The sequence below is a fragment of the Ferruginibacter sp. SUN106 genome, from assembly GCF_050611765.1.
GTDB lineage: Bacteria > Bacteroidota > Bacteroidia > Chitinophagales > Chitinophagaceae > Ferruginibacter.
In genome coordinates this window covers 1-110,000 of sequence record NZ_JBODJC010000004.1, presented here as the reverse complement: position 1 = coordinate 110,000, position 110,000 = coordinate 1, and the positions used below count along the sequence as shown (strand labels likewise).

The 110,000-nt window shown below is 38.2% G+C and carries 82 protein-coding genes and 1 tRNA gene (1 of these 83 running past the window's edge); 36 read left to right on the top strand and 47 right to left on the bottom strand.

Annotation, left to right across the window (positions count from 1 at the left end):
* A protein-coding gene (locus tag ACQ334_RS16575; protein WP_430989369.1) for a DUF4476 domain-containing protein crosses the window boundary here: on the bottom strand, positions 1–866 show its 5' portion. It extends 589 nt beyond the left edge of the window; 866 of the gene's 1,455 nt are visible here — the first part of the coding sequence; its start codon is at positions 864–866; the stop codon falls past the left edge of the window.
* Positions 867–1,053: 187 nt separating this feature from the next.
* On the opposite strand from ACQ334_RS16575, the gene ACQ334_RS16570 reads away from it, so the two are divergent.
* Entirely contained in the window at positions 1,054–3,498 is a 2,445-nt protein-coding gene (locus ACQ334_RS16570) for a M1 family metallopeptidase (protein WP_430989368.1), read from the top strand.
* Positions 3,499–3,546: 48 nt separating this feature from the next.
* Here ACQ334_RS16570 and ACQ334_RS16565 read toward each other — a convergent pair whose 3' ends face one another.
* From ACQ334_RS16565 to gap, 7 genes are all read right to left on the bottom strand, one after another.
* Positions 3,547–4,131: a TPM domain-containing protein gene (locus tag ACQ334_RS16565; RefSeq protein ID WP_430989367.1), complete on the bottom strand. Its 585-nt coding sequence runs from the start codon at positions 4,129–4,131 to the stop codon at positions 3,547–3,549.
* Between the two features lie 10 nt (positions 4,132–4,141).
* Complete coding sequence (locus ACQ334_RS16560) at positions 4,142–4,936, bottom strand: TPM domain-containing protein (protein ID WP_430989366.1); 795 nt, start codon at positions 4,934–4,936, stop codon at positions 4,142–4,144.
* Positions 4,937–4,947: 11 nt separating this feature from the next.
* Positions 4,948–5,409 carry a TPM domain-containing protein gene (locus ACQ334_RS16555; RefSeq protein WP_430989365.1) on the bottom strand — a complete coding sequence of 154 codons (462 nt, stop codon included), beginning with the start codon at positions 5,407–5,409 and terminating at the stop codon, positions 4,948–4,950.
* 6 nt (positions 5,410–5,415) lie between these two features.
* Positions 5,416–6,015 carry a LemA family protein gene (locus tag ACQ334_RS16550; protein ID WP_430989364.1) on the bottom strand — a complete coding sequence of 200 codons (600 nt, stop codon included), beginning with the start codon at positions 6,013–6,015 and terminating at the stop codon, positions 5,416–5,418.
* A 5-nt stretch (positions 6,016–6,020) separates the two neighbouring features.
* Positions 6,021–6,602: a LemA family protein gene (locus tag ACQ334_RS16545; protein WP_430989363.1), complete on the bottom strand. Its 582-nt coding sequence runs from the start codon at positions 6,600–6,602 to the stop codon at positions 6,021–6,023.
* Between the two features lie 181 nt (positions 6,603–6,783).
* Positions 6,784–8,004, bottom strand: a complete 1,221-nt coding sequence (locus tag ACQ334_RS16540; RefSeq protein ID WP_430989362.1) for a phosphoglycerate kinase — start codon at positions 8,002–8,004, stop codon at positions 6,784–6,786.
* Between the two features lie 293 nt (positions 8,005–8,297).
* Positions 8,298–9,308, bottom strand: a complete 1,011-nt coding sequence (gene gap, locus ACQ334_RS16535; protein ID WP_430989361.1) for a type I glyceraldehyde-3-phosphate dehydrogenase — start codon at positions 9,306–9,308, stop codon at positions 8,298–8,300.
* Positions 9,309–9,522: 214 nt separating this feature from the next.
* On the opposite strand from gap, the gene ACQ334_RS16530 reads away from it, so the two are divergent.
* Positions 9,523–9,597: transfer RNA gene (locus tag ACQ334_RS16530), tRNA-Glu, on the top strand.
* Between the two features lie 144 nt (positions 9,598–9,741).
* Here ACQ334_RS16530 and ACQ334_RS16525 read toward each other — a convergent pair.
* Positions 9,742–9,912, bottom strand: a complete 171-nt coding sequence (locus tag ACQ334_RS16525) for a hypothetical protein (RefSeq protein ID WP_430989360.1) — start codon at positions 9,910–9,912, stop codon at positions 9,742–9,744.
* A gap of 18 nt (positions 9,913–9,930) precedes the next feature.
* Positions 9,931–10,416: a hypothetical protein gene (locus ACQ334_RS16520; protein WP_430989359.1), complete on the bottom strand. Its 486-nt coding sequence runs from the start codon at positions 10,414–10,416 to the stop codon at positions 9,931–9,933.
* 174 nt (positions 10,417–10,590) lie between these two features.
* Here ACQ334_RS16520 and ACQ334_RS16515 point away from each other — a divergent pair, with 174 nt between their 5' ends.
* The 3 genes from ACQ334_RS16515 to ACQ334_RS16505 all read left to right on the top strand — a co-directional run bounded on the left by ACQ334_RS16515 (position 10,591) and on the right by ACQ334_RS16505 (position 12,513).
* Positions 10,591–11,181: a TetR/AcrR family transcriptional regulator gene (locus tag ACQ334_RS16515; RefSeq protein WP_430989358.1), complete on the top strand. Its 591-nt coding sequence runs from the start codon at positions 10,591–10,593 to the stop codon at positions 11,179–11,181.
* A gap of 84 nt (positions 11,182–11,265) precedes the next feature.
* On the top strand, positions 11,266–12,006 hold the full coding sequence (locus tag ACQ334_RS16510) for an SDR family oxidoreductase (RefSeq protein WP_430989357.1): 741 nt from the start codon (positions 11,266–11,268) through the stop codon (positions 12,004–12,006).
* A gap of 30 nt (positions 12,007–12,036) precedes the next feature.
* A complete protein-coding gene (locus ACQ334_RS16505; protein WP_430989356.1) occupies positions 12,037–12,513 on the top strand; it encodes a DinB family protein in 477 nt (158 codons plus the stop codon).
* Positions 12,514–12,614: 101 nt separating this feature from the next.
* On the opposite strand, the gene ACQ334_RS16500 is transcribed toward ACQ334_RS16505, so the two are convergent.
* Both ACQ334_RS16500 and ACQ334_RS16495 read right to left on the bottom strand, forming a co-directional pair.
* Positions 12,615–13,373, bottom strand: a complete 759-nt coding sequence (locus tag ACQ334_RS16500; protein ID WP_430989355.1) for a LytR/AlgR family response regulator transcription factor — start codon at positions 13,371–13,373, stop codon at positions 12,615–12,617.
* 68 nt (positions 13,374–13,441) lie between these two features.
* The gene (locus tag ACQ334_RS16495; protein WP_430989354.1) at positions 13,442–14,632 is read right to left on the bottom strand and encodes a sensor histidine kinase; all 1,191 of its coding nucleotides are present in this window, start codon (positions 14,630–14,632) and stop codon (positions 13,442–13,444) included.
* 234 nt (positions 14,633–14,866) lie between these two features.
* Here ACQ334_RS16495 and ACQ334_RS16490 point away from each other — a divergent pair, with 234 nt between their 5' ends.
* The 8 genes from ACQ334_RS16490 to ACQ334_RS16455 all read left to right on the top strand — a co-directional run bounded on the left by ACQ334_RS16490 (position 14,867) and on the right by ACQ334_RS16455 (position 21,502).
* Entirely contained in the window at positions 14,867–15,895 is a 1,029-nt protein-coding gene (locus tag ACQ334_RS16490; protein ID WP_430989353.1) for a Kelch repeat-containing protein, read from the top strand.
* Positions 15,896–16,029: 134 nt separating this feature from the next.
* Positions 16,030–17,364: a DUF4270 family protein gene (locus ACQ334_RS16485; protein ID WP_430989352.1), complete on the top strand. Its 1,335-nt coding sequence runs from the start codon at positions 16,030–16,032 to the stop codon at positions 17,362–17,364.
* A gap of 9 nt (positions 17,365–17,373) precedes the next feature.
* Positions 17,374–18,627, top strand: a complete 1,254-nt coding sequence (locus ACQ334_RS16480) for a hypothetical protein (protein WP_430989351.1) — start codon at positions 17,374–17,376, stop codon at positions 18,625–18,627.
* A 10-nt stretch (positions 18,628–18,637) separates the two neighbouring features.
* Entirely contained in the window at positions 18,638–19,012 is a 375-nt protein-coding gene (locus ACQ334_RS16475) for a hypothetical protein (RefSeq protein ID WP_430989350.1), read from the top strand.
* A 255-nt stretch (positions 19,013–19,267) separates the two neighbouring features.
* Positions 19,268–19,648, top strand: coding sequence for a YciI family protein (locus tag ACQ334_RS16470; protein WP_430989349.1), 381 nt, complete (start codon positions 19,268–19,270; stop codon positions 19,646–19,648).
* Positions 19,649–19,656: 8 nt separating this feature from the next.
* Complete coding sequence (locus tag ACQ334_RS16465) at positions 19,657–20,106, top strand: DUF1905 domain-containing protein (RefSeq protein WP_430989348.1); 450 nt, start codon at positions 19,657–19,659, stop codon at positions 20,104–20,106.
* A gap of 2 nt (positions 20,107–20,108) precedes the next feature.
* Positions 20,109–20,528 (top strand): DUF3830 family protein, encoded by a 420-nt coding sequence (locus ACQ334_RS16460; RefSeq protein ID WP_430989347.1) that lies wholly within the window; start codon positions 20,109–20,111, stop codon positions 20,526–20,528.
* 23 nt (positions 20,529–20,551) lie between these two features.
* Positions 20,552–21,502 (top strand): alpha/beta hydrolase, encoded by a 951-nt coding sequence (locus ACQ334_RS16455; RefSeq protein WP_430989346.1) that lies wholly within the window; start codon positions 20,552–20,554, stop codon positions 21,500–21,502.
* A gap of 6 nt (positions 21,503–21,508) precedes the next feature.
* On the opposite strand, the gene ACQ334_RS16450 is transcribed toward ACQ334_RS16455, so the two are convergent.
* The 8 genes from ACQ334_RS16450 to ACQ334_RS16415 all read right to left on the bottom strand — a co-directional run bounded on the left by ACQ334_RS16450 (position 21,509) and on the right by ACQ334_RS16415 (position 30,512).
* Entirely contained in the window at positions 21,509–22,648 is a 1,140-nt protein-coding gene (locus tag ACQ334_RS16450; protein WP_430989345.1) for a DUF3179 domain-containing (seleno)protein, read from the bottom strand.
* Between the two features lie 288 nt (positions 22,649–22,936).
* Entirely contained in the window at positions 22,937–24,490 is a 1,554-nt protein-coding gene (locus ACQ334_RS16445; protein WP_430989344.1) for a phosphatase PAP2 family protein, read from the bottom strand.
* Between the two features lie 48 nt (positions 24,491–24,538).
* Positions 24,539–25,489 (bottom strand): hypothetical protein, encoded by a 951-nt coding sequence (locus tag ACQ334_RS16440; protein WP_430989343.1) that lies wholly within the window; start codon positions 25,487–25,489, stop codon positions 24,539–24,541.
* 82 nt (positions 25,490–25,571) lie between these two features.
* The gene (locus ACQ334_RS16435) at positions 25,572–26,639 is read right to left on the bottom strand and encodes a hypothetical protein (RefSeq protein ID WP_430989342.1); all 1,068 of its coding nucleotides are present in this window, start codon (positions 26,637–26,639) and stop codon (positions 25,572–25,574) included.
* A gap of 79 nt (positions 26,640–26,718) precedes the next feature.
* Positions 26,719–28,050: a vanadium-dependent haloperoxidase gene (locus tag ACQ334_RS16430; RefSeq protein ID WP_430989341.1), complete on the bottom strand. Its 1,332-nt coding sequence runs from the start codon at positions 28,048–28,050 to the stop codon at positions 26,719–26,721.
* Between the two features lie 73 nt (positions 28,051–28,123).
* Positions 28,124–28,693 (bottom strand): hypothetical protein, encoded by a 570-nt coding sequence (locus ACQ334_RS16425; protein ID WP_430989340.1) that lies wholly within the window; start codon positions 28,691–28,693, stop codon positions 28,124–28,126.
* Between the two features lie 160 nt (positions 28,694–28,853).
* A complete protein-coding gene (locus ACQ334_RS16420) occupies positions 28,854–29,537 on the bottom strand; it encodes a hypothetical protein (RefSeq protein WP_430989339.1) in 684 nt (227 codons plus the stop codon).
* 240 nt (positions 29,538–29,777) lie between these two features.
* Entirely contained in the window at positions 29,778–30,512 is a 735-nt protein-coding gene (locus tag ACQ334_RS16415) for a YARHG domain-containing protein (protein ID WP_430989338.1), read from the bottom strand.
* A gap of 148 nt (positions 30,513–30,660) precedes the next feature.
* Between ACQ334_RS16415 and ACQ334_RS16410 the strand changes: the two genes are divergently transcribed.
* Positions 30,661–31,242: a DUF2306 domain-containing protein gene (locus ACQ334_RS16410; RefSeq protein ID WP_430989337.1), complete on the top strand. Its 582-nt coding sequence runs from the start codon at positions 30,661–30,663 to the stop codon at positions 31,240–31,242.
* A gap of 9 nt (positions 31,243–31,251) precedes the next feature.
* Here ACQ334_RS16410 and ACQ334_RS16405 read toward each other — a convergent pair whose 3' ends face one another.
* Complete coding sequence (locus tag ACQ334_RS16405) at positions 31,252–33,279, bottom strand: glycoside hydrolase family 65 protein (protein WP_430989336.1); 2,028 nt, start codon at positions 33,277–33,279, stop codon at positions 31,252–31,254.
* Positions 33,280–33,735: 456 nt separating this feature from the next.
* Positions 33,736–35,436 (bottom strand): glycoside hydrolase family 13 protein, encoded by a 1,701-nt coding sequence (locus tag ACQ334_RS16400; RefSeq protein WP_430989335.1) that lies wholly within the window; start codon positions 35,434–35,436, stop codon positions 33,736–33,738.
* Between the two features lie 235 nt (positions 35,437–35,671).
* Here ACQ334_RS16400 and ACQ334_RS16395 point away from each other — a divergent pair, with 235 nt between their 5' ends.
* The 3 genes from ACQ334_RS16395 to ACQ334_RS16385 all read left to right on the top strand — a co-directional run bounded on the left by ACQ334_RS16395 (position 35,672) and on the right by ACQ334_RS16385 (position 39,634).
* Positions 35,672–37,021, top strand: a complete 1,350-nt coding sequence (locus ACQ334_RS16395; protein ID WP_430989334.1) for a sugar porter family MFS transporter — start codon at positions 35,672–35,674, stop codon at positions 37,019–37,021.
* Positions 37,022–37,143: 122 nt separating this feature from the next.
* A complete protein-coding gene (locus ACQ334_RS16390) occupies positions 37,144–38,637 on the top strand; it encodes a glycoside hydrolase family 32 protein (RefSeq protein ID WP_430989333.1) in 1,494 nt (497 codons plus the stop codon).
* 61 nt (positions 38,638–38,698) lie between these two features.
* Entirely contained in the window at positions 38,699–39,634 is a 936-nt protein-coding gene (locus ACQ334_RS16385; protein WP_430989332.1) for a hypothetical protein, read from the top strand.
* On the opposite strand, the gene ACQ334_RS16380 is transcribed toward ACQ334_RS16385, so the two are convergent.
* The 5 genes from ACQ334_RS16380 to ACQ334_RS16360 all read right to left on the bottom strand — a co-directional run bounded on the left by ACQ334_RS16380 (position 39,635) and on the right by ACQ334_RS16360 (position 54,494).
* Positions 39,635–42,979 carry a VCBS repeat-containing protein gene (locus ACQ334_RS16380; RefSeq protein WP_430989331.1) on the bottom strand — a complete coding sequence of 1,115 codons (3,345 nt, stop codon included), beginning with the start codon at positions 42,977–42,979 and terminating at the stop codon, positions 39,635–39,637.
* A 5-nt stretch (positions 42,980–42,984) separates the two neighbouring features.
* Positions 42,985–46,377 carry a VCBS repeat-containing protein gene (locus ACQ334_RS16375; protein ID WP_430989330.1) on the bottom strand — a complete coding sequence of 1,131 codons (3,393 nt, stop codon included), beginning with the start codon at positions 46,375–46,377 and terminating at the stop codon, positions 42,985–42,987.
* Between the two features lie 8 nt (positions 46,378–46,385).
* Positions 46,386–49,649, bottom strand: a complete 3,264-nt coding sequence (locus ACQ334_RS16370; RefSeq protein ID WP_430989329.1) for a VCBS repeat-containing protein — start codon at positions 49,647–49,649, stop codon at positions 46,386–46,388.
* 172 nt (positions 49,650–49,821) lie between these two features.
* Positions 49,822–51,495, bottom strand: a complete 1,674-nt coding sequence (locus tag ACQ334_RS16365; RefSeq protein ID WP_430989328.1) for a RagB/SusD family nutrient uptake outer membrane protein — start codon at positions 51,493–51,495, stop codon at positions 49,822–49,824.
* Between the two features lie 29 nt (positions 51,496–51,524).
* Entirely contained in the window at positions 51,525–54,494 is a 2,970-nt protein-coding gene (locus ACQ334_RS16360; protein WP_430989327.1) for a SusC/RagA family TonB-linked outer membrane protein, read from the bottom strand.
* A 280-nt stretch (positions 54,495–54,774) separates the two neighbouring features.
* On the opposite strand from ACQ334_RS16360, the gene ACQ334_RS16355 reads away from it, so the two are divergent.
* Complete coding sequence (locus ACQ334_RS16355; protein WP_430989326.1) at positions 54,775–55,746, top strand: LacI family DNA-binding transcriptional regulator; 972 nt, start codon at positions 54,775–54,777, stop codon at positions 55,744–55,746.
* An 83-nt stretch (positions 55,747–55,829) separates the two neighbouring features.
* Here the strand turns inward: ACQ334_RS16355 and ACQ334_RS16350 are convergent, their stop codons facing one another.
* Both ACQ334_RS16350 and ACQ334_RS16345 read right to left on the bottom strand, forming a co-directional pair.
* The gene (locus tag ACQ334_RS16350; protein WP_430989325.1) at positions 55,830–57,575 is read right to left on the bottom strand and encodes a glycoside hydrolase family 13 protein; all 1,746 of its coding nucleotides are present in this window, start codon (positions 57,573–57,575) and stop codon (positions 55,830–55,832) included.
* A 217-nt stretch (positions 57,576–57,792) separates the two neighbouring features.
* Positions 57,793–59,061: a sterol desaturase family protein gene (locus tag ACQ334_RS16345; protein WP_430989324.1), complete on the bottom strand. Its 1,269-nt coding sequence runs from the start codon at positions 59,059–59,061 to the stop codon at positions 57,793–57,795.
* A 311-nt stretch (positions 59,062–59,372) separates the two neighbouring features.
* On the opposite strand from ACQ334_RS16345, the gene ACQ334_RS16340 reads away from it, so the two are divergent.
* Positions 59,373–61,520 carry a glycoside hydrolase family 3 C-terminal domain-containing protein gene (locus tag ACQ334_RS16340; RefSeq protein WP_430989323.1) on the top strand — a complete coding sequence of 716 codons (2,148 nt, stop codon included), beginning with the start codon at positions 59,373–59,375 and terminating at the stop codon, positions 61,518–61,520.
* A 41-nt stretch (positions 61,521–61,561) separates the two neighbouring features.
* Here the strand turns inward: ACQ334_RS16340 and uxuA are convergent, their stop codons facing one another.
* The 4 genes from uxuA to ACQ334_RS16320 form a co-directional block, all read right to left on the bottom strand.
* Entirely contained in the window at positions 61,562–62,743 is a 1,182-nt protein-coding gene (gene uxuA / locus ACQ334_RS16335; RefSeq protein WP_430989322.1) for a mannonate dehydratase, read from the bottom strand.
* A 22-nt stretch (positions 62,744–62,765) separates the two neighbouring features.
* Positions 62,766–64,208, bottom strand: coding sequence for a glycoside hydrolase family 28 protein (locus ACQ334_RS16330; protein ID WP_430989321.1), 1,443 nt, complete (start codon positions 64,206–64,208; stop codon positions 62,766–62,768).
* A gap of 113 nt (positions 64,209–64,321) precedes the next feature.
* Positions 64,322–66,784 (bottom strand): glycoside hydrolase family 95 protein, encoded by a 2,463-nt coding sequence (locus ACQ334_RS16325; protein WP_430989320.1) that lies wholly within the window; start codon positions 66,782–66,784, stop codon positions 64,322–64,324.
* A 5-nt stretch (positions 66,785–66,789) separates the two neighbouring features.
* Entirely contained in the window at positions 66,790–69,066 is a 2,277-nt protein-coding gene (locus ACQ334_RS16320) for a GH92 family glycosyl hydrolase (protein WP_430989319.1), read from the bottom strand.
* A 119-nt stretch (positions 69,067–69,185) separates the two neighbouring features.
* On the opposite strand from ACQ334_RS16320, the gene ACQ334_RS16315 reads away from it, so the two are divergent.
* On the top strand, positions 69,186–69,500 hold the full coding sequence (locus tag ACQ334_RS16315) for a hypothetical protein (protein WP_430989318.1): 315 nt from the start codon (positions 69,186–69,188) through the stop codon (positions 69,498–69,500).
* On the opposite strand, the gene ACQ334_RS16310 is transcribed toward ACQ334_RS16315, so the two are convergent.
* The 9 genes from ACQ334_RS16310 to ACQ334_RS16270 all read right to left on the bottom strand — a co-directional run bounded on the left by ACQ334_RS16310 (position 69,479) and on the right by ACQ334_RS16270 (position 84,785).
* Positions 69,479–71,023 carry a glycoside hydrolase family 28 protein gene (locus tag ACQ334_RS16310; protein WP_430989317.1) on the bottom strand — a complete coding sequence of 515 codons (1,545 nt, stop codon included), beginning with the start codon at positions 71,021–71,023 and terminating at the stop codon, positions 69,479–69,481. The genes ACQ334_RS16315 and ACQ334_RS16310 overlap by 22 nt on opposite strands.
* A 25-nt stretch (positions 71,024–71,048) precedes the next feature.
* Positions 71,049–73,250: an alpha-N-acetylglucosaminidase gene (locus ACQ334_RS16305; protein WP_430989316.1), complete on the bottom strand. Its 2,202-nt coding sequence runs from the start codon at positions 73,248–73,250 to the stop codon at positions 71,049–71,051.
* A 70-nt stretch (positions 73,251–73,320) separates the two neighbouring features.
* Positions 73,321–74,964: a sodium/sugar symporter gene (locus ACQ334_RS16300; RefSeq protein ID WP_430989315.1), complete on the bottom strand. Its 1,644-nt coding sequence runs from the start codon at positions 74,962–74,964 to the stop codon at positions 73,321–73,323.
* 79 nt (positions 74,965–75,043) lie between these two features.
* Positions 75,044–76,267 (bottom strand): acyltransferase family protein, encoded by a 1,224-nt coding sequence (locus ACQ334_RS16295; RefSeq protein WP_430989314.1) that lies wholly within the window; start codon positions 76,265–76,267, stop codon positions 75,044–75,046.
* A gap of 6 nt (positions 76,268–76,273) precedes the next feature.
* Positions 76,274–78,037 carry a hypothetical protein gene (locus ACQ334_RS16290; protein ID WP_430989313.1) on the bottom strand — a complete coding sequence of 588 codons (1,764 nt, stop codon included), beginning with the start codon at positions 78,035–78,037 and terminating at the stop codon, positions 76,274–76,276.
* A 40-nt stretch (positions 78,038–78,077) separates the two neighbouring features.
* Complete coding sequence (locus ACQ334_RS16285; protein WP_430989312.1) at positions 78,078–79,058, bottom strand: purple acid phosphatase family protein; 981 nt, start codon at positions 79,056–79,058, stop codon at positions 78,078–78,080.
* A gap of 87 nt (positions 79,059–79,145) precedes the next feature.
* The gene (locus ACQ334_RS16280) at positions 79,146–80,795 is read right to left on the bottom strand and encodes a RagB/SusD family nutrient uptake outer membrane protein (RefSeq protein WP_430989311.1); all 1,650 of its coding nucleotides are present in this window, start codon (positions 80,793–80,795) and stop codon (positions 79,146–79,148) included.
* 24 nt (positions 80,796–80,819) lie between these two features.
* Entirely contained in the window at positions 80,820–83,840 is a 3,021-nt protein-coding gene (locus ACQ334_RS16275) for a SusC/RagA family TonB-linked outer membrane protein (protein WP_430989310.1), read from the bottom strand.
* Between the two features lie 54 nt (positions 83,841–83,894).
* On the bottom strand, positions 83,895–84,785 hold the full coding sequence (locus ACQ334_RS16270; RefSeq protein WP_430989309.1) for an inositol oxygenase family protein: 891 nt from the start codon (positions 84,783–84,785) through the stop codon (positions 83,895–83,897).
* Positions 84,786–84,954: 169 nt separating this feature from the next.
* Here ACQ334_RS16270 and ACQ334_RS16265 point away from each other — a divergent pair, with 169 nt between their 5' ends.
* The 3 genes from ACQ334_RS16265 (at position 84,955) to ACQ334_RS16255 (ending at position 90,348) form a co-directional block, all read left to right on the top strand.
* A complete protein-coding gene (locus ACQ334_RS16265) occupies positions 84,955–85,968 on the top strand; it encodes a LacI family DNA-binding transcriptional regulator (RefSeq protein ID WP_430989308.1) in 1,014 nt (337 codons plus the stop codon).
* A gap of 182 nt (positions 85,969–86,150) precedes the next feature.
* Positions 86,151–87,395 (top strand): NAD(P)/FAD-dependent oxidoreductase, encoded by a 1,245-nt coding sequence (locus tag ACQ334_RS16260; RefSeq protein ID WP_430989307.1) that lies wholly within the window; start codon positions 86,151–86,153, stop codon positions 87,393–87,395.
* A gap of 82 nt (positions 87,396–87,477) precedes the next feature.
* On the top strand, positions 87,478–90,348 hold the full coding sequence (locus tag ACQ334_RS16255) for a DEAD/DEAH box helicase (RefSeq protein ID WP_430989306.1): 2,871 nt from the start codon (positions 87,478–87,480) through the stop codon (positions 90,346–90,348).
* 478 nt (positions 90,349–90,826) lie between these two features.
* Here the strand turns inward: ACQ334_RS16255 and ACQ334_RS16250 are convergent, their stop codons facing one another.
* From ACQ334_RS16250 to deoC, 5 genes are all read right to left on the bottom strand, one after another.
* On the bottom strand, positions 90,827–92,230 hold the full coding sequence (locus ACQ334_RS16250; protein ID WP_430989305.1) for an MBL fold metallo-hydrolase RNA specificity domain-containing protein: 1,404 nt from the start codon (positions 92,228–92,230) through the stop codon (positions 90,827–90,829).
* Between the two features lie 158 nt (positions 92,231–92,388).
* The gene (locus ACQ334_RS16245) at positions 92,389–93,564 is read right to left on the bottom strand and encodes a M20 metallopeptidase family protein (RefSeq protein WP_430989304.1); all 1,176 of its coding nucleotides are present in this window, start codon (positions 93,562–93,564) and stop codon (positions 92,389–92,391) included.
* Positions 93,565–93,655: 91 nt separating this feature from the next.
* On the bottom strand, positions 93,656–94,123 hold the full coding sequence (locus ACQ334_RS16240) for a hypothetical protein (RefSeq protein ID WP_430989303.1): 468 nt from the start codon (positions 94,121–94,123) through the stop codon (positions 93,656–93,658).
* A gap of 53 nt (positions 94,124–94,176) precedes the next feature.
* Positions 94,177–95,136 carry a hypothetical protein gene (locus tag ACQ334_RS16235; protein WP_430989302.1) on the bottom strand — a complete coding sequence of 320 codons (960 nt, stop codon included), beginning with the start codon at positions 95,134–95,136 and terminating at the stop codon, positions 94,177–94,179.
* 25 nt (positions 95,137–95,161) lie between these two features.
* Entirely contained in the window at positions 95,162–95,818 is a 657-nt protein-coding gene (gene deoC / locus ACQ334_RS16230; RefSeq protein ID WP_430989301.1) for a deoxyribose-phosphate aldolase, read from the bottom strand.
* Between the two features lie 294 nt (positions 95,819–96,112).
* Here deoC and ACQ334_RS16225 point away from each other — a divergent pair, with 294 nt between their 5' ends.
* The 13 genes from ACQ334_RS16225 (at position 96,113) to ACQ334_RS16165 (ending at position 109,795) form a co-directional block, all read left to right on the top strand.
* The gene (locus ACQ334_RS16225) at positions 96,113–99,175 is read left to right on the top strand and encodes an amidohydrolase family protein (protein ID WP_430989300.1); all 3,063 of its coding nucleotides are present in this window, start codon (positions 96,113–96,115) and stop codon (positions 99,173–99,175) included.
* 50 nt (positions 99,176–99,225) lie between these two features.
* Positions 99,226–100,524, top strand: coding sequence for an amidohydrolase family protein (locus tag ACQ334_RS16220; protein WP_430989299.1), 1,299 nt, complete (start codon positions 99,226–99,228; stop codon positions 100,522–100,524).
* Between the two features lie 250 nt (positions 100,525–100,774).
* Entirely contained in the window at positions 100,775–101,107 is a 333-nt protein-coding gene (locus ACQ334_RS16215) for a hypothetical protein (protein ID WP_430989298.1), read from the top strand.
* 7 nt (positions 101,108–101,114) lie between these two features.
* Positions 101,115–102,314: a tyrosine-type recombinase/integrase gene (locus ACQ334_RS16210; protein WP_430989297.1), complete on the top strand. Its 1,200-nt coding sequence runs from the start codon at positions 101,115–101,117 to the stop codon at positions 102,312–102,314.
* Positions 102,315–102,619: 305 nt separating this feature from the next.
* Positions 102,620–103,120 (top strand): hypothetical protein, encoded by a 501-nt coding sequence (locus ACQ334_RS16205; RefSeq protein ID WP_430989296.1) that lies wholly within the window; start codon positions 102,620–102,622, stop codon positions 103,118–103,120.
* A gap of 17 nt (positions 103,121–103,137) precedes the next feature.
* The gene (locus tag ACQ334_RS16200) at positions 103,138–104,034 is read left to right on the top strand and encodes a hypothetical protein (RefSeq protein ID WP_430989295.1); all 897 of its coding nucleotides are present in this window, start codon (positions 103,138–103,140) and stop codon (positions 104,032–104,034) included.
* 2 nt (positions 104,035–104,036) lie between these two features.
* Entirely contained in the window at positions 104,037–104,813 is a 777-nt protein-coding gene (locus tag ACQ334_RS16195; RefSeq protein WP_430989294.1) for a hypothetical protein, read from the top strand.
* Between the two features lie 345 nt (positions 104,814–105,158).
* The gene (locus ACQ334_RS16190) at positions 105,159–106,175 is read left to right on the top strand and encodes a DNA cytosine methyltransferase (protein ID WP_430989293.1); all 1,017 of its coding nucleotides are present in this window, start codon (positions 105,159–105,161) and stop codon (positions 106,173–106,175) included.
* A gap of 2 nt (positions 106,176–106,177) precedes the next feature.
* Positions 106,178–107,161 carry a BsuBI/PstI family type II restriction endonuclease gene (locus ACQ334_RS16185; protein WP_430989292.1) on the top strand — a complete coding sequence of 328 codons (984 nt, stop codon included), beginning with the start codon at positions 106,178–106,180 and terminating at the stop codon, positions 107,159–107,161.
* A 358-nt stretch (positions 107,162–107,519) separates the two neighbouring features.
* Positions 107,520–107,900: a DoxX family protein gene (locus ACQ334_RS16180; protein ID WP_430989291.1), complete on the top strand. Its 381-nt coding sequence runs from the start codon at positions 107,520–107,522 to the stop codon at positions 107,898–107,900.
* Positions 107,897–108,784 (top strand): helix-turn-helix domain-containing protein, encoded by an 888-nt coding sequence (locus ACQ334_RS16175; RefSeq protein WP_430989290.1) that lies wholly within the window; start codon positions 107,897–107,899, stop codon positions 108,782–108,784. The genes ACQ334_RS16180 and ACQ334_RS16175 overlap by 4 nt, the downstream gene beginning before the upstream one ends.
* A 71-nt stretch (positions 108,785–108,855) precedes the next feature.
* The gene (locus ACQ334_RS16170) at positions 108,856–109,548 is read left to right on the top strand and encodes a hypothetical protein (protein WP_430989289.1); all 693 of its coding nucleotides are present in this window, start codon (positions 108,856–108,858) and stop codon (positions 109,546–109,548) included.
* 10 nt (positions 109,549–109,558) lie between these two features.
* Positions 109,559–109,795: a DUF2798 domain-containing protein gene (locus tag ACQ334_RS16165; protein WP_430989288.1), complete on the top strand. Its 237-nt coding sequence runs from the start codon at positions 109,559–109,561 to the stop codon at positions 109,793–109,795.
* The last annotated feature ends 205 nt before the right edge of the window (positions 109,796–110,000 follow it).

Here is a 110,000-nt window from a genome sequence, read left to right as displayed (position 1 = left end):
ACTTCCGGCTTAAGTTCTTCCTTTTTCGGAATCTCAATTACGGGTGGTTCTATCTTTTTCTCAGGTTGAGTAACTACAACAGCTTCCTTTTTTTCTTCAGGAATAAAAATCCTTATGGTGTCTGCTTGCCCATTTACAATATCTGTATACACCATATCTGTTCCTTCTGCAGTTCTGATACTGAATAACCTGGCTATTTTACCTGGTGCCTGCTGTTTTGCAATTTCTTCTTTCTTAATGGTTTCTTCTATTGGCTTTACCTCCTCTTTTGCAACTGGCTTATCTTCTGGTTTTGTAATGACCGGAATCTCTTTGACAGCAGCAACGTTTTTATTTGATTCCTCTTCTTTTTTTGTTACCACTTCAACAGGTGGTTTCACTTCTTCCTTTATAGCAGGCTTCTCTTCTGTTTTCTTAAGAATAGAAGGATCATTGACAACACTGGAAAGAGTATTAGAAAAAATATCCGTTTTAGTATCATTTGCAGCGGCCATTTTATCTTGGGGTTTAGTACCAGACATGACCACATCCATAGTTTGCAGATTAAATAAGCCCCAGCCTTTATCGCCAAAATTCTTTAGTAAATACCCTACATCTTTTTTATTTATACTACATGTAACATTCTGTTCGGGCCATTCGTTTTTTGGAAAACCGATAGTAATTGAATAATTACCATCCTGTAATTTGGGTATAATAAGATAACCTGAAGCTGAAGAGCTGAGTATTTTTTTCTCCAGCTTTATATAAAAGGGTTGCTTATTTTCGGTTTGCACGTAAATGAAATGATTTTGTTGTGCAGATAAGCTAAGCGAAAAAATGATCATAGCCGAAAGAAAAGAGAATGCTTTTTTATACACCTTATTCATCTCAATAAAAGAATTATTATTTATTAAAAGGGCTGTACAACAAGATTTAAAATCAATCTTACGAATTGAAAATTCATGTTACAAGCCTTATCAAAAATACTTATTAATACAATGCTTTTACCATTTATATAAAAATTGGCTACACTTTGTAAAAACTCCTCTTATTTTTGACTCTTAAACATAACATATGAAGAAAACGTTTTTTTTGCTTGCACTTACTGCAAGTCCCTTTTTAATGATGGCACAGGATGAAGATGCTGCTCCAGTTAAAGATACCAGCTGGAAAAAGGTCTATAGGGCTACCAGCACCAAGATCAATGACCTGGTACATACGAAACTGGATGTAAAGTTTGATTATGCCAAAGCGTGGATGTATGGTAAAGAGTGGCTGACTTTAAAACCACATTTTTATGCCACCGATTCTTTAACGCTTGATGCCAAAGGAATGGACATTAAAGAAATTGCCATGATGAAAGGTGCCGCAAAATCTCCTTTAAAATATACATATGATGGCTGGCAGTTAAGGATAAACCTGGATAAGACTTACAAGGCGGGAGAAAACTACACTATATATATTGATTATACCAGCAAGCCTAATGAAGTAAAAGTTAAAGGCAGTGCTGCTATTAACGATGCTAAAGGTTTATACTTTATTAACCCTACAGGAGAAGATAAAGACAAGCCGACACAGATATGGACACAAGGTGAAACCGAAGCCAATAGTGTATGGATGCCAACGATTGATAAACCCAATCAAAAGACTACCGATGAAATTTACATGACTGTACCAGCTAAATACGTAACACTGAGTAATGGGCTATTGATCAGCCAGAAGAAAAATGCTGATGGCACCCGTACAGATTACTGGAAAATGGACCTGCCCCACTCGCCTTATTTATTTTTTATGGGTGTAGGTGACTTTGCCATTATTAAAGACAGCTACAAAGGCAAAGAAGTAAGTTATTATGTAGAAAAAGAACAAGCGCCTTATGCAAGAGGTGTTTTTGGTTTAACGCCTGAAATGATGAAATTTTATTCTGATAAGTTAGGTGTGGAATATCCATGGCAGAAATACAACCAGATTGTAGGCAGGGATTATGTAAGTGGCGCAATGGAAAACACTACTGCTACACTTCACCAGGAAAGTGCGTACCAGAATGCAAGACAATTAACTGAAGGCAATAGTTGGGAAACTGTTATTTGTCATGAGTTGTTTCACCAATGGTTTGGCGACCTTGTAACAACAGAAAGCTGGAGCAATATTACAGTGAATGAATCGATGGCAGATTACAGCCAGACTTTATGGATGGAATACAAACATGGTAAGGATGCAGGAGATGAAGAAAATTTTCAGGGATTGGCGCAATACCTGTCAGATAGTAATTCGGCTAAAAAGAACCTGGTAAGATTTTATTACAGCGATAAAGAAGATGTATTTGATTTAGTAAGTTATCAGAAAGGTGGCCGTGTATTGCACATGCTGCGTAATTACGTAGGTGATGATGCTTTCTTTAAATCACTGAACAATTACCTGAACACTAATAAATTTAAGAATGGAGAATCGGACCAGATGCGCCTTGCATTTGAAGAAGTTACCGGGCAGGATTTAAGCTGGTACTGGAACCAATGGTATTTTGGCAACGGCCATCCTAAATTAAAAATAGATTATGTGTATAAGGATGGTAAAGCTTCTGTAATTATTGAGCAGACACAAAACACCGGCAAAATATTTAAACTGCCGATTGCCATTGATATTTATACCGGAGCTCAAAAAGTAAGACATAATGTATGGGTTGAAAACCAGATAGACACCTTTACATTCAGTTATACACAAAAACCTGATTTGATAAATGTGGATGGAGATAAGATTTTGTTGTGCGAAAAGAAGGATAATAAAACTGCAGAAAACTTCATTCATCAAATGAAATATGCTCCGTTGTTTATAGACAGAAGAGAAGCACTGCAATACTTTGCTAAAAACAACATGAAAGAACTTACTGAAGGTTTAAAAGATAAATATGCGCCATTAAGAGAATACACTATCAATAAAATTGTTGCCGGTAAACTAGCAAAAGATGCTGATGTTGTTAAAGCAGTTGAAGCATTAGCTGCCATTGAAAAAAATAAAAAAACAAAAGCTGCGGCTTTGCAATTTTTAGCGGCCACCGGTGATTCTAAATACCTGCAATTATTTAAAACTAATGTAGGTGATTCATCATACAGTGTTGCAGGTGCCGCATTGGGTGGACTTGCAGCTTTAGAACCAGCGAATGCATATGCACTGGCAAAAAAATACAGCACAGATGCTAAAGGAGACCTGAGTACTGCAGTAACTGATATTATTATGAGTAATGGTACAGAAGCTGATTTTGATCTTGTTGCAGGAAGCTATGATAAATCTCCGTTAAGCCAGGAAAAAGTTGGTGCCAGCGCCACATTTGCTGCTTATCTTGAAAAAGTGCAAAATCTTACCAATGTTAAAAAAGGCATTGACATGATAATGAAATTCAGAAATTTAGTACCAGAGCAATTCAGAGGGTTTGTTGATCCTACTATCAAAGGAGGATTAGATAAATTAGGAAAAGCTAAGGGTGCAGAAATTGCAGATTATATTAAGGGCGAGTGGAAATAAATCCATGAATTCAAATAAAAAGCGGCAATAAAATTATTGCCGCTTTTTTTATTGTTGAATAGTATTTAGTTTTTGAATCAGGTTGTTCACGCCATTCAGAGTTCCTTGAAAATAATCAGCTTTTTTAAAAGAAGGAATAAAACCAGTATCAATTATTTCTTTGGTTGCGGAGTCTGATAATATTTTTTCTATGCCCAATCCATTTTGAATACGAATCTTTCGATAACCTTTAGAAATACCAATCAATATACCGTTATTTTTATCTTTTTGCCCTACACCCCATGCTTTTGCCAGTTTTAAAGTCAGGGCTTCAAAGTTCTCCTTTGTGGTCATTGTGGTATCAATGCTTACTACTGCTATCTGATTGGAGGTTTGTTTGTCGAATGAAGCAATAATACTATTTAAACTGTCTTCCTGATTATCAGTAAACACATCTTCATAATCATTTACATAGTTTTCAGGTAAAGGAAGTGTATCATTAAAATGATGCATGAACTGAACGAGGATGGTATCTGTGCCATCCATTCTGGCAACAGTAACTTTATCAGTTGCTTTTGATTTCGCTTTGCAGGAGATAAAAACGAACTGGCAAAAAAGAATTGCTGTAAAGAAGGTATTGAGATTGCGAAACATATACCAAAGATTACCAATCTCCTCCGGCACCACCACCGCCAAAGCCGCCGCCACCGAAACCGCCAAATCCACCACCTCCACCGTCGCCGGAACTTCCACCCCCGCCCCAGCCGCTTCCACCACCACCGCCACCCCACCAAATAGTAGGACCGGTAAAGCCTCTGTAACCTCTGCGGCTCATATATGAACCTCCGCCTCCACCTCTGGAGTTAATAGCCAGGAAGATTATAATGAGAATGATAATAAAAATAGTTTTAAAAATCTTACCCCCACTGCCCTTACTATTATACCCTTTGGGTGCAGTATATTTTCCTTCGGTGGCTTTTATAATAGCTTCGGTACCGTTATTAAGTGCGCCATAATAATCCTGCCCTTTTAAATAGGGAACTACTTCGTTGTTTACAATTTCCGAACAGGTATAATCCGGCAACACATCTTCTAAGCCAGTACCTGTAGCTATAAACACTTTCCGGGTGGTATTATCTTTGCTTCTGTATACTAAAAAAACAACCCCATTATCAAAATTCGCATTACCTACACCCCATTTTTTCCCAATCTCCACAGCATAGTCACCCGCATTCATTCCTGCTATATCATCGGTAGTAACTATGGTTATTTGGGTAGAAGAACGATTATCAAAATCAATTAATTTTTTTTCCAGTTCCTGCTCCTGATCTGCTGTAAGTAAGTGCAGATTATCATTTACCAATCTTTGCGGAGAAGGACGGCCAGGTATATTTTGCCCAAAGGATTGTACCATCACAAATACCGCCAGAACTAAAAAAATATGTTTAATAAATTTCATTAAGAAGTGTATTATTTGCCGAATACAATTTCGTCGGGCAATTCGTTTTTATCGTCGTTGGGTTCGTAAGGAAATTCATTATGCAATGTCTGGCCAATCATTGCAATCGTTTCGCAAAGGCCAGCTACATGATTGTCTTTATTAAAATGCTGCAGCATTTCTTTTACCGCCTTTTGCCAATACTCTTTGCCCACTTTTGCATGTATCCCTTCATCACCATAGATCGCTAACTGACGATCTTTTAAAGCCACATAGATCAATACCCCATTGTGATCATCTGTTTGCTCCATTTTTAATCCAAAGAAAACTTCAATTGCCCTGTCTACAGGATCAACAAACCTGCAATGGCTTTCTACATACACCCTTACTTCGCCGCTGGTATATTTTTCAGCAGCCCGTATGGCATTTACCACCAGTTCTTCATCAGCAACTGATAACAATCTTTTCTTTGTAAAAAAAGGAAATAATGCCACGGTATTTTATTTAGTAAAAATTATTTCGGGAGCTTTTTCTGTTCCCATGTCTGCCTGAAAACCCTCTTTCACTTTGAACCCAAATACACTTGCTGCAATACTTGATGGAAAAGAGCGGACAGTTTTATTGTATTCCATCACTGCCTGGTTAAAATCATTCCTGGAAAATTTTATTCTCCGTTCTGTTCCTTCCAACTGATCCTGCAATCTAACAAAACTGGTAGTGGTTTTAAGATCGGGATATTTTTCAATTACTGCAATCACTTTATTTGCAGAAGCCACGAGTTCAGCATTGGCAGCTTCTGTTTTTTTATAGTTTTCGTAACTGGCGTCGCCGGTAATATTTAACTGAGCGGCTTTAGCCCGTGCTTCTACCAGTTTGAGCAAAGTTTGATTTTCGTAATCAGAAGATGCTTTTACAGTGGAGACTAAATTAGGTACCAGGTCTAAACGGCGTTGATAATCGCTCTGCACATTATTCCATGTTTTGGTTACCTGTTCCTGTTTTTTTACCATTGAATTATAACTGGTAAAAAAGAAAATGGCTAACAGCGCAATAATGATTACTGCTGTCAGCCAAAACTTTTTGCCTGGATTATTTGCCATGTTTATTAAAACTTAACTTCAGGAGCTTTTTCTGTTCCGGCATCTGCTTTAAAACCTTCTTTAGTTTTAAAGCCAAATAAGCCAGCTAATATATTTCCGGGAAAAGCACGCACTTTTACATTGTACGTTTGTACCGCATCGTTAAAATTATTCCTGTCGCTTTTTACACCATTTTCAATACCTTCCAACTGCCCCTGCAACTTGGTGAAATTTTCAGTAGCTTTTAATTGCGGATATTGCTCTGCAACAACCAATAAACGGCTTAAAGAGCCTTTCAATTGTTCCTGTGCCTGTTGAAATTTAGCCATGTTTTCCGGCGTAAGATCATCAGCTTTTAAATTGATAGAAGTTGCTTTAGAACGGGCTTCAATTACATCAGTTAAAGTTTTTTGCTCAAAATTAGCCACCCCTTTTACAGTATTAACTAATTGGCCTACAAGGTCAGATCTTTGCTGATAAGCAGATTGAACTTTATTCCATGCATTCTTTACATTTTCATCCTGTCCAACCAACCCTCTTTGCGTAGAGATACCCCATATTACTAATACAGCAACAATTGCCAGAATTATTAAACCTGAACGTTTCATGTGTTTATATTTTAAAAAGTTAAGTTGTTAAAAGTAATAATTATTTTAAACAACAAAGATTAATTCTTGATCAACGGAAAGGTAACCGTTAATAGTTGTTAATCTTTGCAATTTTGTCATTCGTTTATCAAGCAGACGAATGTGAAGCGCTAATATTTTACAACAACCTGTTATTTAGTAATTAATCTTTAATTGCAGCAATTCCCGGTAATACTTTCCCTTCAAAATATTCCAGCATGGCGCCGCCGCCGGTGCTAACATAACTTACCTTATCTGCTAAATGAAATTGATTTACCGCAGCCACGCTATCACCACCACCTACAAGGCTAAACGCACCTGCAGCTGTGGCATCTGCAACGGCAAGCGCAACAGATTTAGTGCCATTCTGAAATTTTTCCATTTCAAAAACACCCATGGGACCATTCCATAAAATGGTTTTAGAATTTCTGATCACTTCGCTGAAGATACCTACTGCTTTAGGGCCAATATCCAATCCCATCCAGCCATCAGGAATTGCATCGCTTGGACGAACATCGGTATTGGCATCCGCTGCAAACTTATCTGCAATAACAGAATCCTCAGGTAAATGAATGCTAACGTTTTTTTCTTTTGCTTTTGCCAAAATATCCAGGGCTGTTTGTAAGCGATCGTCTTCGCAAAGTGAACCGCCTATCTTGCCTCCTCTTGCCTTTAAGAAAGTATACGCCATACCTCCGCCAATGATGATATCTGTTGCTCTTTGCAATAAATTTTCTATTATCAAAATCTTGTCTGAAACCTTTGCTCCACCGATGATTGCTGTAAATGGTTTTTCTGCCTGGTGCAATACTTTTTCTGCGCTCACTACTTCGCCTTCCATTAATAAACCAAACATTTTTTTATCTGCCGGAAAGAATTTTGCAATTACCGCAGTGCTGGCATGCGCCCTGTGCGCTGTACCAAATGCGTCATTTACATATACATCACCCAGCTTGCTTAATTTTTCTGCAAAAGCTTCATCGCCTTTTTCTTCTTCCTTGTAAAAACGTAAATTCTCTAATAATAACACTTCGCCATTACGGAGCATATTTGCAGTGATGTGCGCTTGTTCGCCAATACAGTCATCTGCAAAGAAAACGTTGGTGGTTTTATCTTCCGGTGTTCCGGCAGGGTTTAATAAAGCGTATAAGTGTTTTACCAGATGCTTCAGAGAATATTTATCTTCCGGACCTCCTTTCGGACGACCAAAGTGGCTCATTAAAATTACTTTACCACCATCGGCCAGTATTTTTTTAATGGTAGGAATGGTAGCAGACATTCTTGTATCGTCTGTAATGTTGAAATTTTCGTCGAGTGGCACGTTGAAATCAACACGTACCAGGGCTTTTTGGCCGGAGAAGTTGTGGGTGGAAAATGTACTCATAATAACCTTTGTCTCTGCCGGGTGGCGGAGACCTTATTTTTTAAGATTATAAAATAAACGAGGCTTCCTAAGATTTAGAAAGCCTCGTATTTAATACGTTGAACAAAGAACTAATGTACAAGAGTGGCCCGAATGCTTTCGGGATAAACTCTGCCAATGAAGTTAAAGAAAGATAGAATATTCGTCCCAAAATTGGACCTCACCCCAACCCCTCTCCTGGAGGAGAGGGAACTCGAAGGGGCGATTTTAATATTTATGCTCTCCGAGTTAACTGTTGACTCGTCTATCATCTTTTACTTGATCAATCCTGCGAAATGATGAACAGTACGTACCAATTGTGATACATAGCTCATTTCATTATCATACCAGCTTACTGTTTTTACCAGTTGTTTGTCGCCGGTTTTAATAACACGGGTTTGTGTAGCATCAAATAAACTACCGTAAGTGATACCGATAACATCGCTGCTAACAATTTCATCTTCATTGTAACCAAAGCTTTCGTTAGCTGCGGCTTTCATCGCTGCATTTACTTCTTCGGCAGTTACATCTTTTCCTAAAACACTATATAATTCAGTTACGCTACCAGTAATAACAGGCACCCTTTGTGCGCCACCATCTAATTTACCTTTTAAGTTAGGTAAAACCAGTCCGATTGCTTTTGCAGCTCCGGTGCTGTTAGGAACAATATTCTGTGCTGCTGCTCTTGCCCTGCGCAAATCACCTTTTGGATGAGGTGCATCCAATGTATTCTGGTCATTGGTATAAGCATGAATAGTGCTCATTAAACCAGTGATGATACCATATTTTTCATCTAATACTTTTGCCATTGGCGCCAAACAGTTGGTAGTGCAGCTGGCGCAGCTGATAATAGTTTCTGTACCATCAAGGATAGCGTGGTTTACATTAAATACCACTGTTTTTAAATCGCCTGTTGCCGGTGCAGAGATCACCACACGTTTTGCACCTGCGGTTAAATGTGCTTCTGCTTTTGCCTTATCAGTAAAAAAGCCGGTACTTTCAATTACTACATCTACATTATGTGTTCCCCATGGAATCTGAGCCGGATCTTTTTGTGCGTATATTTTTACTTCGTGACCATCTACTATGATCGAATTTTCGGTATGTGTAACAGTTTGACCAAAGCGGCCCTGTGCACTATCGTACTTTAATAAATGAGCCAGTACTGCGGGACTGGTTAAATCATTGATCGCCACTACATCAATACCCTGCATGTTATAAATCTGACGGAACACCAAACGGCCGATACGTCCAAAACCATTGATTGCAACTTTAACTGTACTCATAACTGGAATTTAAGATTTTGTAATTTTTAATTTGAGACCGCAAAATTACAATATGTAGCACATATATTATCCAATTATTTTGATGTTTAGGGCTTTGTGCATAAAAGCGGTTTTACCCACCGCAAACGATTTAAAAATATTTATGCCCGTTTTTCTTAAAATATTTGGCTGAAAAACTGCCACACGTTATCTTTGCCGTCCTTTAATAAAAGATGCCGCGTTGGTCAAGGGGTTAAGACGCCTCCCTTTCACGGAGGAATCACGGGTTCGAATCCCGTACGTGGTACCAAAAAGCTACAAGCCGCAAGGAATTAGCTTCAAGGAAAAGCCTTTCAGATTTGAAAGGCTTTTTTGTTTTTGGAAAGTTGAGGTGGAGATTTTAATAAAAAACCCTGCAAGATGCAGGGTGGAAATGAAATATAATGGAACGAATTTATTTAGTTAATACCCTTTTTGGCTGCTTTGCTATTTTATCTGCTTTGTATTTTTCAATAAAAACAGCGGTTTCCTGCTCTTCCTTTTTAGTCATGAACTTACCGCTCATGCAAGCGCCGCCGATTGTAGTTTCATCATGACTTATCTCTTTTTTTGCAACTTTTTTCATAATGTAAATTTAAGAATTTCAGAAGTATAAATCAACTAATTTTTTAGCATTCTCAGTATCTATAAACATGCGTAATCCTCTTAAATGCTGAGCTCCAAAACGCCTGTAATAAGGCATGAGTTTATTCTTTGCTTCAAAACTAATAAAGCCGTCTGTACCCATATCAAAAGATATTTTACAACATAAAGCTATAATAGATTTCCCAATACCATCGTGTAAGCATACCGGGGTCTTATTTATTTTATTTGTCTCCATGTTTGCACAATCCAAAACCCCCTTACTCAGTTTTACAGCCACTAAACCAAGGATAATATCATCATCGTTTTCTTTGCAAATTTTGTAAATCACACCCTCCTTTGCTAATTTTTCAAAGTCAAACTCAAAATATTCTTTATGCTGCCTTATCTCTTTTATAGATGCTATACTGGCAATAGCATTATATTTTTTACCGGTAGGGTTAAAGCGAATGGCATTCCTGAGAGTATAGCTATGCTTCATACTCATAAGTCTGGTTTAGATAACTATGAGTTGCCAGAATACAAATAATTTTTATTGAGTTGATCAACATTTTAAATACTTACAAATAAGCTTAAAAAATACGTGCAGAAAATATTTGCAAAATAAATTTTGCAAATTAGACCAAACGGTCTAATTTTACATACTGAAAGCAAAACAGTAATGACCAAAGCAGAAAGAACCAAACAATTTATCATAGAACAGGCCGCTCCTATCTTTAATGAAAAGGGAATTGCAGGTACATCTATTGATGATGTGTTGAAAGCTACCAAGCTGGCTAAGGGTTGTTTGTACAGTCATTTTGAAAATAAAGAAGCGCTTTCGCATGCGGCAGTAGATTACCTGATGCAAACAGTATGCGGTAAAACAAGTGCGCTTGTTGCTGCGGCTGATACTGCAAAAGAGAAATTGTTTGCTGTGATAGATACATACAAAACTCCCTTAACACCAGCGGTAAGCGGTGGCTGCCCCGTACTGAACTTTGGTGTAGAGTCGGATGATGGTTGCCCGGTGATAAAAGATAAAATAAAAACAGCGGTACAAAATTCAATCCGGTTAATTACAGGCATCATTAAAAATGGCATTGCCAATAAAGAATTTTCAAAAGATTTTAATGCAGATGAATTTGCTTTAAAGATGTTCACTTTACTGGAAGGGGGTATATTGATCTGCCGTGTAACTAACAGTAATGTGCAAATGAAAACATTGATCGGCACTTTAAAAAGTGAAATTGAATCATACGCAATAAAATAAATTTTTTTTGCTTAAAAATAGACTAAATGGTCTATTTTATGAACCGGATATGTAAATTTTAAATCAAACACTAAAACAAATAAAATGAACAACAATCAAAAAAAAGTAGCCCTTATTACAGGTGCTAACCGTGGCCTTGGTTTTGAAACCGCCAAACAATTAGGGGAACAAGGTATTACAGTAGTATTAGCTGCACGCCAGTTAAGCTCTGCCAAAATTGCTGCAGAAAAATTAATTGCTACCGGCATTGATGCGTATGCCATACAATTAGATGTAACCAAAGCAGCAGATAGAACTGCAGCAGCCACTTATCTTACCGAAAAATTTGGCAAGCTTGATATCCTGATCAACAATGCAGGTGTGGCACCAAAAACTGCATTTGAACCAAGAAATTTAGATACTTCGGCTGAAGAATTTGAATATATTTTCAACACCAACCTTTTCAGTATTGTGTATTTAACCAAAGAATTAATTCCATTATTAAAGAAAAGTGATGCCGGCCGTATTGTAAATCTTTCAAGCATACTAGGCTCACTTGGTGTGCATTCGCAGGAAGACAGCCCTATTGCAGGTTTCCGTATTCTCTCCTACAATGCTTCTAAAGCTTCGTTAAACATGTTTACTGTACAATTAGCAGAAGAATTAAAAGGTACAAGTATTAAAGTAAACTCTGCACACCCGGGTTGGGTAAAAACAGATATGGGTGGTGATGAAGCACCAATGGCAATTGTTGATGGTGCTAAAACCAGTGTACAATTAGCATTGGTTGGTGAAGACGGCCCGAGTGGGAAATTCATACACCTTGGTGAAGAATTACCCTGGTAAAATTTATTTATTTCTTTAAAACAATTACTAATGACAGAGCAGATCATTCAACAAATCATCAATGCCTGGCTGGCACAAAATAAAACTGTGACCGACTTTTTTACTAAATACGGCGATGAGGCTTATTTGAAAGAAGTGGCACCAGGCCGCAACCGGCCCATTTATTTACTCGGGCATTTAATTGCCAGCAATGATGGCATGTTGCCTTTGTTTGGATTGGGAGAAAAATTATTTCCTCAGTATGAAGCAATATTTACCAAAAGCCCGGATAAAACAGTTGCTGATATTCCTTCTATTGCAACATTAAAAAATGATTGGGAAAAACTGAACAACACATTGCAAGATCATTTCAGTAAGATGACTACAGCAGACTGGTTATCGAGACATAGTGCTGTATCAGATGAAGATTTTGCTAAAGAACCACTACGTAATAAATTGAATGTATTGATTGGCAGAACGAATCACCAGAGTTATCACAGAGGACAGATCAATTTATTGAACGCATAAATTGTAATGTTGTAAATGAGAAAGCACCGGTAGTAATTGCTACCGGTGCTTTCTCATTTTAGAAATACCTTATTGTGGTTAGAATAAAAGGGTGCTATCGCTTACTCTTTCAACCAATTTAAAAAAGGAGTGATCTTTACTTTATTGATCACCACTTCTTCATGTGTTTCTACAGAAAGGTTGACAAATAATTTCCTTAGTCCATAATGCAACACTTCTTTTACACTGGCTTTATTAATTAAAAACTGGCGGTTGGCACGAAAGAAAGCGTTGCCGCAAATTTCTTCCAACTCGTCTAATGTTTGACTGATAGCAAATTGCTGATTGTGTAAAGTTACCAATGATGTAGCTTTATTTTCTATCGTAAAAAAAGCTACATCAGCAATTTTTATGGGTATTATTTTATTCTTAAAATTTACCAATAGCGTCTGCGGTTTTATGGTTTGCCCGGTAATAGCAGCTAATAAATTATCGTAGTTGACCTGTTGTTGCTGACCGAATGTTTTTTTAAGTGACTGGTATTTATCCAATGCCTGCTTAATAGTATTTTTAGAATAAGGCTTCAACACATAAGCAATACCATTATTTTCAAAAGCCTGCAAAGCATGCTGATTAAAAGCGGTACAATAAATTACCGGTGTGGTAGTTTGTAGTTCTTTAAAAATTTCAAAACTATACCCATCCCCTAATTGTATGTCGCTGAAAATTAATTGCGGCGAGTCGTGATTTTTAAAATAGCTTACCGCTTCCTTTACTGAGCTGATGGTTTGGCTGATATTGATATCGTCATCTAAAGAAAGTAAGATATCTGATAAATCTTCGGAGACTAGTTTTTCATCTTCAATTAAAACGACATTCATGGGAGTTAGTTTATTTGTTAATTAGTTAGCTGGCTTATTAGTTATCCGGGGTACCGGGGTCATTTACATTAAATGATTACTTCTGCTCCTCTTTGGTTGGGTGGTAATATTTTTATTTTTACCGAAAATTCATATCCATCATTAACAATTGTTATGCTTTCGTTACTTAATAGTCTATAGCGTTCTTCCAGGTTTTTCAATCCTACTTTTGTGGTTACTTCCATCATGCGCTTGGCCTGAATTTTATTTTTAACAATAATTACATTTGTGATAGTATTGTAATCAATAAAAATTGTAAGCGGCGATTCATTAGTAAATGAATTGTGTTTGATTGCATTTTCAGCCAGTAATTGTAAAGAGTATACTGGCAATTTGCCTTTTGCATCATGCAATTGGGGGTTAACAATAGAAAAATGCAACATCTCTCCAAAACGCACTTTCTGCATTTGCAAATAGCTCAGGCAAAGTTTTAATTCATCTTCCACATCTACCATATCATGCAAAGCAGAGGTGGTAGAAAAACGCAGCATCTCCGATAATTTCAATAAATAATCCTCAGCTTTATCAGCATCTTTTTTTAATAACAAACGTAAAGTATTTAAGGAGTTGAATAAAAAATGCGGATGTAATTGCATTTTAAGCTGGTTGTTCTTTGCTTCCAGGTTAAACTGTTTTAAACGGGCATTTTCACTTTCTATTTTTTGTTTTCTGAAATACAAAAACACCAGCTCACATAAAGTAAGAATGATGAGATTGATGGTTAATGAACGGACTATTTGCGGAAAGAAAAAAAAATGGTTTGATTGTTGCCTGAATACCGGACGTTCAATGGGAACAAAATTTGAATCGGCCAGAGAGAACTTAAATGCTTTTGCCTTATCTCCTATTCCAAAACTTATTATTTTGTCACCATCGGCATCCTTCGCTTCTATTCGGAATGGCGGAGGATTGTTGAGCCTGAAATAATGAAAAATAGTAGTTGATAGTGCTATTCCCACAACTATGCTGATTGCAGCACGCAGAAATATTTTTTTCAGAAAAGGCACTTTTTCTGCCAGTAGCAAAAGGCCAATATTAAGTATCCAGAACAATAAAGTGATAATAGCGACAAAATAAATGCCTGGCAAAAAATTGCTCAGCTCCCTGAAATTAAATGTAAGGAACGGGGTGCCACCTAATAACCCAAACAAAGGAATGGTAACCAATATCAATATAATGAGCCTGTTGAGTATTTTCTTTTCTTTTACTAATTCTATCATAGCAGTTATTAAACAAGCGGCAAATTTGTGTTAGCATTATTATTAAAAAAAATTTACAACGTTGTTTTAACGTTTTGTATTGTTAAAGTATTTTAAGTAAAAAAAGAGTATTCTTACCCTTGTAATTTCGACGGGAGATTTGTCCATTTCACCGATAGTTTTGCCATCCTTGATCCCTTTAACATTTTCTTTAACAGGTTTAGAAAAATATTTGCATTGAAAAAAAACATGTGTATGCAAAAAAACAAAACCTATTTTCAATTTAGTTTTATTTTATTAGTGCTGGTAGCTGTAATGAGCTCCTGCAGTAAATCCAGCAGCAGCGATACCACTACCATTGTGGGCAACTGGGCAAGGGGATCGGAATTTGAAGGTGTGGGCAGAACAGAAGCCGTAACTTTTACTATTGGCGACAGTGTATATATTGGCGGCGGGTATGATGGCACCAACAGGCTGAGTGATTTTTGGGTATACAATCAAACTACTGCTACCTGGTTAAGAAGAGCTGACTTTCCTGGTGTGGCACGCAACAGTGCGGTTGCGTTTGCAGCAAATAGCAAAGGTTATGTGGGCACCGGTTTTGACGGCATCAACAAACTGAATGATTTTTGGGAATTCAATCCTGCAACAAACTCCTGGAAACAAATTGCCAACTTTGGCGGTACAGCAAGATATGGCGCAGTGGCGTTTTCTATCAATAATAACGGATACGTATGTACGGGATATGACGGCAATTATCTTAAAGACCTCTGGCAATATAATCCTGCAACAAACACCTGGACACAGCTTGCCAGTTTAACCGGAGATAAAAGAATGGATGCTGTGGCATTTGTTTACAACAGCAAAGCTTATGTAGTAACAGGCATTAATAATGGCAGCTATCTCAATGATTTCTGGGTATATGATCCTTCAGCCAATTCGTGGACAGAAAAAAGAAAGATCACGAGCGTGAGTGATGACACGTATGATGACCTGTATGCTACTTACATTACAAGAAGTAATGCCACGGCTTTTATTATGGATAACAAAGCGTACCTCACCACTGGTAACAGAAGCGGTATTATTGGTACCACCTGGGAATATGATATTGCCAATGATACCTGGGCAGAAAAAACAACTTTTGAAGGCACTGCAAGAGAAGGCGCCCTTTCTTTTACCGTAAAAAACCAGGGTTATATAACAACAGGCAATAACAGCTCTACCCGTTTTGATGACCTGTGGAAGTTTTTTCCAAACGATGCCGTAAATACAAATGATAACTAATTTTTAAAGCCGTGTTTTTTTAGCATGGCAAAATCTGGGCATGAGGTTTTGTTTATGGGGTATTGATGAAATACAATTCAGGAGATACCCCATTTTTCTTTCTTCTTTTTACTAATTAACTCAAAATACTGAACATGACATTTCACAAACATCCTCTCAATTATTTTTGCTTGTTTGTGCTAACGCTTACATTGGCCTCCTGCGACAAAGTAGATATTACCTTTGGAGCAACACCTTCCACATCTGACCCTAACATTACTTATTTTGATAATTACAAAACAGATATTGCCACTTACAAACCCGATTCATTTATCACCTCTGGCCACCAGGTATTAAGTATTGGCTATCATTACGATTCTGTTTTTGGTGTAGTTAAGGCGGGTTCATATACTCAAATCAATTTACCTGCCACTAATCCATTACTGAATGTAACAGAAACAATCCTGTTTGATTCATTGCAATTATTGATAAAGCCATCCGGTGAATTTTATGGTGATAGCACCAAACCTGTAAAAATTAATGTATTCCGGTTAACACAAAATATCAGAACAGACGATAACTCTGATACGTATTACAACACTACTGCCTTTAATTATAACCCGGTAATGATCGGGCAACAAACAATAAACCTGAACAGCAAATCCGGTACTGCGGTAAGCGTAAAACTTTCTGATGCGTTAGGGCAGGAATTGCTTTCAAAATTTAAAAGCAATGATCTTGATATTACCACGCAGGAAAATTTCATCAATTATTTCAAAGGCATTTATATCACTACAGATTCTGTAGTCACCAATTCGCTGGCATATTTTACGTCTGATGCAGACTCGGTGATGCTCAGGCTGAACTATCATCAGAATGGCACATCGCCACAGGCAAAAACGCTGGACTTCAGATATGAAATTGCAAAGCAGTTCAATACTATCGGATTCAGATTTACGAATAGCAATTTCTCTTCTTTCATTAATAAAAAAACGCAGGTAATTACAAGTACAACGTCGGGTAATCAATCTTTTTTAAATAGCAACCTGGGTGCCTGTATAAAAGTTTCATTTCCCACTTTGTTAAGTTTAAAAGAATTACATCCGTATGTAAAAGTGGTGAAAGCAATATTGGTGATAAAACCTGATGCCAGGTCGTCAAGCTATCCTTATCATTTACCTCAAACATTAAACATGTATGGTACCGACCAGGGTAATGAGTTGCTATCTGCAGTATATGACGATGGCACTAACCCTGCATTGCAAACGGGCAATCTTATAGTAGATAATCTGTACAATGAAAACACTTATTACAGTTTCGATATCACCAAATTCATTGATACTAAAATCAGTGAAGGACAGTCATCCACTTCTGCATTATTTCTTTATCCATCGCTGGGTTACCAGGATGGAGGTTTACAGAGATTAATAGTAAATGATCAAAACAATAACAAGCCCATACAGTTAAAATTGTATGTGCTGGGCTTATAAATTACCGCTATGATTCAAAAATATTTTATCCTGTGTTGTTTTGTGTTACTGCTGAGTGCAAAGGCAGGTGCACAAAATGTTTCTTCTCCTTATTCTATCCTGGGTATTGGTGATATTGAAAACAATGATTACGGCAGGTACAGTGCTTCGGGCAGTGCAGCAGTTTCAAGAAGAGAAGTTGGTTTTTATAATTTTTCCAATCCTGCTTCCCTTACTGTAATGCCATACAAGGCAATCAATTTAGATTTTTCATTCAGAGGGAGAGTAAGCAAATTTAAATTACCTGGTGCCGACACTTTGACATTACCTTCAAAAGATTTTATTATCAAGAGGGCTACCATTGCTTTTAAAGTAACTCCTACTGTTGCTTTTGCATTTGGGCTAAAACCTTATAGCAGTGCCAACTACAAGTATGTTACCACCACTGCACTTAATGATGGCAATACCGATCTTATCAAATCTGCCGATGGTAGTGGCGGTATTTATCAATCTTATTTTTCAATTGCCAAAGAATATAAAAAACATTTTTCTATTGGAGCAACAGCATCGTGGTTGTTTGGTGCAATGCAAAACACAACGGAATATTACAACTCTGTAATTGGCCTTGATGTAATAAAAAATGAAAATAAATTTTATAATGCTGCCGGCTTGCAGGGAGGATTGCAATACTACACCAAAGCAGGAAAAAAATGGCAGCATACCATTGGCTTAACGGCATCTGCATTTACAAAATTAAAAGGGCAGAACACCACCGATTATACAGAAAGCAGTGCCATCATCAAAACCTCTGATCATGTAAATATTGAGTTTAAACTTCCTGTTTCCTTAGGGGTAGGATATAGTATTGCAAATAACAGTGGTTTATCATTGCATTTGCAGGGCAGTTATAACAAGTGGTCTACGCAAAAATTATATTATCAAAACAGCTATACCAAAGATGCCTACGGCCTTAGTGCAGGTATGGAATACAGCAAGAGAGTAAGTACCCCCGATTATGTAATAGAAAAGTATTACCTGGGGTGGGGTGTAAAAATGGAGCAGTCTTATTTAGTGATCAATAACCAGCACATCAATGATTATGGAGTAACATTTGGAGGTGGAAAAAATCTTTCCCGTTTGCTATCTGCAAGCGCAGGCATTGAAGTGGGCAAGAGGGGTTCCTCCTCCTTAAACCAGATAAAAGAAAATTATGTGCAGTTTCATGTTGGGCTTACTTTAAAAGATATCTGGTATGGCACCAAAAGATTTGGCAGGTACAATTAAAATTCAATCTATGAAAAAAATATTTTTTTTATTTCTCACTATCATGTGCATAAATACAATACAGGCACAAAAATTAACCGGGTTATGGTATTCTTCCGATAGTAGCCGTGTGTATGAAATAAAAGAAACCGACGATAATCAATTTGTTGCAGCTATAAAATCTTCAGAAAGAAAAACAGATAGTATTGGTTATATAATTTTAAAAAAACTTTCTTACAACTCCCGTAAAAAAAGATACGAAGGTGTTATTTATGCCGTAACTGATGGTAAGCCTGCGTTTGTAAAAATAAAATTCGATAAACACAACAGCAACAAGATCGTGTTAAAACTCAACCGTATGTTTGTGATGGATATAGCGATCAACTGGGTACGGGCTACGGCATAAAATATCCTGCTTTTAATTACTGCAATATTCTCTGTCACACTCTTTTGCATTAACTTCTTAAAGTCATTCCCGTTTATTTGCAGGAAATAAATCAAAAAATGTTACTTTGCATTTACACAGATTTGCTCCTTCATTCCGGTTTGCCTTTTACGTAATATTTTAAACGGGTGCAAAATGCTGTAACCTGTATCTGCCAGTAAAAAAATCACATTATTCTTGTATACTGGCATCTTTGTAAAGATAAAATATACAACCATGAAAGAATTCATGCTACTCATCCGCAACCAGAGTGATGCCAAAGCATCGTTAACAGCCGAAGAACACCTTGCTTTTATAAAAAAGTGTGAAGTGTATATTGGTATTTTAAAAAGCCAGGGTAAATTAATTGCAGCGCAGCCATTGATCAGAGAGGGGTTTATAGTTAGCAAGACAAGTAACGACTGGCTGGAGCAGCCCGTTAAAGTTAATGGAGAAATACAAGTTGGCTATTATCACATTGTTGCTGATGATATTGCTGAAGCAATACATATTGCCAAAGACAATCCCGAATTTGAGTATGTACCTTCGGCAACAATTGAAGTAAGGCCAATAAAAACCAAAGAAAGAGAAACCGCCTTTGTGTATCCAACAAAGTAATGAGTGCAATGAAATTTTCTTTTACTGCAACTATTTATAAAGTGGGCATCAACCAATGCGTGGAAGTTCCACTACATATTACTTCAGGTATGACAGCAAGCAAAGGCTATATTCCTGTAAAGGGTACAATAGAAGCCTATCCTTTTATTCAAACTTTAGTGCCTGTAAAAAATAAGGCTTACCGATTGTACGTAAATGGCCTGATGCTAAATGGTGCAACTGTAAAACCTGGCGATACTGTAACATTCACAATCGAACAAAATTCTGAACCTCCGGAATTCCTAATACCGCCGGCCTTAAGAAAACAATTAATAAAGAATGGCTTACTACAGGCATTTAATACACTTACTCCTTACAGGCAAAAAGAAATATTACGCTATCTTGGCTTCTTAAAAACTGATGACGCATTGAAAAGAAATATTGAAAAAGTGATTACTGCTTTAAAAGAAAAAAAATAAAGATGAAAGGCTTTATCATTACAACAAAAAACGGGAGCATCATCCGGTTTGGTTATTATACTGAAATGGCACCAGTAACAGTATTGGCATTTGACGAGCAACTCCCTTTCAGCAGAATATTTTTTCATGCCCGAGTTTCGGGGCAGGAATTCTGGATAGACAATGCACCGGTGTTAGATATCATCCAGGAGAACGCTTCTGTTTTCACCATACCAGGTGAAGTGGTGATTGGCCCCTTGCAACCAACCCGGGCAAAAACTTCAGGTTGCATGGGCATTTATTATGGAGAAGGAAAAGGATTGGATTGCTGTAATATTTTTGCAAAAGTTTTTGATGAAGACCTGTTACTCCTGCAGGCTTTAGGTGAAAGTATATGGAAGCAGGGTGAACAGGAATTGTATTTTGAAAAGATGCATCGATAAAACTCCGGTAACAAGTAGCCTTTATGAAAAATAAAAAATTAAAAAAAAGAGTACTCTGGTCAATAGTAATTGTTTTTATTCTGATGAATATTGTTGCGGCTTTACATGCCTACAAGTTTACCCATTTTACAACTACAGGTACAGCAAAAACCAAAAGCCCTGATAAACTATCTTTCTCCGACAAAGTTCAGGCTTTATTTTTTGGTGTAAATAATCCAAGGCCGGAGAATGTTGCAATACCATCACAAAAGTTTGAAACCATACAATTACAAAGCAACAAAAAGATTTCGTGCTGGAGTATAAAAACAGATAGTTCCAAAGGCACTATTATTTTATTTCATGGCTATAGTGGCGAAAAATCTTCACTGATTGATAAGTCAGATGAATTTATCAGGCAGGGCTATAGTACTTTTTTAGTCGACTTTATGGGCAGTGGCGGTTCAGAAGGTAATCAAACTACCATTGGTTTTAAAGAAGCCGCAGAGGTAAAAACAGCATTTGATTATTTAGTACAACAAGGCGAAACAAAAATTTATTTATTTGGCACTTCCCTTGGTGCAGTGGCTATAATGAAAGCCATTAATGATTATCAAATGAACCCGGCAGGTATAATGATTGAATGCCCTTTTGGTTCGATGTATAAAACCACTTGTGCAAGATTCAAGTCTATGAAAGTACCGTCATTTCCAATGGCAGCATTGCTTGTATTTTGGGGAGGCGTTGAAAATAATTTCTGGGCATTCGGTCACAACCCCATAGAATATGCCAAAACAATACACTGCCCTACCCTGTTGCTGTATGGGGAACAGGATAAAAATGTAAGCCGTGAAGAAATTGATGAAATTTATGCTAACCTGCAATGTACTAAAGCATTAAAAACTTATCCGCTTGCAGGGCATGAAAATTATTTAACCAACTATAAGGCGCAATGGATTGCAGATATCAAATTTTTTTTAACATCAACTGAGAAATAAATATATTCAATACTGCAAAGTGCCTGCATTAAAAGTTCGCCAACTATGCCAGAACTCCTGGTAGGCAGGCAATGGTTTTAAGCTTGCGTTACCACCTATAGCTTTTCCGTTAATACTGTACTGAAGATTATTGAGCAATAATGTATCATTATACAAAGTGAAATGGTTTGCTGCATCCGGGTTTTCAAAAGCAAAAAAACTTTTATCGTCATTCGCCAGTACCAGCACAATATTTTTATTGCCTACTTTATCATTGATAATTCTTGCTGTTTTTAATTTATTCCAATCGTATGCTTTTTTTACAGCTCCGGCCCTTACGCCTACCACCCATGATTTATCTTTCCAACTCAGGCTATCCGTACCTGTTAATTTGCTTTTACTTTTCCCAGATTCGTATTTTAAAGTGGTATCGTAATCCTCTATAAAAGCAGGATCCGGTTGCATGACCAGTGAATTAGGGTTCAACTGCAGCCATTGCGACAATGAAGTTTGCGTACAGAAAAATTCGGGCAACATTTGTCCTTTTAATTTACCCGTAATAGCTTCGCCGGTAACCTGCCGCCACCAGCTTTTAGTAGTGGCATCTTCAAACATCGCATTAAAATGATCCATTCCTACCAAACGAAATTGTTCAGGCTTTCCATTTACCAAAGGTTCATACACACGGCCTGTGCGGCATACGGTACAATAGGTTACGATCACCGGTTTTCCACCAATCGTATCCTGCACCTGGTGATGATAGCCTAAAAATCTTATCGGGTAGGCTTTGGCTTCACCATTATTTGCAATACCAATCACCAGGCGGTTAGTATCTACAATGTTATCTGCAGCGTTTACCATCAACACATCTTTAGGTTGGTAAAACATATGATCAGCTGCCATTACAAAATTGGCCATATAAATAGCAGCACCTGCAATCAATATTGGTATAGCCACTGTCCATTTGCGTTTCCACTGAGCTTTAAATAAACCTATAAGCAGCAGCAATACAAATGCATTTCTGAATACCCAACGCCATTTGTATAAAAAATACGCCACATCAATGCTATCCATTTTCTGACTGCCCGGCATCGGCATAATAAAATATACATTGGCTACTTCAAAAAGCAGCAGGCCAATCAAGCCGAAGTAGAATAATTTTTTCATACTTAATGTATTGAATCCTATAAACCTGCCCTGCTTTAATAAGCAGGGCTAACGTTTATACGATTCATTGTTTCCAAAATAAAAACTGATCATGTAAACTGCGCTGTTTAGAAAAACATCACTAACGATTACACGATTTTTGTTACCAAACGATTTTAATCAATATTTTAAAAAGAGCTATTCTTATTTTTAAATTTCATTTTTAAGAGTCGTAAAACCCGCCCTGCTTAGACAAGCAGGGCAAACGTTTATACGATTTTTGTTACCAAACGATTATAACAAATATTTTTATTCGGCACCATCAATATGCCCCCTGGCTATTGCATAACTGCCTACCTTATTTCCAGCTACAAGTCCCACTTCGCAATCGCTGCGGAAATGTATAGCACCATACATCCTTGACACAGATGCTTCTTTTGCCATATCAATAAATTGTTGTGCTTTTGCCGGAATGATATAACCCAGTACGGTACTTGCTGCACCACTGAACGTGCTATGCCCACTTATGTATGCAGGAAAATTCGGCAAACCAATATCTGTTTTGATACGTGTGTCTATCTGCATCGGCCGGGGGTTGAAATATACATATTTTGCATCCCAGCATACTATACCGGCATCCATTATACTCATATTGAGCAACGCCATATTACGTGCCCATCTTGCTTCGCTAAAATTTAATTGAGCAAACTCGGTAGCTGCAATATAATTCCAATGCCCTGGCGGGGTGTAGGTTCCTGCACCATCAGACCAGAATGTGGCAATACTTCTTTGTTCTCTTGTAAGATTTTTCTGTATCTGGTAAATTTCTTCTGTCTCTGCTTTAAACTGTGCCGAGGTAGTGCTTGGAGGAGCAGCGGGGCGAATAGTTGTTACCATGGTTAATGAATCAAACAACCATGTTTTCACTTTACCGAATAAAGGCAACATTGGTGGACGCTTTGGTGTTTCCTGGCTGATCCATGGTGTTTCTCCTTTTGCAATAGCATCTGTTTCAAACTGTGTCCATTGCGCCTGCGTACCAATGGCAGCGCCTGCACGGTCTCCCCTTGCCCTGGCAATAAATTTTGAAGCGACCAATCGGCCTAATGCTTCGCCGGCATCTAAATCGCTACGCACATTAGCACCTGCAATCAGTCTCGCTCTTTTATGTTCTTCAGCTTTTTGATTGATAAAATCCTGGTCGCCGGGGAATAATAATTTTAATAATTCTACTGATGCTCCCATTACCACCGCATCTTCACTTGGGTAAGATGGCAAAGTTGATTTTGGTAATAATGTTTGTAAAGTTGCATCTACAGTAAATGGTGCGGCACGGTTGTACAACGATTTGTAGTAGTAACCAGCCACACAGGCATCATATTGTGCGGCGCTTAAATATGCATACGCTCTTGCAGCATACGGTGGATTAGAAAACGGGAACAGCGGGTATGCCAATGGGTTATTTGCATTGGGGAAAGGATAACTGCCATCGGGATTCTGATACGGAGGCAGGTTATGTTTAGCAACCAGCTCTCTCATGATTTCGTTCCAGCGCAATACCGCACCGGCGCCCCAATAGTTTACCAGGTCTTTTTCTTCATTGGTAATATTATTCTGAAAACTTTTGATCTCGTTCAGTTGCAGAATATAATCCGGTGAAGTGGTTGCTATTGGTGCTGCACAGGCAAATTCACTGGCAGAAGTTAATAATATCGGCTTCCATGTTCCTGCATTGGCATCAGTTTTAGTTGGATTGATGAGCGGATAGGAAGCGTTGGCTTCGTCTATCTTTTTTGAACAGGAATTAAAAACTGTAATTGCTGTAACAGTTAATACACTGATGATTAAAAATATTTTTTTCATTGTTGTAGTATTTATCCGCTGTCGCCAATGGCAACAGCAGCATGAAATTTATTTTTTAGTTTCTTCCTTTTTCTTTTTGCTAAAATCGAGGATATAAAAAACACCTCCGCCAAAGCTGCTGCTTTGCCCTACGTTTCTTCCGGCAACAGTAGTATTGGCATCAGCAACAAATGAAAGGCCGTTCACAAAATCAGTATCATATTTTACATGCAGGCCCAGTCTTGTAGCATCCATATTATTGCTTACAAAAGGCATATTGTTTTTGGTAATATCAAAACCGCCCAATGTGCTGAATTTATCCGCAATGGCTTCAACGATCCAGGTACTGCTGCGGTAACCGATCCTGAAATTAAAATCACTGGCATCAGGCATTTTTACTTCGTTGGTATAATGCATTTCAGTTGTGTAGTAAGTATTTCTGTCTAAGGTTACATTACTACGCAACATATAAGTGCCGGATATGGTAGCAAACCAATCTCCCATCTCATAATCTGCCATTAACCTGAAGTGGCCGGTTTTGCTATGCATACCAATTGCTAATGCCATCAGGTCGATATAATAGTTAGATACCGGTGCTGAATAGCCGCCGATTAAAATAGCTTTCAGATTTCCTTTACCGATCTTTTTTTCTTTGGCCTCCCATTTAGCCCAGAGGCTGATATCCTGTAACCCTTTTTGCCCTTTTAAATTTCCTGCACTGGCTTTTGTTTTAATATAAGGCAATCCAAAAAGCAGATTCAGTTTATGAGTTACACCATAGTTGCCCATTATCATGGCATTGGTACTGCTAACAGTTCCTAAATTGGCGTTGTCTCTTTTAAAAGTGCCTTCCCAATAATTTTTCCAGCTGCTTGTTCCTGCAGTGGGGCCAACACAGAAAAAATTCTTCTGCATCATAATACCATCAATATCGGTTTGTGCAAATGTTAGTTGTTGAATAAACAAGGAGCAAATGATAATACCTGCTATTTTATATTTTTTGTAAATATTTTTCTGCATAAAAAAGATTTAAGCCCCCTGCACCTTAAAAAAGTAAAAGCAGCTGCAATTATTCTTTAAAAGCGCAAGGGGATTTAATAATTTATAATTTAAAAGTCATACCTGCACTGATCAGGTAGTCAGCAAAAGCGGCGTCACCTTGTGTATACTTGCCGGTATCAGCAGTTTGCCTTTTATCAGAATTACTTTGTGTACGGTCTCTTTTTAATGCAAAAGGAACGGCAACATTAAAGCTGATCTTTTTAGCCACATAGGTTACAGAAGGTTCTGCAGAAACAATATAACCGGGCCTTCTGAAACCACGGCTTCCACCAATGAGATCTTTTGAAGGTAAGGCTTCCACACGAACACCGCCTGCAAAATTGAATTGTTTAACCATATAGCTTATACCTGCACGTGTCATAAACAGGTCGGGTACACTCATTACATCAGTATTATATTTTTTTGCAGTTGCAGAAGCTACCCCACCTCTTGCAGTTGACGTACCGTTTACTTCTTTTGGATTAGCGAGGTAAAAGAAACTTCCATAAACTCCAAATTTGTGAGAGAAATTATAAAAGCTATTCACTTCAAAAGTGATGCCGGTGCCGCCATCGCCGGGTTGGATGGATTGATCAACCGGGCCCAGTATGAGGGAATCAGCAACTTTGGTATGAAAATAATCCTGGTAATTATAATTACCGGTAGGCAGTTTAATACCCAGCCCTAATTGTACATTTCCTTTGTGCGAAGTTTTAGGATCAAACATCCACCTGTAACCAGAAACACGGGCATCCCCAATACCAAAAGAACCTGTGCTAAACCTTCCGGCATTACCATGTTCATATAAAGAACTGCGTTTAAAATCCATAATAGGTAGGGTAAGTGCAAGAGACCATCTTAAGTTGATCGTTCTGGTAGCTGTAATATCCAACTCGTAAGAATGATTAATTACATTAGTACCCAGGTCTTCTCTTTGCTTTTGTTCTTCTGTTCCAACAAAATGTTTGTAGGATTTAAAGTAGCGGTTGTTGAGATTCAATTCCCAACCTTTAGCATCAGAAGGTTTGCTGCAGATACCAGCAGTACCTTTAATAGCCACGCAACCCTGTGCGCTTACATTATGCTGTGCAATTAAAAAGATTGCAGCGAGTGTTAATAGCTTTTTCATTGTCTGTCGTTTTTGTCTTTATCCAAAAAGAATAAAGAAGTTTAAATAATTGTTAGCAGTAGTTGTTGATTATAAAATTTTATTTTTCCAGTTTTAATTTTCCGGTAATAAAGCTGCCGATCTTTCTTCCGCAATCAGTACTTACCAGGCAGCTCGGGTGAAAATGTATACCACCATAAAATCTTGCCATATTGTTTTCTTCAGCAGCCTGCCGGAAAGAAGTAAAAGAACGGTTGGCAATACCAAATTCCAGTTCGCTGGTATCGGTATAATTAAAATTATCGCCAAACATTTTTGTCAATGCTTCTGCAGAGGCTGATGAAACTGTACTGTGGCCACAGGTATATTCAGGAAATGGTGGTGTTTGTAAATAAGGCCTCCAATCCTGGTCGATATATTTATTGATAGCCGTTTCGGGCCTGATCATATTGCTTCTGAATTTTTCATCCCAGCATTGTATAAATGCATCAAACATACATATTGAAGTAAGCGTATATGCAGCTACAGTTTTTCTGAAATTAGCTTTTGCTTTTTGTGCGGCGATGCCTACAATATTCATCCAGTGACCGGGAGGAGAAAATTTCTTGGTAACAAATTGGATATGTCCTACGACATTTAGTTTACCTCCCAGGTCATCCCAGAATTCAGCAATATGTGTTTGTTCAGGATTTAAGCTGTCCACGGCATTTTTTACTGCCATCACCTGTTTGTAATAGGGGCCGTTTTTATCGGTCATATTAAATGCGATGGGTGGTGGCGGTGCAAACTGGCTGGCGCTGTCCATAACAATAGTCCTGATCTCTCTCCAGTGTGGTTCTAATGCACTTGCATAAGCAGGTGGCGTGGGCACCCAGCGGCCGGGAGAATCCAATACTGTATAGCGTGATGCGCTACGGGTTTGGGCATAGTGGTCTTTTTTGCTCCATGCTAATATTGTTTTAGAAACGGTATCAGCAAAAGCAAGTGAATTATCAAACATAGCAGTAGGCATGCCCTGGTCTTTTGCAAATTTCTTTACACTATCAACGTATTCTTTCATGCTGCCTTCCGGAAAGGTAACGGCTTCGCCTACCTTACAAAAGGCGAGTAAAGAAGCAAATTCAAAATCAACCTGTTTTGTTGTATCCGGTTTTGGCATTGCCGTAAGGCCGTGTATTTGCCCGGCCAAAGAATTGTATTCTTTTGGATAGCCCGCCGCAATGCATTCATACGCCGCAATATTTGCATAGGCATAATTACGTGATGCAACAATAGGTGCAAAACCTACAAATTTTACTACTTCGTTTAATTCCTTTACAGTTTTACTGTAAGAGAATGCATCGGTAAAATACGTTGGTTGTGCAGATCTATTTTCAGTGCAGGAGTACCAGCACAAAACCATTGCAGCCAGAGCCGCAGCAAATCTTTTCATAAATTGTTTAATAAATAAATGGTGAACGATAAAAAATATCGTTCAATAGCAAGCTGTCGAAAAAAAATTGTGATTAGCTATTGAACGTATCGGGAGGTTGCTCGATAGTAGCTTTGTGTAAACTGCCGGAGTTGGCGTTATAGTACGATGTATTTTGTAACGAGATTGTTGTGGAGTTTGAAGACGTAACATTCCAGTCGCTGTGCTTTACGTACTCACTCAGTAATTTTACAAATGAGATGAGTTTTCCTGAGCCCGGAGCTTTTTTGTTGGTATCTTTTTGCAGATCAAAAGTGGACCGGGCAAAATTATCTTTCGATTCCAGCATTTGCTGTTTTGAAACATTGGGTATGCAAAGCATTTCCAGTGAATCGTTATAGATACGGCTCTTTACGTACTGGTATAACACACCGTTTACTTCTACTTCTCCGTAGGCACGTGAAAAATCTTTAGTATTGTTATAGTAAGGTAAATTGATAGCTTTTTTGATGGAGATGAGCTGGTCCTCGTTGTAATTATTCTTATCTATTGCGGCTTCCAGGGATTGATTAGCATTGTTTACCATGAAGGATACAAAAAGCCTGTACCCAAATAAGTTGAATATAAAGACTCCCAAAAGTAGTATAGCAGCTAGTTTCTTCATCCTGGTCCGTGCAAAATAGGAATATTTATTGATTTCTAATACACTGTAGCCTCTTTTTATTGACACGATTTTATCGCAAACGTTTGAAATTTATACATTTTCGGAATATTTATCCTCAAAGAGTGTTTTCGGGCTGTAATGCCGCTGCTACTGCATCAAATTACTCTTTTGTAAATTGAATATCTATAACGTTACTGGGTCCTCCACCAACTTCGCAATTTGTGCTTACTTTATCGGAGTTAATCTTTGCTTTTTCAACAAGATAAAATCTTATGTTTTCAACAATACGATTACAGCGTACTTGCGAACGTGCACTTGTTTCCGGATAATTCAGTACAATTATTTTTAAAGAAGAATCTAACAACAACCTATCTTTAAAACTGACAGCTATTTTCTCCAATCTGGTATCTAACATTTTTGCTGAAAAAATTCCTGACTGTAAAGCAAAAGGATTAATACCTAAAGTAAAACCAGTATAACTATCGTAATTAGTTGTTGTATAATCTTTAAGAAATATACATTTACAATGAAAATATTTTTGAGAATACGACTCATAAAAACCATCATACCCGGATGTTCCCTTTAAAGCAAGCTCCAGCGATTTCTTTCTGTTCTTTTTTACACCTTTCCCATCAAAATAAATAGCCGCTAATTTTCTGCACAGGCTGTTACGTAGCGCCAAGGCTTTAAAATATCGGGGATCATCCGGGAAGCGGCCAAAGTCAGTTACTTTTTCATAGTAAAAAATAGCAGTCTTATTGGATGGGATAATCTTTTTTGTAAAAAGGGTTTCATAATATTGGCCTAAGGCAATGCAGGAATTGAAGTATTTTAATTCTGACAAATAATTATACCTTTTATAGGGATCTTCTTCAAAATCTTTTCTGATGATTTGTTTAACAGAGTCGATCCATATTTTATCTTTTTGCAGATCATAATAAAAGTGTTGCGCATTACCGGTTACGCTAAAAATAGTACAGGCAATGTACAGAATTATTAATCGGGGTATCATTATCAGAAGAATTATTCAGGGTTCTGGTTACAATATATTTCTCTAATAAGATAAGGTAGGTATAAGTGCTGATCACCGGCCAAAATCATCGCCATAATCATCAGCATATTTTTCATATCGTTTTATCAGTTGAATATTCTTCTTCTCAATCTCCGTAAGTTTATTTTTGATATCAACTGTAGCAGGCACATACCAATCTTCATTTTCAAAATACGCTCTTGTTTCTTTTTTCTTAAAGCAGTAACCATGCCTTGCAAATATTTCATTCCGCATTGTTTCTAATTCATTCTTCATCAGGTTTTCAACATCACTTACTTTTAAAAGTTTTGTTGATGCCTGGTAAGTTCCTGCATCCGGCTTATATTCAAAAGCCTTTCTTTTAAGTACATATTCCTTTTTACTTCCGGACAGTTCATTATAAGGTGTCCACGAACCTTTTACTATATCAACTGCCGAAGAGTCGATACTGAAATTAAAAGTACCGTCATTTTTATCACTGCCCGGTTCTTTTGCCAAAATTGAATAAATACCATTTGCCAGGGCTACGGAACCAACGAAAGGCCTGTCATTTCCTCCTACAATTGACCTGCCAGAAACAGAATCCTTGTCTGCTTTTGTGATAAGTAAAGTGATCTTGTTATCACCAAACGCACCAACATAGGAACCTAGAATTTTTTCGTATAATGCTGCTGCATTATCTCCAACCGTTGCCAGGATATCTTTTGTGTCTTTATCTTTTGAAGTATTTTTATTATTGCAACTAAGACCTATTGCTGCAATAATAAAACAGGTAATAATTTTTTTCATGGTACTTTTTTTAGAAATAAATAATAAGATCTGATCTTAAAAATAATTAGTCTTTACATTTACGTAAATAAATATACAAATTCTGCACCTGGTAAAAAAATATAGCAATAGTATCCTGATTGTCTTACTGGCACTCTTCATACTCCCTATGGCTCAGATAGTGATGCAATACATCCCTTATAATACCGATGTTGGTTTTTTAAGGATAAAACAGCATTACCTTGGCGTTACTGCCTGGCGATGGGCATTCTTTATTCATGTATACAGCAGCCTGTTTGTATTATTGGCAGGCTTTTCTCAATTCAGTAAAAATTTACAAAAAAGAAATGCCTCTTTACATCGTAAATTAGGCTATGCTTATGTATTGAATATTTTATGTATTACCGGGCCTGCCAGTTTAATAATGGGATTCTATGCTAATGGGGGAATTACATCTCAACTATCTTTTGTATTGCTTTCCTTATTGTGGCTGTATTTTACCGGCAGGGCTGTACTGGAGGCGAAACAAAAGAAATTTGATGCCCACCAACGTTTTATGATCAGGAGTTATGCATTAACCTTAAGCGCCATTACATTAAGGGCATGGAAATATGGTATTACCAATACTGTATCCTTACCGCCAATGGATGTGTATCGCTTAATAGCATGGCTTGGGTGGGTGGTAAATTTAATTATTGCTGAAATTTATATCAGAAAAATTAATAACCGTGGTGCTGCTGTTAAATTATAATCTTTAGATTTATTTTACTGTAAATGTTTTTTTAAGCGGCCCCACTCCGGTAATGGTCACACTCTTCCATTGCTTTGGCAAAGTAGATTTTATCTGCGTAATTCCTGCCGGGGTGATTTCCAGCCCGCCAAAACCATTTAATACCGCTTGTAAAATTCCACCTGCCCCCGTGGCAAAATAAGGGTTGGTACCACCTTTGGTTTCGGCAATTACATTAAAAGGTGCATTTAAATTAGGCACATAAGCATCTTTAAAAAAATGAAAGGCTTTATCGGCATCGCCAATACGGGAATACAATAATGCAAAGATGCCCTGCGTCATTGCAGGCGTGCCTTCGTTAGGCACACGTACGGAATAATAATCCAGGTCTTTTTTAATCTGTTTAGGATCGGTGATCTCTTTTAAAGGATAGGCTAATAAATTTACATCCGCCTGTTTAATACCTTCGCCATTATAGGCTGCATGTTCGCTGGTGGTGCCATCGGCTAATTTTAAAATGGGGATATTATTGGCCACTTCCATCCAATCTGCATCAGGTGCAATGCCCAGAATTTTTGCCGCTTCTGTAGCCGCTTTTAAATTCGCTTTTGCGGCAGCGTTAGTAAAGGCATTATTGTCTACATTTTCGGCCCATTCATCAGCTGCTACTACATTTTTAATATCGTAATGATTGGGGCCGTTCCTTTCCACACGGCTTGCCCAGAAATCTGCGGTGTTTTTTAATACCGGCCAGCCTTTTTCTTTCAGCCAGTTTTTATCTTGCGTAACGCAATAATAATTCCAGGCGGCCATGCCCACATCAGCAGTAATATGGTGTTCAAAGGGGCCGCTCAATGCCCATACCGGCGTTTCCTCTACGCCTGTTTCTGCACTCTCCCATGGATACATAGCGCCTTTGTATCCTTTGCCAAAGGCATTTCTTTTGGCGGCTTCCAATCTTTCAAAACGGTATTCCACCATGCTCTTTGCCATTTCGGGATGCAATTGTAAAATGGCAGGAAACATCCATAACTCTGTATCCCAAAACACATGGCCGTTATAACCCAATCCGCTTAAACCCATCGGGCTTGGACTGTTAGATGAACCTTCTCTTACAAAAGAATATAAATGATACAACATGCTGTGTATATCCTGCTGGCTTTGTGCATCACCTTCTATAATGATATCACTCTTCCATAAATCATTCCATGCTTTGTTGTGCATTTCAATCAAACGATCTCTGCCTTGTAATTTTGCAAAGATGGTTAAGCGCTCGGCCTCATTCAACGGGTCGTTGTGATGGGCAGATGTGATAGAAGAACCAACAATGGAATAGCGGTAAGTCTCCCCTCCTTTCATCTTTTTTGCAAACTTCATCAGGTGCATATTGTTATCCCACATTTCATGTATCACTCTTGGTTCGCTGCCATGTGTTTCTGTAAAAATAAAAGCATTGCTGGCGCACATCAATAATTTACCCGTAGGGCTTTTTGCTGTTGAGGTTAATAAGCTGATAGTGGTATGCGGCCTGTCGATTTCGTTATAATAATTCTGCACATCTTTTAGTGCATCGGGTGCTTCCATCTGAGAGGCGCTCCCTAAATTAAAATCTTTCTTTGCAGTTACTGTAATATCCATCAAAACAGAATAAGGCAACTGGCGCAAAGCATAATAGGTATAACTAATGGTGGCCACATCTTTATAATTAAATGAAGTAGTGAAACTGGCGTGCTGCATATCCAGTTGCTGTTGCATACCAGTAGCATCTGCATTGCTTAATCTTTTGCCATCAACCTCTATGTACATGTTCAAGAGATTGAAACTTTTTAAAAAGTTACTTACTCTTCCACGTCCGTACAGATCGTAAGCACCAGCAAGTACCACGTCTTTTACTTTAAATGCTTCGGGGCTGCTAACAATCCCGATCATACCGTTAGCAACGGTTACGCCATAGTAATTTTTTGAGTCGATATTTGTTGCAGTGATCTTCCAGGGATCCTGTGCAAACAGGCTACAGCAGGTAATTAAAAAAATAGTAACAAGAGATATTTTTTTCATATAATTTTTTGATGTGTGCATTTCGATGGCTGTCTCCATTAGCCTACTTAAAGTTCCGGTCGGTGAAGACACCGACCAGGGAAACTAAAAAAATAGTAACGAGAGATATTTTTTCATATAATTTTTTGATGTGTGCATTTCGATGGCTGTCTCCATTAGCCTGCTTAAAGTTCCGGTCGGTGAAGACACCGGCCAGGGAAACTAAAAAAATAGTAGCAAGAGATATTTTTTCATATAATTTTTTGATGTGTGCATTTCGATGGCTGTCTCCATTAGCCTGCTTAAAGTTCCGGTTGGTGAAGACACCGACCAGGGAAACTAAAGTTTCGACCGTGGAAAAAATATTTTTTAACTCACAAGTGAGTTTACGTTGCCACTAATTGCACTGATTTCCACCAATGGGGTTTTATTATTAGTGTTAATTCGTGCAATTAGTGGCAAAGAAGAAACTAAAAATTATTTTAGTTGTACAATACAAGCCTGGTAAGGTTGCAATGTAACTGTATTTCCGTTTACTTTTAATGGCTGCAGGTTATTGATCCATTCTTCGCCCAATTGCATTTTACCTACATTAAAACTGCCGCCTGTTTTTCTGAAACTTAATAATACCAATACTTTTTTATTACCGTCTTCTCTTGTATAAGCATACACATCAGGATTATCTTTATCCAGTAACGTATACTTTCCGTAAACCAAAACATCTTTCTGGTCTTTACGCAACTTTACCATTTTCTTAAAATAGCTCAATACCGAATTGGGATTTTTTTCTTCAGCTTCAGCATTAATGTCATTTTTATTATCATTCACTTTTAACCACGGAATACCTGTTGAAAATCCTCCGTTCATTCCTGCATCCCATTGAAAAGGTGTGCGCCCATTATCTCTTGCACCACCATTTTTCTGGTTGTCAATAAATCCTTTCAAATCGCCACCGGCGTTTTTAACCTTACCGTATTCTGCAATGGTTTCAATATCCCTGTAATCTTCAATCTTATCAAACTTGATATTGGTCATACCCAATTCATCGCCAAAATAATAATACGGTGTACCTCTCATACTTAATAAAAAAGTGGTTAGCATTTTAGAAGCCGCTTCCCTGTATTCTGGTGCATCATTGCCCCAGCGTGTAAGCATACGTGGCTGATCGTGGTTGCCTAAATAAATGGTGCCCCATCCCTTGTTGGCAAACACACTATCCCAATCGGAATATATTTTTTTGAATGCTGTTAAACTCCAGTTGGGGTCCATCTTTTTAAAATACCCCGGCACATACCCTAAACTAACGCCATCAAAATGATAGGCCATGTCCAATTCTTTTCTGTCGGGATCAACAAAATTCATGGCTGTTGCTTTGGTGGTTCCTGCACCTTCGGCTAAAGTCATGATATCATATTTGCTCAACACTTCTTTATTCATCTCCTGCAAATAGTTATGCAAGCCCGGTCCGCTTGCCTGGTACACATCCCAGCGGCCTTCATATTTTTCATCCAGGTCTTTTTGTGTGATCACAGGAAAACTGGTGTCTTTAGCAATGAAAGGAATTACATCCATTCTAAAACCATCCACCCCTTTTTTAAACCAACGATTCATCATGGCATAAATTTCCTGCCGCAGTTTTGGATTTTCCCAATTAAGATCGGGTTGTTTATAACTGAAGTAGTGCAAATAATAACTGTTGGTTAAGGAATCAAAACGCCAGCCACTTCCATCCACTTCAAAATTGCCTGGCCTGAATGGCGGCTTACCTTTTTCTGCAGGCCACCAATGAAAATAATCTCTGTAAGGATTGGTTCTTGAACTACGTGCCAGTTTAAACCATTCATGTTCATCACTGCAATGATTTACTACAAGATCCATTACTAATTTTAATCCACGTTTATGCATTTCAGCCAGCATCACATCAAAGTCAGCCATGGTACCAAACTCTTTCATGATATCATCGTAGTCACTAATATCATAACCATTATCTGCATTAGGGCTGCCATAAATCGGATTCAACCAAACAATATCTATTCCCAAACTCTTTACGTAATCCAGCTTAGAAGTAAGGCCTTTTAAATCGCCAATACCATCACCATTGCTGTCTTTAAAACTTCTCGGGTAGATCTGGTATACCACGGCTTCCTTCCACCATTTTCTTTCGGTTTTGTTTTCCATAGCGGCAGTTTTTTGTTCAGCAGTATTATTGCAGGATAAAAAGGCGAACGAGCATAGCATTGCCGGAATGACATATAGCTTTAGCATAATCAAAATTTATTCTTTAAAGGTATTCCTTTACAAAAAAGCACAAGCCATCTTTTTTTAAACATCAATCGTTTGCAGAAGATTAAAAAACGCATAACCGGCGGATGAGTACTTGTTTTGCTTAACTTCCATTTGCTAAAACTTGCTTATGAATCAAAACAAACTTTTCCGCTATTCTATTGTGGCCGCATTAGCCGGTTTTATTTTTGGATTTGATACAGTGGTGATATCAGGAGCTAACCAGCCTATTAAAGACCTGTGGCATACATCTCCCCTTTTTCATGGTTTTTTTATTATGTCGATGGCATTATGGGGAACCGTACTGGGCTCCATCTTCGGGGGAATTCCGACTGAAAAATTTGGCAGAAAAAAAGTGTTGCTATGGATAGGGATATTGTTTGCGATATCTGCAATTGGTTCAGCGCTTGCACAGGACCCGTACAGTTTTTCTTTCTTTAGATTTATTGGTGGTGTTGGTATTGGGGTATCTTCTGTAGTGGCACCTACTTACATTTCGGAAATATCTACACCTGCCACAAGAGGGCGGCTGGGTGCTATGTATCAATTTAATATTGTGTTTGGAATTCTGATCGCATTTTTATCCAATTATTTTTTACAAGGTGTTGGTGGTGCCAACGATTGGCGCTGGATGCTGGGTGTACTGGCAATTCCTTCGATCATTTATACGCTGATGGTATTGGGTGTGCCTGAAAGTCCACGCTGGCTGATCTCGAAAAAGAATGACCTTGCAAAAGCAAAAGAAATATTAACTGTAATTGGTGTTGAAAATCCGGTTGCAGAAATTGGGGCCATTATTGAAAGCAATGAACGTGAAAAGGCTGCAGGGAATATTTCTCAGTTCTTTATTGCAAAAAATAAAAAAATTATTGCACTGGCTTTTTTTATTGCTTTCTTTAATCAATTATCGGGCATCAATTTTATTTTATACTATGCCCCCGAAATTTTAGCCAAGATAGGCCTGGATGAAAAACATTCGCTGTTAAATTCCATTGCTATTGGCGGCACCAATTTAATTTTCACTTTTGTAGGCTTGTATCTTATTGATCGCTTAGGCAGAAAGACTTTACTGATGATTGGTTCTATCGGGTACATTATTAGCCTCGGCATGGTGGCTTATGCTTTTAAAACAGGCGCCAGCCCGGTTTTTTTAATGGCATTTTTACTATTGTTTATTGCTTCGCATGCTATAGGACAAGGGGCTGTTATCTGGGTTTTTATTGCTGAAATTTTCCCGAATAAGATCAGGGCTCTAGGGCAATCTTTTGGTGCCAGTGTGCATTGGGTATTTGCTGCCATTATCACTTTAATAACACCAGTTTTTTTAGATAAGACCAATGGTATATTAAGAGATGCCCCATGGGTGATTTTTGCTTTTTTGGCGGGCATGATGGTCTTGCAATTGATTTGGGTATTAACCAGGATGCCGGAAACGAAAGGAGTATCATTGGAGGAGTTAGAGAAAAAGTTGAGTGCGTAAATGAGATTTTTTTGTGAGATTGTCACCAGTGGGCAAATTTTCAATACTCAATGCTCAATGTACAATATTCAACAAAAGCCAGGCGCATTGAACATTTTTTTTGACCAAAAATTTATTGAGTTATGAGATTGAAAAAATATTTACTTGTGATACCATTGTCAATTTCATTGGGACTGCATGCACAAACGAAATTGTACAAAGAACAATATCGTCCGCAATTTCATTTTTCGCCGGCACTCAACTGGTGTAACGATCCCAATGGTTTGGTATATAATAATGGCAATTATCATTTATTCTACCAACACAATCCTTTTGGTAATCAATGGGGGCATATGACATGGGGGCATGCAATAAGTAAAGACCTGGTTCATTGGACACATTTACCGATTGCTATTGCTGAAGAGAATGGGGTGATGATTTTTTCCGGCACTTGCGTTGTAGACAAAAATAATACCAGTGGTTTTGGTAAAAATGGAAAAATACCAATGGTTGCCGTGTACACCGGTCATATCGAAAATGTCAATCAATCGCAATGCATTGCTTATAGCCTGGATGATGGTGTTACCTGGACAAAGTATGCTAACAACCCTGTACTTGATCTGCATAAAAAAGATTTTCGTGACCCAAAAATATTCTGGTACGAACCAAAAAAATATTGGGTGATGGCATTGATGTTCCCTGTAGAACACCTGGTGCAATTATATAGTTCTAAAAATTTAAAAGAATGGAATCACTTAAGTGACTTTGGCCCTGCAGGCGACACCGCTGCTGTATGGGAATGCCCTGACCTTACACAAGTACCAGTTGACGGAATGCCGGGTAAAAAGAAATGGGTATTGCAAATGTCGCAGAATGCAAGCATGCAATATTTTGTGGGTGAATTTGATGGCATACATTTCACCAATGAAAATCCTGCCAATACAATTTACCGGCCGGATTATGGTCCCGATTATTATGCGGCTATTGCCTACAACCAATTACCCTCAACACATTTACCCACTGCTATTGGCTGGGTAAATAACTGGAATTATGCCAATGATATTCCTACCACACCCTGGAAAAGTGCGATGTCGCTGCCAAGAAACCTAAGTGTAAAAAAAGTAAATAACGAATGGGTGTTGATGCAAAAGCCCGTTGCTTCAATTAATTCATTAAGAAAAGAAAATTTCAGGCTTGCAAAAGAAATTGTGAGCGACCATAAAACGCTTTCCGTTAAAAGCACACAATTTGAAATGAAACTTATTCTTACCCCATCAGCAGCATCTGTAAGTGGTGTAAAAATTGCTGCGGGCAACAATAATTATTTTGAAATTGGTTATGATGCGGCACAACAAATTTTTTATATTGACCGCAGTAAGAGTGGCAATACCACATTCAGTGATAACTTTAAAAAGGCCGGTCGTTTTGAAAAAATAATACCCTTACAAAATAAGCAACTGCAGTTACATATTTATTTTGATAACAGCATTGCCGAAATTTTTGTAAATGATGGTGCCGCAGTTTTTACTGCCCAGCTTTTTCCCGAACCCAATAACAATGGTATTGAATTATTTAACCGGGGAGAAAAAAGTACTTTCTCAGAAATTAATGTTTGGAAAATGAAACCGGCATGGTAAGCAACGATTTTTTATATTACATTCCAAACAATATTTTTTAAAGCTTTTTTTACTTATTGATATGAAAAAATGGATTTTCGGGCTTCTGTTTATCGCTGTTATTGCAATTGGAAGTATTTATATTTTTATTCCTGGTGACATTACTGTTTCGGAAGTAAGAAATATCAAGACCTTCCGTGCTGCGGTGGCCAAATTACTCACCAGCAAAGAAAAAATAAATCAGTGTTTTGGAAATGTTGCCACTAAAACAGATAGCAGTTTTAAATACAAAGGTTTTACTTTCAGTATAAGCAAGATCATTTTTAATGGCAACGTTATTGATATTACGTCTGATGCGATAAATGTGCAAAGCAATTTAATTCCGTTGGAGATGACTACGGATTCTTCTTCTTTGCATTGGGTGGCAGCTATACATGCTGGTTCAAATCCTTTTAACAGAATAAAATATTATTATGCTGCAACAAAGTTAAAGGAAAGCATGGCCGGCCTTATGGATGAAATGAAAACCTATTTAGAACATCCCCTGAATATTTATGGTATTGAAGTAACAGAAATACGACTGAAAGATTCTGTACTTATCAGTACAAAAAGCAACAGCAGTCATGAACCAGGTGTGGATGAAATTTACAAACAGGTTAAAAAATTACAAGACTATGCTGCCAGCCAGGGTGCTGCAGCTACCAACTCTCCCATGCTGAACGTACGGCAGGTTGATTCTTCTCATTTCGAATTTATGGTAGGCCTTCCGGTTGATAAAAAAATCACAGAAACAACTGATATACATATTAAGTTTATGCCACCGGGGGGCAAGATGCTGATCACGGAAATTAAGGGAGGCCCCAATACAATCAGGAACAGCATGAAATTATTTGATATTTATAAAGAAGATGCTAAAAAAACCAGCCCCGCAATTCCTTTTGAATTGCTGATCACTAACAGGGCTACAGTACCTGATACATCTAAATGGATCACGAGATTGTATTACCCGGTAATGTGATTATTGTGGTTTTGTAAAGCGTATAACCCTGAGGCTGTCATTATTTTTTGCCAGTATAAATGCAGGCTGATGATTGATGGTGATGGGTTCTATATGCCGTACCTGTCCTTTAACCTGTAATCCGTTTATACTTTCTGTTTCAAATTTACCATTGCCTTTGTTGATAAAGAGTGTTCCAAAATCAGCATCGTACCTTCCCATCTGTATATTATTTTCATAATAATTTCCCATCAGCAATACATCAGGCAGTTTATCGCCGTTAGCATCCACCACCACAGCAGTACGGTAAGACGTTAGCTGTGCCTGCCAGGGCAAAGCCTCTGTAGTAAAATTTAAATTACCCTTATTCAACAAAACCGCATTAGAAAAATAATCCACAGTGGATACCTGGGCAGCCCTGAGTTTTGTATCCGGAAAAATTTCATCCAACGTTGCTTTTGCAAAATCTGCCGCATATAAAAATTTCTTTTTAATAAAGGGCAACTGCTTTTGCAATTCATCTTTTGTGGTAAACGGAATTTCTTTTCCGCCAACGTAATAAGTTAGTATCTGATCATTTTTACCATCTCCATCAAAATCATTATAGTATAACCGTACAGGTTGTTCGGGACTGGCGTGAAGCCGTGAGTTCAATCCCAGATTACCGGCAATAAGATCTGTATTGCCATCATTGTTCAAATCAACAGGCAATAAAAAATTCCACCATCCTTTGCTGGTACTCAGCGGGTGTTTGGTAAACACCCGGTTGGTGTTAATGAATGCATCAATGCCTCCCCATTCAGAACAAACTAACAGGTCTTTATCTCCATCTTTATCAATATCAAACCATAAAGCATTTGTTACCATGCCTTCGTTAGCCAATTCTGCTGCATACTGGTTAGTAACATCTTTAAATTTTCCGGTGCCATCGTTTTGTAATAAATAAGATACCGGCGTTTTACCATAATTCCATGGCACTACCCTGCCACCAATAAAAAGATCGGTAAAGCCATCACCATTAAAATCATAAGGAACAATACAGGATTGTGTTTCAAAAATATCCCCGAAAGCATTCTCCAGTTTTGTAAAATTTGCTTTACCGTCATTTAAGTAAACACGTGGTTTTAAATGTTCGTCTGTACCATAGTATTCGTTGCCACCACTTGCAATTACAAGATCAACATGCCCGTCATTATTTACATCAATAAATTGTGCCCCTACATCTTCACTCATGCTATCCATTGCCATTGCCGGTTGAGCAAGCCGGGTAAATTTGCCATTAGCCTGTTGTAAAAAAATGGCATTTTTAAATGTCCGGGAAGCTCCGATGAAAACATCTTCCAGCCCATCATGATTAATATCTCCAACCGCCAAAGCAGGGCCTTCAGTTGATATCATATGCGGAATTAAAAATTCCCGGTTGAATTCAATGAATGAATTTTCCTTGTGTTCATAATTTAAACCGGTTTGTGCAGTAATATCTTCCATTGGCCGGGTTTCATTTTTATGAAAACCGGTAACTCTTGCGTAGTTAAATCGGGGCAGTCCTTTTACATATTTAAAACTGAGTGCTGATTCTTTTGTAACCAGGTCTATTTTTTGAAAACTATTATCGGGCCATATTAAAAATGCGGAGTCAACTTTTGTATTGGTTAGCCCGATATGCAAGGGCTCCTCCATACTGGATTCAAATCCTCGTGCCGGATTTTTTTCATAAGTTCTGATACCACTATCTGCATACAAAATTACTTTTGCGCCAATCGCATTGATGTTAGCAGCCGGGCCGTTTAATTTTATTGTGGCAAAAAGTTTGTCCTTTTTGTCGTTGCTTTTATTCTGATATACCAGCACGGGTTGGTTAACATTATTGACCACAACGTCCAGGTCGCCATCGTTATCAAGATCTGCATACACCGCACCATTGGAAAAAGTGGGTACTGCATCTGCGGTGTTGATATCTTCAAACTGTAAATTGCCTTTGTTGCGAAAAAAACGATTGGGGATTTTTATCTCGGGAAATTTATTTACCAGCGCCATATCTTTTTCACCACTCTTACTGGTATGCAATTGCTTCTGTATCTCACCATCCGAAATAAAATTGGCATAATCCATATCGTTCATCCGCTTGGGAATACCGTTGGATATAAAAAGGTCTTTCAATCCATCGTTATCAAAATCCATCCAAAGCGGTGCCCAACTCCAGTCGGAAGCATAGATGCCTGAATACAATCCTGTTTCGCTGAACATACCATTGCGCCTGTTATACTGAAAATTATTCCTGGTGTATTGATAGTTATACCCGATACTTATCTTGTGATAAAAAATATCATACTCATCTTCGCCTAATGAGCGTTTTAAAATATAGGGGTCAGAAGGGAGCATGTCTACTGAAATGATTTCCGGATAACCGTCATTATTTACATCAGCTACATCAACACCCATAGAGAACTGGCTGGTATGCATAAGCATGTCACTTCCCTGTTCTTTAAAAGTGCCATCGTGCTGGTTAATATACAGGTAATCATTTTCATGAAAGTCGTTACCAACATACAGATCCGGCCATCCATCCAGGTTAATATCCGCAACAGCTATACCCAATCCATAACTTATTGCAGAGCTGTTGATCTTACTCGCTTTTGTTACATCTGTAAAATGATTGTTGCCATCATTGCGGAACATGCGATCGCCGGATAATACATTGTAAGTACCCAAAAAATCCTGGCGTGGTGCAAAAGTCCCATTCTGATGAACAGAATGATTTAACAAAAACATATCCAGATCGCCATCCATATCATAATCAAAAAATGCAGCCTGCGTACTAAAACCAGAAAACTCCAACCCGTATTGTGCAGTTTCATCAGCATAAAAAGGAACGCCGTTGGTAATACCTTTACAGATCAGCAACTGATTTTTTCCATGTAGCACTTCATAATTACCTACTTTGCATATATAAAGATCCAGCAAACCGTCATTGTTGATATCTATAACGGAAACGCCTGTACTCCATGATTTATCCAGTGGTATTTTAGCTGCTACTGTTACATCACGAAATTTTAAATTGCCTTCGTTAAGATACATTTTGCTGTCCTCCTGGTTAGCCGCAAAAAAAAGATCGATCTTACCATCATTATTAAAATCTCCTGCGCCAACCCCTGCACCATTATAAAAATACATGTAATGAAACATGTTGAAAGAATCTGTAGGGGTTAGTGTATTCGCAAAATGCAACCCTGTTTGTGCATCAGTTAATGTTTCAAATAAAGAAGGTGCGGCCGGCTGCTGCTGCTTGTGCCCGCTGCAAGACACGGCAATTACAATAATGAACAAAAGGGCCAGCCTGGTGATATTCTTTATGATAGTGTACATGAATACTAATTCTTTTTTTTGTTTTTGGATACCGGCATTTGCAATTGAAATAAAACTGGTGCCATATCATTCTGAAGGAACAAAAATCCCTGGCCATTTTTAGTGGTAACAGGTTGTATATCCCTGGTCATTCCTTTTAAAGCCAAACCTGCAGAAGGCAGCAGCGTAAAATTTCCTTTGCCATCATTTAATAAAACCTGGCCCGGGTTTGCATCCAACCTTCCCAGTTGCGGTTGAAAATTATATTCGTTGCCACCAAGTATAATATCCGGCGCTCCATCCATGTTCAGGTCCTTACAAACAATTGCCTTAACACAAGACATTTGTACCATTACAGGCAGTGGCTGAATTGTAAATTGACCATTCCCATTGTTTATTGCAATAACAGAAGCTGTATAGCTGATCTTTTTTATCACTGCTTTTTTTAATTGCTCCGGTGTAAATAATTCTTCCATTGATTTATTGGCATATTCGGCATAGTGCAGGTTTTGTTTTTTAAGAAAAGGTAATTCATCCTGTATATCCTTTTTCATAAAAACCGGTTTATCTTTTCCTGCTACCGTTTTAGTAATAATTTTATCTATTCTGCCATTATCATCAAAATCGCCATAGCACAATTTTAAAGGATTTTTTTCATCCGGATGCAAATTGAAATTCTCACCGATATTTCCTAATACAAGATCTTCCCTGCCATCGCCGTTCAGGTCGGCAACAGCAATAGCCTGCCACCATCCGTATAAGCTGTCCAGGTTTGTTTTCACTTTTTCAAAATGATCCTGCCGGAATTTATATACCTGCGGACTCATCCATGCTCCGGCAAGTACCAGTTCCTTTATTTTATCACCATCCACATCGCACATTGCTGCACTATTTATCATTCCTGCAACATTAATGCCATCCAGTTTATTTTCAGGCATTTCAGTAAAGATACCTTTACCATTGTTGATATAGATATGGCTCTGTGGTGTTACACCATATTCCTGCGTAACGGCATTAGCACCAACAAAAAGATCGAGATCTTTATCCCCATCAAAATCATAAGCCAATGCAATGCCGGTATTATCTTTATTCAGGGGAAAAGAATTATATCCGATTGTAAAATTTCCTTTTCCATCGTTAATGAATAAACGATGTTGTAACGGCCTTGTAGCAGGTGCGGCACTATTACCTCCGGCTCCAATAAACAAATCCATATCGCCGTCTCCATCAGCATCAAAAAACAAAACAGCAACATCTTCAAATTCTGTAAACTGTTTAAGATCCGGAATGTCTTTTTTTACAAAACCATTAGCAGCCTGAAGATATAACTGCCCGTAATGCAACGAAGTGCCGCTGATAAATATATCCTGTAACCCATCTCCATCAACATCTGCAACGGCAGCTTTAGGGCCCTGGTGCGATAACATTTCCGGTATACCTTTCTCCTGGTAAAAATCAGTATAATCGGGTTGCTGATGTTTATCAAAAGCTGATGGCACCTGCATTAGCAAAGCCGTTATTTTTTTTTCTTCAGGCAATTTTACTTTTGCACTATTTGCTGGTTTATCCAGAACAATTACTTTATTAATTTCCGGGTGAATGATTGTTGTGAAAGTGAGATCGGGCCAGTAAACGACCATGGAATCAACAGCTGTTTTATTACCTATACCAATGATCTGTTTATAATCAACTGATGATTGAAAACCGCGGCTTGGAATTACTTCTTTGCTTAATTGCCGGTTACCCTCGTAAACAACAATTTTAGCACCTACTGCAAATGTATTTTTATTATTTCCCTGTAAAGAAATTCCGATATAATTATTGCGGTTTTGCTCCCTGCTGTTATTTTTAAAGATCAACGCCGGTTCATTCACATTGTTTACTACAATATCCAGGTCGCCATCATTATCAAGGTCGGCATAAGCGGCACCATTACTGAATGAATTTTCTGTAAATCCCCAATTCTCCCCTTCGTCTGCAAATTTAAGGTTGCCCAGGTTTCTGTACATTTTATTAGGCACTGCAATGGAAGGAATTTTATTGACCAGTTCAGTAAGATCTTTTTTACCAGTGGCAATCATTTTTTGTTTAATCGCATTGGCATCAAAATCTAAAAAATCCTGGTTGGTAAGATCCCTGAAAATACCATTGCATACATACAAGTCGTTCAATCCATCATTATCTGCATCAAAGATCAATGCGCCCCAACTCCATTCAGAAGCATTAACCCCACTGTAATTCGCTATATCAATAAATTTGCCGTTGCCGGTATTCAGTTGCAACGTATTTTGTAAAAACTGGTGGTGAAAATCATTCCTTTCCTTCAAACGGTATTGATCGATATCATCGAAACTTAAAGTTGTTTTCAGGCGATAATCATCAGCCGGCAACATATCAGTGGTAAATATTTCAGGGTATCCGTCATTGTTAATATCCCCCAGGTCAGCCCCCATTGAAGCATAGCTGGTATGCTGCACCCGCTCATCCAGTTCATCTCTAAAAGTACCATTTTGCTGATTGATGTATAAATAATCACGTTCAAAAAAATCGTTAGACACATAGATATCAGGATAATGATCGCCATTGATATCACCTACGGTTATACCCAAACCAAAACTCATCAGCGAACCATGAATGCCGGACTGCTGTGTCACTTCTTTAAAATACCCATTGTCATTCCTGTATAAATGATCGCCGCCGCCTTTTAAATTATCTGCTACATTCCATTTACTGGCAATAAGGTCACGCTGGTGCGGATACCCTAAGCTACTGACCGCCACAGGGCTGTTGTTTATTATAAAACAATCGAGATCGCCGTCCATATCATAATCAAAAAAACTGGCTTGTGTGGAATATCCCGAATCGGCAAGACCAAATTCAGCGGCACGTTCAGTAAAACTAAGATCATGATTATTGATGTAAAGCTGGTTCTTTCTTAACTCCGTATTATTCATATTGCCGGCATTGCAAACGTAAATATCCAGCCAGCCATCATTGTTTACGTCTGCCAACACCACGCCGGTACTAAACTGCAGCTTATTACCAAAGCCGGCTTTAGCAGAAATATCTTCAAACTTAAAATTACCTTTGTTTAAAAATAATTTATTGCTTCCCTGGTTGGCAGTAAAAAAAACATCCGGCAAACCGTCGTTGTTAATATCCCCTACCCCAACCCCGCCGCCGTTGTAAAAATTGCGGTAGTTAAGAATATTAATTGAGTCATTATCCTGCACTTTATTATTGAAGATTATGCCTGTACTATCCATGGATTGAAAAAGTAGCGGGGCTTGTTTCTCCTTTTCTTTTTTTTGATTGCAGGATGACAGGATAACCAGTGTGAAAATAATTACAATTAATTTGTAACTACCTGTTATGAGGATAGTAGTTTTATCGCTTCCTATATGAACCTGCCATTTCACTTCTGTACTTACTTAATTTTAGTATTATTGGTATTGAGCCAGCTATTTATTTTATACAAAACAGGGAAGTCATTATTCTGCAGAAACAGTAATGCATCAGTTGTATTCACTTTTATTTTTTCAATATCCCGTATCACTCCACGCAAATGCAATCCGGTTTCAAAAGGGTCCTGCCAGGTAAAACCACCTTTACCATTATTGATAAGCACATCGCCAAAACTTGCATCCAGTCTTTCATACTGCGGTAAAAAGCCAAACTGGTTGCCTCCCAAAATAAGATCAGCAAAGCCATCATTATTAAGATCGGTACAATACACAGCGTTTATACAACTCAGTTGTGTCATCAGTGGTAATTTCTGAATAGTAAAATTGCCATTACCATTGTTAATAGCTATTACAGAAGAACAATAGTTGAATTGTTTTACAGTTCCTTTACTTAATACCTGGGGAGAAAATAATTCCTGTATTGATTTTTTAGCGTAATCAATATGTTTTAAATTATTCTTTTTTATAACCGGCAATTGTTCTTCCAGGTCACGCTTAACCACCACAGGTTTATCTTTTCCATCAATAGTATAAGTGACCACTTTATCTACCGTGCCGTTCTGATCAAAATCATTCAACCATAATTTTACGGGATCATTTGCGTCAGGATGCAGATAAAAATTTTCACCTATATTTCCAATTATCAAATCTTGTTTACCATCATTATTTACGTCTGCAACACAAATGGTTTGCCACCAGCCAAATAAATTATCCAGGTTTGTTTTTACTTCTTCAAACCTATCTTTCTTAAATGAAAAAATTCTTGGCACCATCCACTCTCCGGCAATGATGAGCTCTTTAGCAGTATCACCTGTAACATCGGCCCACACTGCATTAGTAACCATTCCTATTTTAGATATTTCAGGATTTTTGCTTGCCGCTATGTCTGTAAAATGGCCGTTACCATCATTTACAAAAAGAAAACTGGTAGGGTCTGCACCATATACCTGCGGATAATTCCTGGCACCAATAAAGATATCCGGGTTGCCATCCTTATTAAAATCATTTACGGCAGCTACAGCTATGTTCATTCCTGTTGGCGGAAAAGCATTTACGTCAATTGTGAAATTTCCTTTCCCGTCATTTTTAAATAACCGTAATTGCATTTCCCTGCTGTTAACCTCATTATTATTACCTCCCGGGCAAATCAACAGATCAAGGTCGCCATCATGATCGCAATCAAATAAGTTTACGGCCACATCTTCAAAAGATAAAAACTGTTGAAAAGCTTTTTCTTCTTTTTTAGCGAATATGCCATTGGCAGTTTGAAAATACAATTGCCCCGAATGCCCCGGCGTGCCTCCAATATAAACATCTTCCAGTCCATCACCGTTCACATCTCCTACTGCAGCCTTAGGCCCTTCCCGTGAAAGCATACGTGGAATATTTCTTTCTGCATAAAAATCCACCACATCATTTTCCTGGTGTTTATCAAATATTGTTGGCAAGGGAGAAAAAACAGTTGTTGTTGCTACAGCTGGTGTGGCATTACTTATTTCTTTTTCATCATCCTGCTGTACTACCAGCAACTGATCAATTGCCGGGTGAATAAATTTTTTAATGGTACGATTTGGCCAGGTAATAACAAGTGAATCAACTGCTGTTAGTTGGCCTATACCAATCACTTGCTTATAATCTACAGAAGATTGAAACCCCCGGCTTGGAATTACTTCACGGGTGAGCACCTGCCCGTTTACAAAGGCTTGTATTTTGCTACCTACAGCAAACGTATTTTGCCCTTTTCCTTTTAATAAAATTTCGAGATAATTATTTTTATTCAGCTCTCTTGCATTGCTTTTATAAACATACGCCGGCTGGTTTTCGTTGTTAATGATGAGGTCAAGGTCGCCGTCATTATCAAGATCGGCGTAAGCAGCCCCGTTAGAAAAAGTGGTTTGAGTAAAGCCCCATTCATCGCCAACATCCGCAAACTTTAGCTGATGATCATTCCTGTACACTTTGTTTTTAAGCGGTGTTTTCGGAATTTCTTTCAGTACCTGGTCTACTTCATCTTTCTTGCCAGTCAATATCATATTATGCACTACATCATTCGCAAAAAAATTCATGAAATCCAAATCAGTTACATCATGATTAACGCCATTACATACATAAATATCATTCCAGCCATCATTGTCCATATCAAACATAAGCGCACCCCAGCTCCAATCGGTGGCGCTAACACCGGCATAATTTCCTATGTCGATAAAATCTCCGTTCTTACTATTGAGTTGCAAACAATTTTTTACATAGTGATAATAAAAGCCTGCTTTTACTTTCCGGTTAAACATATCAATATCATCGAAAGCTCCTGTGGTTTTGATCCGGTAATCAGAAAGGGGTAGCATATCAGTTGTAAAAATATCAGGATAGCCATCATTGTTGATATCGGCAATATCAGCGCCCATTGAAGAGAAGCTGGTATGCTGCATTTTTTCTTCCAGTTGGTCTTTAAATGTACCGTTCTTTTGATTGATGTACATGTAATCCCTTTCGTAGGAATCATTAGCTACGTATACATCAGGGTAACCATCTCCGTTAATATCACCAACTGAAACCCCCATGCCAAAACTTATCAGCGTTCCATGAATGCCGACCTGTTGAGTTACTTCGGTAAATTTTCCGTTATCATTTCTAAAAAGATGATCTCCTCCACCTTTTAAAAACTCCCCCACCGGCCATTTACTTTCAAGCAGATCTCTCTGATTGGCAAACTCCAGCTGGTTAACAGGAATCGGACTGTTATTGATCATAAAACAATCCAGGTCGCCATCATCATCGTAATCAAAAAATGAAACCTGTGTGGTGTAGGCTGAAATATCTAATCCATATTGTGCAGCAGATTCTGTGAAACCGAGGTTGTGATTATTAATGTACAATTTATTTTTCCTGTTTCCTGTTTGCATGTGGCCGGAAGAGCAAACATAAATATCCAGCCAGCCATCTCCGTTTACATCTGCAAACACTACACCGGTATTCCACTTATCATCTTCAATTATGCCTGCTGACTTGGAGATGTCATCAAACTTCAGGTTGCCTTTATTAAGATATAATTTATTACTGCCGGCATTGGATGTGAGGAAGACATCGGCCAATCCATCATTATTGATATCGCCGGTTGCAACACCGCCCCCGTTATAGAAATTCCGGAATAAAAAACTGTTTTCCTTTTTGCCATCGTTTACTTCATTTACAAAATTAATCCCTGTATCATTTACCAGTTCAAACAAGGTTTGTTTAGGTTTTGATTTACAGGAATTGAGTAACAGGAAACACAAAACAATAAGGCATCTGGTACACAAGTTCGTCATAACTGATTTTCAGAAAGTATCAATAAAAAAGAAAGGCCAATTAAATTGACCTTTCTCAAAGTTAGAATATAATATGATTAAACATGGTTAATTAATAGCCAGGATTTTGTACCAGGTTTGGATTTGCTGCCAATGCCTGACTTGGAACCGGGAATACTAAATACTTAGCATCATCAGTTGGTTTATACTGCCAAACTTTTAAGAACATACCATAACGGATCAAATCTGTTCTGCGTACTTTTTCCCAATATAATTCTCTTCCTCTTTCTGCTAATAAAGTTTTAGGATCTTCTACATTAGCTGCATTTGCCAAAACAAGCGGTCCTACCATAGGAGCTGCTTTTCTTGCTACCCTTAATCCATTAACTAATGCAAGAGCGCCGGCTGCGTCGGGAGCAGCAGCACGTAATTTTGCTTCTGCAACCATCAACACAACATCAGCATACCTGAAGATCACTTCATCATTACCGGCATTGTTCTGGTAATAGGTAGAACCGTTGCTGAAATCGGGACCATATTTTTCAACACGGATACCGGTTATTTCAAGATTGTTGCCTGTTTCCTTCATATCTGATGCAATGGATGGATCAAATGCCAGGTTATTAGCAGGCGTTTTCCTGTCTTTTAAAGCAACGCCATTTTCATTGTATTGCTGACCGATCATAAAGCCCGGCCTTTGTCCTGAAGCGTTAGTTACACCAGGGTAGAATCTGCCACCAACTCTTGAATCTACAGCTGTATCAGCATAACGGCCGCTTTTATCAGCAGCATAATTAGTAACACCCACCATTGGCGTTACAGCACCAAAACTATTGTAGAAATCGCTGATCGTTGTAAAGCCATTCCATCCTGCGTTAGGATTGGTGCTGGTTTCCTGGTTGTAATGCAATGTTCTGCACCATTCGCCCCTTACATCACTAACATTTGAAGAAGAACCGGAATTATTAATAATGGTGAAGATGTTTTCTGTAGAAGCGCCATTAGAAACATCAAAGTTTTTAAAATACTCATTCATGTAAGAATAATTACCGCTGGAAATTATACTGTTTCCGATAGTAATTACCTGCTGCATGTCGGCATCTGCAAATGTTGGGGTGGCCCTGTTATTCCATGCGCCCCTGTTCAGGTAGCATTTCATCAGTAAGGTATTACCAGCATTTTTTGTAGCTACACCTGCTCCGCCTGTTGTAGGTAAATTAGGAATAGCGGCAGTTAATTCATCAATAATAAACTGAGATGCAGCGGCTCCTGTTTTTACAGTAGGTGCATTCAATAAATTATCACCCGGGTTTCTTACAGGATATTGCCCGTAAAGATCCAGCAGGTAATATAATGCTATAGCCCTTAAGAATTTTGCCTGTGCAGCCTGGGAAGGAGAAGGCGAAAAACCTAACACGTTGGTAGCATCAAAATTCAATTTGTTTAACGCATTGAATACATTTAGTACATAAGCATGATCTGCATTCCAGGTATGGTTATGCAATACACGCCAAACGCCGTTATCATCCCAGTCGCCACCTCTTGTAGGAACCAATGCTTCATCTGTTACGTTTTCTTCCAAACAGAAAAGCAGATCCTGTGCAGTAAATGGACCACCTAAATCGGCGTAAGCTCCCTGCAGTAATAACCCCACACCGGCTGCGCCCAAAGCATTAGCAGTTTGCCCGTTGGTCAACCTGCTATTTAAGCTCTCATCCAGTTTAGTACAACTTGCCATTGTAACTAAAAGCAGAGAGAGGATTTTAATATTTTTATACTTTATCATAAATCTTGATTTTATAATGAATTATAGGATTATAATGAAAATTTAAATCCAAATGATATAGCCCTTGCTGTTGGGTAAGGAATATATTCAATTGAACGTGAAGGATAATTGTTGTTGCTCTTATCTACGTTAACTTCCGGATCAAATCCTGAGAATTTAGTGATCACAAACAAATTGCTTGCGCTAACAAAAGCGTTCAGTCCTTTTACATATTTTCCTGCATCGCCAATGTTATAGTTAAAGGAAACATTTCTCAGTTTGAAGAAGTTGCCTTTTTCCAGGAACCTTGTAGAAGCACCTACCGGGCTACTTGTTTTTTCTGCAGAATTGTAGGCATTTTTATCAATGTTTCTGCCGTTAGCAATACCTGAAATATTGGTAACGCTTGTTGCTGTATTGTTGTAGATAAGGAAACCAGCAGCACCACCACAGTTGATAACAAAAGTGAGTTTTTTGTATCTTAATGTTGAGCTTACACCATAGTTATCCTGTGGATTAGGGTTACCTGCAAAACCCGGATTAGCACCGATGATCTGGTTACCACTGGCATCAAAACCGCCAAAAGTTTTAAGGTAATATTCGTTAACAGGTTGGTTATTGGTGATTACCTGTCCTAAAGTTCCTGATACACCTTGTCCGTTGATCTGGCCGGTTTGTATTTTAATATCCTGTCCGTTTTGAACAAAATTCTTTAAGAGGTTTTTATTATGAGAGTAATTAACTCTTACATCCCATGATAAGTTAGTCTTTTCAATAATAGCGCCACCTAAGTTTATTTCGATACCCTGGTTAATCAGATTAGCAGGAAGATTTATGAAGTATACTGAAGCAGGAGCTGGCTGAATAGCTGTGCTCTGGTACAAGATCTTGCTGGTATTTTTATAGTAATAGTCTACACTTCCAAAGATCCTGGAGCTCTTGGTACTAAAATCAAGACCGATATTAAATGAATTGGTTTGTTCCCATTGAAGATCGGGATTGGCCACATTGATCTGGCTAACGGTATTGTTTTGAGTAAATAAAAACTGTTCCTGTGCTGCACCTGCAGGAAACTCCTGGTTACCTGTAATACCCCACGAAGCTCTTAATGCCAGGTTAGACAAATAACTGTTGCCTTTCATAAAATCTTCATTGCTGATAGCCCATTTAGCACCTACTGCAGGGAAATAACCGTATTTGTTATTGGCACCAAATTTACTTGAACCATCGGCCCTTACAGAAGCAGAAAGATAATATTTGTCAGAATAGTTAAATCCAACCCTGCCAAAATAAGATTGCAATTCAGTTTTTGGATCAATATAAATAGAAGGCGCATTCTGTGCAATTCCGTTCTGCAACATTGCTGTGTAAGGAATATCAATTTTAGTAGCCTGGCTCAGGTTAGTATTAAATCCTGAAGCAGAGAACGAGCTGTTCTGGAAATTAGTTTTCCAATATTCAAAACCTGCCACCGCATCAAAGCTTATATTCTTAGTTAACTCTGTTTTGTAAGACAGGGTATGCGTAACAGTTTGAGAATTTAATTTTTGATTAGAAATAGCACCAAAGCCCTGGCCTGATAAACCGGCGTAGCCTTGTAAAAATCCATAAATATTGGTATATCTTTCTCCTACGCTGTTATTTAAAGCGAATAAGAATTTATATTCCAGGTTGTTCATTATTTTATAAGCAGCACTAACATTGCCTAAAACAGAGTTTACTTTAGCAACATCATCATATCCATCCAGTAATGCCAGTGGATTACCCGAACCATTGGTTGGATAAACATATATACCGTTGGCATCTTTAAAGTTTGTTGTAGGATTCCATTGCAAAGCCGAACTGATAATATTACCCTGAGAACCTGCAGTGTTTGAAACAGCGATGATATCTTCTGTAGTATGGCCTGCTGTTAAGTTAAATCCAATAGACAATTTCTTATCGAGGAATTTATACATACCGGTAAAGTTGCCTACATATTTATCCAGTTGAGAATTTTTGAACGCTCCGTTAGATGAAGACGCTAAGAATGAAGCCCTGAATTTACCATTTTCATTACCACCACTCAAAGCCATATTATAGCTCTGTGAAAGTTTATGATTCAGTAATTCTTTAAACGGATCAACACTTGCTCCTTTATCCTGGCCTGTTACGCCATATTTAGATAACGCAGTTCTGAATTCACCGGCATCTAATATTTCATATTTTTTCATTAAGCCGGCGTTTACACTCCAGCTTGTTCCAAATTCTATTTTAGAAGCACCTGAACCTCCGGTTTTAGTTGTAATTACAATTACGCCATTAGCACCACGTGAACCATAGATAGCAGCAGACGCTGCATCTTTTAATACATCAATGCTTTGTATATCGTTTGGATTTACAAATATCAATGGGTTAGCATCAGGAGTAGAACCGAAAACACCAGTTCCGAAATTTGGCCTGGCAGACCTGCCATCTAAGGGAACACCATCTATAACATATAGTGGATTACCACCCGCCCTGATAGAGTTATTACCCCTGATCTTAACAGTGGTTGCAGCACCTGGCTGACCAGATGTATTGGTAACTTCCAATCCTGCTACTTTGTTTTGCAGTAATTGATCAGGTGATGCGATAACACCCTGGTTAAAATCCTTGGCCTGCACAGAAGCTACCGAGCCGGTTACATCTTTTCTGCGAACAGAAGCATAACCAATTGCTACTACTTCATTAAGGTTGGAAACACTTACAACCATAGTTACGTTAACAGTACCACCTGCAACCTTAACACTCTGGGGTAAGTACCCGCTTCCTGTAAAAACTAATGTTGCGCCATTGGCTACTCCTGTTAAAGTGTAAACACCTAAGGCGTTGGTAGCTGTACCTTTTGCAGAACCTTGTATTGTAACAGAGATTCCTGAAACGGGATCTCCCTTGGCATCAGTTACCGTTCCGGTAACCGTTTGGGCTTTAGCAAACGCTGTAAACCCGATTACTGCCAGCAGGAGCATAGCAGTCTTTCTCATAATAGCAAGAAGCATAATCGTTTGGTTTTTGGAATGAACAATGAATGATAGAAAAACACAGTTTCATAACCATACCAATGGCTGGTGCCGTAATAAATTAACACAAAAGCAACCGAAAGGTTAATAAAACTATAATATTTCTAATCTAAAGCTACATTTAAATATGTCTGAAATACACAGTAAATCCTTAAATTCGCTGCAAACGTTTGCGAAATTGTTTGCGAAAACGGTTGTTGTGCAAATTTTTTTTTGAAACCTTGTACTAATACCTTGCTGCTATATGAACAATACTACTTTGAAAAAAATTTCAGAGATACTTGGCCTTAGTATTTCTACTATTTCCAGGGCGTTAAAAAACCATCCGGATATTTCTGAAAAAACAAAACAACGTGTAGTGGAACTGGCCACCACTTTAGATTATGAACCCAATGCCAATGCCATTAATCTGCGTACCAGTAACAGCAAATTATTTGGTTTAATTGTTCCTTCTATTTCCAATTGGTTTTATAATGCTTTTATTGCAGCGGTGGAAGAAGAGAGCCGCAGAAATGGTTATTCGCTGATGATATTACAATCAGGGGATGATCCTGCCATTGAAATCACCAATTTAAAATTATGCAGGCAAAACAGGATCACCGGGTTATTTGTTTGTATTTCGCCGGACACAGAAAACATAGAACCTTTCTTAAAATTGAAAGAACTCGACATACCGGTAATATTTTTTGATAAAGTACCCGATGCCAGTAATTGTAATAAAGTTTGCGTTGCAGATGCACTTTCTGCAACACTTGCGGCTACTGCCATTGTAAATAAAAAGAAGAAAAAAGTGTTGGGCATTTTTGGTAATACGCATCTTTTAATGACAAAGAAAAGACTGGAAGCCTTCACCAATACCATTAATGAAAAAGTAAATAAAATAAAACTAATTACAGATCATGCATCCAGCACAGCAGAGGCTGAAGACATAATGCTGAAACATTTAAAAGAAAAACCGGATACTGTTTTTTGTATGAGTGATGAGATACTGATAGGTGTAATGAAAGTGATACAGCAAAAAGCATTAAGAGTGCCGGAAGATATTTCGGTAATAACCATCAGCAATGGCGCAGCACCCAAATTGTATTACCCCGAAACTACTTATGTAGAAACCAGTGGCAACAAATTAGGCAAACTTGCCTTCAGCAGTATGATGGCCTGCCTGGGTGGAAGTACGTTTATACAGGAACTTACTATTGAGAGTTTATTGGTAGAAGGAGGATCTTTATAATTAATAATGAGTTAATTGATAATGAATAATTGTGCTGAATACAGTTGTATGCTTTCTTGTTCAGTCATTCTGCAATACAAATTTTATTTTAATTCGTAAATAACAGCTTCGTATGGCCGCAATTTGACATTGTCATTTGGTGCCGGGTAATTACTGAGTAAAACCCTTGCTTTACTTACATCAATTCCTGTATTTACAGCACTTACTGTACTTCTGAAATTTAATACGATCAGTAATTTTTTACCGTCCTGTTCTCTTGTATAAGCATACACGTCAGGATTATTTTTGTCTAACAAAGTATACTTACCGTAAACCAATACTAAATTATCTTTTCGCAGCTTAGTTAATTTTCTAAAATAATTCAAACAACTGTTTTCATCTTTTTCTTCTGTTGCTGCATTTATAGTAGTGTAGTTACTATTTACTTTTAACCACGGTGTGCCGGTTGTAAAGCCTGCGTTAGCAGTCGTGTCCCATTGATAAGGAGTACGGCCATTATCACGGCAACTGAACTTAATGGTTTCCATAAATTTTTTCATATCACCACCAATAGCTTTCTGATGCTGGTATTCATTAAGCGTAGGCATGTCCTTATAATCATTAATATCGTCAAAACGTATATTGGTCATACCCAGTTCATCACCATTATAATAATAAGGTGTGCCACGCATGGTCATTAAAAAAGTAGATAACATTTTAGAAGATACTTCCCTGAAAGCAGCACTATCATTACCAAAGCGGCTTACGAGCCTTGCCTGGTCGTGATTGGCTAAATAAATGGATAACCAGCCTTTTGCTGCAAAAGCACTATCCCATTTGGTAAAAGTTTCTTTTAATTTCAATACGCTATAACCTTCCGGCTTTGCCAGATCTACAGCATCAAATGCATAAGCCATGTTTAATTCATTCCTGTCGGCATCTACTAAATTATGAGCATCCTCAAATGAATTGCCTGCACCTTCGGCCACACTCATCACATCATATTTACTAAATACTTCTTTATGCATTTCTTTTAAATAATCATGAATAGGAGAAACCATTCCATAATACTTAACAAAATCTTTTTCGAAGCCGGCAGGAAAAGCAGGAAAAGTAGTGTCTTTTGCAACAAACTGAAATGCATCCATTCTAAAACCATCAATGCCTTTATCTAACCAGAATTTCATGATATCATACACTTCATTCCGCAGTTTTGGATTCTCCCAATTCAGGTCGGGTTGCTTACGGGAAAAATAATGCAGGTAATAGGCATTGGTTAACGAATCATATTTCCATGCATCATGATTGATATCAAATAAACTATAGCGATAAGGTGGCTTACCTCTTTCTGCATCCCACCAGTGATAGTAATTGCGGTAAGGGCTTGTTCTGGAACTACGGCTTTGTTTAAACCAATCATGTTCATCACTACTATGATTTACTACTAAGTCCATTACCAATTTAATTCCACGATCATGCATACCCTTTAATAAAGTATTAAAATCTTCCATGGTACCAAAGTCTTTCATGATGTTACGGTAGTCGCTGATATCATAACCATTATCGTCATTGGGAGAAGAGTAGATCGGGTTCAGCCATACGGCATCCACACCCAGGCTTTTTATGTAATCTAATTTTGAGATTATTCCTTTCAGGTCTCCTACCCCGTCGCCGTCGCTGTCTTTAAAACTGCGAGGGTATATCTGGTATACCACAGCCTCTTTCCACCATTTACGATCACCTGCAACATCAGCATTGACTGTAGTTTTTGTGCCTGCAGAATTACAGGCTACAAGGAGCAGGGTAATAATAATTAAAAAAAAGATGGCGGTAAAAGCTATATTTTTCATACGCTTGATCGTTAATAAATAAAAGATGGAACTGTAATTTATTAATTGTAGCCGAAAAAAAAAGCTTTAGCTGCGTTTACATTTTATCAATCGTTTGCGAAAACGGTTGATGTGCATTACTTGGTGAGAGCAGAGAAATATTTTTTTTATTACGGAGGCGGTTTTGAAATAAAGTGGTTTTACCTGCCCTATCCGCAAAACATCTTCTTCCTTACGTTTAACTAAGTACTACCTCTTCCTTAGCAGCTTTATTTTTTTGCTGCAGCCAGATAGCAACGAAAACAGACAGTGCGAAATATTCAATCAGCACATAGCTTATCAGCGAAGAAATTTTATCGGCACCAAACCAATCATTCATTAAAAATATCAGTGCAATAGCTACGGCACTTTTAGTTACTTCCCAAAAAATGGCATAGCGGCTGCCATCCATCAATTCGGTAAAAGCATAAACATATAAAAAAATAAATAAGCCGTACACAAAAATTGCAGGCGTACCAATGGTAACAATATTACCAAACAGGTAGCTTACCAATAACAGCAATACAATTAACTGTATCCAGCTCCAGATCAATAAAGGTTTTGATTCTGAGGTGCTGTACTTTTTAAAATTGTATACATCGGTAATTTTATACAGCGGGTACCTTACTTCCATATCGGCAGGTCGCCATCCTGTTGGCATAAACCAGATGCGTACCTTATCTTTAAAACTCCTGGTAAGCAAAGCATCTTTTGTTAATAACCATAAATGCTGAAAATTTATTTTTATCGGGTTCCAGGTGTGCACCGGCCTTGTAATACCGTACACGGGTGGTACTTCTTTTAACTCTTCCTGGAAGGTGCCGAACATTTTATCCCACACAATAAATATTTGTCCCAGGTTTTTATCAATGTATTCTTTATTAATGGCGTGGTGTACCCGGTGGTGTGATGGTGTAACAATTATCTTTTCTAAAAAACCCATTTTACCAATATGTTGAGTATGGTACCAGAACTGTGCAAACAAATGCAAGGGGGCCACGATTGCAATCACCGATGCCGGTACACCCAAAACGGCGGCTGGTAATAACAACACCACAAAAAGCCTCAGCAACACAGAAATACTTTGCCTTAATGCACAGGCCAAATTAAATTCTTCACTGCTGTGGTGAATGATGTGACTGTTCCAGAAAAAATTTACTTTATGATCTATCAGATGCACCACATACCCTGCAAAATCAAGAGCTATAAATGCGATCACATAAGTAAGCCAGGTTAATTTAACATGTGTTACTGCAAGATGATCGAGTAACCAGTCGTAAGAAATGATGGCAAAACTGATACCCAGTACATCCTTGGTAACATTCGTCACGCCGGAGCTAAGACTGGAGATCATATCCATATTCCTCACGGTATCTTTCCCCTTGCGCCAGCCATACCATTTTTCAAATAATACCAGCAATAAAAATGCGGGCATGGCAATAAGTAAAATCTTTCCGTATTGTTCCATAATTTATAAATCTTTTTCGTAACTATACAAAGTTAAACGCATATTGATAGAATATAGTGTGTATCGCAGCCGGGGCCGTTTTGGAATACAATTTATGAAAAATATTTAAATACTATTGTTCGTTTAAACTCCGGCACTACCGGTTAGGCCATAACGGTTACAAAGATTGCTAATCAGAAGGCCGGTAAGGCCTTCAGAAAACCGGTCGCTAAAGGCATTGGGGAAACCTGTTTTTTCATTGTGATTAGCCGGTAGGGGCTGTTTTAAAAATTTCAGACAGATTAAAGAAGAACAAATTCAACAATTAGAAAATGATTAGCAGGAAATACTTTTATTTATTGTTTTTGATCTTATGGATGAGTCCGGCAACTTATGCCCAGTACAAATATCCATTTCAAAACTCCTCTTTACCCATTGATAAAAGAGCGGATGACCTTATTAAACAATTAACTACTGAAGAAAAAATAAGTTTATTATTGTATAATTCTCCCGGTGTAGAAAGATTAAACATACCCAAATACAATTGGTGGAACGAAGCCTTGCATGGTGTTGCCAGAGCAGGGCGGGCAACTGTTTTTCCGCAGGCCATTGGTATGGCTGCAACATTTAATGATTCGCTGATCTATAAAGTGGCTGATGCCATAAGTGACGAAGCAAGGGCAAAATTTAATGCCGCTGTAAAAAATAATAACAGGGCGCAATATTTGGGCCTCACCTTCTGGAGCCCCAATATCAATATTTTCAGAGACCCACGCTGGGGACGTGGGCATGAAACCTATGGCGAAGACCCTTACCTGACCGGGCGGATGGGTACGGCATTTGTAAAAGGTATGCAGGGCAATAATCCCGACTATTATAAAACAGTGGCCTGTGCCAAACATTTTGTAGTACATAGCGGCCCGGAACCTTTGCGTCATGAATTTAATGCAATGGTAAGCGATAATGACCTGCGCAATACTTACCTGCCGGCATTTAAAACATTGGTAACCGAAGCAAAAGTAGGGGGCGTTATGTGTGCGTATAACCGCACCGATAGTTTGCCTTGCTGTACCAGCAAATTTTTATTGCAGGATATTTTAAGAGATGAGTGGCATTTTAAAGGTTATGTAGTTACAGATTGCTGGGCACTGGATGACATTTTCACTTACCACAAATTTGTGAAAACAACTGAAGAAGCAGCAGCACTCGCTATTAAAGCCAATGTAAATGTGGAATGCGGTAATACATTAAAAGATCTTACCGGTGCCCTGAGCAAAAAATTAATTACACCAAAAGAAATTGACGCTTCCTTAAAAATAAATTTAGCTACACTTTTTAAACTGGGACTGTTTGATGCTGCGGATAAAAATCCTTTTAATAAAATTAAAGAAAGTGTAGTAGACAATGATACTCACCGTTTACTGGCAAGACAAACTGCAGCACAATCAATGGTATTGCTGAGTAATAAAAATAATACACTGCCGCTGAAGAAAAATATCAATCATATTTTAATAACCGGCCCAAATGCCAATGTAAGCAATGTGCTGATGGCCAATTATAATGGCAACTCGTCTAAAGCAGTAAACTTTTTAGAAGGCATTACGGGTGCAGTAAGTGCATCTACAATTATTTCTTATAACCAGGGCTGCAACTTAACGGATACCACCATGCAGGATATTTACTGGCAGCTTAATGATGCTGATGCTGTGGTTGCAGTAATGGGATTATCACCTTTATTGGAAGGAGAAAATGGGGATGCGTATTTATCTGAAGCCGCTGGTGATAAAAAAGATATCGAATTTCCCTATGCTCAATTAAAATATTTACGGCAACTGAGAGCAAAAACAAACAAACCTTTAATTGTAGTGATCACTACCGGCTCTGCCATTGCATTAGGTGAAGTTGAAAAAATTGCAGATGCGGTTATCATTGCCTGGTATCCCGGTGAAGAAGGTGGCAACGCTGCTGCTGATATTATTTTTGGCGATACTAATCCTGCAGGAAGATTACCGGTTACGTTTTATCAATCAACAGCTGATCTGCCTCCGTTTGATAATTATTCGATGAAAGAAAGAACTTACCGGTATTTTACCGGGCGTACATTACATCCATTTGGATTTGGTTTAAGTTATACCCGGTTTGAATACGATAATTTTAAAGTTGACAAAACAAAAGATAATTACACTATTAATTTCAACATAAAAAACACTGGTAATTTTGATGGTGAAGAATTAGCGCAATTATATGTAAGCAGGGTTAATAAAAATGAAGCTGAACCTAATACTACTTTGAAAAATTTTAAACGGGTATCCATTAAAAAAGGAGCTACGGTAAATATTTCTCTTTCCATATCAAAAAAAGACCTGGAATACTGGGATGAAAAGCAACATGCCTATGTGGTTTATCCCGGTGAGTATGAGATACGGATTGGCAGTTCTGCGGAAGATATCAAAATAAAAATAGCCACAACTATTCAGTAATTAGAGAGAAGTCAGGTTTTTAAAACTTGACTTCTCTCTAATTACAAACTTCTTATAATTCCCGTTTCCAAACCTCTCAATTCTGCCAGGCCTCTTAATCTGCCAATAGCAGAATAGCCGGGATTAGTTTTCTTTTTCAGATCATCCAGCATTTGATGCCCATGATCGGGACGCATAGGGATGGCTATTTTTCTTTGCTGCATTACGCCAACAATTTCTTTTACCACGGCATACATATCTACATCACCTTCCAGGTGATTGGCTTCAAAAAAATCGCCTTCACTATTTCTTTCGGTACTTCTTAAATGAATGAAGTTAATGCGGTCGGCAAATTGCTTTACCATGGCTGGTAAATTATTATCTGCCCTTACGCCAAATGAACCTGTGCAAAAACATAAACCATTATTTAAAGAGGGAACAGCCGTTGCCAATGCTTCTATATCAGCAGCTGTACTCACCACTCTTGGTAAACCCAGAATAGGATATGGCGGATCATCCGGATGTATCACCATTTTTACACCGCAGGCATCAGCTACAGGAATCACCTGTTGTAAAAAATAAATAAGGTGTGCTCTTAATTTATCCGCATCAATACCATCATAAGCATCCAATGCCTGTTGAAATTTTTCCAGTGTAAAACTTTCTTCACTACCCGGCAGCCCGGCAATGATATTGCGTTGCAATAATACTTTATCTTCTTCCGTCATGCCTGCAAATCTCTCTTCTGCTTTTTTTATTGCAGCTGCTGAATAATCTGCCGCAGCATTTTTTCTTTTCAACATAAAAAGATCGAATGCAATGAAGGCAGCTTTTTCAAAACGTAATGCTTTACTGCCATCAGCAACGGTGTAACCCAGATCTGTTCTTGTCCAATCCAATACCGGCATAAAATTGTAGGTAACAACAGTAATACCGCAGGCACTTAAATTTTTGATGGATTGCTTATAATTTTCTATATAAGCAGCAAAATCACCCGTTTGTGTTTTTATCGCTTCATACACAGGTACACTTTCCACCACACTCCATACCATGCCGGCAGTTTCAATTTCTTTTTTTCGTTTTTCAATTTCTTCTACTGTCCATACCACACCATTTGGAATATGGTGCAATGCAGTTACAATACCTGCACAACCAGCCTGGCGTATGTCTGCTAAACTTACAGGATCATTTGGGCCATACCAACGCATGGTTTGCTGCATACTAAATGTTGAATTCAAATTCATTGTTACTCGTATGTTTTAATTTTTATTGCTTTATGATATCCATTTTTTCAGGAAACGCTGCCTGCCCCTCTGCATTCACAATTTTCAGCGAATCTACATTTTTACTTTCTATAACATGAGCAAAATAACCGGGTTTATTATTACCCCACTGTACACTGCAGTTTCTTACCGTAATACTTTTTACAGCATCAAAATAAAAACCCGAGGTGCTGCCTTTTACAAAACCTTCAACAGCGCATGGCCTTCTGTCGTAAACTCCGCCGGTAATAGCAGTCGTTTTATCAATCTTCACATCCACATTATCAAAAAAGACGTTTGAAATTTTATCGTTTGATTCTGCACTGACATAAATACCATTTTCGCTGGTACATTTAATATTGCTGAAATAAATATTTTTCACTTCCCCTACCCTGCCTTCTGTTGCACCTTTCGGAAAACGCCAGTTGGCATCTTTGTTATTCCCACTTGCCCTTCTGTACGCCGTAATATAGATCGGCTCTGCCTTTCCCCACCACACATCAGTAAATAAGTGGCCTTCAATGATCATGTTAGAAAATACCACATCACTTACCACACCTTCATCCCTGTTTTGAATACCCACACCACGATTACTTTTTTTAATGATACAATTATTAAACAGCACCTGCCTTATCGTATCCATATTTTCGGAACCGATTTTTATTGCGCAACTTCTGCCCGTCATAGTACAATTAGTGACAGTAATATTTTCGCAGCGGCCAAACTCTTCGTACTCTCTCCTGTTCTTTAAACAAATGCAATCATCCCCACTTTCGATATAACAATTGCTGATGCGTACATTTTTACTGTGATCCAAATCGATACCATCACTGTTACGCACTTTTAAATTATTCAATAAAGTGATACCGCTTATCACTACATCATTACAACCCACCAAATGCACCGTCCAGTAGGCAGAGTTGCCGATATGAATATCTTTAATGCGGATATTATTACCACCAACAATCGTTAATACATGTGGCCTTGGATCTTTTATGCTAAATGGTTTCAATATGTAAGAATCCTCCAGCTCGGCACCCATAAAAGAAATGCCGTTACCATTAATTTCTCCTGTGCCACTGATAGTGAAGTTGCTGATGTTTTCGCCACCGATCCAGATCATTCCTTCGCCGGGGTTTTGGCGGAAGGCACTTTTGGTGTACACTTTTTCATCGGGGTTGGCTAATAGTCTTGCGCCACCTTCAACAAATAATTCAATATTGGATCTTACATTAAAAGGCCCGGTCAAAAAAGTATATGGTGCAGGAACAAAAACTGTTCCGCCGGTTTTTGTACAGGCATCAATAGCTTTTTGAATAGCTACAGCGTCATCTGTTTTACCATCGCCCTTAGCACCAAAATTTTTGATATTGTATATTTTTTGTGCAGAAGATGCAGTGATAATCGCTATTAAAAAAATACAACTGATAAATATTTTACGTTTCATAATTCTTCGCTTCGATAAATGTTCAATAATGCGTTGCGGTACAAGAGTGCGACGCAAGGATGCTAAATAGTTGTACAAATGTTCGTCTCAAAAACAAAAAATAAAACAAAGTTTTATTTTGCTACAACTTTATAGGCTTTACCTTTTACAGTTGTAAATGTTAATACATACCCAACCGATGATTTTTTTGATGTTACGTTTACACCCTGCACTGTAACCGGCTGATTAGTTCTGATAACACAATTTCCTCCATTTTTAGAAACCAATGTTGCGCCGCTTAATTTATTATCCGCCCATTTAATATCCACTATAAAATTCCCTCTTGCTACCAAACCCTTTACTGTACCAGATTTCCAAACATCAGGCAAAGCAGGCAGTAAAAATATTTCGCCACCCTGGCTTTGCAACAACATTTCCATCAGGCCTGCAGCACCGGCAAAATTTCCATCTATCTGGAATGGTGGATGGGCATCAAATAAATTTGGATAAGCACCACCACCTCTGTTGTAATTGGTATTATTCTCTTTTGTTAAACGCAATAAATTCTTATACAACAAATGTGCATGGTTACCATCAAGCAATCTTGCCCAGAAATTTACTTTCCATGCAAGGCTCCACCCGGTGCCTTCATCGCCTCTTATTTCCAATGTGCGCCTTGCGGCATTGGCTAATTCTGGCGTAGCACTGGATGAAATTAAATTGGCAGGATACAAAGCATATAAATGCGAAACATGGCGGTGATGCGGATCAACATCTTCATAATCTTTATACCATTCCTGCAACTGCCCTTTACTGCCGATTGTAAATGGATACAATTTATTTGTGGTATTAATTATAGTATCACGAAAAGCAGCATCTATACCCAAAACATTTGAAGCTGCAACAAGATTACCAAACAGGTCACGGATGATGCCCATATCCATTGTGGTAGCAACAGAAAGCCCGGTTGTTTTTTTACCATCATAGTAATAATCATTTTCAGGAGAGGTAGAAGGCGCAGTAACCAGATGGCCGCTGCTATCCGGCACCAGCCAATCTAAAGTGAATAGTGCAGCGCCTTTCATTAAAGGGTAAGCGGTATCTTTTAAAAATTTTTTATCGCCGGTATATAAATAATGTTCCCATAAATGACGGGTGAGCCAGTTGGATCCCATGGACCAGTTGGCCCACTTGGGATCGCCTTTGCCTATATCACCTACAGGATTACTCAATGCCCATATATCTGCATTATGATGCGTAACCCAGCCATTAGCTTTATAAAATTCTTTTGCCGTTCGGGTACCCGTAACAGATAAATTTTTTATCAACCCGAATAAAGGTTGTGTCATTTCAGAAAGATTGGCGGCTTCTGCCGGCCAGTAATTCATCTGCACATTGATATTGGTGGTATAGTTGGCACTCCATGGCGCTCTTAATTCCTTGTTCCAGATGCCTTGTAAATTAGCTGGCACTTCCGGAGTACGGGAACTACTAATCAACAGGTAACGGCCGTATTGAAAATACAATGCTTCGAGCCCGGCATCTTCCCCGGATTTGTTATAGGCTTCCATTCTTTCATCTGTTGGTAAATTAGTTTTACTGTCTTTACCATTATTTAATTGAATCGATACCCTATTATAATATTTATGAAAATCTGTAAGATGTGCGGTTGCTAAAGCCGGGTAAGATTTTGCAACAGCTTTATTCAAATATTTTTTTGCCAATGCTATTTCATCTTTTCCTTCAGCGTCAGGACATTTATTGTACCCATTAAAACTTGTTGCCGCTGTGCAATACAAAATTATTTCTGTAGCACTGCTGATGTGAATACCACCGGTATCTGTTGTAATTTTACCGTCTTTACTAACAGCTTTTAGCATCACTGCAAAACGCATCCCCCTGCACCCGGTAGTATCATCATAAATTACCGGCTCTTTATTCTCCCTGAAATAACTGGGATCGACATGTGCCGGTGCTTTACCTTTTAAAATTATTTCATCATTACCAATGCTTTCGTTTTTGTAATGCAAAATACTTTTTGCGTTAACAGTAATATTTAATTGTTTGGTTCGGTTAGCAGTAAGCCGCACAATAATCACCTGGTCGGGAGCAGATGCAAATACTTCTCTTTTATATTCAACACCGCCGGCGCTAAATCTTGTTGCAGCAACCGCATCCTGCAGATTCAGATCACGATAATAAGCGACAGGTTCGGCTCCGTTAAAATTTTGTTTGATCACTAAATCACCAAGGGGCATATAACTTTCAGTATATAAGCCCTGCATTTTTTTCACCAGCCTGTTAGCATTTTCATAATCACCTTTAAATAAAGCAGCTCTTACCTGCGGCAAATATTCAGGTGCCTGCGGATTTACATTTTGTTTTACCGGTCCACCGCTCCACAAAGTCGATTCATTCAGTTGAATCAACTCTTCATTAATACCACCAAATACCATGGCACCTAATCTACCGTTACCTACCGGCAGGGCTTCTGTCCAGGTTGCAGCTGGTTTGTTATACCACAACTTTGTATCCTGTTGTGCTACAACAAAACAAGGCAATAATAAGATCAGGGATAAAATAGTATTGGTCTTCATTTATTTTATTTGCTTAATGATGATGGCCTGCAATTTACAGCAGAACCCCATGAAGAAGGCTGATCCTGCAAAAATATTTCCAGCTTGCCGCCATTGCTGATCATGGAATAGGTGATGTAATTTTTAGCATACAATTTTCCATTCCATAGTACTTTATAAATGTATGCAGCATTGGTTGTCTTTTTATTGGAGATAAGTTCCAGTTTTTTGTTGTGCTGCAATTGCATTGTAATCGTATCAAATAAAGGCGTACATAAAATATATTCGCCAGATACGGGATCTACAGGATAAAAGCCCATTGCCGCAAATACATACCAGGCACTCATCTGGCCGGCGTCATCGTTACCACTTAAACCGCCAGCGCCATCGCTATATTCTTCTGCTATAATTTTTTTTACTGCTTGTTGTGTTTTGTAAGGAGCAGCCGTGTAATTATACATAAACGGAACCTGGTGTCCTGGTTCATTGCCATGCCAGTATTCATTCTTTGTAAATAAACTGTCTAAGGAATTTTCCATTTTTTTTGTGCCGCCCATTATTTTTGATAAGCCGTTTACATCCTGTGGCACGTAAAAAGTATATTGCCTTGGTGTGCCTTCGGTAATATAAGATTCTCTTTTATCGGCATGAAAACTTTCAAACCATTTACCATTGCTGTATTTTCCTCTTACCATACCCACAGTTTTATCAAATACGTTTTTATAATTTAATGCCCGTTGATACAATTGCTGGTAATCATCTTTTTTATTTAACCCTTTGGCAACAACAGACAATGCATAATCATCATAAGCATATTCCAATGTGCGGCTCACCTGTTCTTTTTTATGAAAGGCTTCCTGCACACTATCTTCCATCGGTATAAAACCATATTTTAAATAAGAGGTCAAAGCCCTTCTGCCAAAACCATTTTTATACTCATTAAAATCTGATGGTATTTCAAAAGCATTTTTTCGCATTAAGGTATACGCCGCATTCACATTGTAGTTACGAATGCCTTTACTGTAAGCTGATGCAATAAAAGCAGTAGCATGATCGCCGATCATAGCTGCGGTATAACTATTCCAGCAGGGAAAGATAGGCAACCAGCCGCCTTGTTCTCCTTTATTAATTATAGATTGTACCAATTGATTGGTAAGTGCAGGATTTAAAATTTCCAGCAAGGGCAATTGTGCCCTGTAAATATCCCACATAGAGAAATCATCATAATAATTTCCAAAGTCCATTTTTTTCAATTCATAATTACCCGAAAATTTCGGGTAGCTACCATCCACATCACTCATTAAACGTGGATGCTGCATGGCATGATACATAGCAGTATAAAAAATTCTTTTATCTTTTTCATTTTTGGTTGCTACCTGTATTTGTTGCAATGCTTTTTCCCATACTTGTTTAGCCATTGCATAAACAGCATCAAAATTTTTATTGCCTATCTCCTGCAGCAAATTATTTTTTGCCCCATCAATACTGCTGAAAGAAGTGCCAATATTTAATTCAACCGACTCTCCTTTTTTTAAGTAGAAGCCGATATAAACACCAGCATCTTTTTTATCCAACATGGCATCCGCATTACTGATAGCAGCACCAGAAAAAACTCCTGATGCAACAATGTTTTTATTTGCTTTAAAATATGCACAGCCATCAAAGCCTGCTTTATTACCCCAGCCCTGGTAAATACGATGTACGGCATTGGTGGCAGTAACTTCATTTGCAATCGTATTAAGTTTTGCAGAACAAGTGGCGTAATCACTATTAGGTGTGATCAATAAATACAGGCTATCATCCTGCAGCATCGTAAACCGCATGATGCCACATCTTGCTGTTGCCGTTATTTCAGCAGATAAATTTTTCTGAGGAAATAATACTTTATAATAAGCAGGCGTTGTTATTTCATTATTGTGATAGAATGGAATAGCATAATCATTTACCTGTGTTTTTAATTTCCCTGTAACGGGCATCACAGTAAAACTTCCATAATCCTGTGTGCAACTGCCGCTGATCCAATGTGTGGCACGGAAACCGCTGAACAGGCTGTCTTTATAAAAATAGGGTGGGATACATTTATTTTCTGTCTGCCTTGTTTGTGCAGTAAACTGCGTCATAGCAAAAGGCAATCCTACTGCAGGAATGGTATTGGCATTTTGTTCAGTACTACCCCGTTCACTATGCTTTACTGCAGCCACAGTTGTTGAGGATGCAGTACCTGACAAAGGTTGTACATATTGCAAAAAATTTTGTGCATACGTTTGTATAAACACAAAGCATACAATTGCTAAAGCAATCATTTTTTTTGTGAGACCAGCTTCGGTAATTCTATTGGGCTGCATTGCGTTCAAATGAATCCTATGGATCGCACTCTTCAACATAACTAATTCTATTCAGCTTTTTAAATTTGTTACATTATTTGTTTTGTATTCTACCTTCTAATTCATTTGTACCTATCGTTCCTACAGAACGAAAATGCGATCTGATTTTTTTCTACCCACCTTACGTCCTTACAGGACAGATAAGCAGCAGCAATATAATTTACGCTACCTTTATATGCCACAAAAATCATTCATCATTCATCATTCATCATTCATCATTCATCATTCATCATTCATCATTCATCATTCATCATTCATCATTCATCATTCATCATTCATCATTCATCATTCACCATTCATCATTCATCATTCACTACTCACCACTCACCATTCACTTTTCCACCTCATTATAAAAAATATCCGGTTTCATTGTATCACCTTCTGCTTTTATTTTTTCTACCACCAATTTTTTTACCTCATTAAATAAAAATGCTGTTCTGAAATCTTTGCCTTTCATTTTTACTGTAATTTTTTTCATAGTCAATCCAATTACATGCCGGGCATAAAAGCCCCATACCGGCAATTCTCCAAACATTGAAAATTCAGGGTAATCCTTCTCTGCTTCAGTAATGATACGAAAAGAATTCAAAGGCAGGTAGTTCACTGTTTTATCTGCTATAGTTTCATAAACGATCTCAATATTTTTAATGCTTACATTTTGTACCTGGTGGTTGGGTAAGCCGGTAATTGAAGAAGGGAATACATTGTGCAGGTATGGAACTGCTGTACTATCCTTACTGGAATTATTCCATGGCGAAACACTTTGTACCAGGCCCGTCACAGGTTTAAAAGTTGGCGGATACTTTAACAAGGGGCCTTCCATATTATATCCCTTATCCGGTTTGCCTGCGGGAATTTGTACGTATACATTTTCAATGCGGATATTTTTTGCGCTGCTGTATACAGTATCTTTATTACGATGCCCCAGTCTTATAAAAATTGCATTGCCCGTATTTTTGGCGTTTATATTTTTTATATCAACGTTTTCTAAAAAAGCCCCGTCAACTGTTTCAATGGCAATGGCTGAGCGATAAGTATCATAAATAGTAAGATCTCTCACTTTTATATTTCTGAATCCCCCTCTTGAGCCGGTACCAATTTTAAACGCATTGGCACTACTGCGCAATTTGCAATGTGCCACATAAATGTTTTCGCAACTATCCACTACTTCCCCTTCTGATTTTATACAAATAGCATCATCGGCCACATTAATATCACAATTGGTAATAGAAACATTTTTTGAATTATTAATATCGATACCATCATTATTCCAATATTCATTACTCAATACAGTTACCTTATCAATAACAATTTTATTACACCGACGATATTCCTGTATCCATGAAGCACCGTTTTTAATAGTGATGCCTTTTATTTTTATATCCCTGCATTCAATAAACGTGATGATCTTAGGACGGTTCCTTTCTTCTGGTGCTTTGCTGCGCCATTGTTTATCTTCAATAGTACCATTGGCTAATTGCGGTACCAGGCTTTTTACTACTTCATATCCTCTGCCATCAATGGTGCCTTGGCCGGTGATAGCAATATGTTGTTGCCTGTCCGCTACAATTAATGCGCTGGCGCTACCTGTGCCATAATCCAAACGGTTGGTACTGCCAAAGAGAAAAGCATCTTTTTGCAATTGTAATTCCACTCCTGATTTTAAATAAATAACTCCGGTAACAAATTTCCCTTTAGTAATGATCACTTTTCCGCCACCAGCTTTTGCTGCTTCGTCAATAGCATTTTGTATAGCTATTGTATTAACAGTTGTACTATCGCCTTTGGCACCAAAAGCAGTTATCACAAAATTTGTTTTTTGTGCCAGCACATTTGTTGAAAAAAAAACTGCGATTAGTAAAAATATCTTATTCATTAATTTCTTAGCTATGTACCAATTTTTAATATCCTTGTTCAATAACTACATAATATTTTTGATACAGCTTTTTTATTATTTCCACCGGGCTGCCTTTTGTTGCAACAGCATAATCTTTCCTTTCATTCACCCAATGCCATTCCCATTGTTTAATTTCGTTTACAAAAACATCCTTATCCATTTCTTTTCCGTCTTGCATGGCAGCCAATGCCTTTGTAAAAAATTGCTCCCATCTTGGTTTATAAAAATCGCTGAGTAAACCGCTCCATTGGCGGCAGGCATATTCATTCAGCGGACAATTCTCATCGCCCCAAAGTGTAATAAGATCCTTTGCATTCATCTCATACAACGCTTTTTCTTTTTCGGTGCTGCCGCATTTTCTTGCACTGGCTATCCATGGCCCTAATAAAAAATCTTTTCTTGTGGCTAATAATTGATCCACATCATCAATCAGTTCAATAAACTGTTTACTGTATTTTGAGAAAGCAGCAATATTTTTTTCTTTGTATGCTGTTACAAAATGTTGTTGCAATACGCTGGCATAATTCACCAGTACCTGCCTTGCTACATCCACCAGGTCGTATTGAAAGCCATCGCTGTTTTTACAGGCAGGGATTGCTTTCATCATTTCATCCCAGGCCGGCAACAAATCTTTTGCATTATAATTCAATCTTGTGTTGGCCCACCTGCTGGAAGAATCCAAAGTTGGCCTTGCCTGAATGATCGATTCAGCACCATCTCGTTTATATTTTTCTACCGGCACGGTATAAACGGTTTTACGCAATACATCCCACGCTTTCAATGCATTTTTATTTTCCACGCCGTAGCGGTTAAAAATATATCGGGGCAACCATTCATCCACATTAATAATTTGGTCCTGCCAGGTATTATGTGTCATCAATTCGTAAAGCACCGGATTTTGTTCTATGCCCTCCATTGTTAGTCCAATACCTTTCATATTGCCGCTTTTTGCATTGTGCAATGCATTGGCGGGTTCAGTGGCAATAGTTTCCATCCTTCCGAAGAGGTTGGTGTTGCCGCCAAAATTGTGCAACATATTCCATATCCATGGTTTGCCATAAAATGCATCGGTGCGTTTCCATACCGGTTCTATCTCAGTTGCTAAATCAAGCAATATCATTTTATCATCGGGTACAGATTGTAATAATGCTTCTGTTTGTTTTTCTTTCCAGAATTTTCTATCGCTATAAAACAACCAGCCCTGCATTACCCATACTGCACCAGTATCAGCCTGGTGCATACCATCATATACTCTTGCGCTTAACTTGCTTAAAAATTCCGGATCATCGCTTGGTGGTTCGTTCTCATTAAAAGTATCGGCCGAATACAAATGATCGGTCCCTAATAAAGAGGTTTGCTTTTGCAAAAACTTCTTCCCGATCATTGCAAACATAGGGTCTTCGGAATCCAAAATATAAGTATCTGCAAAACCATTGGTCCAGTTGGTTTGTTTTAGTTTGGCATTGGGAAATTTTTTCTTAAACGCTGCAGGTACATGCCCCGTAAATGCTGGTAACACGGGCTTCATTCCTAAAGCTCTTTGCCGTGCAACAATTTTTTTCTGTAACTCAAAATGATTTTTCATCCAGCTCAAAGATAAAGGGCCACCCCAGGCATCCAGGTTGCCCATCCAGAACCAGGAGAAATACGAAGGGCCACAAAAAAAACCTTTCAGGTCATCATCTGTAAAACCCATTTCTTTATATACCAAGTACCAGGTGTATTCTTCTCCCGTTATGGCCAATGGCATATTAATACCATGCAATGCCATCCAGTCAATTTCCTTTTCCCAGCGTGGCCAGTCCCACCAACTCATGCTATAATTAAAAGTGCAGTAGTTTAAATAGTAACGATACTCATAAGGTGTTGCTTTATGAATTTTTGTTGTTACTGCCGGCAAAGTTTTGGGTAAATTTAAATTAGTACCGTTCCAGGTTATTTGTGCATGGCAATATTCATTAAGATAAAAATACAGCGCTGATGCAATCGCAACACCATCATTGCCCCTTAATACAATTTTATTATTGCGGCTTTCTATTTCAAAAACATCTTTACTGTTTTGTTGTGGTAAAGATTCAATTACAAATTGTGCAGCATGATCAGGTACCGTTCGCTGTAACAATGATTTTGATGCAGCAATGTTTAATTGTGCCTGCATAATATCTGGCAATAACAAATACAATATAATAATAACAGAAAATCTCATCTTTCAATAATTTTAAATAAACCCATTCGTGAAACACCTACTCACCATTCACGACTCACCACTCACCATTTTACCAAAACACCGTGTACAAAGCTGTTAAAATACCACAGATAATTACCGATCCCACAATAAACCCGGGTGATACCTTAAATAATGACGTGTCCATTTCCATCACATGCGTATCATTTTCTGGTTTAGGTTTTATTAAACTGATAGTAACCATTACAATTACTATTACAAAAAATGCAATTGTCATCCTGTCTAAAAAAGGATAATTGGGAAAACCGCCGCTAGTCCATACTGGCAATTTTTTTAACACAATAGAAATAGGAACTGTTATCAATGCCCCCGCCAAACCTGCCGCTGCAGTTGTTTTTTTCCAGAACATACCCAACAGGAAAATAGCCAACACCCCCGGTGAGAAAAATCCTGAATACTCCTGTATAAATTGATACGCCTGGTCTAATGTTTTTAATGATGGTGCTACAATGGCACCAATCAGCATGGCAATAATTACAGCCCATCTTCCGGTGATCACTAACTTTCTTTCACTGGCTTCTTTATTAATATATTTTTTATAGATGTCTAAAGAAAAAATAGTGGAGATGCTATTGGCTTTGCCTGCAAGCGATGCAACGATAGCTGCCGTTAATGCTGCAAAAGCAACACCTTTTAATCCTGCCGGCAATAAATTCATGAGTGTTGGATATGCGTTATCAGATTTTAAAACAGGATGTAAGGGATCCGTAAAATCCATCATCTCTTTTTGAAACATACCATTGTGGTGCATTACGTACATCGCAATACCGGGTAACACTGCAATTACCGGCACGATCATTTTTAAGAACGCTGCAAATAAAATTCCTTTACGGGCAGTTTTTAAATCAGCGCCCAATGCTCTTTGTACAATATATTGATTGCATCCCCAGTAAGCCAAATTATTAATGAGCATACCGCCAATTAAAACCGACATACCAGGTAACTCCATATAATGCGGATTCGATTTATCAAAGATCATATGAAAATGTTCCGGTGCTTCTTTGCGTAGAATAGAAAGTCCTTTTAAAAGATCTTTACCAAATCCAAATTGTTCAGATAATAATGTTAATGCTAAATAAGTAGTCACTAATCCTCCTAAAATTAAAACCAATACCTGGAAAACATCAGTGTAACCAATTACCTTCATGCCACCCAATGTCACGATAATAGAAAAAATACTCAGCCCAATTACACAAGCGCCAAAACTGATTGGTGCAATAGATGAAATAGCCAATGCACCGAGGTAAATAATAGAAGTAAGATTTACAAATACATACAGCAATAACCATATCACCGCCATTATTGTACTCACCGTTCCATCATAGCGCTTGGCTAAAAACTGCGGCATGGTAAATATCTTATTCTTAAGATACATGGGAATGATGAAGATGGCCACAATGATCAATGTAGCCGCAGCCATCCATTCGTAAGTGGAGATAGCAAGGCCTAATGCAAAACCCGAGCCGCTCATACCGATAAAATGCTCAGCGGAAATATTAGACGCAATTAATGAAGCCCCAATGGCCCACCAGGTTAATGAACCTTCTGCCAAAAAAAAATCTTTCGAGCTTGTTGATTTAGCCTTTTTCCTGTTATAGATATAGATGCCGTAAGACGACACGAGGATAAAATAAATGATGAATACAATGTAGTCTGCTGTCTGTAGTTTGTTCATTAGTTCAATAGTTTGTAATCGTTAATTAAGCTGCAAGAGACGTCAACTTTTGAAAAGTTGACGTCTCTTTATAAAGACCCTATATTTTTAAAAACCACTTCTTCCTGTATAAAAAATACAGTGCAGCAAACTGTATGAGTGCTACTCCGATCCACAGCAATGCATTATGCCACACTTCCGGTGTTTTATTGTACAAACCACCAAAAAGAAATGTTGATGTAGATTCAAAATTCACTACGCCATGTGCTGCCATATAAATTAAAATTGAGTTGCAGCCTATCCACACAAAAGGCATACTCCATTTTTTGAACCCTGCTACATCAATCAGGTAATAGAATAAAGCGAACAACAACACACTCCATCCTCCTGCATATAAAACAAAAGAGCTTGTCCACATATTTTTATTGATAGGAAAAACAATATTCCATAGCAAGCCTGTTAAAATCAAGGCAATGCCAGCTGCAATCAACACCAATACTTTTTTTATTGAAGTTAGTTTTTCATTGCGCAAAAACTGTCCTGTAAAAACACCCAGCATAGCACTGCCAATAGCAGGAATAGTAGACAATAATCCTTCCGGATCATAAACTGCACGGTGTAATTTTCCGGGTAATAAAATCCTGTCGGTGTATGCTTCCAGGTTTCCATCGGGTGTAAGTACACCTGCACCATACCCGGGCACGGGTATTAGCATCATGGCAGCCCAGTACAACAACAATAATCCTGCAAACCAGATAATTTGTGACCGCAATGAACTGTTTAAATAAATGATAGCAGCAAAAAAACAACTTAATGCAATGCGACCTAACACACTTGCCATCCTGGTATTTTCATAGCCCTGCCATTTAAATAATCCGTTTACTACCATGCCTAAAAAAATCAGGATGAGTGTACGTTTTATCAATGAACGATAAATATTTCTTTTAGACCCTGGTCCGTGAAGACACGAACCAGGTTGCTCCTTTTCAATTTGCTTTGCAAATGAAAAAGGCATTGAAATACCTGCTATAAAAATGAACAGCGGAAAAATAATATCATAAAAAGTAAAACCATTCCACGGTGTATGATGTAATTGATTACTGATACCCACAGCAATTCTTTCCCAAAAATTCAGGTCGCCTGTGGTTGCAATCTGCCAGTCAGCTGGATTGCGGTATAGGGAATGTTTCGTTAACACTACGTTGGCTAATCCATGAAAGATACCTTCGCCACTGATGATCCAGAACATATCAAAGCCACGCAACGCATCAAGAGATAATAATCTTGTTGCAGGCTTTTTTATATTTACTGATTGTTCTGTCATTTGCGTTTAACTAAATACCAGTGTATGAGTAAATGGTGTTGTACCTGTAATGTATACGTACATACCTTTGGTGTGTAAAGTGCCAAAATGTGTACTGTATCTTTCACCTTCCAGGTTGGTAATCGTTTTGTGCGTTACTGCACCGGGGCCAAACTGAATGCTATCTTCTCCGGATTCATATTTTCCCATCCCGTTCTCTAAAAAACTATTACCGTCTTTGGCTTCTGTTACACCCGTTAATTTTCCTCCTTCTGCAAAACATAATTCAATGGTAACAGCAACGCCTTTAAGTCCGCTGACTAAAAATGTAAGTTCGTTAGTAGTACCATTTTCTGCAAAAGTGATTGTTGTATCCAATGTTTTAACATTACTAACCGGCCTTGCTTTAAAATCCATTTTATTCCAGAAGCGATCATCAATACTTGGAGATAATGTATAATCACCATTTACTTTTCTTTTGCTCTTTGGCAAGGGCTGATAATAAGGCACCATTAATTTTTTATGCAGTATATATTTATTGCCTTCTTTCTTTATGCCTTCGCTGTAAAAATACCCCATACCAAAAAAGGCGGATGACAAGCGCATAAACTTTAATACCGCATTGCCTTTTCTATAAGCATAAAAGTTAGGGCTGTTACTACGGCCTGACGCAATGATTATTGGCCAATCTGCACCACCAAAAATAGTTGCCGTAGTTTTATCCCTTCGTATCCGCACCAATTGAGAAGTGGTGAAATATTTTTCGTAATTAACCGGTGGAGCAACAGCAACAGGCAATGGTTGTTGCAACAATTCATCTTCTAAAAAAAGAAATAAAGACCTGTTCATCACTTCATCTTCAAAGCCGTTCATTTGTTCAATCAGTTTTGCAATACCAGCTAAATTGTTGTTATTGTCTTTTATTGCTAAAAAGCGATAATGCAAATAATAAGAAACAATTGTTTTAGTCATGTATTGATCCTGCCTCCGGGAATCAGTAGTTACCAATTCTCCATTGGGATCCATGTAATAATATGTAGCAATTAAATTTTTTCTTACCGGTTCAAACAAAGATGGCTTATTAAGTAATCGCCCCATGGTTAATAAAGAATTATTTTCCACACCGGAATATATCCGGCTTCTTTCGGGATAATGCCCATCGCTATCCATATAAATACCTTCTCCTAACCAATCTTCAATTCTGTTACTGTATTTTTTATCGGGATACACTTTGTGTACACGTGCCAGTGCTGCACAAATTACCCAGCGGTGATTAGGTGTATGCACGCCGCCTGTTGCCAATGCATCGGCTGCTTTAATAATAAATGCTTTTAATTGAAGGTTAACGTTTGTTGTTTCGTTCGCATTATTTTTTACCAGCAGAAAAGCCGCAGCTGACAACGGCTCTAACAAAAAAGCAGTATCAGGAGGAGATTCTAAATTACCTACATTCACCGTTCCATCTTCAGTTTGAAATTTGGTCAGCTCCTGTATCAGTATTTCCAGCTTAGGAACAATTAATGGATTTTGAAAATGTTTTGAGCCGCTATAACAATACGATGCTGTTAAAGTTGCAAAATCAAAACCTGCTTTTCTGCCAAAATTAAAATTAGCTACGCTTACCGTTTGCAACAAACTATCAACCTGTGCATCATTAGCAACTACCATCCTTTTAAAAATATCATCTTCAGATAAAAAACTTTTTGCAGGAATTGCTCTTGCAAAAAGATCATTACCCAATGGCGCCAGCATTGCTAATGCACTCATTTTTATAAAAGAATGTCGTTTCATATTTTTACAGAAAGCAATTATTGCAGCTTTATCAAAACTGTTATTTATTAATGGTGGTGGTATAAATTATTTTACCATTCTGATCAATAGTATTTACCGTTAAACTATTTGTTGTAACAGAAAAAACCATAAAGCCATATTCAGATGCGGCCATTTTACTTTCGGGAACTAAACGGGCGGCAGTTTTTTCTGAAGCAGCACCGGAAATAAAATGTTGTGTTTTGCCACTTACCAGGTGTTGTAAACTATGTTCGTGCCCGGCTAAAAAAACATCTACCCCATATTTATCAAACAAAGGTTTTAAAGAATTACGAATGGCTTTGGTATCATAACCTTCGTACCTGCTGCCACCGGTAAACATCGGATGATGCCCTACCACAATTTTCCATTTAATATCCGGCGAAGTATTGCTTAATTCTTTTGCAATCCATTTCTTTTGCTGGGCACTATCTGCTTTTTTTACATTTGGCCCATAATCGGCATTGGAATAAAATTCCGGTATCAACGGGTTGGTGTCAATAAATAAAAATAAAATTTTACTGGCTGTATCGCCGGGTATCGAAATTAATTTAGCATAATAACGTGCCGGCATTTTCCATCTGCGGCTGATCTTTGAATACGCTACCTGTGCATCAGGATTGCTTTTATAATCATGGTTACCCAATACAGGATACCAATCCCATTGCAGAGAAAATGCGGTATAAATATCTTCAAAGGAATAATGGAACAAAGGATCGAATTCGCTGATCACTCCACTGGGATAAAAATTATCGCCTGTGGCAATAGTGAATTGTGATTTTATATCAGAAGCAGTTTTGCCCATTTGCAGTGCAACTTCTTTTTGATGATCGGCACCTACCCTGCCCCAATCTCCCATAGCAATAAAATTTAGCGCTCCGGGTGGTGTAGTAAGTGTTGCAGGCTGTACATAATTTGCACTGTCTTTAATTAATACCTGTGCATTAACTGCTGCTGCAATTAAAATTGTAAAAGTGACAACAAGAATTGATTGACGTTTCATGCTACTGTAATTTTCTACAATTTAAAATTAAAACCCGAAGTAAAAACTCCGGGCTTTGATTGATTGTACTACTGCTATTGTAAGAAATTAATAACCTGGATTTTGTACTAAAGCAGGGTTAACTGCAAATGCACCTGTTGGTATAGGGAAAATCCTTCTATAAGTTTCATTATTTGTCTTGAAGCCCCATGTACCTTCGTATTTACCATACCTGATCACATCATTCCTGTGCCAGCCTTCCCATGCAAACTCACGTGAGCGTTCTGCCAGGATATCATTCAACGTTACTGTTGCCAGCGGTGCTGAAGTGGTGCGGTTTGCCCTTAAAGAATTTACCAATGATAGCGGTGTATGGCCTAATGTTGCCGTTCCTCCTCTCAAAATTGCTTCAGCTTTCATCAGGATGATATCTGAATAACGGAATACAGGGATATCATTATTCTGGTTCCTGCTGGTTGAAGTAGCATCAGGATAGAATTTAATATTACGGTATCCCATGTTCCATGCAATTTCATCATTACCGCAATCAAACAATGCTACCGATTGTCTTAATACGATATTGGGTGTAAGATTTAACTGGTAGGTATAAGGATCGCTTCCGTTTGCACCAGCATAAAACTGGTCATATCCTTTTAGTGTAGTGGTAATAGTTATTGGCGTTACTCCATCCTGGCGGTATTGCAAACCGGTAAGCCATTGTTTATTCCTGATATCATTAGGGTCATTAAAATTAGCGTAGAACTCAGGCAGTGTGCTTGCAGGCGCCCCGGGTGTATAAGGAATATTGAAATAGTTATAGCCAGCACCAGCAGACACTAATCCCATCGAACGAGGTACATCATACCTTGCATGGTAATTGGCTGAACGGCCATAATTACCTACTGAGGTTGCATCGTAAGGAATAGCAAATATAAATTCGTCCTTACTGCCCGGTGCTGTGGGGCCGTTTTGCGGATAGAACATTTGCAGGTAGTTTGCAATAGTGGCAAAATTGAATTTACCAGAACTGATCACATTATCGCATGCTGCAATACAGTCATTATATCTGCCGGTACCAGTATAGTATTCAGCATTCAGATACATTTTTGCCAATAGTGCATAGGCGCAATATACTGTTGGGCGTCCGTAAGTGCTAACACCATTTACAGTACTTAAACTTGGAATGCAGCTTTTAATATCGTTCTCTAAAAAATTAAAAACCTGCGCTCTTGGTACGTTTGTATGCGGAGAGAAATCACCATATACAGTATCCAGCGGAACGTTGCCATAGTTATCCATCATAAAGAAATAAGCAAGATCTCTCACCATCTTTATTTCAGCCATATTGGTATTTTTAGCAGCACCAGCTGGTTCTGTAGTACCTAATATAGAAAGTGTCTGGTTGGCATAACCAATTACAGTTGATAACCAATCCCAGTTACCATTAACGTATCCGTTATCCCTGGTCCAGTTATGATAATGCATCTGTACATTTTGTGCTCCGTCATACCAGTTACCACCTCTTGCAGGCATGATACCTTCTTCGGTAGAATAGGTTTGCTGAAAGAACCACTCAGCAGCATAGTTGCCTCTTAGTGCCACATACACGGGACCGGAAGCAGCGATAAACTGTGATGAGTCTCTTGGAAAAACATCCGGGGTTAACTGTGTGGTAATAGGAACATCTAATTTATGACATGAACTTATTGCACTCAGCAGTAGTGCAGGAAGAACAATATAAGCTATTAATTTTTTCATGATTTATTATTTAGCAAGTTTTAATTAAAAGGAAACGTTTACTCCCACTAAAACGGTTCTTGTTTTAGGATAGAAATTATTATAATCAACACCAGGTGCAATTCCTCCCTGGTTAACTTCCGGATCAATACCTTTAAACTTAGTGATGGTAAAAAGATTATTTACAGAAGTATAAGCTCTCATCGATTTGATATATTTAGATATGCCTTTGATGGTATAACCCAATGAAGCATTATCAAACCTGATGTAATTGCCACTTTCGATAAACCTGCTGGAGTATTTATATGCATTTCCATCTGCAGGTGACTCGTCTGCCGCATCAACAAGAATATTGCTACTCATTGCTGTAGTAGGCCTGAAGAGGTCTGCACGGGTAGCATTAAATATTTTATTGCCAAATACGCCTCTGATAAAAACATTAAAATCAAAATCTTTGTATTTAAGGCTGTTAGACCATCCCATTACCAACTTAGGTTGTGCATCACCTTCATAGCGATAATCAGCTCTTGTTGGAGTGGTGGTTAAGCTACCATTAGCAGCAACAAACTGAGACACCCCTGCAGAATTTTTACCTGCATATTCCAGTGTAAAAAACTGGCCTAAAGGATGACCTTCTTTCAACAGTTGTAATGAACTTCCTGATTGACCACCGCCTTCAGGATAACTAACACTTACAGAGTCGCCTCCAATAAATAATGGATTGGTTAATTTGGTGATCACATTTTTATTATGTGCCAGGTTGATACTGCTGTTCCAGGTAAAATCTTTTGTAGAAACCGGAGTGGCAGTCAAGCTCAACTCAATACCCTTATTATTGATAGTACCGCCATTTGCAGTAATTCTGCCGGAAGGAACAAGTATCGGATCTACCCTGTAACCATAGATCATTCCTGTAGTATTTTTATCATACCAATCAATTGATCCGCTTAATTTTCCTTTCAACACGGTAAAATCTAAACCGAAATTAGTAGTAGCTGTTTTCTCCCATTGCAGGTCAAAGTTTGCAGCTTGTGTAGGGCCGTATGCAGAGGTTAAACCTACACCGTTATAATAATAAGTACCCAGGCTTCCTGAAATAAATTGCGCTGTATACGCATTAAAACCAGAAGCATTACCTGTTACACCATAACTGCCTCTTAATTTCAGGTCAGAAAAAATGGTTTGATTTTTCATAAAATCTTCCTGTGTAATTCTCCATGCAGCGCCTACAGAAGGGAAGTAACCCCATTGATTATTTTTACCAAATACTGAACTTCCGTCTCTCCTGATTGATCCCTGCAGCAAATATTTTTCTTTGTAATTATAATTCAAACGGCCGAAATCTGATATCAAACGGGTATGCTGATACGCACCACCTGCACCAAAGTATAAACCACTTCCATAAGTAGACGGGCTGCTTAAGGTAAGGTTGTTATAACTGGTATTATCAACAGGGAAGTTACTGGTAGTGATCTGGAAACCATCTCCGATAATATTATCCTGCCAGGAATATCCTGCTACTACATTGATGCTATGGTACCCGATCTTTTTATCCCATGTAAGGAATGTTTCCAATACTTTTTTCCTGTCCTGGAATGAACTTCTTGTAGCTTGTCCGTTTGAACCAAAAGCCTGTAAAGTATGCCCGCTATAACCCGGATCAGGATTATCATACATACTGTTATACTTACTGGTAAAATATTTATTCAGGTAAGCACCGTACAGGTAAGATGAATTCTGGTAAGAAAGATTCAGATCATAGGTTAATCCAAAAGGTAATTTAACCTGTGTGTTAAAGCTTCCGATCAACAAATTGTACTTGGTATTCATTTGTGCATTGTTAAGCATGGATACAGGATTGTAGTAACCAGACTTAACAAAGTTTTCAAAATAAGATCCATCGGCATTTTTAATTGGAGATACTGGAAGGTAAAGCGCAGACTGTAATAAAATGGTATTCCTGTAAGGCAGGTCATCGGCACTACTGTTAGAGTTAGTTACGTTGATACCAAACTTTACTTTATCATTAAGAGCAGTTTGTTCTAAACCAATACGTGCAATCACCCTGGTAAGATCACTGTTTAAAAGAATACCTTCTTTGCTTAAGTAGTTTACACTGGCATTATAAGTAGTATGCTCGTTACCGCCACTTAAAGAAATATTATGATTGTGCGACAATGCACTGTTTTTTTCCACGGCTTTCTGCCAGTTGGTATTGGCACCTTTATCATCAGCTGGTGTAAAAGCCAGGTTGTTTTTTGTAACAAATGCTCTTAATTGAGAAGCATCCATCATTTTCAATTCGCTGGAAACTTTTTCTGTTCCTACATAACCACTATAGGTTACTACTGATTGTCCTTTCTTTCCTTTTTTTGTGGTGATGATGATTACACCGTTTGCAGCACGGTTACCATAGATAGCGGTGGCCGCAGCATCTTTTAAAATATCGATAGTAGCAATATCATCAGGAGCCACTACTGCTATATCAGCACCGGGTATTCCATCAATTACATAAAATGGGCCTTGCGAACTGTTTAGTGTAGACGCACCACGCAATATCACTGCAGCAGACCTGTTAGGATCGCCACTGGCAGTAATATTTACACCGGCAACTTTACCTTGTAACAATTGCCCTATATCTCCGATAGCTCCTTTATTAAAGTCATCGGGTTTAATAGTGGTTACCGCACTGGATAAATTTTTACGGGAACTTTTACCGTATCCCACCACTACCACATCTGTTAATACGGTTTGTTTTTCTGCAAGCACCACATCGTAACTGTTAGCAGCGCCGATTTTAATTTCTGTAGTCTCAAAATTAACGGCACTAAACACAAGTGTGGCACCGGGTGCTGCATTAATTGTAAATGATCCGTTGGCTGCAGTAGCAACCCCGGTTTTACCGCCCTTTACCGTTACAGTAACGTTAGGAACAGGATCGCCTTTGGCATCTTTTACAATACCCGAAACCGATTTTGTTTGTGCAACAGCACAAAGCGGCAGCACAAATAAAAGCAGCAGAACAGCAGTACTGCTTTTTAAAAATTGTTGGAATAGCAAGCGCATGATTGGTTGTTTTGGTTAGATTATTTAATTGGTCAATACTTGAATAAAAAAAATTTAGAACTTTAAAGTTGCCGGCAGATATTTTGCCACTAACTCTGTATAATAAGGCTTTAGTTCATCCCAGTTGGGTGGTGTGGGATTCTTTGAATACAAATCGTAAGGATTGAATAAACTTACCCACTTCAACATTTCCTTATCGTGATCATCTAATAAATGACTGTATTCTCCTTCTCTGTGCCAGGCATAAAAAGAATGGTAACGCAGCATATACAAACCTTCTTCAGGTAAATGATCTTTCATCATCTGGTACACATATTCATCATGCCCCCAGCTCATATCTACCTTGCGCAAACCGCAATTCGGTGTGTAAACACCGTATTTAGTATTGTATTTTTCGTTGTTGTAATCGGGATTGTCTTTAAAAAATTCAGGATAAACAATTTTATCAGAGTAAGCACATCCTACAGGGAATGTATCGCCTACCACAGCCCATTGCGGCTCATCAAACAGGCAAAGCGTTTTTCCCATATCATGCATCAATCCTACCATCACCATCCAGTCGGGATGCCCGTCTCTTCTTATAGCTTCGGAGGTTTGTAATAAATGCTGAAACTGATCCAGGTCGGTATCAGGATCGGAATCATCAACCAGTTGATTTAAAAACTGGAACGCATCCCATACCGGCATTTCCTTTTTATCAAATTTTAAAAAGTTGTTTTGCTTTTCTTTAACAAAATCAAAAGTCTGATACGTGTGATTGAGCCGGTAAAATTCTTTTACCGTATCCCTTGCAGGAGCTTCATAATTTCTGTACGCTTCTGTGGATTTATCTTTTGCAATAGCTTTTGGATCGGGATAACGTTCCAGAACGTCTTCTTCCCATTCGTCGAGACTGTGCAGTGGGTTTACTTCTCCGGGAAGCAATTGCTTTGCTGTTGACGCCATATAGTGCAATAGTTTTAAGTGTCTGATCTAAAAATCGTAACACTAAATTGACATTTTATAAATTACAAATGACGCATCGGGCTATTTTTATTTACGCAACCGTTTTCGCTTTTCCTGAAAAATTTATGTAGCTTACAACATAATAAACAAGCGGATCAAGGATATTAAGATGGACAAACTAACTATTAAAACATTAGCTAAAGAATTACAACTTTCTGTTTCTACCATTTCAAAAGCATTAAGAGACAGCCACGAGATAAGTGCAGAAACAAAAAGAAAAGTACTGGCATTGGCCGAGCAACTGAACTATACCCCCAACCCTTATGCCAGCAGCTTACGCAAAAGAAAAAGCAAAACCATTGGCGTAGTGATACCCGAAGTAGTAAACAGTTTTTTTTCCCAATCTATCAACGGCATCGAATCGGTAGCTAAAGCAAAAGGCTATCATGTACTGATCTATTTAACGCATGAAAATTTTGAGAATGAAAAAGCGATCTTAAAAGATTTTGAAAGCGGCCGTGTGGATGGTGTGTTACTCTCAGTATCAAGAGAAACAACAGGCTGTACCCATATCAGTGAGTTAATTGAGAAAGAGGTGCCGGTTATTTTTTTCGACCGGGTGTTTAATGAGATCAACACAGTAAAAGTTACCACCAACGATTTTGAAAGTGCTTATGCTGCTACTACACATTTAATAAACAGCGGTTGTAAAAATCCGCATTTTGTTTCTATCATCGGTAATCTTAACATCATCAGTTGCCGCATGCAAGGTTATAAAAAAGCTTTGGAAGATAATGGCATACCATTCACCGATAACAATATTATTAATTGCACTACCAACTTTGAAAATAATTACAATACGCTTTTGAAAAAACTAAAAGCTGCTAAAAGGCCCGATGGTATTTTATGTTCGATTGAAAATTTATCGATCATTATTTATAAAGTTTGTGAAGACCTGAATATAAAAATCCCCAACGATCTGCAGATGATCAGTTTTTCCAATTTAGATACGGCTTCATTTTTAAATCCTCCGTTAACCACCATTACACAACCCGCCTACGAAATTGGCCAGGCCGCCGCAGCCACATTAGTAAAAGCATTGGAAAAAAAGAATTTCGTTATTCCTAATGAAACCGTTGTTATTCCTTCTGTATTAACCATCCGGAAATCCACAAAAATTTAATGCTTTCCGGATCAATTTCAATGCGCTGGTTCCAGAGATCGTTACCTGCGGGGGTTCAAATATGTTCATGCCCGTAAGCTTTGTTTTTACTGCTGAAAATTTTACCCCAAACATGAAATTGTAAGCACATTAGTTAGTAATTTGCCACTTGTAATTAAGAATGTAAAAACTAATAATTGTTTATGAGTGAAATTGTTGTAATCGGTGGCGGGGTGATAGGTTTGTCCAGTGCATACTACTTAAATAAAGCCGGTTACAACGTTACGGTTATTGAACGTGGAGATATTACAGACGGCTGTTCTTTTGGCAACATGGGTTATATTTCTCCCAGTCATTTTGTGCCCCTGGCCAGCCCGGGCATTATCAGCCAGGGCTTAAAATGGATGCTGAGCCCCACTTCTCCTTTTTATATTAAACCCAGGCTGAACCTGGACCTGATGCAATGGGGGTATCATTTCTGGAAAAGCAGCAATGCCGCTACAGTAGAAAAGAATTCACCGCACTTAAATAATATTTTACAACTAAGCCGCAAACTCATCAACGATTTACGGAACGATATCGGCAATACATTTGATATGGAAGAGATTGGTTGCCTGATGATGTGCAAACAACAAAAAACATTAGATCATGAATTTCACATGGCTGATGACGCAGAAATGCTGGGTTTAAAAGTAGAGCGCCTGGTAAAAGAAGATGTGCAAAAATTAGAACCGAATGTAGAAGTGAATGTTGCCGGTGCTGTTTTGTTTAAAGATGATTGTCATTTTAATCCCGGTAAAATGATGGTGGCGTTGAAAGATTACCTGGACAGTAAAGGTGTACAATTTAAACTCAACACCACTGTTACCGGCTTTGAAAAAGCTGCTAAAAAGATAACTGCTGTAATAACTGATAAAGGAAAAATAACCTGCGATGAGGTAATTGTTGCAACGGGCAGCTGGCTGCCGGAAGTTGTAAAAATGATGGGCATAAAATTATTATTGCAACCGGGTAAAGGCTACAGCTATACTTATCCTTCGGTAGAAAAAAATATTAAATACCCTGCTATTTTAGTTGATGGCAGATGTGCTATTACACCATGGGGCAATCAATTAAGAATTGGTGGCACCATGGAATTAAGTGGTATCAACGATAAAGTATTGGTAAAACGCATGCAGGGCATTTACGATTCTGCATTGGATTTTTATCCTGGTTTAAAAATTGATTTTCCTCCTGCTGATAAAATATGGAGTGGCTTAAGGCCTGTTACACCGGATGGCTTACCTTATATTGGCAAACATCATTTATACGACAATGTAGTGATTGCAGGCGGCCATGCTATGCTGGGCATCAGCGAAGGTACGGGTACCGGCAAATTGGTAACCGAGATCATTCAGCGTAAAACCACTTCTATTAATATCAGTGCCTTTAAAGTAGAAAGATTTTAATTACTGATTTTATCATTTTGTTTTTAATTTATATCCCAGGTTTTATAATGCCTGTTCAAAATAGTTTAACGTTTTTAACCTGATGACTCCTGAAACATTAGCTGCTGCAGTAAAAACCGGCATTCTTTTTTTACCCCTTCAACTACTCAAACGAAACCCTTTTGTTCACCTGTTAACTTTACAAAAAGGACAAGGCATTGTACAGTACAGTTCACAGGAATTATCATCAAGAGACCTGTCTAAATATTTTGCTGCATTACCTCCGGTTGCTAAAGAAGCAGTAACTGCCTTACTACCGGAAAAAGTGAAAGTGATTGAAGATGAACTGGTAAAAAAATACAAGCAACAAAAATCAGGCATTGGAGCAGAGCAATTTATCGGCACTGCCTACAACCGGCAATTGCAACAACTTTTTGAAACAGTAAAACCATTCTTTCCTTTACTGAAATGTTATCACCAGCTGCCCAATCCTGCAACGGGTAACCTGATGATAGCACCTTGTACATTCAGTAACTATACACCGTCACTTAGCTTTACCGTTGAAAAACAAAACAATAATTTTTTATTGTTTACACAAATCACCATCAATGGTATTGCTTATGCCGAGTATGATTTTCGCCGCTTTGCTTTTTTATTAGAAAGCAAGAATGAATATTTTATTCTTAAAAATAAAGATTACCACACGCTGGAATGGATCAAAAAAAATAAAACCATTGATGCTGATGGCGCTGCCTTTGCAAAAAACATTTTAGCGGTACTGGAAGAGAATTATACGGTAGAAAGAAATAATTTATTTGCCATTAACCTGGTAGAAAATATTGTACCCACACAAAGAGTGATGCTGAGTGAGATCAGCAATTCTTTTTTAGTACTTACACCGCAATGGTTGTATGATGGCAATATTGCAGAAGGCGAATGGAAAGAACAGATTGAAACCACAGAGGAAGGACAACAGGTTTTCATCAAAAGAAACAAACCCGCCGAACTGGATTTTAAAAAATTACTGGAAAGCCTGCATCCGAATTTTCCCAAACAATTAAATGGCTGGTATTATGTAAGTTTTGCAGATGCGCAAAAAAAACAATGGTTTTTAAAAGTGTACCACCAGTTGCTGGAAATGAATATTGAACTGGCGGGCATTGATATGCTAACACACTTCAGGTATTCGCCGCACAAGCCGGAAACTGATTTTGTAATTAAAAATATCAACGACAGCAAAGTAGCAATAAACTTCTCTTTACACTTTGGAAAAGAGCTGGTGCCTTTAAATGAATTGCAGAAAATTATTTTAGCAGGTCAAAGAGCGGTGATGTTAAAAGATGGTTCATTGGGTGTACTGCATGAAAACTGGCTGGCAGAATTTGGTACTATTATAAAACACAGTAAGATCAGTACTCCATCTACATTGCTGGCACCCAAATGGCTGGCCATTGGTGAACATACCAAAGCAACTGAAGAAAAGAATTTATCACTCAGCATTAGTACCGATTGGTGGCAGGTTTGGGAAAAATGGCAGGATATTGATACGATAGTTTACCCGGTATCAAAAAAAATAAAAGCCACTTTAAGGCCTTACCAGCAAAAAGGTTTTGAGTGGATAAAGCTGCTGGCTGAAGTTAATGCAGGTGCCTGCCTGGCAGATGATATGGGCCTTGGTAAAACTTTACAAACTATTTGTTTTATCACCGACAGGTTAGAAACTGTTGCTGCAAGCATGGCTTTAATTGTTTGCCCTGCTTCTTTAATTTACAACTGGCAGGCCGAAATTGAAAAGTTTGCTCCACACCTGCGTAGCTATGTACACCATGGCACACAACGCAGCCTGGATAATGTGAGCAACAAAACTACTGATGTATGCATCACCAGCTATGGCACACTACGATCTGATATAGAAGCTTTGGCTATCATTCCCTTTGAAGTGGTGGTAATTGATGAAAGCCACAATATTAAAAGCCCTGCGGCACAAATCACCAAAGCGGTAAACCAAATACAGGGCAATTGTCGTGTAGCCCTTAGTGGTACTCCGGTAATGAACAATACTTTTGACTTGTACAGTCAGCTGGAATTTTTATTGCCGGGCATGTTTGGCAGCAGGGAATTTTTTAAAAGAGAATATGCCGATGCTATTGATAAAGACCATAACGAAGAAAAGATATGGATGCTGCAGAAATTAACAGCGCCCTTTATTTTACGCCGTACTAAAAAACAAGTAGCCAAAGACCTCCCCGAAAAAACTGAATCTGTGCTTTGGTGCAACATGAGTACGCAGCAAAAAGATTTGTACGATGGCATTAAAAGCCAGATAAAAGATAACCTGTTCACCGATATAAAAACTAATGGCCTTGGTAAAACCAAACTGGCAGTGCTGCAGGGCATCATGAAGCTGAAACAAATTTGCAGTTCTCCGATGTTATTACCTGCCGAAGAACAAAGCACCCAGTTCTCTGCTAAAACAGACCTGTTGCTGGAAGAACTGAGTAACCTTGGCAAACATAAAGTATTAGTATTTTCCCAGTTTGCAAAAATGCTGCAATTGCTTGCAGATACGCTAACACAAAAAGGCATTTCGTTTTATGTATTAGATGGCAGTACACCTGCCAAACAAAGAAGCCAGCTGGTAGCGGATTTTCAACAAGAGGAAAATACCACAAAGGTATTCCTCATCAGCCTGATGGCAGGTAATACAGGGCTTACATTAACTGCTGCGGATTATGTTTTTCTGTTTGACCCCTGGTGGAATAATGCGGTACAACAACAGGCCATCGACCGTACACACCGTATCGGACAAACGAAAAATGTATTTGCATACAAAATGATCTGCAAGGATACCATTGAAGAAAAAATTATGCAGTTACAGCAAAGCAAAAAAGAGTTGAGTGAAAATTTAATCGGCGATAATGAAGGTTTTGTAAAACAACTTACGAAAGAGGATGTCGAATTTTTGTTTAGTTAGCCACTAATTACACAAAGTTTCACGAATAAAAATGTTCTATTAGTGGCTATTGGTGTAATTAGTGGCTAAAAAAACTACTTTGTATTTTTTTATAAAGATGCATTCCGTTCAGGTTGAGTCCTAAAAAATATACAGTCATTCACGACTGACGATTCACCATTCACGACAAAGATACTTCACTATGCATTTCCGGTATTTCCACCTCATAGCCTTTCTTCATTAATCGTAAACGGAGTTTTTATTTATTTTAGGCTCTCAAAAAAGAAGTCAAGTTATTAAAACTTGACTTCTTTAATATTCACGACTGACGATTCACCACTCACGACAAAGACACTTCACTATGCATTTCCGGTATTTCCACCTCATAGCCTTTCTTCATTAATCGTAAACGGAGTTTTTATTTATTTAAGGCTCTCAAAAAAGAAGTCAAGTTTTTAAAACTTGACTTCTTTAATATTCACGACTGACGATTCACCATTCACGACAAAGACACTTCACTATGCATTTCCGGTATTTCCACATCATAACCTTTCTTCATTAACCGTAAACGGAAATCCTGTTGCACATTATATTCTCCATGCACTAAAAATAAACGTTGCACTTGTTTAGGATCCTGGCAGGCCAGGAATTGGCTCAGGTCATCATAATCACCATGAGCGCTCATACTGCGGATGCTGCCCACTTCTGCATTGATCTCATGCGTAACACCAAAAATATTCACTTCCTTTCTACCCGGTTGTTGCAATTTAGCACCTAAGGAATTCGGTTCGCAATAGCCCGTCATTAAAATAGTATTGCGGCTGCTTTCGATATTATTGCTGATATGATGTTTCACCCTTCCTGCATCGGCCATGCCACTTGCAGAAATTATAACCATCGGCCCGTTCTTAAAATTCAGCAGCTTAGATTCATCAACCGACTGCACAAATTTTAATCCCTTAAATCCAAACGGATCGTTATCGCTGGCTAATATCTTTTGTATGGTTTTATTAAAATACTGCGGGTAGTGCTTTACAATTTCAGTGGCTTTCACACTCAGCGGACTATCTACATAGTACGGCACATCTGGCAATCGTCTTTCTAATTCCAGTTGATTTAAAGCAAATAAAATTTCCTGTGTGCGGCCCACGCTGAAGGCTGCAATAATTAATTTTCCTTTTTTCTGAATGCAGGCTTTCTCCACCCATTCTAAAATCTGGTCGGGTGTGGTGGTGGCATTATCGTGCAGGCTGTTGCCATAAGTAGATTCTAAAATAATATAATCGGCCTGCGAAAATTCTGCCGGTGATTTTAAGATCACATCACGGTATCTTCCCACATCACCACTAAAAGTTAACCTGGTTACTTTTCCATCTTCCTTAATTTTTAAATGTACCGCTGCACTGCCAATGATATGACCGGCATCGGTATACATCACGTCGATATTTTCATCTATGGTAAACCAGGTATCATAATCTACCGTTACAAACTGATCCACTGCAGCCAATGCCTGGTCGGTAGTGTACAAAGGTTTTAAATAAGGTAAGCCTTCCTGTGCCCTTCTTTTATTTTCGTACTTCACATCATTTTCCTGTATGCCGGCACTGTCTTCCATTAATACGGCTGACAATTCTTTAGTTGCAGGCGTGCAATAGATCTTTCCTTTAAAACCATCTGCCACTAATTTGGGAATGAGCCCGCAATGATCCACATGCGCATGCGAAAGAATCAATGTAGTTACTTCAGTGGGATCAAATCCAAACTGGCGGTTCATCATGTCGGTATCTTTTCCTAATCCCTGGAACATACCACAATCCAGTAAATATTTTTTTCCGTTTTTTAAACTGAGTAAGTGCTTGGAACCGGTAACGGTTCTGGCAGCGCCGTGGAAAGCAATCTTCATATAAGTTTTTTATTTTTTTAGCTGCATGTAAAATTTATGCAATCGCTATTCAATTTACGTGAAAATGTTCAATGCTCAATGTTCAATTTTCAAGTTAAAATACAGGTACCTTCTCCCTGAGCATTGTACGTTGAACATTGAAAATTGAGCATTCTTTCTCATTCTCCACTTCCTAAAAAAGCCATCATCCCCATCCCCACTTCAATTGCTCCTTCATCAATATTAAATGTTGGTGTGTGCACACCACTGGTAATGCCCTTTGCTTTATTGCCGGCGCCCAACCTGAAAAAGCAGGCGGGCACCTGGTGAGAGTAATAACCAAAATCTTCAGCGCCCATTCTTAATTCTGTCTCGCTTACATTGGCTGCTCCCATGTAGTCTTCAGCATTTTTACGGGCCACTGCATTCAATGCTTCGTCGTTCAGCACAAAGGGATAGCCGACATCAATTAAAATATCAGCTTCGGCACCCATTGTTTTTACCAGTTCTATAGTTTGGGTTTTTATCAGTTCATGCGCTTTAAAACGCCACTCCTCATTCATAGCACGAAAAGTACCCATCAGTTTTACTTCGCTCGGAATAACATTGGTAGTATTACCACCATTAAAAGAAGTGATGGATAATACCGAAGGGTTAAAAGGATTATTGTTGCGGCTGATAATTTGTTGCAGGCTTACTACTAAATGCGATGCAATTAAAATAGTATCGGCGGTTAAATGCGGCGCTGCGGCATGGCCGCCTTTTGCTTTGATGGTAATATAAATCTCATCAGCACTCGCCATGATCATACCACCACGAAAACTCAGTTGCCCCACTTCCATCCCCGGGTGCACATGCAAGGCAAATATTTTTTGTGGCTTCGGATTTTCCAGTACGCCATCTTTGATCATTATACTGGCACCTCCCGGATTTTTCTCTTCTCCCGGTTGAAAAATTAATTTTACCGTTCCCTCCCATTCATCTTTTAATTCATGTAGAATTTTTGCAGCGCCTAATAAGCAGGTGGTATGTACATCATGTCCGCAGGCATGCATCACCCCTTCGTGCAATGATCTGTAAGGCACATCATTGGCTTCTGTAATGGGCAATGCATCCATATCGGCACGCAATGCAATTATTTTTTTCTCCGGATTTTTTCCTTTTATCAAACCCACCACACCTGTTGTGGCCATTACTTCAAAAGGAATATTCCAGCCCTGTAATTTTTGCTGTACAAACTTTGAGGTTTCAAATTCTTTATAACTTAATTCGGGATGGGAATGTATATGATGCCTTACGTCAATAAATTCACCGGCATATAGTTTTGCTAGTTGTTGTATTTTTTCTTTCAGCATAATTGAGTCGTGAATAGTCAAACGTGAATGGTGAATCGTGGATACCTACTGACGATTGACGTTTCACCATTCACGTCTCACGTCTCACGCCTTAAGGCTGGTTCTCTTCAAGTTCTTTATTCTTATCCACTTTCACCTCTACAATTTCCGGTACCAGGTAAATATTAGTAGTAACTATTTTAGAATTGGTAAGTAATTTCCTGTACTTCTCTGCTTCGTCTTTTTCTACAAAATTGCCAAACTTCAGTTTTATAAATGGCGCCTGAAATGTCATGTACACTTTTTGTTCGGGGAAGCGCTGCAGTAACAATGACCTTACTTTTTTGGCATATTCATTATCGTTACTGCTTAATACCAATAAGCGGAAACCTTTAGCGGCTCTTATACCAAGGCCAACAGTGGCTTTATTAATCTCAGCTTCCTGTTTGGCTAAAATATCCAGCCTCGGGTCTTTATTAATAGTTATTTTGCCGGTAACTGCAGTATCGGTAGCTACAGTTTGCGCCTGTACGGCAATAAAAAAAAGCAACCCGGCAAATAATGTTATTATTCTTTTCATTTAATTTTTATTTTCACTTACTAAAGTACCACTATTAAATAATTTATATTTTGTTAATCGGCCGCCTCAATTGCAATGACTATTGTCCTGTTTTGTATTCCTAAATTCACCACCCTGGTAAAATCAGCTTTTTGTATCAGTCCCTTATTAAATTCAATTTGTTGCATTGTGGCTTCAGTATATTCTAAATTCTCGTTGTTGAAGTTCGTATCCATCTGCTTCCCTGCCTGTGCTGCAGCTTTTTTCAAATATTCCATAAGCCCGGTTTTCAAAAGTTGATTATCAACTGTCTTACTTGTCTCTATAATACAAACAGCATTCGGATTATCCAGTTTTTTTAGTTCCACTTTTTCAACACCATCATAAGGTTGCCCTCCAAAAAGACTAGGCATTTTCAATTTATTCGTTTGAACAAAATTCAGCCTGTACTTATAGCCAAAAGAAAAATTATAAAACTTAATTTGTTTTAACAATACCAGTTCTAAAGCCTGCTTTGATACCAGCATATTCTTAACCCCAACATATTGAATATTCATTGTGGGGTCCTGCTGGCTTTTATTTATCAGATCATCTACTACCTTACCAGTTGCCACCATCAACTCATCAGCGTTCTCTAAGTCTTTAAACCGTCCTGTAGTACTTAATTTACATACTAATTTTGTATTTACAAGGCCGGCCAGAATCTGATTTTCGGTTGTTATATCACCGGGAGCCAGGCTGCATTTGGTATACACCCATTCAACAATATAGCCTGTTGTATCTTTTTCAATAACAGAAAAAGAGGCTTCAAAAACTGACAGGTATTTGGCTTCCTTTCCATCATGCTTATTAATTGTTGTACTGCTGAATTTTACTTTATGTATGTCCCCTTTTTTCCAATGCGGAATAACAATTACCGATGTATCCGTGCTAACCTGGGTTTGACCAAAACAAAGAACTGTCACAAAACAAGCAGCAAAAAATAAAAGCGATTTGATTTTCATCTGGTTACGTTGATTATCTGAATGATCCATAATTTGCAAAAACTGTTCCATCAATTTACTCGCCAGCTTCTTTAACAATCTGAACACTGCTGCTGCAACCTAAGCGATCGGCACCGGCAATCACCAGCTCTGCAGCAAAACTATAGTTTTTTATACCACCGCTTGCCTTAATTTTTATGGAAGACGCTAAATGTTTACGCATCAGTTGCACGGCTGCAACGGTAGCCCCTTTTTCGGCATAACCGGTGCTGGTCTTCATAAAATCTACCCCGGCTGCCCCATAAATATCGCAGCAGGTAATTATTTCATCGTCGGTTAAAATGCCGCTTTCAATAATTACTTTAATCACTTTGCCTTTACTTCTTATCACCGGCATTACCGTATTGATCTCGCTGGCTAAAAACTGCCAGTCGTTGTTTTTTATGGCACTGATGTTGATGACCATATCCAGTTCATCGGCGCCATCAATAATGGCCAGCACTATTTCGGCCACTTTGGCTTCAATAGCCGAATAGCCAAACGGGAAACCAATAACGGTAGCCACTTTCACATTACTGCCTGCTGTTAGTTCCTTTGCTTTTTTTACAAATAAAGGGGGTACGCAAACTGCTGCAAACCCGTACTCTTTTGCTTCGGCACACAATTGCTCTACATTGGCAATGGTGGTGGTGGGTTTTAGAACCGTGTGGTCTATATAAGATGCAATGTTCATAATATGTAAAAATACGGCTTTCGGAGATTTAAAAAGGCTGATTACTAAAAGATAGCAAGGCTTATGGGGAAATACAAATGCTCAACGCTCAATGTTCAATTTTCAATGGAGGGCAAGCTTTTTAATGCTGTTGCCTTTTACCTGAGCATTGAACATTGAGCGTTGAGCATTGAAAATTTTTTCTTTGCGTTACAGGCATTGCCTGCCAACAATAATTACAGCAGCGGTAATCTTTAAATGAATAGTTTCGTTATTTTTATCGTTCATTCCTTTTAATACCAAAACTTCTTTAGCATGCAAAAATTTAAATTGCCGGCACTTGTATTTGCATTTGTAATAACCAGTTTGCAGATCAATGCCCAGGCCACTTTTCCCGTTAATGATGTTGCCAGCCCCAAAGACGGCAGCTATGCTTTTACCAATGCCACTATTGTAAAAGATGCCCAAAGCACTTTACAAAATGCCACTATGGTGATACGGCAGGGGAAAATTGAAAATATAGGCACCAATATCGCCATCCCAAAAGATGCCGTGGTAATTGATTGTAAGGGTAAATTTATCTACCCCTCTTTTATAGACATTTTCAGTGATTATGGTATTGTAACACCACAACGCCAGCAAGGTGGCGGTGGATTTTTTGGCGCCCAACAAATTACTTCGGGCACTAAAGGTGCATTTGGCTGGAACCAGGCCATTAAAAGCGAAACTGATGGCAGCAAATTATTTACCGGCGATGATGCCAAAGCAAAAACCTTACGTGACCTTGGTTTTGGTGCGGCACTCACCCACCAGAAAGATGGTATTGCAAGGGGTACTGGCCCATTGGTTTCACTGGCTACGCAGCCGGATAATTTTACCTTACTGAAAGATAAGGCAGCTGCTTTTTATTCCTTCAGTAAAGGTACTTCCACGCAGAGCTATCCCAATTCGATGATGGGTATGATCGCTTTATTGCGCCAGACCTATTTAGATGCCCAATGGTATAAATCGTCTCCGGCTAAAGAAGGCACTAACCTGTCGCTGAAAAGCTGGAACGATAACCAGAGCCTACCACAAATATTTGATGCCAATGATAAATGGAACGATATACGTGCCGATAAAATTGGTGATGAATTTGGTGTACAATATATTATTAAAGGCGGCGGTAACGAATACCAGCGCATTAAAGAAATTGCCGCTACTAAAGCTGCTTATATTCTTACTTTAAATTATCCTGCAGCAATGGATGTGGATGATCCGAATGACCTGCGTTTTGTGGGCCTGGACGACCTGAAACACTGGGAACTGGCACCGGGCAATGCAGCAGCATTGGAAAAAGCGGGTGTTCCTTTTTGTATTTCTACAGCAGACCTTGCCAACACCACCGACTTTATGCCTAACCTGCGCAAAGCTATTGAATATGGTTTAACAGAAACCAAAGCACTGGAAGCATTAACCAAAACACCTGCTACTTTATTAGGTGTGTACGATAAACTGGGTAGTTTAGATAATGGCAAGATCGCCAATTTTGTAATTACCTCCGGCCCCATCTTTGCTGAAAAAACCACTGTATTTCAAAACTGGACACAGGGCATTAAAAACGCTGTAAAAGAAGATAGCTGGTACGATGTAAAAGGTGCTTATAAATATACCGCCGGCAATGGCAAAGCATTTTCATTAGAATTAAAAGATGGTGGTGTGGCCAGCTTTATTGCTGCCGATACACTTACCGGCAAATACAGTTACGATGGTAAACTGGTAAAACTAAGTTATACCGAAGGCCGTGGCAGGGAGGCAAAAGAAACTATTTTAAGCGGTACTGCCAATGGCGATACCTGGAATGGTATGGGCAGGGATATTGCAGGCAACACGTTTACATGGTCGGCAAGTTTTGATCATACCCTGGAAGCAAAAGCTGATAGTGCTAAACCTAAAACACCTTTAGCATTGGGTAAAGTAACTTATCCGTTTGTAAGTTTTGGCTGGGAAGAAGCGCCTAAGCAGGAAAACATACTTATAAAAAATGCTACGGTATGGACAAGTGATGCAGCAGGCAAATTAGAAGAAACTGATGTGCTGGTAAAAGATGGTAAGATAGCCGCCATAGGAAAAAATTTATCTGATGCTACTGCAAAAGTGATTGATGGCAAGGGTAAACATTTAACACCGGGTATTATTGATGAGCACTCCCATATTGCTGCGGCTTCTATTAATGAAGGCGGGCAAAGTGTAACTTCTGAAGTAAGAATTGGTGATAACCTGAACCCTGAAGATGTAAATATTTACAGGCAGTTAAGTGGTGGTGTAACTACTTCTCATATACTGCACGGGTCGGCCAATACCATTGGCGGACAAACGCAGCTGATCAAATTACGCTGGGGTGCCAACGCCGAAGACCTGAAATTTGCGGGTGCTGATCCTTTCATCAAATTTGCGTTGGGTGAAAACGTAAAACGCAGTTCAAGTTCGCAGGGCAATACCCGTTTTCCTGATACAAGAATGGGTGTGGAAGAAGTGCAGATGGATGCTTTTCAAAGAGCCAGCGATTACCAGAAACAATGGAAAGCAGCAGAAGAGAATAATAAAAAGAAAGGTGCTACTCCAATGGTGGTAAGAAGAGACCTGGAACTGGATGCACTGGTAGAGATAATGAACAGCAAAAGATTTATCACCTGCCACTCTTATGTACAAAGCGAAATAAATGAAACCATGAAAGTGGCCGAGCATTTCGGTTTTAAAATAAACACGTTCACCCATATTTTAGAAGGTTATAAAGTAGCCGATAAAATGAAAGCGCATGGTGCTAACGCTTCTACCTTTAGTGACTGGTGGAATTATAAAATGGAAGTGGTGGATGCGATTGCCTACAATGCGTACATTATGAATAAAGTGGGTTTAAATGTAGCCATCAATTCTGATGATGCAGAAATGGCCCGCCGCTTAAACCAGGAAGCTGCTAAAAGTGTGAAGTATGGTGGCATGAGTGAAGAAGATGCCTTGAAGATGGTAACTATTAACCCTGCAAAGATGCTGCACGTAGATGCTAAAGTGGGCAGCATTAAAGTAGGTAAAGATGCGGATCTTGTTTTATGGAGCGATAACCCGTTGAGTATTTATGCCAATGCATTAACCACTATTGTAGATGGTACTATTTATTTTGACAGGGATAAAGACATGGAATTACGCAAACGCAACCAGGCCGAAAAAGCAAGGCTGATACAAAAATTAGCAGCGGCTAAAAAATCATCTGATACGCCAGGCGGCGCAAGAGGCAACTTTCAAAGGCCAAGGCCAAGATTTGAAGTGGTGAATACCTGTATGGATCATACACACCATGGCTTATTAGAGGTAGATGCAGATGAACTGGACGGGCAATAGCGGATAATGAATAATGAAATAATGTATAATTAATAATGAAAAAAATTATAATGAAAAAGATATTACTTGGTTGTTTAACGATATGCAGCTTTGCTACTGTTGCGGCACAGGAAACAGTGTACCCTGCTCCTGCACAAAAAGAAACCATTACTTTAACCAATGCTACTATTCATGTGGGCAATGGCAATGTAATTAATAGTGGTAATGTAGTGATCACTAACGGTAAGATAACCGAAGTTGGGGCCACTACTTCTACCAGCGGAAAGATAATTGATTGCAAAGGCAAACACATCTACCCCGGTTTGATACTAACTTCTACCGAAATAGGTTTAATGGAAGTACCTGCAGTAAGGGCCACTATTGATGCGGAAGAACTGGGAGAATTAAACCCCAGCATCCGATCTATTGTAGCTTATAATACCGATAGCAAAGTGATCAACACTTTACGCACCAGCGGTATTTTGTTAGCTAATACCGTACCCGGTGGCGGGCTGATCTCCGGTTCATCATCTGTAGTACAGCTGGATGCCTGGAACTGGGAAGATGCCGTGTACAAAATGGATGGCGCTATACATTTCCGCATGCCATCATTATTAGCACGTACCCGTGGCCGTGGTGGCTTTGGCGGCGCACAGCAACCACAGGTTGACCCTGTAAAAAGAGGTTTAGACCAGGTGGAAAGCGTAAAAGCATTCTTCAGGGAAGCCAAGGCTTATTTAGCTGAACCAACGCATGAGAATACCAATTTAAAATACGAAGCGGTAAAAGGTTTGTTTACTAAAAAACAAAAACTGTTTATCCATTGCAATATTGTAAAAGAAATGTTGCTGGCGGTTGACTTTGTAAAAGAATTTGGTTTTGATGTGGTACTGGAAGGAGCATCGGACAGCTGGCAGATAGCCGATCTTTTAAAACAAAATAATATTGCCGTGGTACTGGAACAATTGCATGCATTACCTACCATGGTAGATGATGATATTGACCAGCCTTTTAAAACCCCTGCAGTATTACAAAAAGCGGGTGTATTATTTGCCCTGAATGATAATGATGAAAACACCCGTAGCCGCAACCTGCCTTTTGAAGCCGGCACTGCTGCTGCTAATGGCCTTACCAAAGAAGAAGCTTTAACTGCCATTACTTTAAATGCTGCTAAAATATTAGGTATTGCTGATAAAACCGGTTCGGTAGAAACCGGTAAAGACGCTAATATTGTGGTAAGCGATGGCGATATACTGGATATGAAAAGCAATATCATTACCCATGCTTTTATACAAGGCCGGGAAGTGAACCTTACCAATAAACAAACGCAATTGTTTGACAAGTATAAATATAAGTATGGTATAAAGTAATTGTTTTTTTTACTATTTTTAATGCTGTAAGCGGTATCGCTTACAGCATTTTTAGTATATACCCCGCCGTGGTATTACCATGGCTGCCACCTGAAGTACTACCGGCCCTTCCATAGCTTTGGTACGGAGTAACCATAAGGTTGATACGGAGTAACCTGCCTTTAGCCCACCTTTCCCCTATTAATAAACCCGGCTGCAGCCCGGCGTTGCAATGTGTATTATTTATTTACAATTTTAAACCATTATTGTTATGGCTAAACAGAAAGGCCCTTTGTATTTACAGGGCACTATTGATGACCTTACATTTTATAAAATGCACGGCACACACCTGGTGCGTAAAAAAACGAGTCTTAATAAAGAGCGGGTTAGTACCGACCCTGCCTTTGCCAACAGCCGCAAAAGCAGCAGTGTATTTGCAGTTGCCGCCGCTATAGCATCGCAGGTGTACAGAAGCCTGCCCAAAGCTAAAAGAAAAAAAGGGCTGACAGGAAGGCTTACCGGCAAGGCCAATACATTATTGCACCAAGGGAAAAATAATGACGCCATAATTGCCGAACTAAAAAAGAGCGCCGGTGGTGCATAATACTATTATGCCCGTACTAACGCTTAAGGCTATTGTACACCGCAGGCAGGAATGTATTGCTATTTATTTCGCTAACGATAAAGCCCTGCAGGCTGCCATAAGAAAACTACCTGCTGTAAAATGGAGCCAGGCTAATACATGCTGGTATGTACCATTGAGTGAAGGCAATTATGAAGCCATTGTACAAACGGCTGTAAATAAAGCTACGGTGGATAATACTCACCTTAAAGCCTACCTGCAAAAAAGAAAGGGCATTGCAGCAACACTTACCCCGTCACAATTACCCTCTGTACCGGCAAAAATAGTGTTACCCCTATCGCCTGCTTACCGGTTATGTACAGAAAATATACAGGCCCTGGAGCAATTGATACAGCAGTTGCAATTAAAAGCCTACAGCGCATCTACCATGCGTACTTACCGCAATGAATTTTTGCAATTGCTGCAATTATTACAAACAAAACCTGTAAATAACCTTACTGCGGCAGATATAAAAAGATACATGGTATATGCTATGGAAAAAGAGGGCATCAGCGAGAACACGGCCCACAGCAGGTTGAATGCCTTAAAGTTTTATTTTGAACAGGTATTGGGCAGGGAGAAATTTTTTTGGGACATACCGAGGCCCAAGAAACCTCAGCTATTACCCAAATTACTTAATGAAGAAGAAATAAGGCAGCTGTTTAATGCCCTTGCCAATAAAAAGCACAAGGCCATGTTGTTTACCGTTTATAGTGCAGGGCTTAGAGTGAGTGAGATAGCAGCATTGAAAATAGCAGATATAGACAGCAAAAGAATGCAGCTTTTTATAAGCAGGGCAAAAGGGAAAAAAGACCGTTATGTAAATTTAAGCCCGGTATTACTTGATATTTTAAGAAATTATTTTACCACCTATAAGCCGGCACCGGTAAGGTATTTATTTGAGTCGGAGCAAACGGGCCAGGCCTACCCTACCCGAACCATACAACAGATATTTACCAATGCTAAAAATAAAGCCGGGATAAAAAAAGAAGTAGGGATACATAGCCTGCGGCACAGTTTTGCCACCCACCTGCTTGATAAGGGCACCGATATAAAATACATAAAAGAATTGCTGGGGCATTTTGATATTAAAACTACAGAGCGTTACCTGCATGTAAGTAAAAAGCAGTTGGTAAATATTGTAAGCCCCTTTGATGACTTGTGGAAGCAGGAAGCAATAGACTGGTAGCAGACCGTTTTGTATTTAAAAAAGTTGCGTTTAAATATTTTATTTTTTAATAAATAAATTCTTAATTTAGAATATGCAGCCGCACCTTGAAAGCATGTAAGTCAGGGTTGGCAACGCCATATTTTTTACAACAAGATCGGACATATTAAAAAAATAATTAAATGTCATTGATGCTACGGTAAATACAAAATGTATAACATTAAAGTGTTGATTTTCAATACAATTTTATTTAATTTTATAGCGTATAATAACATAAATACACACGTTGGTGGCAATCGCTCGACACACTCTAAAATTCGAAGATTATGAAAGAAGTATTTGACAAATTATCATCTTACAATATTTTTAATTACCTTTTACCGGGGGTTTTGTTTGTAATAATATCCAAACATTTTACGCCCTATGATTTTATTCAGGAAGATAATCTAATTGGAGGATTCCTTTATTATTTTATTGGAATGGTAATTAGCAGATTTGGTTCACTCATTGTTGAACCTATACTCAAATGGATTTCCTTTTTAAAATTTGTTGATTATAATGATTATGTACAAGCATCGAAAAAAGATACCAAGATTGAATTATTTTCAGAAGTTAACAACACCTATCGTACTGTATTGTCATTGTTTGTAGTCCTGCTATTATTGAGGCTCTACAGTATTGCTGAAATTAAGTATGATATTTCGACTAGCGTCACTCTAGTGATCCTTATTGGACTCATTTTGTTAATGTTTTTGTTTTCATATAGAAAGCAAACCAATTACCTGGTAAAAAGAGTTAATACAAATAAAAATTCCGACGTAGCATAAATTTAATTTTTTGTATTATGAGTATAATTAAATCTTTTTCAGTTGGTAATGGAGATATGTTTTACATCAACCACAATTCTGCTAACCTAACGATTATTGATTGCTCTATGAATTCTACAAACAGGGAAAGAATTGTAAATGAATTAATACAAAATAGCACTAACAAAGAAATTATAAGATTTATTTCAACACATCCAGATGAAGATCACATAAGTGGATTGGAATATCTAGATCAAAAAATGCCAATTCAAAATTTTTATTGCGTAAAAAATGAAGCCACGAAAAATGTAATCACAGCTGCTTTTACAAAATATTGTGAACTCAGAGATTCTGCCACTAAATCTTTCTATATTGAAAAGGGTTCGCGACGAAAATGGATGAATGAGAGTGGCCCCAATAACAATGGTGTAGAAATTGGGGCCTCTGGAATCAATATTTTGTGGCCAGTAACGGAAAATGAATTTTACAAGCAAGAACTTGAATTTGCAAAAAATGGAGGTAGTCCTAATAATATATCAGCAATTATCACATATTCTTTGCAGAATGGAATAACTGCCATGTGGATGGGAGATTTGGAAACTGAATTTCTTATATCTATTGAACCGGAATTAAATCTTTCCCAAATAGACATTCTATTTGCTCCTCATCATGGAAGAGATAGCGCAAAAATCCCTGAAGAATACTTACAAATTCTAAATCCAAAAATTGTGGTTATTGGCGAAGCCCCTTCTCAGCATCTAAATTATTACTCTAACTATAACACTATTACTCAGAATACAGCTGGAGATATTTTATTTGATTGCGACTCTGGGGAGGTTGACATATACGTCTCAAATCAAAACTATTCTGTCAATTTTCTTAACAACAAAGGGAGGACAGCATTTAATTATTACCTAGGAACGCTAACTATATAAAGTTGCAACTGCCACCAACATCGCATTGGCGTACATTGGGGCATGACCAACAATTCTTCATCATTTTTTCGCTAATCATCATTGGTTCGGGCTGGACAATCTTTTCTCAACATTTTATGTATCTTCAACATCAAATCAATGTGCAGCTTGACGATCCGGGCTTGACCAACATCAAATCCCCCAACGTCGCCAATGCACACACGTTAGCGGCAAAGCAAATGAAAATTTCAATCATCATAGTGGCTCTTTTTTGTAGCAATATTGTGGCCGGACAACAGTTAAGCAAAGCATATGTAGATAAATGGGTAACAGACAGTGATTCGACAATAAAAATTGACAATAACACTGTTTATTTCATTGGAATGCTTGCTTGGATGCCTTCCTTAGGTAATGCCGATTCGGCAATTAGTTCTATCGCTTTGAAAGATCTCCTTAAAATTGAATTCTATAAACCAACAACAGATACAGCAATTAATATGGTTTATGTAAGAAGAGCAAATTCGAATAATATTTTGATTTTTAAAAAAGGCGATCAATCAAGCTCGTTAATAAAATCAATATTTAAAAATGCAAACCAAATCTTTGAAGTAAGTTCTAATAATAATTTGCCTACGCTGGCGATAGATGATGTTTTGATAGAGGGTGCAAATGCAAAGACCGAAATTCATAAAATTAAAGCAAAAAAAATTAAAGCAATTGCTTTTTATGATTATCCTGTACCCCTGCGGCAATATGGGAAAAATGGAAAAGGATCTCTTGTTCAAATTTGGATGAAATGACATCAGGTAAGCTCTGCCGCTAACATGGGTTTGCCGCAACCCGGGCTGATACAACTTTCTTCATCATTTTATCTTAATTGTGCTTTGGCTATTGGGCTTGACCGCTCCGTAGACAAAAACTTTGATGATATGATAATTACGTTTATTAATTAACTTTAGCATATCGGCGGACACAGCTATGAATACCCGGGCTGCTGCAAGCCCTTGACGTTATCTGCTACCCCATCGCAACCACCCTGCTAACTTGAGCAGACAGACCCAAAAACATAAAACAGCTTTGCACAACAGTATCGTTTTTGGACAAAATTTTTAGTATTATTCTCTATATTTGCAAGACTATAAAATATGGAGTACGTTAATTACATAAACAAGCTTTTAAAACCGAAAATAACTGAAGAACAGGTTGTGTTAGACTTGTTTGCAGGTTGTGGTGGACTTTCACTTGGCTTTGAAGCAGCAGGTTATAAAACCATTGGTTATGAAATGGACAATGCCGCAACACAGACTTACAATCGTAACCTTGCAGGCGACTGTACTGCCATCAAACTTGACCTTGATTTTGAATATCCACAAGCTGAAATTGTAATTGGAGGTCCGCCTTGCCAACCTTTTAGCGTTGGTGGACACCAAAAAGGATTTGAAGATGCAAGGGACGGTTTCCCGATTTTTATTGACGCAGTAAAAAAATTAAACCCCAGCGTTTTCATGTTTGAAAATGTTCGTGGTTTGCTATACACCAACAAATGGTATTTTGAACTTGTTTTAGAAGAGCTGAAAAAGTTGGGTTATATCATTGAATTTAAACTATTAAATGCGGTCAATTTTGGTGTGCCTCAAAACAGGGAAAGACTTTTTGTTTTTGGACACAGAGCAAAATTTGAATTTCCTAAATCAAAAATATCTAAGGTTACAGTTGGCGAAGCAATTGGTGATATTATGTTTACTATTCCACCAGAAAGCAAATTTTTAAATGCTTCAATGGACACTTATGTTGCCAATTATGAAAAAGCATCAGCTTGTGTAAACCCAAGAGATTTATATGCCGACAGACCAGCAAGAACACTCACTTGCAGAAACCTTGCAGGTGCAACAGGCGATATGCAACGAGTGAAACTTGAAGACGGAAGACGAAGAAGATTATTGCACCGAGAAGCTGCAAGATTACAAACCTTTCCTGATTGGTTTGAGTTTGAAGGCAATGAAACACAACGCTACAACCAAATAGGCAATGCCGTTCCGCCATTGTTAGCATATCAACTTGCACAATCATTGAAAGCCTGTTATAATTTGGGTGAACTTTATACTACAGAAGAAATTATTGAACAAGACTATTCACCCAATAAGGTGCTTACATTATTTTAAAAATGAAAACATACATTACCAAAAGCACTAAATCAGAGAAAGTTCAAAAAATCATAAACGAAGCACTTGACATTTTAGAAAGTGTTGGTATTCCTGTAACTACAAAGACTGAACGTGGATTGGAAAGAATGGCTGTTTGCTTTTTAGCAGTTGCATCCGTTACCAAAGATTGGACAAAGGCTTCTGATAAATCGCATCTTAAAACAAGAGCGATAATCACAATCGTAAACAAAAACTTTGAAGAAAATATTTCATCAGGTTCGTATGACGACATAAGGCGTAAAGACTTGAAACTTCTTGTAATTGCCGACCTTGTTGTAAATAGTGGCGACAATTTGAGTGCGGCGACCAACGACCCAACGAGAGGTTATGCTTTGCATCCAGACTTTAAAAATCTGATTGTAAATTATGGCACAGCAGCATGGAACAAGAAATTAAAAGCCTTCAACAAAAACAAACCTTCACTTGCCGAACTTCTTGCAAGGAAAAGAAATATTGAGCAAATTCCTGTAACACTTCCAGGCGGAAAACCTTTACAGCTTTCACTTGGGGAGCATAATATTTTACAGAAAGAAATCATTGAACAATTTCTACCACGTTTTGGCAGCGATTGCAAAGTGCTTTACATTGGCGACACTTCAAATAAAATGTTGCACATTGACGAACCTGCATTAAAAGAGTTACAGTTTTTCAAACTTTCACATGACGAGTTGCCCGACATAATCGCATTCAGTAAAAAGAACAATTGGCTTTATCTTATTGAGGCAGTTCACAGTTCAGGTCCAATGTCTGAAATACGAGTACATGAATTAAAAAAGCTTTTGAAAGATTGCAAAGCGGAACTCATTTTTGTTACTGCATTTTTAACAAGAGCAGACTTTCGCAAGTGGACAATGGATATTGCTTGGGAAACCGAAGTTTGGATAGCCGACAATCCAGACCATCTTATTCACTTCAACGGACACAAATTTTTAGGTGCGTATTGACGACCACCGAGAGAAGGGGCAGCAGATAACATTGGGTTTTGTGCAAGTTGGGCAGACGGAATAACAATGAGCATTTGTAATTCTATTTGGCTTTTGTTCGGGCAGGACGTACATCGCTGAACTTTTGTACTTAACTTCAACTTTATATTTTCAATCAGCAGCGGTTCCGGGCAGACGGAATTCTATTTCCCAACCTGCACAAAGCCCTGTTCGTTGTGTGCCATTCTTGCGGACACCCTAAACATCAACCAGCAGACATAAAGACAAAATTCCTCAAAGACAAAAAGTTGATTGAATTATCCGAACACTTGCTTCTTTAGTCCTTTCTCTTAAGAACTGCAGCAGATAGTTTTGCAGAATGAAAAGAGACAAAATAATTTATTGGACAACAACAAGTATCGTTGCTTTGGGTGGACTTATAGCAGGTATAATCTACTTTACAAGTCCTATGATGGCAGAAAGATTTAAGCATTTGGGTTTTCCAGATTATTTCAGAATAGAATTAGCGACAGCAAAAATATTAGGTGCAGTTGCCATCATTTTGCCAATGGTTGTCAACCGAATTAAAGAATGGTCGTATGCAGGTTTTGCCATTGTATTTATTTCTGCAACCATAGCCCATCTTGTAGTTGATGGTGCGTCAGAAGCAATAAGTCCATTAATTCAATTATTACTTTTAGTTATATCGTATGTTTACTTTACCAAACTAAAAAATAATAAAGCGATTACAGGTAATTGAAAAAAATAAAAAACATACCGACCTTAAAGGATGATGGTTTTAAAACCATTATGCTGTACTATGACCGTGAGGAATACAACAAGAAAAATATTAACGACTTTTATATTCACGGACTTTCAGACAAGACTTATGAATTAAGAATGCCCTTGCCACCTCATCGCCAAAGTAATCATTCAATTCTTTTGGTAACAAAGGGTTCACTAATTGCAAGTTCAGGGTTTGACAATTATACGGTTGAGCAAAACGCAATTATTGTTGTGCCGGCAGGACAAATAACAAGTCTTTCCTTTATGTCGGACGACATTGAAGGGTTTTATCTTCATTTCTCAACCAATTATTTATCGCAAACAGACCTTGACTTTGCAGATTGGTTGGCAAAGCCTTTCATCAAATTTGAAGAAACAGAAATAGAACATTTATTGACGTTGCTTAAACGGATGCAAAAGTTAAACGAAAGTGACACTAACGAAAGCATTATAAAATCGTACTTGACAGCGTTTCTTTCAGAAATGAAGCAGTCCAATGATTTTCAGACAAGAGTTAATTTTCCAGCACACGAAAGGATTACTTTGGAATTTAAAAAGCTACTAAATTATAATATCACTAAACACAGTTCTGCCAGTTTCTATGCAGAAAAATTGAATGTTACGACAAACCATTTAAACAAGTCAGTAAAATCTACATTAGGAAAATCAGCATCTTCCTTAATTGACGAAATGTTGATTTTGGAAGCCAAAGTTTTAATGCAAAAAAGCAATATGGCAATTAGCGAAATAGCTTCTGAAATTGGGTTTGAAGACATTTCATATTTCGGACGGTTTTTTAAAAAACATACAGGCTCTACCCCAACTGAATATAGAAAGTTGATTGAATTGTCCGAATAGTTGCCTTATCCGTCCTTTCTGTAAAAATTTGAAGCAAATACTTTTGCATCAGATTAATAACAGAAAAGAAAATGAAATTTAAAATACTATTATCCTTTACACTATGCTTTTTATTGAAGTCTGCTTTTGCCCAAACACAAGACAGTTTACAAAGGGAGAATTTTCAAAACAAAGGCATACCCATTCCAATTGAAATATTTGTTGGCAATAAAGCATTCGCTTTTCAATTAATTGTTAGCAAACAATTTTCGCCAAAATCAAGATTTGGCTTTTTCAACGTAACAAACTTTACAGGCGACTATAAAACAACGAATCAAACATCTGATTTCTTTTCCCAATCATTGCTAACTGCTGAAATATGGAAAGGCATTTCATTAACAGCAGGACTTTCTGCAATCGGTTCTTCAAACACTTCAACAACAGTTAGACCTACAGCAGGGTTACAATATTTATTTGCCAACCGAGATTTTGTTGTTGTCATTTTGCCACGGTTTGACCTGACCCAAACATACAATTTTGAAACCTTTGCAGTTTTTGAATACAAACCAATGTTATCAAAAAATTGGGGAATTTATTCAAGGCTACAAGGACTTTACAATTATAATACGAAGCTCAAATTTCACGAAATAAGCAGCATTTATTTACGAGTTGGACTATCATACAAAAATGTTCAATTTGGTTTAGGCTCAAACCTTGACTTTTATGGACCAGACTATAACAGCACAAGCAACTTCGGACTATTTATTAAAACAGATTTATTCTAAAATAAAAACTATGAAAAAATTATCTAAAATACAGTCAATAATCGTTTTCACGATTGTAGTTTCAATTGCAATGTCTGCCATTATGAGTTTTGGCTTGTTGTTAGTAAGAGTAGGATGGCATCAAGGCTTTTTAAGTACGTGGTTTTTTAAATATTTCCTTGTAGACTTATGGCTTTCAATACCAACAGGTTTTATAGTAGTTCCTTTACTTAAAAAATTGGTTGACAAAATAACTGTAACTGAATAAGCATTATAATTGCAACCAGTTTTAGATAGACAACTTGCGGACTTCCAACATTTATGCAGCGTGACAGAATAGAACGGCACACAACATGAACTGTGTAAAAAAACAAATAAATTTTAGTTTTTTTTACGGTTTTGCTGAACAATAATTTGGTTGATACAAGCTGTTGTTTTTTACCACTGCAAATACTTGTTTTAATAGTTTGTTA

What these genes read in the sequence shown, in the direction of transcription:
- ACQ334_RS16545 (WP_430989363.1), bottom strand. Translation starts at nt 6,602, where the DNA reads ATGAAACGTTCAGGTTTAATAATTCTGGCAATTGTTGCTGTATTAGTA.
- ACQ334_RS16410 (WP_430989337.1), top strand. Translation starts at nt 30,661, where the DNA reads ATGGCTCAGATAGTGATGCAATACATCCCTTATAATACCGATGTTGGT.
- ACQ334_RS16475 (WP_430989350.1), top strand. Translation starts at nt 18,638, where the DNA reads ATGAAAAAAATATTTTTTTTATTTCTCACTATCATGTGCATAAATACA.
- ACQ334_RS16380 (WP_430989331.1), bottom strand. Translation starts at nt 42,979, where the DNA reads ATGTACACTATCATAAAGAATATCACCAGGCTGGCCCTTTTGTTCATT.
- ACQ334_RS16200 (WP_430989295.1), top strand. Translation starts at nt 103,138, where the DNA reads ATGAGTATAATTAAATCTTTTTCAGTTGGTAATGGAGATATGTTTTAC.
- ACQ334_RS16265 (WP_430989308.1), top strand. Translation starts at nt 84,955, where the DNA reads ATGGACAAACTAACTATTAAAACATTAGCTAAAGAATTACAACTTTCT.
- ACQ334_RS16560 (WP_430989366.1), bottom strand. Translation starts at nt 4,936, where the DNA reads ATGAAATTTATTAAACATATTTTTTTAGTTCTGGCGGTATTTGTGATG.
- ACQ334_RS16225 (WP_430989300.1), top strand. Translation starts at nt 96,113, where the DNA reads ATGCAAAAATTTAAATTGCCGGCACTTGTATTTGCATTTGTAATAACC.
- ACQ334_RS16390 (WP_430989333.1), top strand. Translation starts at nt 37,144, where the DNA reads ATGAGATTGAAAAAATATTTACTTGTGATACCATTGTCAATTTCATTG.
- ACQ334_RS16350 (WP_430989325.1), bottom strand. Translation starts at nt 57,575, where the DNA reads ATGAAAAATATAGCTTTTACCGCCATCTTTTTTTTAATTATTATTACC.
- ACQ334_RS16165 (WP_430989288.1), top strand. Translation starts at nt 109,559, where the DNA reads ATGAAAAAATTATCTAAAATACAGTCAATAATCGTTTTCACGATTGTA.
- ACQ334_RS16435 (WP_430989342.1), bottom strand. Translation starts at nt 26,639, where the DNA reads ATGAAAAAGCTATTAACACTCGCTGCAATCTTTTTAATTGCACAGCAT.
- ACQ334_RS16430 (WP_430989341.1), bottom strand. Translation starts at nt 28,050, where the DNA reads ATGAAAAGATTTGCTGCGGCTCTGGCTGCAATGGTTTTGTGCTGGTAC.
- ACQ334_RS16485 (WP_430989352.1), top strand. Translation starts at nt 16,030, where the DNA reads ATGACATTTCACAAACATCCTCTCAATTATTTTTGCTTGTTTGTGCTA.
- ACQ334_RS16245 (WP_430989304.1), bottom strand. Translation starts at nt 93,564, where the DNA reads ATGCTGAAAGAAAAAATACAACAACTAGCAAAACTATATGCCGGTGAA.
- ACQ334_RS16295 (WP_430989314.1), bottom strand. Translation starts at nt 76,267, where the DNA reads ATGACAGAACAATCAGTAAATATAAAAAAGCCTGCAACAAGATTATTA.
- ACQ334_RS16405 (WP_430989336.1), bottom strand. Translation starts at nt 33,279, where the DNA reads ATGAAAAAAATATCTCTTGTTACTATTTTTTTAATTACCTGCTGTAGC.
- ACQ334_RS16270 (WP_430989309.1), bottom strand. Translation starts at nt 84,785, where the DNA reads ATGGCGTCAACAGCAAAGCAATTGCTTCCCGGAGAAGTAAACCCACTG.
- ACQ334_RS16505 (WP_430989356.1), top strand. Translation starts at nt 12,037, where the DNA reads ATGACAGAGCAGATCATTCAACAAATCATCAATGCCTGGCTGGCACAA.
- ACQ334_RS16415 (WP_430989338.1), bottom strand. Translation starts at nt 30,512, where the DNA reads ATGAAAAAAATTATTACCTGTTTTATTATTGCAGCAATAGGTCTTAGT.
- ACQ334_RS16300 (WP_430989315.1), bottom strand. Translation starts at nt 74,964, where the DNA reads ATGAACAAACTACAGACAGCAGACTACATTGTATTCATCATTTATTTT.
- ACQ334_RS16235 (WP_430989302.1), bottom strand. Translation starts at nt 95,136, where the DNA reads ATGGATCATTCAGATAATCAACGTAACCAGATGAAAATCAAATCGCTT.
- ACQ334_RS16310 (WP_430989317.1), bottom strand. Translation starts at nt 71,023, where the DNA reads ATGAATAAGATATTTTTACTAATCGCAGTTTTTTTTTCAACAAATGTG.
- ACQ334_RS16450 (WP_430989345.1), bottom strand. Translation starts at nt 22,648, where the DNA reads ATGAAAAAATTATTCTACTTCGGCTTGATTGGCCTGCTGCTTTTTGAA.
- ACQ334_RS16220 (WP_430989299.1), top strand. Translation starts at nt 99,226, where the DNA reads ATGAAAAAGATATTACTTGGTTGTTTAACGATATGCAGCTTTGCTACT.
- ACQ334_RS16525 (WP_430989360.1), bottom strand. Translation starts at nt 9,912, where the DNA reads ATGAAAAAAGTTGCAAAAAAAGAGATAAGTCATGATGAAACTACAATC.
- ACQ334_RS16510 (WP_430989357.1), top strand. Translation starts at nt 11,266, where the DNA reads ATGAACAACAATCAAAAAAAAGTAGCCCTTATTACAGGTGCTAACCGT.
- ACQ334_RS16480 (WP_430989351.1), top strand. Translation starts at nt 17,374, where the DNA reads ATGATTCAAAAATATTTTATCCTGTGTTGTTTTGTGTTACTGCTGAGT.
- ACQ334_RS16360 (WP_430989327.1), bottom strand. Translation starts at nt 54,494, where the DNA reads ATGCTTCTTGCTATTATGAGAAAGACTGCTATGCTCCTGCTGGCAGTA.
- ACQ334_RS16280 (WP_430989311.1), bottom strand. Translation starts at nt 80,795, where the DNA reads ATGAAAAAATTAATAGCTTATATTGTTCTTCCTGCACTACTGCTGAGT.
- ACQ334_RS16250 (WP_430989305.1), bottom strand. Translation starts at nt 92,230, where the DNA reads ATGAAGATTGCTTTCCACGGCGCTGCCAGAACCGTTACCGGTTCCAAG.
- ACQ334_RS16460 (WP_430989347.1), top strand. Translation starts at nt 20,109, where the DNA reads ATGAAAGGCTTTATCATTACAACAAAAAACGGGAGCATCATCCGGTTT.
- ACQ334_RS16255 (WP_430989306.1), top strand. Translation starts at nt 87,478, where the DNA reads ATGACTCCTGAAACATTAGCTGCTGCAGTAAAAACCGGCATTCTTTTT.
- ACQ334_RS16345 (WP_430989324.1), bottom strand. Translation starts at nt 59,061, where the DNA reads ATGGAACAATACGGAAAGATTTTACTTATTGCCATGCCCGCATTTTTA.
- ACQ334_RS16190 (WP_430989293.1), top strand. Translation starts at nt 105,159, where the DNA reads ATGGAGTACGTTAATTACATAAACAAGCTTTTAAAACCGAAAATAACT.
- ACQ334_RS16440 (WP_430989343.1), bottom strand. Translation starts at nt 25,489, where the DNA reads ATGCAGAAAAATATTTACAAAAAATATAAAATAGCAGGTATTATCATT.
- ACQ334_RS16275 (WP_430989310.1), bottom strand. Translation starts at nt 83,840, where the DNA reads ATGCGCTTGCTATTCCAACAATTTTTAAAAAGCAGTACTGCTGTTCTG.
- ACQ334_RS16400 (WP_430989335.1), bottom strand. Translation starts at nt 35,436, where the DNA reads ATGGAAAACAAAACCGAAAGAAAATGGTGGAAGGAAGCCGTGGTATAC.
- ACQ334_RS16455 (WP_430989346.1), top strand. Translation starts at nt 20,552, where the DNA reads ATGAAAAATAAAAAATTAAAAAAAAGAGTACTCTGGTCAATAGTAATT.
- ACQ334_RS16395 (WP_430989334.1), top strand. Translation starts at nt 35,672, where the DNA reads ATGAATCAAAACAAACTTTTCCGCTATTCTATTGTGGCCGCATTAGCC.
- ACQ334_RS16340 (WP_430989323.1), top strand. Translation starts at nt 59,373, where the DNA reads ATGATTAGCAGGAAATACTTTTATTTATTGTTTTTGATCTTATGGATG.
- ACQ334_RS16180 (WP_430989291.1), top strand. Translation starts at nt 107,520, where the DNA reads ATGAAAAGAGACAAAATAATTTATTGGACAACAACAAGTATCGTTGCT.
- ACQ334_RS16285 (WP_430989312.1), bottom strand. Translation starts at nt 79,058, where the DNA reads ATGAAACGTCAATCAATTCTTGTTGTCACTTTTACAATTTTAATTGCA.
- ACQ334_RS16385 (WP_430989332.1), top strand. Translation starts at nt 38,699, where the DNA reads ATGAAAAAATGGATTTTCGGGCTTCTGTTTATCGCTGTTATTGCAATT.
- ACQ334_RS16260 (WP_430989307.1), top strand. Translation starts at nt 86,151, where the DNA reads ATGAGTGAAATTGTTGTAATCGGTGGCGGGGTGATAGGTTTGTCCAGT.
- ACQ334_RS16490 (WP_430989353.1), top strand. Translation starts at nt 14,867, where the DNA reads ATGCAAAAAAACAAAACCTATTTTCAATTTAGTTTTATTTTATTAGTG.
- ACQ334_RS16330 (WP_430989321.1), bottom strand. Translation starts at nt 64,208, where the DNA reads ATGAAACGTAAAATATTTATCAGTTGTATTTTTTTAATAGCGATTATC.
- ACQ334_RS16210 (WP_430989297.1), top strand. Translation starts at nt 101,115, where the DNA reads ATGCCCGTACTAACGCTTAAGGCTATTGTACACCGCAGGCAGGAATGT.
- ACQ334_RS16495 (WP_430989354.1), bottom strand. Translation starts at nt 14,632, where the DNA reads ATGATAGAATTAGTAAAAGAAAAGAAAATACTCAACAGGCTCATTATA.
- deoC (WP_430989301.1), bottom strand. Translation starts at nt 95,818, where the DNA reads ATGAACATTGCATCTTATATAGACCACACGGTTCTAAAACCCACCACC.
- ACQ334_RS16520 (WP_430989359.1), bottom strand. Translation starts at nt 10,416, where the DNA reads ATGAGTATGAAGCATAGCTATACTCTCAGGAATGCCATTCGCTTTAAC.
- uxuA (WP_430989322.1), bottom strand. Translation starts at nt 62,743, where the DNA reads ATGAATTTGAATTCAACATTTAGTATGCAGCAAACCATGCGTTGGTAT.
- ACQ334_RS16565 (WP_430989367.1), bottom strand. Translation starts at nt 4,131, where the DNA reads ATGTTTCGCAATCTCAATACCTTCTTTACAGCAATTCTTTTTTGCCAG.
- ACQ334_RS16170 (WP_430989289.1), top strand. Translation starts at nt 108,856, where the DNA reads ATGAAATTTAAAATACTATTATCCTTTACACTATGCTTTTTATTGAAG.
- ACQ334_RS16325 (WP_430989320.1), bottom strand. Translation starts at nt 66,784, where the DNA reads ATGAAGACCAATACTATTTTATCCCTGATCTTATTATTGCCTTGTTTT.
- ACQ334_RS16185 (WP_430989292.1), top strand. Translation starts at nt 106,178, where the DNA reads ATGAAAACATACATTACCAAAAGCACTAAATCAGAGAAAGTTCAAAAA.
- ACQ334_RS16550 (WP_430989364.1), bottom strand. Translation starts at nt 6,015, where the DNA reads ATGGCAAATAATCCAGGCAAAAAGTTTTGGCTGACAGCAGTAATCATT.
- ACQ334_RS16215 (WP_430989298.1), top strand. Translation starts at nt 100,775, where the DNA reads ATGGCTAAACAGAAAGGCCCTTTGTATTTACAGGGCACTATTGATGAC.
- ACQ334_RS16425 (WP_430989340.1), bottom strand. Translation starts at nt 28,693, where the DNA reads ATGAAGAAACTAGCTGCTATACTACTTTTGGGAGTCTTTATATTCAAC.
- ACQ334_RS16540 (WP_430989362.1), bottom strand. Translation starts at nt 8,004, where the DNA reads ATGAGTACATTTTCCACCCACAACTTCTCCGGCCAAAAAGCCCTGGTA.
- ACQ334_RS16240 (WP_430989303.1), bottom strand. Translation starts at nt 94,123, where the DNA reads ATGAAAAGAATAATAACATTATTTGCCGGGTTGCTTTTTTTTATTGCC.
- ACQ334_RS16320 (WP_430989319.1), bottom strand. Translation starts at nt 69,066, where the DNA reads ATGATTGCTTTAGCAATTGTATGCTTTGTGTTTATACAAACGTATGCA.
- ACQ334_RS16205 (WP_430989296.1), top strand. Translation starts at nt 102,620, where the DNA reads ATGAAAGAAGTATTTGACAAATTATCATCTTACAATATTTTTAATTAC.
- ACQ334_RS16470 (WP_430989349.1), top strand. Translation starts at nt 19,268, where the DNA reads ATGAAAGAATTCATGCTACTCATCCGCAACCAGAGTGATGCCAAAGCA.
- ACQ334_RS16305 (WP_430989316.1), bottom strand. Translation starts at nt 73,250, where the DNA reads ATGAGATTTTCTGTTATTATTATATTGTATTTGTTATTGCCAGATATT.
- ACQ334_RS16570 (WP_430989368.1), top strand. Translation starts at nt 1,054, where the DNA reads ATGAAGAAAACGTTTTTTTTGCTTGCACTTACTGCAAGTCCCTTTTTA.
- ACQ334_RS16500 (WP_430989355.1), bottom strand. Translation starts at nt 13,373, where the DNA reads ATGAATGTCGTTTTAATTGAAGATGAAAAACTAGTCTCCGAAGATTTA.
- gap (WP_430989361.1), bottom strand. Translation starts at nt 9,308, where the DNA reads ATGAGTACAGTTAAAGTTGCAATCAATGGTTTTGGACGTATCGGCCGT.
- ACQ334_RS16465 (WP_430989348.1), top strand. Translation starts at nt 19,657, where the DNA reads ATGAAATTTTCTTTTACTGCAACTATTTATAAAGTGGGCATCAACCAA.
- ACQ334_RS16290 (WP_430989313.1), bottom strand. Translation starts at nt 78,037, where the DNA reads ATGAAACGACATTCTTTTATAAAAATGAGTGCATTAGCAATGCTGGCG.
- ACQ334_RS16445 (WP_430989344.1), bottom strand. Translation starts at nt 24,490, where the DNA reads ATGAAAAAAATATTTTTAATCATCAGTGTATTAACTGTTACAGCAATT.
- ACQ334_RS16515 (WP_430989358.1), top strand. Translation starts at nt 10,591, where the DNA reads ATGACCAAAGCAGAAAGAACCAAACAATTTATCATAGAACAGGCCGCT.
- ACQ334_RS16365 (WP_430989328.1), bottom strand. Translation starts at nt 51,495, where the DNA reads ATGATAAAGTATAAAAATATTAAAATCCTCTCTCTGCTTTTAGTTACA.